At 43.0% G+C, this 115,343-nt stretch carries 114 protein-coding genes, 1 tRNA gene, 3 rRNA genes, 1 pseudogene and 1 riboswitch (2 of these 120 only partly in view); of the genes and pseudogenes, 77 read left to right on the top strand and 42 right to left on the bottom strand.

Annotation, left to right across the window (positions count from 1 at the left end):
• The 4 genes and pseudogenes from C5Z25_RS06235 to C5Z25_RS06220 form a co-directional block, all read left to right on the top strand.
• Window positions 1-174, top strand: the final stretch of a protein-coding gene (locus C5Z25_RS06235; protein ID WP_105451845.1) for a virulence-associated E family protein. Its footprint begins 1,089 nt before the window's first position; only the last 174 of its 1,263 coding nucleotides appear in the window; its start codon lies off the left edge, out of view; it ends in the stop codon at window positions 172-174.
• Window positions 175-445: 271 nt separating this feature from the next.
• Window positions 446-808, top strand: coding sequence for a hypothetical protein (locus tag C5Z25_RS06230; protein ID WP_105451844.1), 363 nt, complete (start codon window positions 446-448; stop codon window positions 806-808).
• A 387-nt stretch (window positions 809-1,195) separates the two neighbouring features.
• Window positions 1,196-1,321, top strand: a complete 126-nt coding sequence (locus C5Z25_RS12720) for a hypothetical protein (RefSeq protein ID WP_255414752.1) — start codon at window positions 1,196-1,198, stop codon at window positions 1,319-1,321.
• Window positions 1,322-1,336: 15 nt separating this feature from the next.
• Window positions 1,337-1,534 (top strand): annotated as a pseudogene (locus tag C5Z25_RS06220) (Rha family transcriptional regulator); the annotation flags it as partial.
• Window positions 1,535-2,250: 716 nt separating this feature from the next.
• On the opposite strand, the gene C5Z25_RS06215 reads toward C5Z25_RS06220, so the two are convergent.
• Together C5Z25_RS06215 and C5Z25_RS06210 are read right to left on the bottom strand one after the other, a co-directional pair.
• Window positions 2,251-2,323: transfer RNA gene (locus C5Z25_RS06215), tRNA-Ala, on the bottom strand.
• 62 nt (window positions 2,324-2,385) lie between these two features.
• On the bottom strand, window positions 2,386-2,757 hold the full coding sequence (locus C5Z25_RS06210) for a hypothetical protein (RefSeq protein ID WP_105451841.1): 372 nt from the start codon (window positions 2,755-2,757) through the stop codon (window positions 2,386-2,388).
• A 118-nt stretch (window positions 2,758-2,875) separates the two neighbouring features.
• Here C5Z25_RS06210 and C5Z25_RS06205 point away from each other — a divergent pair, with 118 nt between their 5' ends.
• Together C5Z25_RS06205 and C5Z25_RS06200 are read left to right on the top strand one after the other, a co-directional pair.
• Window positions 2,876-3,202 carry a hypothetical protein gene (locus C5Z25_RS06205; RefSeq protein ID WP_105451840.1) on the top strand — a complete coding sequence of 109 codons (327 nt, stop codon included), beginning with the start codon at window positions 2,876-2,878 and terminating at the stop codon, window positions 3,200-3,202.
• 290 nt (window positions 3,203-3,492) lie between these two features.
• The gene (locus tag C5Z25_RS06200) at window positions 3,493-4,533 is read left to right on the top strand and encodes a C40 family peptidase (RefSeq protein ID WP_105451839.1); all 1,041 of its coding nucleotides are present in this window, start codon (window positions 3,493-3,495) and stop codon (window positions 4,531-4,533) included.
• 133 nt (window positions 4,534-4,666) lie between these two features.
• Here C5Z25_RS06200 and C5Z25_RS06195 read toward each other — a convergent pair whose 3' ends face one another.
• Together C5Z25_RS06195 and C5Z25_RS06190 are read right to left on the bottom strand one after the other, a co-directional pair.
• Entirely contained in the window at window positions 4,667-4,864 is a 198-nt protein-coding gene (locus C5Z25_RS06195; protein ID WP_105451838.1) for an LBP_cg2779 family protein, read from the bottom strand.
• Between the two features lie 103 nt (window positions 4,865-4,967).
• The gene (locus C5Z25_RS06190; protein ID WP_105451837.1) at window positions 4,968-6,620 is read right to left on the bottom strand and encodes a phosphoenolpyruvate carboxykinase (ATP); all 1,653 of its coding nucleotides are present in this window, start codon (window positions 6,618-6,620) and stop codon (window positions 4,968-4,970) included.
• A 294-nt stretch (window positions 6,621-6,914) separates the two neighbouring features.
• On the opposite strand from C5Z25_RS06190, the gene C5Z25_RS06185 reads away from it, so the two are divergent.
• Window positions 6,915-7,583, top strand: a complete 669-nt coding sequence (locus tag C5Z25_RS06185) for a TetR/AcrR family transcriptional regulator (RefSeq protein WP_105451836.1) — start codon at window positions 6,915-6,917, stop codon at window positions 7,581-7,583.
• Between the two features lie 164 nt (window positions 7,584-7,747).
• Window positions 7,748-8,239, top strand: a complete 492-nt coding sequence (locus C5Z25_RS06180; protein WP_105451835.1) for a MarR family winged helix-turn-helix transcriptional regulator — start codon at window positions 7,748-7,750, stop codon at window positions 8,237-8,239.
• Between the two features lie 100 nt (window positions 8,240-8,339).
• Here the strand turns inward: C5Z25_RS06180 and C5Z25_RS06175 are convergent, their stop codons facing one another.
• Complete coding sequence (locus C5Z25_RS06175; protein ID WP_105451834.1) at window positions 8,340-9,293, bottom strand: DUF1002 domain-containing protein; 954 nt, start codon at window positions 9,291-9,293, stop codon at window positions 8,340-8,342.
• A gap of 180 nt (window positions 9,294-9,473) precedes the next feature.
• Here C5Z25_RS06175 and C5Z25_RS06170 point away from each other — a divergent pair, with 180 nt between their 5' ends.
• The 4 genes from C5Z25_RS06170 to C5Z25_RS06155 all read left to right on the top strand — a co-directional run bounded on the left by C5Z25_RS06170 (window position 9,474) and on the right by C5Z25_RS06155 (window position 11,852).
• Window positions 9,474-9,797, top strand: coding sequence for a magnetosome magnetite crystal formation protein family (locus C5Z25_RS06170; protein WP_105451833.1), 324 nt, complete (start codon window positions 9,474-9,476; stop codon window positions 9,795-9,797).
• A 15-nt stretch (window positions 9,798-9,812) separates the two neighbouring features.
• On the top strand, window positions 9,813-10,394 hold the full coding sequence (locus C5Z25_RS06165) for a TetR/AcrR family transcriptional regulator (RefSeq protein ID WP_234002719.1): 582 nt from the start codon (window positions 9,813-9,815) through the stop codon (window positions 10,392-10,394).
• 3 nt (window positions 10,395-10,397) lie between these two features.
• The gene (locus C5Z25_RS06160) at window positions 10,398-10,916 is read left to right on the top strand and encodes an O-acetyl-ADP-ribose deacetylase (protein ID WP_105451832.1); all 519 of its coding nucleotides are present in this window, start codon (window positions 10,398-10,400) and stop codon (window positions 10,914-10,916) included.
• 108 nt (window positions 10,917-11,024) lie between these two features.
• On the top strand, window positions 11,025-11,852 hold the full coding sequence (locus tag C5Z25_RS06155; protein ID WP_105449352.1) for an undecaprenyl-diphosphate phosphatase: 828 nt from the start codon (window positions 11,025-11,027) through the stop codon (window positions 11,850-11,852).
• A gap of 46 nt (window positions 11,853-11,898) precedes the next feature.
• On the opposite strand, the gene C5Z25_RS06150 is transcribed toward C5Z25_RS06155, so the two are convergent.
• Both C5Z25_RS06150 and C5Z25_RS06145 read right to left on the bottom strand, forming a co-directional pair.
• Complete coding sequence (locus C5Z25_RS06150) at window positions 11,899-12,384, bottom strand: threonine/serine exporter family protein (RefSeq protein WP_105451831.1); 486 nt, start codon at window positions 12,382-12,384, stop codon at window positions 11,899-11,901.
• A 14-nt stretch (window positions 12,385-12,398) separates the two neighbouring features.
• The gene (locus C5Z25_RS06145) at window positions 12,399-13,151 is read right to left on the bottom strand and encodes a threonine/serine exporter family protein (RefSeq protein WP_105451830.1); all 753 of its coding nucleotides are present in this window, start codon (window positions 13,149-13,151) and stop codon (window positions 12,399-12,401) included.
• A 146-nt stretch (window positions 13,152-13,297) separates the two neighbouring features.
• Here C5Z25_RS06145 and C5Z25_RS06140 point away from each other — a divergent pair, with 146 nt between their 5' ends.
• On the top strand, window positions 13,298-14,158 hold the full coding sequence (locus tag C5Z25_RS06140) for an aldo/keto reductase (RefSeq protein ID WP_105451829.1): 861 nt from the start codon (window positions 13,298-13,300) through the stop codon (window positions 14,156-14,158).
• Window positions 14,159-14,220: 62 nt separating this feature from the next.
• Here C5Z25_RS06140 and C5Z25_RS06135 read toward each other — a convergent pair whose 3' ends face one another.
• Window positions 14,221-15,771: a bifunctional metallophosphatase/5'-nucleotidase gene (locus tag C5Z25_RS06135; RefSeq protein WP_105451828.1), complete on the bottom strand. Its 1,551-nt coding sequence runs from the start codon at window positions 15,769-15,771 to the stop codon at window positions 14,221-14,223.
• A 220-nt stretch (window positions 15,772-15,991) separates the two neighbouring features.
• Entirely contained in the window at window positions 15,992-16,465 is a 474-nt protein-coding gene (locus C5Z25_RS06130; RefSeq protein ID WP_105451827.1) for a nucleoside 2-deoxyribosyltransferase, read from the bottom strand.
• A gap of 206 nt (window positions 16,466-16,671) precedes the next feature.
• On the opposite strand from C5Z25_RS06130, the gene C5Z25_RS06125 reads away from it, so the two are divergent.
• The 7 genes from C5Z25_RS06125 to C5Z25_RS06095 all read left to right on the top strand — a co-directional run bounded on the left by C5Z25_RS06125 (window position 16,672) and on the right by C5Z25_RS06095 (window position 22,465).
• Window positions 16,672-17,157, top strand: a complete 486-nt coding sequence (locus C5Z25_RS06125; protein WP_105451826.1) for a DUF1836 domain-containing protein — start codon at window positions 16,672-16,674, stop codon at window positions 17,155-17,157.
• Window positions 17,150-18,088 carry an alpha/beta hydrolase gene (locus tag C5Z25_RS06120; protein WP_105451825.1) on the top strand — a complete coding sequence of 313 codons (939 nt, stop codon included), beginning with the start codon at window positions 17,150-17,152 and terminating at the stop codon, window positions 18,086-18,088. The genes C5Z25_RS06125 and C5Z25_RS06120 overlap by 8 nt, the downstream gene beginning before the upstream one ends.
• A gap of 208 nt (window positions 18,089-18,296) precedes the next feature.
• Entirely contained in the window at window positions 18,297-19,538 is a 1,242-nt protein-coding gene (locus C5Z25_RS06115) for an ATP-binding protein (RefSeq protein ID WP_105451824.1), read from the top strand.
• Between the two features lie 277 nt (window positions 19,539-19,815).
• Complete coding sequence (locus C5Z25_RS06110) at window positions 19,816-20,706, top strand: ABC transporter ATP-binding protein (RefSeq protein ID WP_105451823.1); 891 nt, start codon at window positions 19,816-19,818, stop codon at window positions 20,704-20,706.
• Window positions 20,706-21,572 (top strand): ABC transporter permease, encoded by an 867-nt coding sequence (locus tag C5Z25_RS06105; RefSeq protein WP_105451822.1) that lies wholly within the window; start codon window positions 20,706-20,708, stop codon window positions 21,570-21,572. Before C5Z25_RS06110 ends, C5Z25_RS06105 begins: the two co-directional genes overlap by 1 nt.
• Window positions 21,573-22,052 (top strand): LytTR family DNA-binding domain-containing protein, encoded by a 480-nt coding sequence (locus C5Z25_RS06100; RefSeq protein WP_234002789.1) that lies wholly within the window; start codon window positions 21,573-21,575, stop codon window positions 22,050-22,052.
• An 8-nt stretch (window positions 22,053-22,060) separates the two neighbouring features.
• On the top strand, window positions 22,061-22,465 hold the full coding sequence (locus C5Z25_RS06095; RefSeq protein WP_158682918.1) for a DUF3021 domain-containing protein: 405 nt from the start codon (window positions 22,061-22,063) through the stop codon (window positions 22,463-22,465).
• A gap of 124 nt (window positions 22,466-22,589) precedes the next feature.
• On the opposite strand, the gene C5Z25_RS06090 is transcribed toward C5Z25_RS06095, so the two are convergent.
• Window positions 22,590-23,804, bottom strand: coding sequence for an MFS transporter (locus C5Z25_RS06090; protein WP_105451820.1), 1,215 nt, complete (start codon window positions 23,802-23,804; stop codon window positions 22,590-22,592).
• A gap of 145 nt (window positions 23,805-23,949) precedes the next feature.
• On the opposite strand from C5Z25_RS06090, the gene C5Z25_RS06085 reads away from it, so the two are divergent.
• Both C5Z25_RS06085 and C5Z25_RS06080 read left to right on the top strand, forming a co-directional pair.
• The gene (locus C5Z25_RS06085; protein ID WP_105451819.1) at window positions 23,950-25,323 is read left to right on the top strand and encodes a cytosine permease; all 1,374 of its coding nucleotides are present in this window, start codon (window positions 23,950-23,952) and stop codon (window positions 25,321-25,323) included.
• 48 nt (window positions 25,324-25,371) lie between these two features.
• On the top strand, window positions 25,372-25,755 hold the full coding sequence (locus C5Z25_RS06080) for a DUF1398 family protein (protein ID WP_105449332.1): 384 nt from the start codon (window positions 25,372-25,374) through the stop codon (window positions 25,753-25,755).
• 56 nt (window positions 25,756-25,811) lie between these two features.
• Here C5Z25_RS06080 and C5Z25_RS06075 read toward each other — a convergent pair whose 3' ends face one another.
• The 4 genes from C5Z25_RS06075 to C5Z25_RS06055 form a co-directional block, all read right to left on the bottom strand.
• Entirely contained in the window at window positions 25,812-26,105 is a 294-nt protein-coding gene (locus C5Z25_RS06075) for a hypothetical protein (RefSeq protein ID WP_105449331.1), read from the bottom strand.
• A gap of 11 nt (window positions 26,106-26,116) precedes the next feature.
• Window positions 26,117-26,308: a hypothetical protein gene (locus C5Z25_RS06070; protein ID WP_105451818.1), complete on the bottom strand. Its 192-nt coding sequence runs from the start codon at window positions 26,306-26,308 to the stop codon at window positions 26,117-26,119.
• Between the two features lie 1,097 nt (window positions 26,309-27,405).
• Window positions 27,406-28,836, bottom strand: coding sequence for a DHA2 family efflux MFS transporter permease subunit (locus C5Z25_RS06060; protein ID WP_105451816.1), 1,431 nt, complete (start codon window positions 28,834-28,836; stop codon window positions 27,406-27,408).
• Window positions 28,837-28,941: 105 nt separating this feature from the next.
• Entirely contained in the window at window positions 28,942-29,358 is a 417-nt protein-coding gene (locus C5Z25_RS06055; protein WP_105451815.1) for a Zn-Finger Containing protein, read from the bottom strand.
• A 140-nt stretch (window positions 29,359-29,498) separates the two neighbouring features.
• Between C5Z25_RS06055 and C5Z25_RS06050 the strand changes: the two genes are divergently transcribed.
• Entirely contained in the window at window positions 29,499-29,774 is a 276-nt protein-coding gene (locus tag C5Z25_RS06050) for a hypothetical protein (protein WP_105451814.1), read from the top strand.
• 74 nt (window positions 29,775-29,848) lie between these two features.
• On the opposite strand, the gene C5Z25_RS06045 is transcribed toward C5Z25_RS06050, so the two are convergent.
• Window positions 29,849-30,979, bottom strand: a complete 1,131-nt coding sequence (locus C5Z25_RS06045) for a GGDEF domain-containing protein (RefSeq protein WP_105451813.1) — start codon at window positions 30,977-30,979, stop codon at window positions 29,849-29,851.
• Window positions 30,980-31,002: 23 nt separating this feature from the next.
• Window positions 31,003-31,605: an EAL domain-containing protein gene (locus C5Z25_RS06040; RefSeq protein WP_234002799.1), complete on the bottom strand. Its 603-nt coding sequence runs from the start codon at window positions 31,603-31,605 to the stop codon at window positions 31,003-31,005.
• A gap of 245 nt (window positions 31,606-31,850) precedes the next feature.
• On the opposite strand from C5Z25_RS06040, the gene C5Z25_RS06035 reads away from it, so the two are divergent.
• From C5Z25_RS06035 to C5Z25_RS06010, 6 genes are all read left to right on the top strand, one after another.
• Window positions 31,851-32,285 (top strand): CopY/TcrY family copper transport repressor, encoded by a 435-nt coding sequence (locus C5Z25_RS06035; protein WP_105451811.1) that lies wholly within the window; start codon window positions 31,851-31,853, stop codon window positions 32,283-32,285.
• Window positions 32,286-32,548: 263 nt separating this feature from the next.
• Window positions 32,549-34,576, top strand: coding sequence for a heavy metal translocating P-type ATPase (locus C5Z25_RS06030; RefSeq protein ID WP_105452850.1), 2,028 nt, complete (start codon window positions 32,549-32,551; stop codon window positions 34,574-34,576).
• A gap of 91 nt (window positions 34,577-34,667) precedes the next feature.
• Complete coding sequence (locus tag C5Z25_RS06025; RefSeq protein ID WP_105451810.1) at window positions 34,668-35,654, top strand: choloylglycine hydrolase family protein; 987 nt, start codon at window positions 34,668-34,670, stop codon at window positions 35,652-35,654.
• Between the two features lie 210 nt (window positions 35,655-35,864).
• On the top strand, window positions 35,865-36,542 hold the full coding sequence (locus C5Z25_RS06020; RefSeq protein WP_105451809.1) for a VIT1/CCC1 transporter family protein: 678 nt from the start codon (window positions 35,865-35,867) through the stop codon (window positions 36,540-36,542).
• A 25-nt stretch (window positions 36,543-36,567) separates the two neighbouring features.
• Entirely contained in the window at window positions 36,568-37,266 is a 699-nt protein-coding gene (locus C5Z25_RS06015; protein ID WP_105451808.1) for a VIT1/CCC1 transporter family protein, read from the top strand.
• A 156-nt stretch (window positions 37,267-37,422) separates the two neighbouring features.
• Window positions 37,423-38,313 (top strand): DMT family transporter, encoded by an 891-nt coding sequence (locus tag C5Z25_RS06010; protein WP_105452849.1) that lies wholly within the window; start codon window positions 37,423-37,425, stop codon window positions 38,311-38,313.
• Window positions 38,314-38,382: 69 nt separating this feature from the next.
• On the opposite strand, the gene C5Z25_RS06005 is transcribed toward C5Z25_RS06010, so the two are convergent.
• Both C5Z25_RS06005 and C5Z25_RS06000 read right to left on the bottom strand, forming a co-directional pair.
• On the bottom strand, window positions 38,383-39,504 hold the full coding sequence (locus C5Z25_RS06005) for an NAD(P)-dependent alcohol dehydrogenase (RefSeq protein ID WP_105451807.1): 1,122 nt from the start codon (window positions 39,502-39,504) through the stop codon (window positions 38,383-38,385).
• Between the two features lie 178 nt (window positions 39,505-39,682).
• Window positions 39,683-40,699 (bottom strand): LacI family DNA-binding transcriptional regulator, encoded by a 1,017-nt coding sequence (locus C5Z25_RS06000; protein ID WP_105451806.1) that lies wholly within the window; start codon window positions 40,697-40,699, stop codon window positions 39,683-39,685.
• 239 nt (window positions 40,700-40,938) lie between these two features.
• On the opposite strand from C5Z25_RS06000, the gene C5Z25_RS05995 reads away from it, so the two are divergent.
• Together C5Z25_RS05995 and C5Z25_RS05990 are read left to right on the top strand one after the other, a co-directional pair.
• Window positions 40,939-42,993, top strand: a complete 2,055-nt coding sequence (locus C5Z25_RS05995) for a beta-galactosidase (RefSeq protein ID WP_105451805.1) — start codon at window positions 40,939-40,941, stop codon at window positions 42,991-42,993.
• A gap of 25 nt (window positions 42,994-43,018) precedes the next feature.
• The gene (locus C5Z25_RS05990; protein WP_105451804.1) at window positions 43,019-44,968 is read left to right on the top strand and encodes a sugar MFS transporter; all 1,950 of its coding nucleotides are present in this window, start codon (window positions 43,019-43,021) and stop codon (window positions 44,966-44,968) included.
• 136 nt (window positions 44,969-45,104) lie between these two features.
• Here C5Z25_RS05990 and C5Z25_RS05985 read toward each other — a convergent pair whose 3' ends face one another.
• Together C5Z25_RS05985 and C5Z25_RS05980 are read right to left on the bottom strand one after the other, a co-directional pair.
• A complete protein-coding gene (locus C5Z25_RS05985; RefSeq protein ID WP_105451803.1) occupies window positions 45,105-45,563 on the bottom strand; it encodes a GNAT family N-acetyltransferase in 459 nt (152 codons plus the stop codon).
• Between the two features lie 201 nt (window positions 45,564-45,764).
• Entirely contained in the window at window positions 45,765-46,403 is a 639-nt protein-coding gene (locus tag C5Z25_RS05980) for an SDR family oxidoreductase (protein ID WP_105451802.1), read from the bottom strand.
• A 166-nt stretch (window positions 46,404-46,569) separates the two neighbouring features.
• Between C5Z25_RS05980 and C5Z25_RS12580 the strand changes: the two genes are divergently transcribed.
• The 9 genes from C5Z25_RS12580 to C5Z25_RS05940 all read left to right on the top strand — a co-directional run bounded on the left by C5Z25_RS12580 (window position 46,570) and on the right by C5Z25_RS05940 (window position 51,931).
• On the top strand, window positions 46,570-46,713 hold the full coding sequence (locus C5Z25_RS12580) for a hypothetical protein (protein ID WP_003642964.1): 144 nt from the start codon (window positions 46,570-46,572) through the stop codon (window positions 46,711-46,713).
• Between the two features lie 104 nt (window positions 46,714-46,817).
• On the top strand, window positions 46,818-47,156 hold the full coding sequence (locus C5Z25_RS05975) for a hypothetical protein (protein WP_105451801.1): 339 nt from the start codon (window positions 46,818-46,820) through the stop codon (window positions 47,154-47,156).
• 97 nt (window positions 47,157-47,253) lie between these two features.
• Window positions 47,254-47,697, top strand: a complete 444-nt coding sequence (locus C5Z25_RS05970) for an Hsp20/alpha crystallin family protein (RefSeq protein ID WP_105451800.1) — start codon at window positions 47,254-47,256, stop codon at window positions 47,695-47,697.
• 398 nt (window positions 47,698-48,095) lie between these two features.
• Window positions 48,096-48,602 (top strand): putative immunity protein, encoded by a 507-nt coding sequence (locus C5Z25_RS05965; protein WP_105449313.1) that lies wholly within the window; start codon window positions 48,096-48,098, stop codon window positions 48,600-48,602.
• Between the two features lie 31 nt (window positions 48,603-48,633).
• On the top strand, window positions 48,634-49,002 hold the full coding sequence (locus C5Z25_RS05960; protein WP_105451799.1) for a hypothetical protein: 369 nt from the start codon (window positions 48,634-48,636) through the stop codon (window positions 49,000-49,002).
• A gap of 63 nt (window positions 49,003-49,065) precedes the next feature.
• Window positions 49,066-50,172: an A/G-specific adenine glycosylase gene (gene mutY / locus C5Z25_RS05955; RefSeq protein ID WP_105451798.1), complete on the top strand. Its 1,107-nt coding sequence runs from the start codon at window positions 49,066-49,068 to the stop codon at window positions 50,170-50,172.
• Window positions 50,173-50,289: 117 nt separating this feature from the next.
• On the top strand, window positions 50,290-50,613 hold the full coding sequence (locus C5Z25_RS05950; protein ID WP_105449310.1) for a hypothetical protein: 324 nt from the start codon (window positions 50,290-50,292) through the stop codon (window positions 50,611-50,613).
• 330 nt (window positions 50,614-50,943) lie between these two features.
• Window positions 50,944-51,318, top strand: coding sequence for a DUF488 domain-containing protein (locus C5Z25_RS05945; RefSeq protein ID WP_105451797.1), 375 nt, complete (start codon window positions 50,944-50,946; stop codon window positions 51,316-51,318).
• Window positions 51,319-51,526: 208 nt separating this feature from the next.
• The gene (locus tag C5Z25_RS05940; RefSeq protein WP_105449303.1) at window positions 51,527-51,931 is read left to right on the top strand and encodes a Spx/MgsR family RNA polymerase-binding regulatory protein; all 405 of its coding nucleotides are present in this window, start codon (window positions 51,527-51,529) and stop codon (window positions 51,929-51,931) included.
• A gap of 124 nt (window positions 51,932-52,055) precedes the next feature.
• Here the strand turns inward: C5Z25_RS05940 and C5Z25_RS05935 are convergent, their stop codons facing one another.
• A complete protein-coding gene (locus C5Z25_RS05935) occupies window positions 52,056-52,556 on the bottom strand; it encodes a phosphatidylglycerophosphatase A family protein (RefSeq protein WP_105451796.1) in 501 nt (166 codons plus the stop codon).
• A gap of 223 nt (window positions 52,557-52,779) precedes the next feature.
• Here C5Z25_RS05935 and C5Z25_RS05930 point away from each other — a divergent pair, with 223 nt between their 5' ends.
• From C5Z25_RS05930 to C5Z25_RS05920, 3 genes are all read left to right on the top strand, one after another.
• Entirely contained in the window at window positions 52,780-53,673 is an 894-nt protein-coding gene (locus tag C5Z25_RS05930; protein WP_234002798.1) for an alpha/beta hydrolase, read from the top strand.
• 84 nt (window positions 53,674-53,757) lie between these two features.
• The gene (locus tag C5Z25_RS05925; protein ID WP_105451794.1) at window positions 53,758-54,747 is read left to right on the top strand and encodes a 2-hydroxyacid dehydrogenase family protein; all 990 of its coding nucleotides are present in this window, start codon (window positions 53,758-53,760) and stop codon (window positions 54,745-54,747) included.
• 353 nt (window positions 54,748-55,100) lie between these two features.
• Complete coding sequence (locus C5Z25_RS05920; RefSeq protein ID WP_199774938.1) at window positions 55,101-56,531, top strand: Na+/H+ antiporter NhaC family protein; 1,431 nt, start codon at window positions 55,101-55,103, stop codon at window positions 56,529-56,531.
• A gap of 48 nt (window positions 56,532-56,579) precedes the next feature.
• Here the strand turns inward: C5Z25_RS05920 and C5Z25_RS05915 are convergent, their stop codons facing one another.
• Window positions 56,580-57,662, bottom strand: a complete 1,083-nt coding sequence (locus C5Z25_RS05915; protein WP_105451793.1) for an SIS domain-containing protein — start codon at window positions 57,660-57,662, stop codon at window positions 56,580-56,582.
• A gap of 145 nt (window positions 57,663-57,807) precedes the next feature.
• Window positions 57,808-57,906: riboswitch (purine riboswitch) on the top strand.
• Window positions 57,907-57,971: 65 nt separating this feature from the next.
• Between C5Z25_RS05915 and ade the strand changes: the two genes are divergently transcribed.
• The gene (gene ade / locus C5Z25_RS05910; RefSeq protein ID WP_105451792.1) at window positions 57,972-59,648 is read left to right on the top strand and encodes an adenine deaminase; all 1,677 of its coding nucleotides are present in this window, start codon (window positions 57,972-57,974) and stop codon (window positions 59,646-59,648) included.
• Window positions 59,649-59,711: 63 nt separating this feature from the next.
• Here the strand turns inward: ade and C5Z25_RS12575 are convergent, their stop codons facing one another.
• On the bottom strand, window positions 59,712-59,885 hold the full coding sequence (locus C5Z25_RS12575) for a hypothetical protein (RefSeq protein WP_199774937.1): 174 nt from the start codon (window positions 59,883-59,885) through the stop codon (window positions 59,712-59,714).
• 27 nt (window positions 59,886-59,912) lie between these two features.
• Window positions 59,913-61,706: a heavy metal translocating P-type ATPase gene (locus C5Z25_RS05905; RefSeq protein ID WP_105451791.1), complete on the bottom strand. Its 1,794-nt coding sequence runs from the start codon at window positions 61,704-61,706 to the stop codon at window positions 59,913-59,915.
• 813 nt (window positions 61,707-62,519) lie between these two features.
• On the opposite strand from C5Z25_RS05905, the gene C5Z25_RS05900 reads away from it, so the two are divergent.
• Window positions 62,520-64,184, top strand: coding sequence for a BCCT family transporter (locus C5Z25_RS05900; protein WP_105451790.1), 1,665 nt, complete (start codon window positions 62,520-62,522; stop codon window positions 64,182-64,184).
• Between the two features lie 153 nt (window positions 64,185-64,337).
• On the opposite strand, the gene C5Z25_RS05895 is transcribed toward C5Z25_RS05900, so the two are convergent.
• Both C5Z25_RS05895 and C5Z25_RS05890 read right to left on the bottom strand, forming a co-directional pair.
• Entirely contained in the window at window positions 64,338-64,757 is a 420-nt protein-coding gene (locus C5Z25_RS05895; RefSeq protein ID WP_105451789.1) for a hypothetical protein, read from the bottom strand.
• A 292-nt stretch (window positions 64,758-65,049) separates the two neighbouring features.
• Window positions 65,050-65,970 carry an aldo/keto reductase gene (locus tag C5Z25_RS05890; RefSeq protein WP_105451788.1) on the bottom strand — a complete coding sequence of 307 codons (921 nt, stop codon included), beginning with the start codon at window positions 65,968-65,970 and terminating at the stop codon, window positions 65,050-65,052.
• Between the two features lie 768 nt (window positions 65,971-66,738).
• On the opposite strand from C5Z25_RS05890, the gene C5Z25_RS05885 reads away from it, so the two are divergent.
• Entirely contained in the window at window positions 66,739-67,722 is a 984-nt protein-coding gene (locus tag C5Z25_RS05885) for a serine hydrolase domain-containing protein (protein ID WP_105451787.1), read from the top strand.
• 61 nt (window positions 67,723-67,783) lie between these two features.
• On the opposite strand, the gene C5Z25_RS05880 is transcribed toward C5Z25_RS05885, so the two are convergent.
• The gene (locus C5Z25_RS05880; RefSeq protein WP_105451786.1) at window positions 67,784-68,302 is read right to left on the bottom strand and encodes a VanZ family protein; all 519 of its coding nucleotides are present in this window, start codon (window positions 68,300-68,302) and stop codon (window positions 67,784-67,786) included.
• 481 nt (window positions 68,303-68,783) lie between these two features.
• On the opposite strand from C5Z25_RS05880, the gene C5Z25_RS05875 reads away from it, so the two are divergent.
• From C5Z25_RS05875 to C5Z25_RS05855, 5 genes are all read left to right on the top strand, one after another.
• Window positions 68,784-70,357: ribosomal RNA gene (locus C5Z25_RS05875) — 16S ribosomal RNA — on the top strand.
• 206 nt (window positions 70,358-70,563) lie between these two features.
• Window positions 70,564-73,484 (top strand): 23S ribosomal RNA (locus C5Z25_RS05870).
• A gap of 74 nt (window positions 73,485-73,558) precedes the next feature.
• Window positions 73,559-73,675 (top strand): 5S ribosomal RNA (gene rrf, locus C5Z25_RS05865).
• The 16S, 23S and 5S rRNA genes sit together here, the layout of an rRNA operon.
• 150 nt (window positions 73,676-73,825) lie before the next feature.
• Window positions 73,826-74,086, top strand: coding sequence for a DUF2187 domain-containing protein (locus tag C5Z25_RS05860; protein ID WP_105451785.1), 261 nt, complete (start codon window positions 73,826-73,828; stop codon window positions 74,084-74,086).
• Window positions 74,087-74,318: 232 nt separating this feature from the next.
• Complete coding sequence (locus C5Z25_RS05855) at window positions 74,319-75,731, top strand: MFS transporter (protein ID WP_105451784.1); 1,413 nt, start codon at window positions 74,319-74,321, stop codon at window positions 75,729-75,731.
• An 87-nt stretch (window positions 75,732-75,818) separates the two neighbouring features.
• Here the strand turns inward: C5Z25_RS05855 and C5Z25_RS05850 are convergent, their stop codons facing one another.
• Window positions 75,819-76,727 (bottom strand): metal ABC transporter solute-binding protein, Zn/Mn family, encoded by a 909-nt coding sequence (locus tag C5Z25_RS05850; RefSeq protein ID WP_105451783.1) that lies wholly within the window; start codon window positions 76,725-76,727, stop codon window positions 75,819-75,821.
• 165 nt (window positions 76,728-76,892) lie between these two features.
• On the opposite strand from C5Z25_RS05850, the gene C5Z25_RS05845 reads away from it, so the two are divergent.
• The 8 genes from C5Z25_RS05845 to C5Z25_RS05810 all read left to right on the top strand — a co-directional run bounded on the left by C5Z25_RS05845 (window position 76,893) and on the right by C5Z25_RS05810 (window position 82,628).
• Window positions 76,893-77,414, top strand: coding sequence for a CvpA family protein (locus C5Z25_RS05845; RefSeq protein ID WP_105451782.1), 522 nt, complete (start codon window positions 76,893-76,895; stop codon window positions 77,412-77,414).
• Between the two features lie 160 nt (window positions 77,415-77,574).
• A complete protein-coding gene (gene folB, locus C5Z25_RS05840) occupies window positions 77,575-77,943 on the top strand; it encodes a dihydroneopterin aldolase (RefSeq protein WP_105451781.1) in 369 nt (122 codons plus the stop codon).
• Window positions 77,933-78,442 (top strand): 2-amino-4-hydroxy-6-hydroxymethyldihydropteridine diphosphokinase, encoded by a 510-nt coding sequence (gene folK / locus C5Z25_RS05835; RefSeq protein WP_105451780.1) that lies wholly within the window; start codon window positions 77,933-77,935, stop codon window positions 78,440-78,442. Before folB ends, folK begins: the two co-directional genes overlap by 11 nt.
• Entirely contained in the window at window positions 78,435-79,004 is a 570-nt protein-coding gene (folE, locus tag C5Z25_RS05830; RefSeq protein WP_105451779.1) for a GTP cyclohydrolase I FolE, read from the top strand. Before folK ends, folE begins: the two co-directional genes overlap by 8 nt.
• Window positions 79,005-79,016: 12 nt before the next feature.
• Entirely contained in the window at window positions 79,017-80,351 is a 1,335-nt protein-coding gene (locus tag C5Z25_RS05825; RefSeq protein ID WP_105451778.1) for a bifunctional folylpolyglutamate synthase/dihydrofolate synthase, read from the top strand.
• On the top strand, window positions 80,344-80,955 hold the full coding sequence (locus tag C5Z25_RS05820; RefSeq protein ID WP_105451777.1) for a non-canonical purine NTP pyrophosphatase: 612 nt from the start codon (window positions 80,344-80,346) through the stop codon (window positions 80,953-80,955). The genes C5Z25_RS05825 and C5Z25_RS05820 overlap by 8 nt, the downstream gene beginning before the upstream one ends.
• Window positions 80,956-82,104: a dihydropteroate synthase gene (folP, locus tag C5Z25_RS05815; RefSeq protein ID WP_105451776.1), complete on the top strand. Its 1,149-nt coding sequence runs from the start codon at window positions 80,956-80,958 to the stop codon at window positions 82,102-82,104. It begins immediately after the preceding gene.
• The gene (locus C5Z25_RS05810; protein WP_105451775.1) at window positions 82,101-82,628 is read left to right on the top strand and encodes a DNA-3-methyladenine glycosylase I; all 528 of its coding nucleotides are present in this window, start codon (window positions 82,101-82,103) and stop codon (window positions 82,626-82,628) included. The genes folP and C5Z25_RS05810 overlap by 4 nt, the downstream gene beginning before the upstream one ends.
• Before the next feature lie 101 nt (window positions 82,629-82,729).
• Here C5Z25_RS05810 and C5Z25_RS05805 read toward each other — a convergent pair whose 3' ends face one another.
• Entirely contained in the window at window positions 82,730-83,617 is an 888-nt protein-coding gene (locus tag C5Z25_RS05805) for a cation diffusion facilitator family transporter (RefSeq protein WP_105451774.1), read from the bottom strand.
• A gap of 137 nt (window positions 83,618-83,754) precedes the next feature.
• On the opposite strand from C5Z25_RS05805, the gene C5Z25_RS05800 reads away from it, so the two are divergent.
• The 4 genes from C5Z25_RS05800 (at window position 83,755) to C5Z25_RS05785 (ending at window position 85,745) form a co-directional block, all read left to right on the top strand.
• A complete protein-coding gene (locus C5Z25_RS05800) occupies window positions 83,755-84,099 on the top strand; it encodes an ArsR/SmtB family transcription factor (protein WP_105451773.1) in 345 nt (114 codons plus the stop codon).
• Between the two features lie 91 nt (window positions 84,100-84,190).
• Entirely contained in the window at window positions 84,191-84,829 is a 639-nt protein-coding gene (trhA, locus tag C5Z25_RS05795) for a PAQR family membrane homeostasis protein TrhA (RefSeq protein ID WP_105451772.1), read from the top strand.
• Window positions 84,830-85,033: 204 nt separating this feature from the next.
• Window positions 85,034-85,345 (top strand): DMT family transporter, encoded by a 312-nt coding sequence (locus C5Z25_RS05790; protein WP_234002788.1) that lies wholly within the window; start codon window positions 85,034-85,036, stop codon window positions 85,343-85,345.
• Window positions 85,346-85,361: 16 nt separating this feature from the next.
• Window positions 85,362-85,745 carry a DMT family transporter gene (locus C5Z25_RS05785; protein WP_105451771.1) on the top strand — a complete coding sequence of 128 codons (384 nt, stop codon included), beginning with the start codon at window positions 85,362-85,364 and terminating at the stop codon, window positions 85,743-85,745.
• 81 nt (window positions 85,746-85,826) lie between these two features.
• On the opposite strand, the gene C5Z25_RS05780 is transcribed toward C5Z25_RS05785, so the two are convergent.
• Window positions 85,827-86,954: a vitamin B12 independent methionine synthase gene (locus C5Z25_RS05780; protein WP_105451770.1), complete on the bottom strand. Its 1,128-nt coding sequence runs from the start codon at window positions 86,952-86,954 to the stop codon at window positions 85,827-85,829.
• A 418-nt stretch (window positions 86,955-87,372) separates the two neighbouring features.
• Between C5Z25_RS05780 and C5Z25_RS05775 the strand changes: the two genes are divergently transcribed.
• The gene (locus C5Z25_RS05775) at window positions 87,373-88,404 is read left to right on the top strand and encodes an AI-2E family transporter (RefSeq protein WP_105451769.1); all 1,032 of its coding nucleotides are present in this window, start codon (window positions 87,373-87,375) and stop codon (window positions 88,402-88,404) included.
• Window positions 88,405-88,529: 125 nt separating this feature from the next.
• Here the strand turns inward: C5Z25_RS05775 and C5Z25_RS05770 are convergent, their stop codons facing one another.
• Together C5Z25_RS05770 and C5Z25_RS12570 are read right to left on the bottom strand one after the other, a co-directional pair.
• Window positions 88,530-90,557, bottom strand: coding sequence for a KUP/HAK/KT family potassium transporter (locus C5Z25_RS05770; protein WP_105451768.1), 2,028 nt, complete (start codon window positions 90,555-90,557; stop codon window positions 88,530-88,532).
• Window positions 90,558-90,825: 268 nt separating this feature from the next.
• A complete protein-coding gene (locus C5Z25_RS12570; RefSeq protein ID WP_199774936.1) occupies window positions 90,826-90,975 on the bottom strand; it encodes a hypothetical protein in 150 nt (49 codons plus the stop codon).
• Window positions 90,976-91,096: 121 nt separating this feature from the next.
• On the opposite strand from C5Z25_RS12570, the gene cls reads away from it, so the two are divergent.
• On the top strand, window positions 91,097-92,551 hold the full coding sequence (gene cls, locus C5Z25_RS05765; protein WP_105451767.1) for a cardiolipin synthase: 1,455 nt from the start codon (window positions 91,097-91,099) through the stop codon (window positions 92,549-92,551).
• A gap of 74 nt (window positions 92,552-92,625) precedes the next feature.
• On the opposite strand, the gene C5Z25_RS05760 is transcribed toward cls, so the two are convergent.
• From C5Z25_RS05760 to C5Z25_RS05750, 3 genes are all read right to left on the bottom strand, one after another.
• Window positions 92,626-93,417 carry a tyrosine-protein phosphatase gene (locus tag C5Z25_RS05760; RefSeq protein ID WP_105451766.1) on the bottom strand — a complete coding sequence of 264 codons (792 nt, stop codon included), beginning with the start codon at window positions 93,415-93,417 and terminating at the stop codon, window positions 92,626-92,628.
• Between the two features lie 157 nt (window positions 93,418-93,574).
• On the bottom strand, window positions 93,575-94,546 hold the full coding sequence (locus tag C5Z25_RS05755) for a GMP reductase (protein WP_105451765.1): 972 nt from the start codon (window positions 94,544-94,546) through the stop codon (window positions 93,575-93,577).
• Between the two features lie 18 nt (window positions 94,547-94,564).
• On the bottom strand, window positions 94,565-95,854 hold the full coding sequence (locus C5Z25_RS05750; RefSeq protein WP_105451764.1) for an adenylosuccinate synthase: 1,290 nt from the start codon (window positions 95,852-95,854) through the stop codon (window positions 94,565-94,567).
• Window positions 95,855-96,172: 318 nt separating this feature from the next.
• On the opposite strand from C5Z25_RS05750, the gene purB reads away from it, so the two are divergent.
• From purB to C5Z25_RS05735, 3 genes are all read left to right on the top strand, one after another.
• Window positions 96,173-97,471 (top strand): adenylosuccinate lyase, encoded by a 1,299-nt coding sequence (purB, locus tag C5Z25_RS05745; protein ID WP_105451763.1) that lies wholly within the window; start codon window positions 96,173-96,175, stop codon window positions 97,469-97,471.
• A 190-nt stretch (window positions 97,472-97,661) separates the two neighbouring features.
• Window positions 97,662-98,021, top strand: coding sequence for a hypothetical protein (locus C5Z25_RS05740; RefSeq protein ID WP_105451762.1), 360 nt, complete (start codon window positions 97,662-97,664; stop codon window positions 98,019-98,021).
• Window positions 98,018-99,136 carry a glycerate kinase gene (locus tag C5Z25_RS05735; protein WP_234002787.1) on the top strand — a complete coding sequence of 373 codons (1,119 nt, stop codon included), beginning with the start codon at window positions 98,018-98,020 and terminating at the stop codon, window positions 99,134-99,136. The genes C5Z25_RS05740 and C5Z25_RS05735 overlap by 4 nt, the downstream gene beginning before the upstream one ends.
• A gap of 66 nt (window positions 99,137-99,202) precedes the next feature.
• Here C5Z25_RS05735 and C5Z25_RS05730 read toward each other — a convergent pair whose 3' ends face one another.
• From C5Z25_RS05730 to C5Z25_RS05715, 4 genes are all read right to left on the bottom strand, one after another.
• Window positions 99,203-100,141: an alpha/beta hydrolase gene (locus tag C5Z25_RS05730; RefSeq protein WP_105451760.1), complete on the bottom strand. Its 939-nt coding sequence runs from the start codon at window positions 100,139-100,141 to the stop codon at window positions 99,203-99,205.
• Between the two features lie 528 nt (window positions 100,142-100,669).
• Window positions 100,670-101,308: a zinc metallopeptidase gene (locus tag C5Z25_RS05725; RefSeq protein ID WP_234002786.1), complete on the bottom strand. Its 639-nt coding sequence runs from the start codon at window positions 101,306-101,308 to the stop codon at window positions 100,670-100,672.
• Between the two features lie 193 nt (window positions 101,309-101,501).
• Window positions 101,502-102,389 (bottom strand): LysR family transcriptional regulator, encoded by an 888-nt coding sequence (locus C5Z25_RS05720; RefSeq protein ID WP_105451758.1) that lies wholly within the window; start codon window positions 102,387-102,389, stop codon window positions 101,502-101,504.
• An 86-nt stretch (window positions 102,390-102,475) separates the two neighbouring features.
• Window positions 102,476-103,891 (bottom strand): DASS family sodium-coupled anion symporter, encoded by a 1,416-nt coding sequence (locus C5Z25_RS05715; protein WP_105451757.1) that lies wholly within the window; start codon window positions 103,889-103,891, stop codon window positions 102,476-102,478.
• A gap of 548 nt (window positions 103,892-104,439) precedes the next feature.
• Here C5Z25_RS05715 and C5Z25_RS05710 point away from each other — a divergent pair.
• The 4 genes from C5Z25_RS05710 (at window position 104,440) to C5Z25_RS05695 (ending at window position 109,426) form a co-directional block, all read left to right on the top strand.
• The gene (locus tag C5Z25_RS05710; protein WP_105451756.1) at window positions 104,440-106,794 is read left to right on the top strand and encodes an NAD(P)H-dependent oxidoreductase; all 2,355 of its coding nucleotides are present in this window, start codon (window positions 104,440-104,442) and stop codon (window positions 106,792-106,794) included.
• 452 nt (window positions 106,795-107,246) lie between these two features.
• Window positions 107,247-108,086, top strand: a complete 840-nt coding sequence (locus C5Z25_RS05705) for a DegV family protein (RefSeq protein WP_105451755.1) — start codon at window positions 107,247-107,249, stop codon at window positions 108,084-108,086.
• Window positions 108,087-108,262: 176 nt separating this feature from the next.
• Window positions 108,263-108,991: an LrgB family protein gene (locus C5Z25_RS05700; protein ID WP_105451754.1), complete on the top strand. Its 729-nt coding sequence runs from the start codon at window positions 108,263-108,265 to the stop codon at window positions 108,989-108,991.
• Window positions 108,992-109,003: 12 nt separating this feature from the next.
• Entirely contained in the window at window positions 109,004-109,426 is a 423-nt protein-coding gene (locus C5Z25_RS05695; protein WP_105451753.1) for a CidA/LrgA family protein, read from the top strand.
• 336 nt (window positions 109,427-109,762) lie between these two features.
• On the opposite strand, the gene C5Z25_RS05690 is transcribed toward C5Z25_RS05695, so the two are convergent.
• Complete coding sequence (locus C5Z25_RS05690) at window positions 109,763-110,314, bottom strand: GNAT family N-acetyltransferase (RefSeq protein ID WP_105451752.1); 552 nt, start codon at window positions 110,312-110,314, stop codon at window positions 109,763-109,765.
• Between the two features lie 175 nt (window positions 110,315-110,489).
• Between C5Z25_RS05690 and C5Z25_RS05685 the strand changes: the two genes are divergently transcribed.
• Together C5Z25_RS05685 and C5Z25_RS05680 are read left to right on the top strand one after the other, a co-directional pair.
• On the top strand, window positions 110,490-111,344 hold the full coding sequence (locus tag C5Z25_RS05685; protein WP_105451751.1) for a metallophosphoesterase: 855 nt from the start codon (window positions 110,490-110,492) through the stop codon (window positions 111,342-111,344).
• Between the two features lie 53 nt (window positions 111,345-111,397).
• Complete coding sequence (locus C5Z25_RS05680) at window positions 111,398-111,619, top strand: PLD nuclease N-terminal domain-containing protein (protein WP_105451750.1); 222 nt, start codon at window positions 111,398-111,400, stop codon at window positions 111,617-111,619.
• A 130-nt stretch (window positions 111,620-111,749) separates the two neighbouring features.
• On the opposite strand, the gene C5Z25_RS05675 is transcribed toward C5Z25_RS05680, so the two are convergent.
• Both C5Z25_RS05675 and C5Z25_RS05670 read right to left on the bottom strand, forming a co-directional pair.
• Window positions 111,750-112,235, bottom strand: a complete 486-nt coding sequence (locus tag C5Z25_RS05675; protein ID WP_105451749.1) for a Fur family transcriptional regulator — start codon at window positions 112,233-112,235, stop codon at window positions 111,750-111,752.
• Window positions 112,236-112,379: 144 nt separating this feature from the next.
• Complete coding sequence (locus C5Z25_RS05670; RefSeq protein ID WP_199774934.1) at window positions 112,380-113,642, bottom strand: hypothetical protein; 1,263 nt, start codon at window positions 113,640-113,642, stop codon at window positions 112,380-112,382.
• A gap of 384 nt (window positions 113,643-114,026) precedes the next feature.
• Between C5Z25_RS05670 and C5Z25_RS05665 the strand changes: the two genes are divergently transcribed.
• The 3 genes from C5Z25_RS05665 to C5Z25_RS05655 form a co-directional block, all read left to right on the top strand.
• Entirely contained in the window at window positions 114,027-114,584 is a 558-nt protein-coding gene (locus tag C5Z25_RS05665) for an NADPH-dependent FMN reductase (protein ID WP_105451748.1), read from the top strand.
• Window positions 114,585-114,615: 31 nt separating this feature from the next.
• The gene (locus C5Z25_RS05660; protein WP_105451747.1) at window positions 114,616-114,858 is read left to right on the top strand and encodes a hypothetical protein; all 243 of its coding nucleotides are present in this window, start codon (window positions 114,616-114,618) and stop codon (window positions 114,856-114,858) included.
• Between the two features lie 89 nt (window positions 114,859-114,947).
• Window positions 114,948-115,343, top strand: partial view of an endonuclease III domain-containing protein gene (locus C5Z25_RS05655; protein ID WP_105451746.1) — the 5' portion only. The gene runs 255 nt beyond the window's last position; only the first 396 of its 651 coding nucleotides appear in the window; it begins with the start codon at window positions 114,948-114,950; its stop codon lies beyond the right edge, outside the window.

The raw sequence follows: 115,343 nt of genomic DNA, 5'->3' as shown, positions 1-115,343 counted from the left end.
GGTGATTTTGTTGCCAGTGCTGAAATCGCTTTTAAGATGGGTGTTCCAGAGTTGGTTAAAAATCGAAAGCTTTCCAATAAGATTAAGTATGTGATGGACAACAAAAAAGACTGGAAACCGGCACAATCCCGAATCAACGGAATAAAGAAGCGTGGCTATAAGCGGGTGCACTAAGGAACACTATTTTTATTGATGTGTTCCATCCCTAAATCCTTGGTATAAAAGGCCTTATAAGGAACTGGAACACTGTCCCTCTATTATATTAGATTTATTATTTTTATTATGTATATAGGTATAGGGGTACGGTATAGGACTATAAAAGGTTGAAATGATGTGTTCCAAGTGCTCCGAACACTAAAACCCTTGGGAGAGTAAGTATGAACGGCATAATAGCAGTGAGCCGCTAGTGTTCCATGTGTTCCATCTATTGAAAGGAGCAATAACAATGAACCCTAAACAAATTGAAGAAGAGATGTACAACTATATCCGTGAGCATGACGCCACTAGCTTTGTTGAGTTAGAACAATTATTTGACCGGCTTAATTATGATTACCATGGTGGCCTAGAAATCGGGGTGCACGGGCAAAGAAACTTATCATTTTGGTTTGATTGGTCATCGGATGCGGTACAGATATTTGATAATGTGATCACACGGCCAGATGTGGCGATGCAAATTAGTTCACCAATGATTTATTTAATTGATGGAGCAGTACCTAGCTTGCCAGTGGCAAAAACTGATCGTGAGTACAAGTATCCGCATTGGTTACCAATTGTATTTACTGTTAACCACAAACAAGCGTTGAGCTGATCACTGTGAGGCTGTCCGTAACGGATAGCTTCTTTTAGTTAGCTGTGATCATGGTGAGTAGAGAGGAGAGCGGGTTATTAATGAATCAGGTTAAGCGTGAATTTATGTTGCAGTACTTACCTTATGCAAGGCAGATTAAAAGGCTAACCGAAAAATTAAAGGTGCTTGAGCAACGTATGGAGAGCGTACATAGCCCGCAGTTAAGTGAGATACCACGAGGAACTCGACGGTACTCATTGGATGATGATATGGCTAGGTATGATGAATTAATGAAGCGAGTACGTGCACTGAGGGAAGAGGCCCAACCAATTAGAGACGAGATACTTAATTGTATTGATTGCTTACCAGAACCGCAAGCATCACAAGTGTTAGAGATGAGGTTTATTGATGATGTACCATATAGAAGACATTGCAACCAAATTGTACATGTCAGCACGAACTGTAAAGCGTTGGTACGCTAAAGGGGTTGAGTTGATCACATTACTAGCAGACTATGAATCGGCGAATAATTAAGCGGTAACTAGTAGCTTGCAAGTGGCAGAAGTGTTTGAAAAGAATCATCGAGATGTGTTGAAGAGTATCTATGGTCTTCAGAAAGATGTGCGCACTTTTGCGCAGATGTTTTCCGATAGCAATGTTCCAGATAGTTATGGCAGAAATCGGCGTGCTTTTTACATGAACCGTGACGGATTCATGTTGCTAGCAATGGGTTTCACTGGTTCAAAAGGTACTCAACCCCCAAAATATTTACTTGAGATAGCTACATTGAATGAGTAGTTTGTTGCTTGGTAAAAAGTTCAGTCAATCTGATTGACCCACTTGCGATTCGTATTGATGGTTGTGTGGGCTTGGTTTTATATATGTTGAAAGTGAATATCTTAAATCGAGGCGGATGTTGTTGACTGCATCCGTTTTTATATTGCCCCCGGGTTACCAAAAATGAACGATAATTTTTTAATTGGGAACCGGTGGGTAGTAGTCGACTTCGGAAAGGTAGTTTGGGTAGTTCTATATGTGAGGGGGATATAGATGGTTGTCAGAGCTACTACCCCTACCCACAAAGCTTTTATGAATCCCTTGGGGGAATGAGTAACGGGTAGGGGTCAAGACTTCACAGCGACTTATATCACACGTGAGGGGGTGTACAAATTAGATAGTAATAATTTATCTTGATGTGTTTTGAATTCTACTAATGAAAACATAGAATTATACTAAGTGAATTTTTTCATCGATTGCTTGTTTGCTATGAGACAAAAAAATAGCCGTCACCCATTTAATCGGGTAACGGCAACCGCCTGTCAGTCAACGGAATAATATTCTGATGTTATCCCTGATGTTATCTATGTTATCCAATTAGTCATAATTGGCATAAATAGGGATTATGCTAAATGCTGATATAACAATGATTTGATGGCTATTGTTAATTCTGAATGATGCCAAAATGGACCCTACCGGATTTGAACCGACGACCTCCTACATGCGAAGCAGGCGCTCTCCCAACTGAGCTAAGGGCCCAAGTACTAATTCAGTATACCGCAAAAACGAGTAGGCGCAACCCCTGAATTTGAAATCGAAAGTTAATGACGACTTGCGCGATGATTTTGGTTTCCACGAATTTTATGTACGTGGCGTTTGAATTGTGGTTGGACTTTACTGACGAATTTAAAGTGTTGCATTTTGCCATTGAAAATTTTGCCGTTTAGTCGTAATTTTAACCAATCCTGCATGACCGCAATCATCTGATCGAGTTGATTAAGCCGCAATTGGTTATGCTGTTCTTTGGCGACCACTAGCAAGTTTGTTTGTAATTGAGTAATCAGTTTTTGATGATAGGCGATTAATTCTGGCGTCAATGGTGCTTCAGCGTAAGAATTAAATAATTTTTGGATGGCTAGCATGGCATCTTTTAAATCGGTAGGTTGATAATAACGTTCATTGGTATTTGGCAAGTTAGTTTCCTCCTAAAGCACATTTAGTATAACAAATTTTTATCAAAATAAGTCGTTAGTTGTAGCTAAAATGGCTGATAGCCGTTAAAATGAAGGTAATTTAAAGGAGGCACCGGCGATGGCAGAAACGACGGCATTGATGACCCAAGCAGAACAAGTTCTGAATGCAGCTTATGCGGATTTTAAACGGGCGCAATTACAGTATAGTCCGGTGGCATTATTTGAAAATGCTGCTGAAATCTTTATGGTCACTCAGATTACAACGGCCACGTTACTTTATTTATTTGATGATAGCATCGCCCAACGGGTATTAACCTTGGGTGATAACGTCTTAACAACGATGTATACCCAAGCCAAGCAGACTGAATTTTTAAAAATTAATTTTACGGGTAACGACGTGCGTTGGTTATTGGGTTTACCACGAACACACCGTCGCCAGCGCTAAATTTGGAATAAGTAAATGAGATATTTCAACTCATTTGCTTATTTTTTTAAAATTTTAAAAAACTTTTAAAAAAAGATTTGTTTATAACCCAAAAAATGATGAGTGACAAACCGCGTGGTTGTAGGCATCTGAAACTGTAATATTACGTTTGTCGCATAATGTTAAGATTCTGTAACGTTCGTAACATAATGTTATTTAAATGGCACTGCTGTGTAACACAAATTAGGTAGTATAGAGCTTGGCTTGAAGTACATATGCGTGACATTCTTTTTGGAGTGATCATCATTAAAATGAAAGTAAATATTAAACAAGTAATGTTAGGAACCGCTGCTTTAGCTGGTTTATTAGTAACTAGTCAAGCAGTCGCAAATGCCGACACACTTACAATCCATTCTGGGGATACGGTTTGGAGTTATTCACAAAAATATAACGTTTCAGTTAAGCAAATTGCTGCTGAAAATAACTTAAGCGATGCTAGCTTAATTATTGCTGGTCAAAAGATTAACATCCCTGGTGTTAAAACTACTGACAAGGCCTCAAAGACAACCACCACTGCTAGTGCAAGCAGTGCTAAGTCAACGAGTGCTGCTACTTCAACTAGTAGCCAAGCAACCAGTGCTGCTGTAATCAGCTCGACGACGACTACTAGTGCAAGTAGTACCAGCCAAGCTGCTTCAAGCAGTAGCGTTGCAACGAGTGCTGCGGTTCAATCAAGCAGTAACTCAACAGCTAGTGTAAGTAGCGCAACCAGCGCCGCAACTAGCTCAACGACGTCATCAAGTGTCGCAACTAGCTCAGCTTCAACGCAAAGTTCAGCTGTTACTAGTTCAGCAACGACACAGAGCTCAGCTGCAACTAGCTCAGTATCAACGCAAAGTGCTGCTAGCCAAAGCACTAGCACTGCCAGTGCGCAAAGTGCTTCAGCAACTGAAACAACTTACTCAACTAACAGCAACTCAACGAGCACTAAGTCTGTCTCAACTAGCAGTGCAACTTATGGCTCAGCTATCTCAGCTGCATATAGCTTAGTTGGTACGCCTTACGGTACTGGTAGCGGTCAATTAGACTGTTCAGCATTTACGCAATTAGCTTTTGCTAAGGCCGGGATTACCATTGGCCGGACGACTTCACAACAAGCTGCACTTGGTAGCCATGTTGCCTTTAGCCAAGCTCAAGCTGGCGACTTAGTATTCTGGGGTAACTCTTCAAACCCTTATCACGTTGCAATCTACTTAGGCGGCGGCCAATATATTGGTGCGCACGACTATGGTGATCCAGCATCTGTTAAGAGTACTGCTTACTTCACACCAAGTTTTGCTATCCACATGTAATTAAAAAATAATGGACTTTTAGTCCAGTTAGAAAGCTGATCCAACTGTCGTTTGACAATTGGGTCAGCTTTTTTTGTTGATGAAAAAAGAGCTTGGAGTTTTCCCAAGCTCAGAAGTAAGTCACAACGTTCGGTTAAGCCTTAGCGCGACTATTCATGAATTTTTTCAGCAATTGGATTTCTGCTTGCGTTGGCGTGACTTCGCCAGATTTAATGTTATGAATCCGTTCAACTGATAGCTGGCTGCCAAAGGCGAGGTCGCCATCGGTAAGATGATGTTGACGTTCAAATTCGATTACTTTTTCTGATAATTGACTCAATGGTAGTTCCATGCTCTTCACCCCGATTGTTAAGATTCGTAAAAGTTCAGTGCGGTAACTGATACTTTTATTATAACCTTAATTGAGTCAAAACGGGGCGCGAATGAATGCCAAGTTACTGATTGGTTAATTGTTCTTGCAGTTTAGTTAGCATGGCGGTAATTTCATTAGGTAGCTGATCAGTATGAGTTTGCTGATACTGGGCCACAAAGTTAGCACGAATGGCTAACCGGGCCGCAACTAAGCGACGATAATCGGAATCTTTAGCCGCAACGGGGAAATCAGTTAGTTGTAGGTTTTGCAAGTGGTCCAGCCCCGCAAAGCTTTCCCACTGCGCCGTCTGATTAACGATGGCTTCTAAAGCCCCTAAGGTGACCTCCTTCGGGATTTTTTTAGCGCCAAAGGAACCGGTGTTAAGCAAGTAGCAATCCAGTTGACGGTCTTTAAAGAGCGCTTTAAAGTCATGGTAGTCCTCTGACAAGGGATAGACACGAAATGGGTTAGCGAAGGGTTCAATCACTAAGGCGTTGCGGTCAATGTCACCGACGATATTTTCTGCTGAACTACGCTTAGTTGCCAGTGTGACGCCAAACGTAGCGGCTAGTACGGCATCATCGACTTTAATAACTGGTGGCAGACTATCATCTTTCATAATCCAAAAAATAGCATTAATGGGAGCTGCTTCTTTATCGACGCGATTAGTTGAGGCATAACGTGACTTGATGGTTCGACCATTACCATTGCGCAGATCTTCGGTGACAAGGACTTTGCGGCCCTGATCATCCAATGTGACGCCAACGTTTTGGACGGTCATAAAATACTTAATCTCGTTAGCAGTCATTGGATAGTCGTTGGTTTTATCGAAGTAGGCTGGTTCTAAGGCGACTGAGCTACCATTTTTGCGATTAATAACGAACGCATCATCATGTAAAACAGTGATGTCATAATGATTATCATGTTTAGCATGCGTTAGAGTGGACTTACCTGAACCTGAGAGGCCGAACATAGCGAAAACTTGATCGGCTTGCTGTTCGAAATGAAAGGCCTTTAAACCACCGTGACAAGCGACATAACCGTGGCGATGGGCGATTGACCAAGCCAGCGTTAAGGTGGCTTTTTTGAGTTCGCCAAAATACGGTAAGCCAAGAATGGCAGCTACATTATGTTTAGGGTCGAATAAGGCGAGCCCGTTAGGATAATCGGGATCATGATAAGTTGGGTCTGCATAGATATAAATATCCCCTTCTGGATAGGGTGTGGAAGCTTTAAACATGGCTTGATATTTAGCAGTGAGTGCTTGGAAATTCAACAAGTAAGATAACAAATTAGTTGCAAAACTAGCTGGGAGCGCTAAGTGGGCCCGGACTGTAAAATCTGGATCTAAGCCGACCAAGACGTCAGTTTTAATGAAAGGCTGTGTTTGACTAACGTAGATAGCTTGCCGAATGCGACTGGTCATATCAGTTTCATCGACGCCTGAATCACCGAGGATTCGACGTGCTTGAGCAGTTCTACCGACGACTTTACCAGTATTGTCGACTAACATTTTAGCATCAGCTGGTAATCCAAGGTCGGTTGCCCGATAAATGGGTAGATCGGTTTTGATTGTGCCGGGACTGGTCGCTGCCCGATTATAGGCGGCTTTAACGGTTGTCACGTGAGTCATGTTATTGGCATAAAAAGCCGTTTCAATAGTTGAGCGTAATGGTGAGAAGATTGGATTATGACGTCCAATATCGGCTAGTTGATAAGTGTTTTTTGTACTCATGTTGACCCCTCCTTATCATGATACTTAGTCTAAGTTTAACATAAAACGGCCGTATGTAAGCGTTTTATTAAGTGAAGCAAATGATGCGGTAAGCTAAATCTTCGTAACTCGATTTATGAAAATAGATTGTAATAAGACGGTGGATTTTCAAATAAAGTTGCAAGTAAAGATATATTAGTATAGTTTATTTAATGTAAATATCAAAAATAATGGTAGAATTAAGTCATAATTCGAAATGATTAAAACAGTTAACTTGATTTTAAGCTGGCTAGTAATGAAGAGAAGGTGAAGCTGGTGCCTCGGAAAAAGAATACCCAGCGGCGATCTGAAATAGTAAATACGGCTTTTCGGTTGATCGCTGAAAAGGGCTATGACTTCGTACAGATGAAAGATATTGCAGAAGCGTGTGATATTAGTAAGTCGTTGTTACAACACTATTTTCCTAAGAAAATTGTGCTATTAAGTACGATGTTAAATGAAATAATGTTGAGCGTTTTTGTTTATAGTAATGAACAATTAACTGATTTGTTAGTAGAGCAACGGACGATGATTCAAATATGTTTTATATTACGTGTATTGGATGAAAATCCTAAGCTTGAACACTTTAGTAAAGACATCTTCGCTAGCCCAGAACTAACGACTGAGCTGGTTTTAGTTAGTCTGGATTGGCTAGAGAGTGTCGGTGTCGCAGGTGAAACTTCAGCGATTAGATATGCCATTAATTTTTCAATATCTGGTGGCATGGCAGTTTTTTTCAAACGTAAATTATTACGCGTCAGCGTGGAAACGATTGCCGAAAATATCGAACAAGCTTTTTATTTGTTTCTTGGTGCAGATAAGCAAACAATTAACCGAATTTACTTGAGTACCGCTAAGTATAATACTGACCGTTATTATAACCAATTCGTTAATTACTTACGTGAACGGGGGACCATGGATTTAAGTTCTGAAATAAAAATTTAATATAAAAAATAACCCAAAGACCTTGTATTTCATAAAATATACTAGTACACTTTAAATCGGGGAAATGATAAAAGGCGCTTACTAATTTTATAATAACTTTGGAGCGAATTATGAAGACTAACAGATTATAATTCGGCTTTTGAATCGAAAGGGAGATTTTTAATATGAATGATGATATGGAATTTTTTAACCGGTTTAGCCATATGTATTTACACGGCTTTAAAAACTTAGCTGACATGTTTGCGGAACCAGCCACGGAGCACGGGATTACGCTAGACGAATTTTATATTCTTTATGATATTGCCGAAGCTAAAGGCAAGATTCGTTTAATGGATATCGCGGAAACTCATGGCGTTACGCGGTCAGCGATTTCACGGTTAATCGGTCGCCTATTACGTAAAGACTATTTATATCAAGAAGCTGAGGACCATGATCGCCGTAATAAGGTATTGAAGTTAACTCCTGAAGGCGCACGGGTTGAACACGTTGTCTTTTCTGAGTTATTACAACGCAATCGGGAATGGTCACAAACTTTCAACTTAGCGAAGCAATATCAAACATTAGACTTAGTAGAAGAATTTATGGATAAATTCGTTAATGAAGATGCCAGCAAGGTAGTTGAGAAGCCTAAGTACACGGCTTTAAAGCAAGCTTAGTGCGTCTCATTTAAAAAGGTCATTTAGCTAACTTATACAAGTTAGTTAAATGACCTTTTTGGTAGACTTGAAGGAGCTTGGATCCATGCGTTTTAGTTGATTAGCTAAAAATTGATTTGAAAATCGAACTAAAGAAATTTGTGATTGCCGTCCACACTTGTTGCAATAAGTTTTGATTCTCTTTAGTGTTTAACTTACTAAAAATACCTTTGGCGTTTGACTGGATGTTCTTCATCAGCGAACTGGCCTGTGTCTTAAAGCTAGCTGAATCTAAAGCGCCGGAATCACGAACTTTAATTAAGAGATTAATCAACTGTGTTTTTTGATTGTTAGTAATCACATTAGTTAAGTTATTATTAGTGATTTGTTGGTTCACAATCGTGGTAATTTCATTATTGGTCACAGTGCTACCTTTTTTAGCCATGGCTTGCTTGGCACCAGCTACGGCGTTATTCAGTTGGGCATCTGAGTAACCGGTTTTATTCTTATTAGTGCTGGTAATACCGCTTAACGTGCTTAATTCGCTCTGAGCGGCATTAACTTGTTTGGTGTTTAACTGGTTACCACTCTGGGCGTAAGCGGCGTAAACTCCTGCTAAGGCCCCTGAGCCGTCAATTGGGGTGGCTGAAGTGACATAGATATTAGCATCCGTAATCCCAGCCGTTAATGCGGCATTTTTATATTGATTAGCAGTAATCGTCGTAATATTGTTAGTCCCGTTGTAATCGAGAATTTGAACATTAATGCCCGATCCTGAGCTGGTCTTTTGAATCATCGCACTCGACCAAACACCTGAAGCGCTAGTAAAGCTTTCACCGGCCGGATTCAGGTATTTGACTAAGGTATCCCCGTTAACTGTTAAGGTTTGATAGCTATCACCATTTAGACTAGCGGTTAAAGTACTGATTGTCCCCGTCTTTTGGCTACTCGTGAGGCTAGATCCTAAGGTGACAATCGGCTCGTCAGCCGCATGGGCTAGCATTTGCCAACTGCCAAAACTCAGGAATAGTGCGACTAGTAACAGTCGCCATTTGAATTTGATATGTCGTTTCATAAGCAGTTTCCCTCCGCATCTTAACTAATGCACTTTAAAGTATAGCAGAAGAAGGGGGACGCGCACGGGTTGGGTATCGAACCTTGAGAGACTTCTAAACATTTTAAAAATTCTTTATCATTTGCTGATAAGGACGAGTTTCGCTATACTCGGGGTAACTAATTGAAGGGTGGGATTGAGATGACTCATAATCGGATTATTAATAGTTTAAGTTATCTTAGTATTTTATTTTTACCCGTTTTGTTTCCATTAATCGTGTGGGCTGTATCACGTGACAATCTAGACGTGCATCGGACGGCCGCCCATGCTTTTTGGCTCCACCTATTACCGGCAGTACTGGCGATTGTTTTCATCGTTATTTTGGCGGTGTCGGGCTTTTATATGACTAATTTAAGTCAGAGTAGTTGGTTAGCAATTGGCTTGCTAGGAGTGCTAGGATTGGTGGCCCTGGTGAGTTATTTAGGGGCGATTGTGCGTGGCATTCAGTATCTAGTCACCGAGTAAAGGAAGGTGTCGGCAATGACAACAACGCAAAAAGTAATGCCATCAGCGGTGGTGGAAGCCTTCATGGTGCAGTTTTGGCAACACGGGTATGCCCAGACGACGGTGGATGATCTAGTCCATGTCGGGCAACTGTCACGCTCACAATTCTATCGGCATTATCACAGCAAAGCCGTCGCATTACGGCAAAGTTTACAGGCTTATCAGACCGTTTTGGATCAGCAGTTAACACAACTGATACAACGTGATCAAGCGTTGGGAACCCCGTTAACAGGTCTTTTGACAGATTGTGTGCTACTGCCATTTCAAAGTGACCGGTGGCCAGCGGGCTGTCTCATGGTTAATTTAATGGCCGAAGTTGGGCATCAAGATCAACTTATTGCCGACCAGACGCAGGCGATATATGCTGGTTTACAAACGCGGTTAGTGGGGCTATTAAGTCCTCATGCGGCGACCTTACCAGCTTCTGTGGCAGCCTTAGCGGCTAGTTTAATGCAAGTTCGGACTGGGTTACAGATTTTAGCGAAGCAAGCGCCCAGCGCAGCCCAGTTAAAACAACAGGCAACTGTAAGTGTTCAATTAATTGTGGAAGGAAGCTAGCGGATGGTTAAAATTGAGATTGTTCGTGGCGATATTACTCAAGTTAAAGTGGATGCTATCGTGAACGCAGCGAATACAACTTTGTTAGGCGGGGGCGGCGTGGATGGCGCGATTCATCAGGCCGCTGGTCCCGCTTTATTAGCGGCCTGCCGGCTATTAAACGGTTGTGAAACGGGTGAGGCTAAGCTAACTCGCGGGTATCGTTTGCCGGCTAAATTTATCATTCATACGCCTGGCCCAATATGGCGTGGTGGGCAGCAAAATGAACGGCAATTGCTGGCGAATAGTTATCGCAATAGCTTGAATATTGCTGCAGCCCATGGTTGTCAACAGGTGGCGTTTCCATCAATTAGTACAGGGGTCTATCACTTTCCTTTAGCGCTGGCGGCCCCAATTGCACTACAAACTTTACAAGCAACGGCCCAAACCACGGCCAAAACGGTGCAATTAATTCAGATTGTTTGTTTCGATAACGAAACTAAAGGTGCCTTTGATCAGGCTTTAGCGGCCCTATCAGCCTAAACTTTACAAAATACTTACTGAATTGTGCTATTAACTCGTTAGTGGCCTTGATATAATTAAATAGTTTAAATGCCAGTTGCAAGGGTTGAAAAAGAAAGGAATTAGCCAGTGTTAGATATTATTAAAGCAGTAATCTTGGGGATTGTTGAAGGGATTACTGAATTCTTACCAATTAGTTCAACGGGGCATTTGGTCTTAGTTGATGAGTTTATCAAGATGCAACAATCAACGCAGTTTACGGATATGTTTAATGTGGTGATTCAGCTGGGTGCGATTATGGCGGTGGTTGTCATCTACTTCCATAAATTAAATCCCTTATCGCCACGTAAGAGTCGGCCGGAAAAGCGGGATACTTGGGTGTTATGGAGTAAAGTGATTTTAGCGGTCATTCCATCAGTTATTATTGGCTTGCCATTAAATGACTGGATGGATGCACATCTGATGAATTGGGCGGTTGTTTCAGCAACTTTGATTATTTATGGGGTGCTGTTTATTGTGATTGAAAATCATAATAAACGTTTAACACCGCGGTTCAGTGAATTAAAGACGTTGCCTTATACGACGGCGCTTTTTATCGGTTGTTTCCAATTACTTTCGTTAGTACCAGGGACTTCACGTTCTGGCGCCACGATTTTAGGCGCAATTCTAATTGGGACTTCACGCTATGTGGCGACTGAGTTCTCATTCTTTATGGCGATTCCAACCATGTTTGGGGCGTCATTATTGAAGTTGTATAAGTATTTTGATCACGGCAATTCGTTAGCTGGCGCCCAAGGGGTTGTCCTAGCAGTTGGGGTGATTGTCTCCTTCGTAGTGGCTTACTTATCCATTCGTTTCTTGCTAGATTACATCAAACGTAATGATTTCAAGGTCTTTGGTTGGTATCGGATTGTACTAGGGGCCTTAGTAATCGCCTACTTTACACTGGTCCATTAAGCCTTGAACGACTGATTTTAAAAAGGATCACGCTTGAAAACCAATTTCAAGCGTGATCCTTTTGCAGTTGCTGCGCTAAAGTCCAAGTTAACCGGTTGATAAATTCAGCGATTAAAAAGCCAATCGCAATCACGCCCGCAATAATAACAACTTGGACAAAATAATGGGTGGCCATGGCAGGATGACCGGTAACCAGATTACGAACAACGCGGTAAGCTTGCCCACCTGGTACGAGTGGCACTAAGCTGGGAATGTTGAAAATAATCATCGGCATTTGTTTATAGTGTGCCGCCCAACCACTAGCGACGCCAATCACAATGGCAGCGCCTAAGTTACCTAATGCAAGCTTGATATTGATGGTCAGCGGCAAAGCTTGAGCAATTGCTTCATAGGTGACCCAGCCCGCTGCGCCAACCCAGCCACTCAGGTTAACTGCTCGCCGTGGAATATTTAATAAAACACCGAAACCCGCGGTGGCTAAATAGGCGAGCAGGGTTTGTAATAAGCCAGTGGTTAACAACCAATGTCCCATGTTAAGCATCTCCCTTAATAAAAAATCGATGTTAAGGCAATTCCAACGCCAATGGCACAAGCGGATAGAATCGCTTCCATCGCACGGGCTGGACCGCTTAATAAGTTACCAGTCATTGTATCACGGACGGCATTCGTAATGGCGACCCCTGGGACTAAAGGCATGATGGCACCAATAATGATGGCATCCGGATGATAGTGACCGGTTGTTAGATAAAACCCAACTAAGGTAACGATACCGATAATTAAGGCCCCGGCAAACTCACTCAGAAAACGAATTTGACCCAGGCGATTAATCCAATAATAAACGCTAAAGCCGCCGATGCCAGCCAGACCACACGTGATTAAATCGGCTGGTGTGGCATGGCCGGTAAAGGCAATCATCAGTGTCACACTAACGATTAAAGCTGCTAAGGCTAACCAATAAAAACGGAAGGTTGGGACGGCTTGACTGACATGCTTGAGCTTGGTTGCAAATGTTGGGAGGGTAATTTGGTGTTGGGCGAATTGGCGCGATAACGTGTTCACTTGGTCCACCTTTTCTAAGTCCATGCCCCGTTGATGAATGGCGCGTACCTGACTAGCGGTGATAGTTGGCAATGAGATGGTAATACCAGTTAACAAAACAAAAATCTGGGCGTCGGGATAACCGGCGTTAGTGGCAATTCGTTGCATTGTATCTTCTACCCGCGCAATTTCAGCGCCATTTTCTAACAAGGTCGCACCAGCTAATAGGGCTGTTTGCATTAATAAAGTCGCATCGGCCATTATTATCACCGCCATTTATTTAAGATAATCATATTTTCGCACCGAATCGGGATGGTGTCATCTATTTAGGGACAAGATACTTGACCAAAGCCCCCCTTGACGAGTAAACTTAGTCTTAGTAAATAAAATACTGGAGGCATTTCTTAATGACACAATTAACAAAGCTTACCGATACGTATAGTTTGAATAATGGTACCAAGATTCCGATTGTTGGTTTTGGGACTTGGCAAACACCCGATGGTCAAGTGGCTTATGAGTCTGTACTGGCGGCTTTAAAAGCTGGTTATCGCCATATTGATACCGCAGCTGCTTACGGCAACGAAGATAGTGTTGGTAAAGCGATTGCAGATAGTGGCATTGACCGCAAAGACTTATTTGTGACCACCAAACTTTGGAATGCCGATCATGGTTATGAAGCGACAAAGGCCGCGTTAGCCACCTCATTAGACAAGTTAGGCTTAGACTATGTTGATTTATATTTAATTCATTGGCCTAATCCAGCAGCGATGCGGGATAACTTTGAACAATTGACGGCCGATACTTGGCGCGCCATGGAAGACTTATATGCGGCTCGCAAAGCGCGGGCAATTGGGGTCTCTAATTTCCGCCCAGCGCATTTGGATGTCTTATTAAAGACGGCTAAAGTGGTCCCAGCTGTGAACCAAATTTTCTTGAATCCTAGTGATACTGAACCTGAAGTTGTGGCTTACAATGAAGCGCATGGCATTTTGTCCGAAGCCTACAGTCCATTAGGCACAGGTAAGATTTTTGGTATTCTAGCATTGAAGACGATTGCGGATAAGTATCAAAAGAGTGTGGCCCAAGTGGTGCTCCGTTGGTCATTGCAACGCGGTTTCTTACCACTACCAAAATCAGTGCACGCTGATCGGATTCAACAAAATACAGAATTATTTGATTTTGAATTGAGTGCTGAAGATGTGAAAACCATTGATGGCATGCATGGGGTAGCTGGCTTAGCTAACGACCCTGATGAAGTTGATTTCTAAAGATTAGCAGTTAAAGCGGGTCCCTAGCTAAATGTTGACATTTAGCTAGGGACCCGCTTTCTTTAATAAAGGACTTTAAAATTAGTCGGTTGACGGGCAGTCACCACTGGATTCTCGGCAAAATAATCAGCGATTAGAACCGTCATGTCAATCGATAGTTGACGGTCGATCTTGTCACGTGAATACATTGGATAGTTGCCACCGCCACCGGCACGATAATGATTTAACGTGACGGTTAAGGGTTGATCAGGTTGTACAGGTTGCCCATGATAATCGAGTTGAACCACGCGTTGCCCAATAGGGCGGGTCAAATCGAAGGTGTAGTCGATGCCGCTATAAATATCATAAATATAATGACGTAGTTTAGGCTTTAAAAATTCAGGATTCACGATAACTTGCCCAGCCTGCAACAAAAAGTAACTGGCACAGCGTTCCAACGCTTGTTTTAAATCGGCACCGGTAATTGTTTCGACAGCGAGTTTGTTGGGATAGATATAACTATTCATGACTTCTCGCATCGTGACATGTTGTTTTAGACCAGGGACATCATTATTGAAGAGCGCTGTCGCCGCAATATCGGTTCCGGTGGCGGTCATCTCAACTTGGTTGATAAAGTTAATGTAAGGATGGTTGTGTAGCCGAGCTTCTAGGTGATTATGTACCAGCATATTACCGTTGATTTTACCCAGCGGGGTATCCAACCAGTCTTCCATTTTGCGATTAATCGGCTGAATCAATGCCATGGTTTTAGTATCAGGCTGCGCATTCTTAACGCTTAAAACTGCCGACTGACCTTGGATAATTTGTTTTTGATCATTGAGATCGAGCGTGATTACACCAACGTTAGTGCCCTTCATCCCAGGTTGGGTCACCGGAACACCGTGGACCGTGACGGCTAATTTTCGATGTTGATGGCCGGTAATGAGCGCATCAATTCCCGGGACTTCTGCTAATAGAGCAGAGCCACGATTCTCGCCGTTTAGGCGTTCTGTAGGCGCATCTGTGTGGGGATTGCGTTCCAAGCCACCATGGTAAGCAACGACCACGACATCTGCTAATGCTCGTAACTTAGGGACATAGGTTTTCGCCGTCGCCACGACGTCTTCAAAGTGCAGACCATCTAGGTGTTTGGCGAGTTCCCAATGGGCAACAAATTGGGTGGTGAGGCCTAAGATGGCAACTTTAACTCCGGCGCGTTCCAGAATGGTGTAAGGTTTTGAGAATAACGTTCGGTGCTGGTCGTCATGAATGTTAGCGGCCAACATGGGATAATTACGGGCCGATTCACACAGGTCCAAAAAGTCGAGACCGTAGTTAAATTCGTGATTGCCAAAAACGCCCGCTTGGACGTGATTATGATTGGCTAACCGCGAGTATAACGGAGCGGCTTCTTGGTGCTGGCGGGCAATAAAGTAAGTTAAAGGTGAGCCTTGGACGAAGTCACCATTGTCAATGACAATCGGCCAAACATCGTCATTGTCTACTTGAGTTAATTGTTGAATCACTGTCGCCGCTCGACTAAGGCCAAAGGGCACCACGTGGTCACGCCGGCTATAGTCGGTGGGTGCTAAATAACCATGAACATCACTAGTCGAGATTAATTTGATTTGCATAACGGCGGGCCTCCACATTTTGTTTAAGTTCTATTATAACAATATTAATGCCATTTAAGTTTAGTTTGGTAACGAACAATGCAAAGTTTTAGCCGTTGTCGGTGTTAAATGTTCGTGCTCGATTAGATTTTATTGCGGATTAGTACCTAAAAAACCATCGTTTCATCACGACGTAGTGTCGGATGGAATGATGGTTTTTAGCATGTGACGATTTAAAGGCCTAAAAAACGGGGCGCTTGGCTGGTCTAGATTTAAGATCATCACAATCGTACGTGGCTAAAGCTTGTAACCCGTCTTTGCTAGCATCGAAATAAGCAGTTAAGCCTTGGGCAATCATTAAGTTGAGTTGTTTGTCAGCATCGAATTGAACGACCAGAACCGGTGTCTTTTCAGCCACGGCGGCGCCAATCTCGAACATAGTACCGGAATCAGGTTCGTTAGTGTCACTGGTCATGTCAAAGTCGAGTAGGGCGACCACTAGATCAGCGCGGTGAACTTGCCGCATGTCAGAGGCATAAACGTATTGTTGCCAAGCTCGGCTACCAAAGGGTTCAGCTTCGAATTGGTGTTCTTCTGGCAAGAAAATGCCGGCTGAATTGATTGTTGGGTTAGCGATTAAAGCGGCTTTAACCTGAGCAATGCGTGCTTTTTGGGCCTCGTCAAAAAAGGGAGCTGCTAAATAAACGTTATTCATGAAAGGGTCCTTTCTGTTGTGCATAATTTTATGTCTCATTCATTTTAGCCGAAAGTTGGGTAGCGGTTCAAGTTGTTTTCAATAAGAAGCCGGATTGCTACTGATTATGTAGATTATAAATCTATATAATCTAATTGATAACACTAAATTAGCTTGAATTTTAGTTTAAGTTACGGTAACTTAATAATAGCTTAGGAGGTTTAACGATGACAGCACAACCATTAAATAAATTTCGATTATTATCATGGCAACAGTTACCAACAGTACCGGTGTATATGGAGCAATTATTACAGTTAGTCAATCAAACCTTAGCGCCGTTGGGCATTTCAGCCGTCACTAAAACGATGGTTAATAGTTATGTGAAGCAGCATTTCTTTAGTCGACCCACAGCAGGTCGGCAATATGCACGCCATCAATTAGTGGCCGTGTTAGTTGTGACGATTTTAAAGCAAGATTTTTCCTTAACGACAATCAGTCAGGCGATTTTAACAATTCGAGAATCCCGGCAGATTGAAGCTCGCTATACGCAGTTTAGTCGGGCTTTTGAACAAACGTTGCGTAGAGAAAGGGTCGAGTTAGCACTGGATCCGATGACACGGGCCATTCAATTAGCGGCTCAAACCGTAGGAGCACACCTATTAACCAAACAACAATTAGCGCTTTTAGTTAGTGAGGTATCGAAAAATGACTAGACGTAAAAAGTGGACAATTGCGCTAGTAGCTGTCGTAGTTGTCATTATCATGGGGATAACTGGTGGGAGCTTTTATCTTTATCATTTTGCTTTTGAGCCGACGCCCAAAGTTTTGACGCATAGTTCTAAGAATAGTCAGACGACTTTAAAAAAGAATCAAGCCTGGCTAAAAACGGTCAAAAAACAAACTTGGCATGAATGGTCAGCGACGGATCATTTAAAATTAGTGGCTGATTTTGTACCAGCAACTAAAAAAACGACGCGTACGATTGTCGTTGCCCATGGTTATATGGGGAATAAGGAACAGATGGCAAGCTATATTCGCCTCTGGCATCGTCGAGGCTATAATGTTTTAGCCCCTGATGATCGGGGTAACGGTCAAAGTGCGGGTGATTATTATGGGTTTGGTTGGCCGGATCGCTTAGATTATGTTAAATGGACGCGCCAAGTTGTGAAACGTGTTGGCACCAAGAGCCAAATTGGGTTATTCGGTGTCTCAATGGGGGGTGCCACTGTCATGATGATGAGCGGTGAACCGTTACCGTCACAGGTTAAAGCGATTATTGAAGATTGTGGTTATACGAGTGTGAGTGATGAGTTGAGTTATGAACTCAAAGAACTATATCATTTACCAAAGTTCCCATTAATTTATACTGCGAGTTGGGTTGCCGATGCAAAGGCCCACTTTAACTTTCTCAAAGCGAGTTCGGTTGCGCAGCTAAAGCATAATAAGTTGCCCATCTTTTTCATTCATGGTGGTCAGGATACGTTTGTGCCGACCAAGATGGTCTACCAAAATTATCGTGCCACGACAGTCAAGGCCAAAAAGCTCTGGGTAGTACCAGGTGCGGGCCATGCCGAATCGTATACTAAGCAACCGAAATTGTATACGCAAAAGGTGACGCAATTTATGGGAACGTATGTGAAGTAAATCAGATTTAATGTGATCAGTTTTTAATAGTTAGTCCAGTACCTTGTTAGTTTGTGATTTCAAGGTATTGGACTATTTTTTTGGGATATAGCTCAGACATCCTATTAAGCTGAAATCTGGACACAATGATGACAATCCATACCCACCTACCTGCTCGCAAGAATGTTATAATGTGGTGACTATTAGATGTTTGAGGGAGGAAATTTTAATGGCTTGGGATAGCAAAAAAGCAGAAGTTGAATTAACAAAGTGGTTCACACCCAGTAAACCAGCGACAAGAAATTATGTTGATCGTGGCGCTCTGGATAAAACTATATTTAGAGAGTTCTCGCAGCAAGGCCGACAAGTGCTAGTTTTTGGACCAACAGGTGCTGGGAAAACTAGTATGGTTCTTGATAATTTGAACAAGTTACAGGCCCTTTATCAAACTAATAGCGTTAGAGTGACCATGACCAATACAACGACTGTTGAAAGTTTTCTTTCAGACATTGCGCTGAAAATGAATTTAACACGCAAAGGACAACAAGTTTCTACGACTGAAGCTGGTCATGATACTGTCTTAGGTCTAGCAAAATGGGTTGCTTTGCGTAGCTCGCAGCAGATTAAAAATACCCAGCAAGTGGTTGATGAGCAATATACAGGTACTGATGACTTTGCCATATTAGAAGAAGCCTTGTTTAAACGTAATACGGTACTCGTCGTTGATGATATGGAAAATCTATCGGCAGATGCCAAGAATCTTAGAATTAGGTTAGCTGAAATTGCTAAAAATATGTCAGATGATGCGGTTAACTATGAAGACTCTTACGCTAAGATTATATTTGTTGGGATTGCTCAAACGGCCGAAGAACTTTGGCGGGACGTACAATCTTTACGCAGTCGATTAGCAACAATCTCCGTACCCTATTTAAATCAGCAAGAAAGCAATCAAATTATCAGAACTGGTTGGGATAAAGCCAATCTGAATAGTTCTGAGGAACAGATTAAGCGAACAACGTATATTTCAAGTGGAATTGGCAAAGTAGTGCATGAATTAGGTCAGAAAACGGGCTATGCCGCCGTTGATGAAAACAATCAAAAGATTGAAGACCGCTATATTAATGATGCAATTCATGAAATTTTTGAAGTTAATGAATTAACATTTGAGTTCTTGTTAGATAAGGCCAAAAATAAGACCAGTACGAAAACGACAGTTAGAAATTACATTTTGTACGCAATGGCTAATGATGATCGGACTACGATGACGATGCAAGATATTCTGAAAGCAGTTAACGAATTACGACATGATGATAAAAAGGGTGCCAACTCGATTAGTCCAGCACTTACACAGCTGAAAAGTGATGAGTTCGGTATTTTAACTAGTGAGGATCGTAATTCTTGGCATTTTACTGATCCGATGTTTAAGGCCTATGTTCGTGAACATAAAGATGCCTTGTTATTAAAAAAGTAGCTTTCGAGTATCAACATGAAATCGAGGCTGTGACATAATTAGCTTTTGCAAGCCAAATTTATAATATCTGCACAAGAAAGTAGCCTTGAACGTTCTGCTAAAGGCATCCCAATTTGAGCAATCGCATTACAACGTTCCATTTTACCCTAGTGGGTGTTTCCTTTTGATGCCTTGAAAGCAACAACTTATCGCAACATTCAGACCACTTATCGCAAAGTTGGGGGCAGGCCAGCCACTACTCCTGTATACTTGGGGTATTGATAAGGAGCGTGTAGCGATGACATTACTGACAGCAACCGGTATTACCAAACAATTTGGCGCTAAATTTGCCGTTAAGCAGATTGATTTAACGGTCCAAGCCGGCCAGTTAGTGGCTTTCTTGGGGCCCAATGGCGCTGGTAAATCAACAACGATTAATTTATTAACTGGCACCATAGCACCCACCGCTGGGACTATTGAGATGGCCGGACTCAGTCCAGATAATCGACACTATCAAAAGCAGATTGGTGTTGTTTTTCAAAAAAGTGTCTTGGATGATCAGTTGACGGTTTGGCAAAATCTTAAAAGTCGTGCGGATATGTATCAGGGGGTAACTTTAACTCCTACAAGTGAATTGATTACTGCCATTGGTTTGACGTCGATCCTTAATCAAACTTACGGAACGCTCTCAGGTGGTCAACGCCGGCGAGTTGATATTGCACGTGCATTGATTCATCAGCCTAAATTACTCTTTTTAGATGAACCATCGACTGGCTTGGATATTCAGACGAGAACGGTTATCTGGCGGACTTTAAACCGATTACGCCAGCAACAAGGCTTAACGATTATTCTGACCACGCATTATTTAGAAGAGGCAGCTGAAGCCGATTATGTCTACGTGATTGATCAAGGACAAATTATTGCGGCCGATACGGTTAAACAACTGCAAGCCACCTATGCCCAAAGTCAACTGATGATTGAGACGGACCAACCCGAAGTGGTGTTGGCACAATTAGCGCCAGAATGGCAGGTCCTGCAAACGAAGCAACAATTGCAGATTTCACTACCGAATGATCAACAGGCCATTAGGCTGTTAACGAAAGTCCAGGCGGTCATTACGCATTTTGAATTTCGCCACGGAAATATGGATGATATTTTCATGGCACTCACCGGAAAGGAAATTCGCTAATGACGGCTTTAGTTAAACGGCACTTAACACTTTATTTTAGCAATAAAAGTGGGGTTTTCTTTTCGTTACTAGGCGCGCTCATTGCGTTTATTTTGTATCTCGTGTTTTTGAAACAGAATATGCTAACCAGTTGGTCACAATTGGTGGCCCCTCAGAATCTATTAGATCCTTGGTTAATTGGCGGTACATTAGCGGTAACCGCCGTCACCACGACCGCTAATAGTTTGAATCAGATGATTGTTGACCGCGAATCAGGGACGCTGGCTGATTTAGCATTGACCGATATGTCCTTCATTGGTATTCAGTTCAGTTACTTAGTGAGCGCCATCATTATTGGCACCATGATGCAGTTGGTCATGTTTGTCGTAATGGTTGGCTACTTTAGTCTCACGGATCAAATCGTGTTGTCATTAACGCTGATACTACCAGTTTTAGGAATGATGTTATTGAGTAGCGTTGTTTGGACGACTTTTAACTTACTTCTCTTATCGTTTGTCACTAATCCAGATTCGCTTGGAAAAATCGGGGCCATTTTAGGCACATCCGCTGGCTTTTTCGCCGGGGTCTACATCCCAATTGGGGCAGTTCCAGTCGCCGCACAAAACGTGATGAAAATCACGCCATTCCCCTATAATGCGGCGATCTATCGTCAAGTATTGATGGCTGATCAACTAAAGACGACTTTCAAACAGGCACCGCAATTGCGTGATCACTTCGAACAGACATTAGGAATTGGGATTCAGTTGCAGCATTTAACCAGTTGGCAGGAAAATGGCTTAATCTTAGTGGGCTTTAGTGCCATCTTTGGTGCCCTCACACTGGTGTTTGCCAAGCGCAGTCGTCGCCAAGCCATCAATAAGGTATAATTGGCAGATAAAAAGGTGGTGGGTGACTTGCAGGTTAATTTTGAGCAAAATGACCAATTAGCAGATGGTGAGATTCGTGTGACGGTTCAAGCTACCCATCTTTCGCCGACGGTTATCGCATTAATCCAAGCGCTGGAAGCTCACCAACAACCGGTGGACGTCTATCCGATTACAGTTGATGACCGTGTCGTCTTAGTGCCGATCGCCGATATTATCGCACTAGAGGTCTACGGTCATGAGGTGACGCTCTACACGGTCGCCGCGACCTATCAAGTTCGGGGGGTCTTGAAGAAGATACTGAGCAAATTAAACCAACCAGATTTCATTCAAATTGCCAAAGGTGCCGCCATTAACTTGAACCATCTCCAATCGTTAGAAGCCGCCTTTTCCGGCAGTATGACGGCTTTCTTAGCGAATCAGTTAAAAATGCAGGTCAGTCGTAAATACTTACCACAGTTGCGACAACAACTAGGGATGTGAAAAAGATATTGAAGGAAAGTTTAAAGAGCGCCGGGATTGGGCTCTTGATTGGGTCGTTTACTTTTTTAGTCGTAATCATGAGCTTTAGTCCAACGATTGAAATAACGCGTGCCAACATTCTAAGCAACTGGGTCATGAGCGCCTTGATTGGGCTGTTATCCATGATTTTTGATAGTGAGAAAATCTCATTTGCATTGGCGCTAGTTAGCCATTATGGTGGCGTTTTATTACTTGTTGGCTTAACCGGTATTTATAACGGTCTGTGGCCCATTTTTATAGTCCATCCGGTGCGCTATTTATTAAGCGTGACGCTAATTTATGCTCTTGTTTGGCTGGGCCTACAAATTAGTAACCGGATTGATGTTCGCCGCATGAATGAGAGATTGGCTGAACGCCGACAAATGAAAAAATAAAAAATGCGACTAAAACGAATCCTTCGATTCATTTTTAGTCGCATTTTTAAATACCATGAAATGGAAAAATTTCAATGAATTGTTGGTCAGAATAATCCAGTTAGAAGCACAATTCGTCAGCGTCTCAATGAGCCCGAAACGGATGGCGCATACTTGGAATGAAAATCAGAACGACGATAAAGTTAAGTAAGAGGGACAAACCAGTAAAAATGAAGACACCATTGTAATTGAACCAAGTCGATACCGCGCCACCGAGCAACGACCCCAACATACTACCTAGTGCCTGGAAAGACTGGTTCCAGCTAAAAATAGTCCCAGTTAAGTTATGGGGTGTGTTTTTTGAAAGGAGGGTTTGGACGGTTGGGAAGAGCGCCCCGTCTGAGACCCCAATCATAAAACGTAATAACCCAAGCGTCCAAATACTTGATACGAAGCCTTGTGGAAAGTACATCAAAATTGCGAAGACAAAGCCGAAGACTAAGATTCGGTCGGTCCCTCGGGTATCGCCCAAATGGCCCAACCGCGGTGCTGATAAGAGCGTTGAAATCCCTGGTAGGGCGGCGATAATTCCCGCAACGATGGTAATCGGACCGACGTTATGCATTAATTGTTGAACGTAAAGACTGATAATCGGGGTAATCGAATTATTGCCCATTTGAATAATCATCGTTGAAACGAGTAACGTGATGATTAACGTTGGATTCTTAAATTGGCTCAATAGCCCGCCGGTTGGCTGAGCGACGGCTTGGTCACTAGGCTGAAAGTTCTCATGCACCAAGGTGAGACTCAACACAAAGACGATTAATAATAAAATTCCGGTGATGATAAATGTTAGGCGAATCGAGAAGATCTGTGCTAAAACACCGCCTAAAATTGGGCCAATTAAGTTACCAGAGACGTAGCCAGTCGTTAAGATACCGATGGCGGTCCCACTACTTTCTTTAGGTGTTTCTGTTGCAATGAGGGCACTGGCATTCGGAATGTAGCCTGCACATAAGCCTTGCAAAAACCGTAAAAAAATGAGAATCCAGATATTATGCACGAATCCCATTAAACCAATCACGACGGCCATCCCAAGGGATGATCGCAGTAACATGAGTTTGCGGCCACGACGATCGGCGAGCTTGCCCCACAGTGGTGATACCACGGCAATAACTAAAAAGGTAATGGCATAAGTGACGCCACTGTACATCGTTAGTTGACCCCGGGTGAAATGGCCTAATTCGCTAACGTATAAAGATAAAAATGGCATAATCTCAGAGAATCCCATCCCCGCAATAAAAGTTCCTAACCATAAAACGGCTAGATTACGTCGCCAACCCACTAATGCGCCTTTCAAACGTGTCACTTCCCAATTAATTTATTATTATTTTAATCTTACGGCTATTTAAAAGGCAGTGCAATGCACAAAGTTTGTCGAATTGACTTGACCATCACTAGCGGAAAAAACTACAATGGTTAACATTGTAGAAAGGGTGAACGTTGTGAAGCAAGAAACAAAATATCAGATAGAAGTGATTGCACCAAAACATCGTCATATGTCGAATTGGGACATGTTTGCGACTTGGATTGGGGCCAATGCGAACAACGGGACTTGGTACGTTGGAGGGGTTTTAGCAGCCTGTGGGTTACTTACTGCTTTAAAAGTCATTATTGCTTCGTCCACGCTTTCCTATTTATGCTTATCATTAGTTGGTTTTATGGGTTATAAGACTGGGGCAGCAACGATGAGCTTGATTCGAGGGTCATTCGGTGTGCGTGGGAGTTACGTGCCTTCGTTTGTTAACCTAACACAGTATATTGGCTGGACCGCAGTTAATACGTTTATTGCCGCTACTTCAGTCAGCTATTTATTACATGACCTCGTCGGATGGCCAATTTATGGGCAACCCGGTGGCGCTAAAGGCCTGATTTCAGGCATCATTGTCATGAGCATTTTGCATTTACTTAGTGTTTCCGTCGGTCAAAAGTCCGTTCAGATGATTGAACGGGTGGGAATTGTGCTGGTCATCTTATTTGTGTTGTGGGAAACGGTCGTCGTTTTTAGAACGGTGAGCTTTTCACAATTACTAGCCTGGCAGGCACCAACGAAGCTACATATGACGGCCGGTGCTGGTATGGATACGCTGGCGGCCTTTAACCTGTCGTGGGTGACCGCTGGTGCCGACTTCACCCGCTTCACGCCTAAACGGTCCGGTGCAACGGGCATGCCCTTTTTAGGCGCATTTACGGGGCTATTCTGGTTTGCTTTTATTGGTTTAGCTGCAACAATCAGTATTGCGATTACTTCCGGTACTTATGACCCCAATAACTCAGATCCAAGTACGATTGCGAGTCGGCTGGGGCTAGGGGTATTAGCGTTATTAGTTATTGTGTTAACCAGTATGACCGCTAATGCGGTTAATTTGTTGGCGGCTGGGTCGGCGTTATCAAATATTTTTCCCCGGATTCGCTTGCGACCAGCATTGTGGGCAGTTACTGTGATTGCAACGTTAGTGACGTTGATTCCTTTGATAATGGGCAGTTTCTTAGCGGCGTTTACGGCGTTCTTGGATTATATTGGAATGGTCTTAGGACCGATGATTAGTGTCTTGTTGGTGGATTATTATTGGCGTCATCATCAACATTATGATGTTAATGAATTAGCAAGTTCGCAAGGACAATACTGGTATCATCATGGGATTAATTGGATTGCACTGGGATGCTGGGTGTTAGGCGTGGTCATCTTCTTGTTGTTAAAACAAGTGACGCTAATCGCAACGGTCTTTGGGGCCACCTTTATTGATATGATCCTCATTGCGTTAATTTATATGGGATTAATGCGAATTTTCTATCCCTTAAAAACCACGCAGGCTTAATTTGGATTACAATAGGACTAATGATGAAATTAAAAGGAGTGTAATACCATGTTTAAATTAGCAGCAATTGATAAAGTTTTGGCTGAATTGGGTGAACACGTTGATTTTGCCACCATTGGTCAAAAAGAAGCGGACTTAGGGGTCCAACATTTTCAATATGATGTTGCCACGGGTGCCACGACTTATTTTGGTGAAGATGGCTATCTAGTTGAACGCCGGACTAACGGGCTGGCAACCCGAGTTGCGCGGGAAGAATCAGCTGCAACAGTCACCCAAGTTGGGACTGATTACGTAGCGGGAAAGCTTGATTTAGCCACAGCTGTTAAGCAATTAGCCGCAGCCGGTTGCCAAGCTTGGACGGCTAATTTGAAACGTAACGTCATCAATTTTAGTGGCGATGAAGGTAAGATTTTAGCAACCATTAAATTCTAACTGGTTCACAAAAAAGGTCAGCCGATTGTCATGATAATCGGCTGACCTTTTTGAAATCAGTAACCGGCTTCGCGATATTGCCGGCTGAGCTTGCGTTCAATGGCAAATAACGCCACAGGATTAAGTTGTCGCAGTTGAGCGGAATTATAACGCATGACGAGTTGTTCGGGACTATTGACTGTCACTTGTTGTACGCCAGTTAAATCTTGTAAATTTTCTAAAATAGCAGTTTGAAGTTCCGGATGCTTGAGCCAAACTTCAGAGGTTAGCATAATTAACCCGTGTTCTGGATGTTGCATCGTGATGTGGTACTTTGTGAGATACTTTTTAAAAAGTCCTGATGAATCCATAATTGACCTCCTTAAATACTTGTCCAAAGCGGAATGGCGGCCCAGATGAAGAAGCCGGCTAATCCCGCCGAAGCTAGACCAGCAATCAGCCAGATGAGGGGGACGAGCTTTTGAGTGGCCCGAAAATAATAAGCGGCCAACCCCCAACAAAGTAAGGCTAAGATAACACTGGTCCCAATGATTAAATTAATTGTAATTGCCATTAAGATAAAACTCCTTATCACTCGATTCATAATCATTGTGCGGGAAATTAGTAGAAAGTGCAATCAAAAAAACGCCATGTGAAGTTTTGACCCTATAAACATGGGGCTTTCTCATACGTGCGATTGCGTAAAAGGCTAGGCAAATTATTTTTATAGTGAAGTACTGTTTTAAGTGGTAATCTTAAACGGTCGGTTCAAATAATCGACCGGTTTTATTTAGAAAAGGAAAGGGAAAACTAATGTCACTAAATTTAATTTTTCTGTTATTAATTTGGATCATTTTATTGATAGGTCTGGCTGTTGTTATTTTAATTACAATCTTTATGCCAAATATTTTCCAGTTTGACAAAAAAATAAGCTACTCTCAAAAGAGAACGATAAAGAAAAAAATCAATCTTGGAACTGCTTATGAGTATAAAAAGAACAAACTTTATAGAATAACGATTTATGGTGGCTTACTTGCTCTGATTATTGGCTGGAGCGCAGTTATTTCCGAAGCCCTTAAGCACTATATCTTGTGCCTAATATTATTAGCTGTGGCATCTGGACTATATATGTTTCTAGGTGTCCTTATGCCGAGTTTCAAATATAAGTATTGTACTAATTATCCTATACCATATTTAACGTTAATTTCGAAAGCAAACTTTACGAAGATTCTTGTCTTGCGAACAATAATTACGGTATTAATGGTATGTATCTGGTTATTACCAGCTATTTTTCACACACAATTCTTACAATTATTGACGAAGCTAATTTTGTATTTCTTAAATGCTTAAAATAGATTTATTCTGCGTATCAGTGATGTTAGTGTCTTATAATCTTGTTGCGAGTAATGAAGCCGTTAGCTTGATTACTTGCAACATTTTTTAAATTAGGCGAGGAAACACGTTCTTTTAAAGACGTGATGAATAGCTGTAACCGCTGGGCATAGTGCTCGCACTATTGTGTAAGTTAGCAGTGTTCTCAAAAGCTCGATCATTCAAGGCCGAGTAGTTCACGTTATGTAAAGCATGGCTAATATTTCGGATATAGAAAGTGCCTAACCATATTGGGTGGTTAGGCACTTAAGCAGCGCATCAAAGTAGCGTTAATTGTAGTTATTGTTTGGCCGTAGCAGCCGATTTGTCAGCCAACGGATCAATTGATTTTTCAGGCTGATTGCTGACCATTAGGGAGATGATAAAGCCTAATACTGACAACGCTAGTGTGAACCAAAATCCGTAGTGAACGCCATGGACAAAGGCAGTTGCACCAGTCGCGTGACTCGCACTTTGGCCGATGCCCAATAGACTAGTGGCGATTGCGGTTGCTAGGGCGCCAAGGATTTGTTGCAAGGTGTTAAGAATGGTACTGCCATCAGCGGCAACGGGTCCCCGTAAAGCATTTAACCCATAAGTTTGAGCAGGGGACATGGCTAATGGGGCGCCAATCATGAGAATGACGTGGGCTAAAACAACGTACCAATAACTCGAGTGTGTCGTCGTGAAGATAAGCATTAATGCGCCAATAAAGGTTAACGCAAAGCCACCACGAGTTAAGTAGCGAGCCCCATAACTGTCAAAGAGATGACCAGAAGTTGCCGAAATGACCGCATTGATAATCCCACCAGGTAACATCAAAATCCCTGTCATCGCAACGGGTGCGAGCAAGCCCTTTTGCCAATACATGGGTAAGAGATACATAGATGACATGATGATGCCGAAGTCAATCATGACTAAGACGGTCCCGACGCTGAATTTTTTAAAGCTAAAGGCGCGTAAGTTTAAAATTGGCGTTTCCAAGTGTAGTTGGCGGTGACAGTAGAAGTATAGTGCGACAATCCCGATAGTAAGGGCGATGAGCACTAACGGATTACCCCAACCGCGATCACCGGCTAAGCTGGCACCAACGACTAACCCACCAAATCCAACCGATGATAAGATAATTGATAAGCCATCAATTTTAGGCTTGGTGACTTCGGAAACATTTTGCATAAAAATAATTGAAATAATGAGGGCAACTGCAAGTAAAGGTACGAATAACCAAAAAATCCAATGCCAAGAGAGACTTCCCAGAATAATCCCCGCAATAGTTGGTCCGAGGGCCGGTGCGAACATAATGACTAACCCGACTAATCCCATGGCGGCACCACGTTTTTGTGGTGGATAAACCGCTAACAAAACAATGAAAATTAAGGGTAAGATGAGTCCAGTGGCAATCCCCTGAATCATCCGGCCGATTAATAATAGGACGAAAGTTTGTGCTAACGCCGAAACAATTGCCCCAACCATGAAATCAACTAAGGCAAAGATGATTAGTTGGCGCGTAGTAAAATGTTTCGTTAACATGCTTGATAGCGGTAAGACGATGCCGACCATTAGTAAGTAGCCCGTCACGAGCCATTGAATGGTCCCGGTATTAACATGTAATTGTTGTTCTAATTGAGGGAGGGCAATGTTCAAAGCCGTTTCACTGAACATTCCCACAAAGCCCCCGAGTAATAACCCAATCATGATTAAGGTTGGGTTACTGTGTGACTTGGTTTGCATAAAACGAGATCTCCTTTTTTGAAACAGTAACCACAATAGGTCACTGTAACAGAAAAGCGTTGTTTTCGTAAGCGATTTCTGAAATTTTTTTTAGCTTTTCAGAAATTAAGTTCGAGCCTTAAATTGATGCCCACATTTTGGACAAGTGACCCTTACATGGCCGTGATGACGTGGGACCCGAATCCGTTGCTGACATTGCGCACAATGAAAGAAACGGTAATGCCACCGCTGTTTAATGCGGTAACCCATGCGAGTGAACGGCCGCACCAAGGGTCGCCAGAAACGTTGAAAAGTGCGGTTAATGGCAACTTGCCGATAGATTTTTTTAGAAAAAAGGCGCCAATAGCTAACGACTAATAGGATTAAGGCGATTAAAGTTAACCAAGTTAGACGGGTGAAGATACCCACTAAGATAAGTAATAACGCAGTGTTATTTAAAACGCGATTAAGCGTGTCGTTTTGACCATAACGGCCGCGCATAAAGGCTTGTAGCCGCATAAAAAGTTTTGAGTTTGGTTTCAATCGAAAAACCTCCATAGTTAGGTAATGGAATATCCTAACATATTTCAATCACCCCGGCAATTTCCGGACTTAGTGCTAACTTTTTTCAGCGGGCGGTGTATACTGGAGGTTATTCTAAAAAGGGCGGGGGCCAATTAAAAATGACAACTAGCGCAACAATTACACCCGTGATGGTCGTGGACGCCATTAGTCGGGCGGCATTAACCTTAGATCGCTCGGATTCAGTTCAAGCCGAGTTACAACAATTATTGAATGAATTTCGACGGACGTTATTACAAACCAACGGTCAAATAACAACTATAACGTTGTATCAAAGTAAATTAGAAAGTTATTTATTAGCCCATGCGACTGATTATCCAACTACAGTGCCAACGTTAATGATTTTATTAACTCGTTTTAGTCAGCAAGTGAACTAAATCGTGATTTAATGCCAAAACCGGTGGCCGAGAGATGTTATCTCTGGACCACCGGTTTTAAGTTGAAATCAGATTTATTTGGCAGTAACTTGGTCACGGCCATGATTCTTAGACTGATAAAGGTAGGTGTCAGCCCGCTTGTATAAGGCGGTACTATCATCATCCGTCACCCGTTGTTGTGTTAATCCCACGGAAATACTAACATGAATCGTTTGATGGTCATAATTAAAGTCTGCGGTACGAATCAGTTCGGCAATGGTTTGCGCCTGCGGGAGTGTCGTGGCTAGTGGATAGTTATTGAACAGAATCGTGAACTCCTCACCGCCCGTTCGGTAGAGGACTAAGTCTGAATCGAGTTCATGTAAGTAAGTTTCAATCAGGCCCGCTAATCGGGTTAGCACATAATCACCAGCCAAATGGCCGTAAGTATCGTTGATGGTTTTGAAGTGATCAATATCAAACAGCATAATGGTAAATGGTCGCTGTTGCGTACGGTCATCTTCAAAGTCATGTCCAAAGTTAGTTCGAAAAGCAAAATAATTTTTAGCATGAGTTAATTCATCAAAATTAGTACTGTAAGTGAGTTGGGCCAACGTGGCGGCATCGCGATAAAGTAAGTTGATATAAAAGTAGACGATAGTTAACATAATTAACATATAGCCTAATTCAGCGCCAACTAGCTTAGGCGATAGTTGTAACCGCCAAGCGACAATCCCCCAGAGAATTGCTGCAAATCCCATTGTGATGACTAAGTAGTTGATAAAATCCCAATGATTGTACTGCTTATGTCGTTTTAAAAGTTTCATGATGAAGAAGAAAACAATCAAAATTAATGTATATAGCCAGGATAAAGATTCAAAAATCGTGCCATTAATAATCATGAACAAAACGGCCGTTAGTCCCCATTGCCATAACTTGATATTTAATAATAAGAAGTAACTGACGAAGACGACTGCAAAGAGTTGAAAATTCATGAAAACCCAGCTATTTTGTTGATGACTAACGAGTAATTGCAAACACAAAATAAAAATAGCCATGTAACCTATGCCAACCACAGTGCGGACGTGTTCTTGATTAACGGTATGATTACGTTGTTCGAAGTAATGGATAGCACGATCAGCCAGTAGCCAATATAAGGTAATCATACCGAGCAAGAAAAAAATACTGGTTATTAGTGATGGCACGTACCAATGCGCAAGTGTCATATTAATCGGACCCCCAAATGAAGTTAAGCTGGCAATGTGGGCTTACCATATAAGTACCCTTGATGAATCGTAATGCCAAACTTAGCAGCTAAGGCCTGGTCATGTTGATCCTCGACGCCTTCAAGAATCATGGTTAACCGATAGTCACGAGCAATCTTACTCCAAAAAGCGAGTAGCTCTGGTATCTTATTGGCTTCACCGCTCATACGCAAGTTTTGCATCGAAAATTTAATCTGATCAACGTAAGGTAACATGTCTTTGATATTCTCATAGGTGTTAGTGCCGGTGCCGACATCGTCTAGGACTAATTGCATGCCATTTTGATGGAGAAGAATGCTGTATTGTTGGACTTCTTCTAGAGTTGGCGCATCGGTGAATTCGATGGTTAAGGCTGAAGGATTAATCTGTTTTTTCAATGCAACAATCGTGCCCAAGGTTAGAGGGTTAATCACTTGTTCGTGGTCTAGATTAAATGCAATGACCTTATTAGTGAGTGAAGTTTTAAGTGCGGTTGCAGTTTGTTTTAACAGCTTGGCTTGTTCCTTTAATGGAATTTCAGAAAAGTTGGTGGGTAAAGTCCAAGTATCATTTTGCTGTTCCCGTAATAAAACTTCATAACCATAAATGGAATGATCTTGCTCATTAACTTGTGGCTGAACAAAGAATTTATAGATAACAATCTCCTCCTAAATAAATCTATTTATCAACATTGTAGTATAGAATTATAATTGGTTCAATAAGTCGAACCGGATTCCGATGGTTAGCGGTAAAATAGTCATATACGCTAGTGTAAAGGAAAAGAAAGTTGCTTTTTATTGTTTACGAATGTAAACTATAGTGGATTATTAAATGTAGAAGGGTGGTTAATCAAATGGAAGCACAAACAAAAATTGAAATTAGTGACGCTGAATGGGAAGTAATGCGGGTAACTTGGACGTTGGGTCATGTGACCAGTAGTCAAATGGCCGAAATCATGGCTGAAAAGATGGGCTGGAAGCCGGCTACAGTTAAGACTTTGCTAGGGCGGTTGATTAAAAAGGGTGCCTTACGGGCCGAAAAGAATGGCCGGGCGTTTACGTACTATCCAACGGTTGCAGAACAACCGTCGATGGATGAAGCGGTTGAGACGTTGTTTGGCCACCTTTGTCAGATGCGTGTCGGTCAAACGTTAACTGATCTAGTCGGTAAGTTAACGCTTAGTCAAGCCGATATTACGAAATTACAAGCGGAGTTGGCGCGTAAGGCGGCCACCGCACCAGTCACCGTGGACTGTGATTGTTTGCCTGGTGATGAGGCGACTTGTTAGGAAAAGTAATTTGAAAGTTAAGCGAGTGAAGTAGTGCGTCGTGTTTGCCTGACACACTACTTTTTTATATGCTTTAATTACCGACCGGTATTTAAAATAATCGTTTAAATAATGAGGCTGTTACTTGACAATTATCGTTTACGATTGTAAACTTGATTATGAATTACAGATGTAAACGAAGTGTAAACATTTGGGAGGTAATTAGAATGAAAAAAGCAGATATGGGCAATATGACCGATATGAATGCTGATTCAAAGCAGGATATGCAAGATATGGATATGAGTAAAATGGACATGCATGATATGGACATGGATATGGGCGGTGGCCAGATGATGCATATGGGGAACTTAAAGCGGAAGTTCTGGGTCTCATTAATTTTAACGATACCGCTCATTATTATGAGTCCTATGATGGGCGTCAGCTTACCGTTTCAAGTTGTTTTCCGGCCATGGTCGGATTATCTGGTCGCAATTTTAGGGACGATCATCTTCATCTATGGGGGTCAGCCATTCTTTAGTGGGGCCAAAGCCGAATGGGCCAACCGTAAACCAGCGATGATGATGTTGATTGCGATGGGGATTGGCGTGGCATACGTGTACAGTATTTATGCGGTCGTTGCTAACAACTTATTACAAGTCACCCCAATGGTCACTGACTTTTTCTGGGAGTTAGCTACATTGATCGATATCATGTTACTCGGTCACTGGATTGAAATGAATACTGTAATGAACGCCGGTTCCGCGGTGGATAACTTGGCCAAGTTGTTACCAAGTACAGCGCACAAAGTAGTGGCTGGAGAAACTAAAGACGTTAAGATTTCAGAATTAGTTGCTGATGATCATGTTCAAGTTCGCGCTGGTGAAAAGATTCCAGCTGACGGGGTGATTACTAGTGGTGCCAGCAGTGTTAATGAAGCGATGGTTACTGGTGAAGCGCGCTTAGTTGAAAAGCAAACTGATGCCAAGGTCGTCGGCGGTTCGGTCAATGGTGAAGGAACCTTTGAAATGCGGGTTACTGGGACTGGTGAGACGGGTTACTTGGCGCAAGTCATGAAATTGGTCACTGATGCGCAAGCGGCTAAATCATCGCAAGAAAATATGGCCGATCGTGTGGCCGGATTATTGTTCTACGCGGCGTTAACCGTGGCGATTGTCGCCTTTATCGTTTGGATGATTTTTGGTAACCTTGCGTTAGCTTTATCCATTGCAGTGACTGTCTTAGTCATTGCCTGCCCCCATGCATTAGGTTTAGCGGTACCACTAGTGGTTGCACGGAGTACAGCGATTGCGGCCAGTCATGGATTGTTAATGCGAAATCGGGATGCCATGGAACAAGTGAAAAAATTGAATTATGCGTTAATGGATAAAACGGGGACGTTAACTGCCGGAAACTTCAAGGTGGCTGACTATCAAAGTACCACTGAGTCACTTAAAGCAGATGATGTTTTAGCGATTATGGCGGGGCTGGAAAATGGGTCAAGTCATCCGTTAGCGGTCGGAATTTTGAAAGCAGCTAAAGCGCAGCAATTAACGCCAGCAACAGCGAGTGATGTGCATCAAATTACCGGGGTTGGTCTTAGTGGGACCGTGGCCGAAAAAACGGTTCAAATCGTTTCAGCGGCTTACTTGGATCGCAAAAAATTAGCTTATGATCAAGCGACATTCAATCGGTTAGCCTCGGCCGGAAACTCAGTTAGCTTCTTAATTCAAGCTGACCAAGTCTTAGGTTATGTGGCACAAGGGGATCAGATTAAGCCAGAAGCGAAGAACTTGATTGATAGCTTAATCGCGCAACACATCACACCGGTTATGTTAACTGGGGATAATGAACAAAGTGCGCAAGTGGTCGCTAAACAACTTGGCATTACGACCGTTCATGCGAGTCTATTACCAGAAGATAAGGCGAAATTAGTTAAAAAATATCAAGCCGACGGTAGCCATGTCATGATGATTGGTGATGGGGTTAACGATGCGCCTAGCTTAGCCAGTGCGGATATCGGGGTTGCGATTGGTTCTGGGACGGATGTGGCGATTGATTCGGCAGATATCGTTTTAGTTAAGAGTAATCCCAACGATGTGGTTGAATTCCTCGAACTTGCACGGCAAACAACGCGCAAGATGACGCAGAACCTATGGTGGGGTGCAGGATATAACGTGATTACGATTCCGTTGGCCGCCGGGGTATTAGCACCAATCGGTTTTATCTTAAATCCAATGGTTGGGGCGGTTGTGATGTCACTTAGTACTGTAATCGTGGCGATTAATGCGATGACCTTACGGATTAAAGATTAAACTGATTAGGGTAAATTAATTGTGTAAATACGTGTATCGAATTGATTTAGGTGCTAAGATGGGAGTACTTAAATCAAGGAAGTGAAGTCCCATGTGTACAAGTTTAACGTATCAAACCACGGGTGGTGATCAATTCTTAGCCCGGACAATGGATTTTGGATTTGAACTCGGTGGTCGGCCAGTGGCTATTCCACGGCACCATCACTTTACCAGCGTGACCAACGCGACCGGTTTTGATGCCCCTTATAGTTTTGTGGGTACTGGCCGTGATTTGAACGGTTACGTGCTCGTTGATGGTGTCAATGAATTTGGTGTGAGCGCAGCGGCGTTGTATTTTTCCGGTCAAGCGCATTATGCCGCAGAACCGGTTGACGGTAAGACTAATTTAGCCCCACATGAACTTGTCATGTGGCTCTTAGGTAATTTAAAGAGTGCTGCTGAATTAGGTGACCGCTTAGATGGGTTGCACATTACAGAAGCTGCAGCGCCTTTATTGAACATCGTAGTACCATTGCATTGGATCATCAGTGATCGTAGTGGGGCAACCTATGTTTTAGAGCAAGAAGCTGATGGCATTCATTTCATGAAGAATCCAGTGGGCGTTATGACGAATTCACCAGATTTTGATTGGCACTTGAAGAACCTCAGTAACTACGTTGAATTGCAACCAGAATCACATGTTAATCGACAATATGGCGATTTAGAAGTCAAAGCTTTTGGTCCCGGTACTGGGGCTTTAGGGATGCCTGGCGATTATACGTCACCATCACGCTTTATCCGGACAGTCTTTATGCGGACGCATACGGAAGCTGTCACTACGGATGCTGCGGCCGTAAACGCTTTGTCACACATGTTAAATTCTGTTGAAATTCCTAAGGGTGTTAAGATTAAAGATGATGGCTCTGCTGATTATACGCAGTATCGTGCTTATATGAGTATGAACGAACCAGCTTTTTATATGCAACCGTATAATGATCAAACCATCACGCGGGTTGCTTTAACGGCCGACTTAATGAACGCTGCTGAACCAGCTGAATTCCCATTAGCAACAAGTCAACAATTTAAAGCAGTTAATTAAAATTTACAGATACAAGTAGGCGCTGAGCAAGTTCTCAGCGCCTTTTTGGTCACTGATTCGATTAACAGAAAATTCAATTTGATGGTACACTATAATTATGTTTAGGTGAGCATAACTTAAAATGCTTAGCAGAGCTTGCATTTTAAAAGACAAAGGAATAACATCTATTAAGTAATAGTGATTATAAAGTAGCAACGGGGGTTAGAAATAATGAAACAAAAAATGACCTTAGCACAACGGGTTAATATTTTGCGCGCTAGTGTCATGGGCGCTAATGATGGTATCTTATCAGTTGCGGGGATTGTTGTCGGGGTTGCTGGTGCCACAACGAATAGTTTTTCAATCTTAATTTCTGGGTTAGCTGGCATGTTGGCCGGAACAATTTCGATGGCGATGGGTGAATATGTTTCAGTTAATACCCAAAAAGATGCGCAAAAAATGGCGATTCAACGTCAAAAAACAGCGTTATCGCAGCATTACGACGATGAAGTTGCGATGGTAACTAAAAAGTATGTTGATCAAGGGATTAGTGCGCCATTAGCGGCCCAGGCAACTAAAGAAATGATGCAAGAAGATGCCTTGATTACGACAGTACGGGAACGTTACGGTTTTAATCCAAGCGAGTTTATCAGTCCCTATGCGGCCGGAATTGCATCCATGATTGCATTTCCAACGGGATCAATCTTACCGTTAGTCTCAATAACCTTTTTCCCAGCACGGATTAAGATTTTAGCGACGGTGGTAGCGGTCGCTGTGGCATTAGCCATTACCGGTTACATTGCTGCGGTCTTGGGTAATTCTGATCGTAAGCATGGGGTTTTACGGAATGTCGTCTCGGGATTATTAACGATGATTGTAACGTATTTTATTGGTCATTTATTTGCGTAGTTTTAGTTGAGGGGGAAACAACAAGATGTTGAGAACAAAGACAAAATCAAAAAAAACGCAACAGACCATGGACGAAAAGTTGAATACGTTGCGAGCTGGTGTATTAGGGTCAAATGATGGGATTTTAACCGTTGTCGGGGTGCTTTTTAGTGTCGCCGCAGCGACTAGTAATCAGTTTACAATTTTTATTGCGGGACTATCGGATCTATTGGCTTGTGCTTTTTCGATGGCTTCTGGCGAGTATGCGTCGGTCAGTACTCAAAAAGATACGGAAAAGTCAGTCGTTGAACGGGAACGGCAGTTGTTAGAGACCAACTTTGATGATGAACTAGCCGCAGTTAAACGCCATTATCGGGCTTTAGGGGTGACGGAACAGACATCACAGGCGATTGCGGAAGATTTGTTAGCAAAGCAGCCCTTGAAGACCATGGCGAGTATCAAGTATGACATTCAATTAGGCCATTATATGAATCCTTGGGATGCGGCCTTTTCGTCATTATTTTCAGCTTCAGCAGGTGGCGTCTTCCCATTGGTAGCCATGACTTTTTTACCGACAGCTTTAAAATGGCCTGGAACAATTCTGGCCGTATCTTTGTCAGTGGCGTTAACCGGTTATTTATCAGCGGTACTTGGTAAAGGGAACGTTAAAACGGCCGTTACACGTAATGTGATTGTGGGTATTATTACAATGTTTATTCATTATTATATTGGGACGTTATTTTAAGCGTGGGTGTCGTAAAAAAGGTTGAAATCTGTTATTTTTTTATTGGAAATATGCGGTCAATTTTCAGTGAGTTTTAATCATGCCCCGGTATAATATTGCCATTAATCTAAAAACTGGGGTAATTAAAAATTGAAAACAACCACAACTAACCGTTATATGAAAGGTATTATGTGGGCCATGTTGGCCTCAACCCTTTGGGGGATTTCTGGCACGGTCATGCAGTTCATTTCGCAAAACCAAGCGATTCCAGCAGACTGGTTCTTATCAGTACGGACACTATCTGCCGGGATTATTCTACTGGCAATTGGGTTTATGCAACGTGGCATGGGTATTTTTAAGATTTTTAAGAGTTGGCGTTCAGCTGGGCAACTGTTGGCGTATGCCACAGTTGGGCTGATGGCGAATATGTATACCTTTTACGTTAGTATTGAAGAAGGAAGTGCAGCGTCAGCGACAATTCTACAGTATCTAAGTCCGCTATTTATTGTGCTGGGAACGTTAGTGTTCAAGCGTGAATGGCCTTTGCGTACCGATATGATTGCTTTTGGGGTTTCGCTGTTAGGTGTCTTTTTGGCGATTACGCGGGGGAATATTCATGAATTAGCGATTCCGATGAATGCGCTCATTTGGGGAATTTTGTCGGGGGTTACGGCGGCCTTGTACGTGGTCTTGCCCCGGCGAATTGTTGCTGAAAACTCCCCAATTATCGTTTTGGGTTGGGGGACTTTAATTGCCGGGATTCTATTCAATCTCTATCATCCACTTTGGCGTGGTGCCCCAACTATTACGCCAAGATTAGTGGTTTCAATTGGCGCCGTTGTCTTAATTGGGACGATCTTTGCGTTTTCAGCATTATTGCATAGCTTACAATACGCGCCTTCTGCGGTTGTTAGTATTGTTGATGCTGTGCAACCGGTGGTGACATTCATATTGAGTATTATTTTCTTGAATCTAAAAGTTAGCATCGTTGAAATTATTGGCTCAATCTTAGTCGTTTTTGCTATTTATATTTTGCAGCATTATCGTAGTAAATCAACGTTAGATTAACGTTATCGCAGTAACACAAAAAGCGGTCGCAATTTTAAAATTGTGACCGCTTTTTGTGTTTGAGCTAAATTAAGCTTCAGGTTGATAGTCTTCGTCAATAATTAGGACGGGCTTGATGGTTTTACCACTCACTGAGTCTGCATTGGCTTGATTAATATCCGCAAACTTGTAGAACTTTTCGGTCTTTTCAAATGGGAACATACCATGTTGATAGAAGTCAATGAGGCGTGGCACGTCGACTTGAGGAATGGCATCCCCCATGTTAACCCCGATAACTTTTTTATCATCAACACAGAGGTCATTCCATGAACTGATAGTAATATTCTTAGACGTAACAGCAATTAAAGCGGCAGTCCCACCTTGAGCCAAGGCATGAATAGCAGCGACCATTACGGGTTCTACCCCAGTCGTATCAACAGTGAAATCAACACCGTAGCCATTGGTTAACTTTTTGATGGCTGCCACTGGATCTTCCGTTTTACTGTTAATCGTGTGAGTTGCACCTAGTTCTTTCGCTAAGGCTAAGCGAGAATCCACGATGTCGACCGCAATAACTTCGGTACAACCAGAAATTTTACCAGCCATCATTGCTGCTAAACCAACCGCACCAGTCCCAAAGACGGCGATCGTTTGGCCGGGACGTGGTTGTAGACTGTTCAAAACGGTGCCACTGCCAGTGACATAGCCACAGCCTAAAGGTCCTAAGCGCCGTAAATCTAAGGTTTTGTCGACTTTAACGGCATTGCGCTGGTCAATAACCGTATGAGTTGTGAATGAGGATTGGTCAAACATATCACTGACATGGGTGCCGTTTTCTTGGAAATGATCGGATCCATCTGGCCGTGTGCCGCTCAAATTATAGTCGGCATAGTGGCGGCATTTAGTTGGCATCCCTTTTAAACAATTGTCACAAGTGCCATCGGCGTAAAAAGACATGACAATATGATCGCCTACGCTAAAATCTTTCACTTGAGGACCAACTTTTTCAATAATCCCAGAACCTTCATGACCGAGAATAACCGGATAACCTAGGGAAGCGTCCCCTTTACGAATCGCTTCATCCGAGTGGCAAATTCCACTCGCAACTAGTTTAACTTGTAAATCAGTTGGTCCCATTTCAGCCAATTCAATATCGTCTTTAATGACGAATGGATCATTAAATTGATCAACAACTGCTGCTTTAATTTTCATAATAATTAGTACCTCACTTCATTAGTATGTAAAACGCTTACAATTGCTATTGTTACACAACTCACAAATTCAATCAAGCCGATTTGAAGAATTAAATGCTGGGTATGAATGCTGATTAATCAGGCTTTAATGCCTTAAATGTATAAATGTGATACCAAAGTTCTGTAGATGTAATGGTCTAATTTGTGGCTTGAGTTCCAAGTTTGGGAAAACTTTTGCGATAAATTAAATTGGCATCTAACAGAATGGTACGGTTATCGGTTGTCTTAAAAATTAAGGCGGCTTTTAAAGTGTCAATAGCAACACGTCCTAGTTCGTTGGTATCAATTCGGAAAGTTGTTAATGGTGGTGAAACGTAACGTGCAATGTCAATGTCATTAATGCTGATAATAGTTGTGTCTGTTGGCACGGTAATCTTATTTTCATTGAAGGCTTGTAGGACCCCAACAGATAAAGAATCCGAAGCAATTAAAAAGCCCTTGGGAAGGGACTGATCTGATTGAGAAGCGACTATCTTTTGGCCTAGGGCATAACCGCTTTCGACTGAGAAGTCTTTACCAATGAAGACAAAACGATCATCATATAGGTTCAATTCACGCATATAGCTTTCAAAAAATTTACGTCGATCATCTAGATGGCCCGTATCAGATTGTTGTGTATTCCAGTAACCGCCACCGATAAAGCCGATGGGAGTTCGATGTTGTTGACGAAATAAATTAATAGCTCGTTCAGTCATAGCCATTAGATTGGGTTGTACGGAACTAAAGTGGTGAGGGTCAGGGTTAGCATCCACGAAGATTCGATGTGGTGATAAGGATTGTAATTGTTGTAGTTGATTTGGTCGGAATTGACCAACCGCAATCAGGCCATCAATCGGGGTAGGAACTGCTTCGATATTGTGATAAAAGGTTAACACCAAGTTAGCTTTGTCACCATGATCAATGATGCTTTTACGTAAATTACTATAGTAAACATCTGCCAGTTCTTTTTGAGGTTGAACAGAAAAAATTACGGCAATTTTATAAGCTAAGCCGTGGGTCGTATTTGGACGTTGATAATTCAAACTTTGAACTGTTTTTAGAATTCGCTTACGAGCAGTATCCGAAATTGAAAATGTCGGATCATTGTTTAATAAACGTGAAACAGTTGCTGGCGAGTAACCTGCTTGCGCAGCAATTTCTCTAATAGTAGTCAATGGACTGCCTCCTAATAACCATGTTTACTAAAAAAATAACGATTGTTACTATCAGAAACTAATAATACGCTTACATTTGCGAATGTAAAGCTAAGATCGGTAGTAAACGAGCCTAAACAAGCGTTACTAATCTTTAGTAATTAATTTATTAAACCGCTTACATATCTATACTTAATATCATATGATGAGACCAGCGATTAGTAATAATTAGACACAAATGAAAGCGAGTAAATATAAGTATGACAAATCCACTAAGTACAACTCAATTTCTTCACGGTGGGGATTACAACCCCGATCAATGGTTGGATCAACCAGCTGTAATTGATAATGATTTTGAATTATTCAAAAGTGCTAAATTAAACACCATTACGGTTGGGATTTTTTCATGGGCAAAATTAGAACCAAGTGAGGGTCATTATAATTTTGGTTGGTTAGACGATATTTTTGATCGTGCTGCTGCTCAAAATATGCAAGTGATCTTATCAACACCTAGTGGTGCTCGACCACGTTGGTTGGCAGCTAAATATTCAGAGGTTTTACGTGTGGATGAGAATGGACACCGAAATGAGTTTGGTGAACGGCATAATCATTGCTATACGTCTCCAATTTATCGCAAAAAAGTGCAATTGATTAATCGCAAGTTAGCTGAACGATATGGTCAACGTGATAATTTAATTTTATGGCATGTTTCTAATGAGTATGGTGGTCAGTGCTATTGTGACTTATGTCAAGCAGCTTTTCGTGATTGGTTGAAGGCTAAATATCAAACATTAACGCAACTAAATCACGCCTATTGGAATGGCTTTTGGGCGCATGCCTATACTGATTGGCAACAAATTCAAGCGCCTAATCCACATGGTGATCAAAATGTGATGGGTCTTAATTTGGATTGGAAACGTTTTGTAACTGATCGGACGATTGACTTTTTTGAGACTGAAATTAAACCGTTCCGAGAATTAACACCTAACATTCCGGTAACGACTAACTTTATGGGCGGAAATCCACCAGAATCTCATGTCTTTTATGATTTAGACTATCAAAAGTTTGCAACTCACGTTGATATTGTGAGTTGGGATTCCTATCCTAACTGGGCTAATGGTTATGAGTCTACCGCTAAGCTAGCGATGAAAACAGCTTTAATGAATGATATGATGCGGAGCTTAAAACAAGATAATTACTTAATTATGGAGAACACCCCATCGCAGGTTAATTGGCACCCGTATAATCGCGCTAAGCGACCTGGTATGCATGAAATGGCAAGCTTACAAGAAATTGCTCATGGTGCTGATTCTATTATGTATTTCCAATTGCATCAGTCCCGAGGCGCTTCTGAGATGTTTCATGGTGCTGTTATTACGAATAATCTTAGTGATCAGACCCGTGTTTTTAAAGATGTTACGACCGTTGGCGCTGATTTAGAGGCTATGCAAGCGATTCATGCAACGACGCATCGTATTGCAGAAGTAGCAATTGTGTTTGACTACGATAATATGTGGGCGCTGGATGATGCACGTAACTATGCAAATGCAACTAAGCAATATTGGGTCACGATTCAAAATCAATATCAATACTTTTGGGAGCATGATATTCCAGTCGATGTTGTCGGAACTGATGTGGATTTGGCGGCCTATAAACTAGTCATTGATCCAATGCATTTTATGATGAGTAAGGGTTTTGCAGCTAAGCTTAAAACGTATGTAGCGCAAGGTGGTACCTTAGTTGGAACCTATATTACTGGACTTGTTGATTCCAATTTTCTTGCCTATCAAGGTAGCTGGTTACCTGATTTACAAGCAACTTATGGGCTAGCTGTCACCGAAACAGATACGTATTATCCTGGACAGCATAATCAAATTAAGGCGTTTGGTAATACCTATGAAAGTCGGGATTATAGTGATATTTTGACCATTTCGGATGCAGAAGTCTTAGGGACTTATGGTCAAGATTTCTATGCCGGTTCAGCAGCTTTAACGAAACATGTACTTGGTCAGGGGACGGCTTATTATCTGGCTGGTCGTGGCGAATCGGCGTTACACCATGATTTTTACCAACGAGTGGCAACGAAATTACAGCTAAAATCAATGCTACCAATAAAAAAAGAAACCTCTAATGTTTCGATTCAAATCCGTGAAAATGCCACAATGCGATATTATTTTGTCATTAATTTTAGTCATCAAGCGACGCAAATTCAGTTTGCGACCAAGCTGATGAATGTCTTGCATGGCAACCAAAATGTTCAAGGTAAACAATCATTAGCGGCTTATGGGGTCCAGATTTTTTCTGAAAAGAAATAAAAAATCATAGTGGGGTGAATTTAAGATGGAAGAACATGTAAAACAACCAGTAGCACCTAAAAAAGCATTATCTTGGCGCCAAATTAACGAGGGGATTGCCTTTGCTTTAGGTAATCTTGGTCATTCAGCCTTTTATGGGGCTTTAAGTACGTATTTTATTGTCTATGTCACTAGTGGCATGTTTACAGGAGTTCCGACCGCTATTGCTAATCGACTGATTGGGCTAATTACGGGATTAGTTGTTGTGATTCGGTTAGCTGAAGTGGTGGTTGATCCAATTCTGGGGAATATCGTAGATAACACTGAGACTCGATGGGGAAAATTTAAACCTTGGCAAGTAATTGGGAGCGTTGTGAGTTCGATTTTACTTGTGATTATTTTTACTGGAATCTTTGGATTAGCTAAAGTTAATTGGGTATTATTTGCAATTATATTCGTAATTCTATTCATTCTATTGGACGTGTTTTATTCATTTGCAGATGTCTCATACTGGGGGATGGTACCAGCGATTAGTGAAGATAGTCATGCACGGGGGATCTTTACAGCGCTAGGAAGTTTTACCGGTTCAATCGGTTGGAACGGATTAACAATGGTTGTTGTGCCGATTACAACTTATTTTACCTTTGTAGCGACTGGAAAACATACGCAAGGCCCGCAAGGTTGGTTGGCATTTGCAATCATTGTTGCTATCGTGGCAGTGTTGTCATCTTTGGCAGTGGCTTTTGGCACCACCGAAAAAAATAATGTGATTCGACAAGCAGCAAAGCAAAAAACTTCAATTAAAGACGTTTTTGTTGGTATTGCTAAAAATGATCAAATCTTATGGATTAGCTTATCATATCTACTTTATTCGTTAGCCTATGTGGTTACGAATGGGGTACTCTTCTATTTGTTCAAATTTGTAATCGGTCAACCTGGTGAATTTTGGATTGCCGGTGCAGTAGCAACAGTAGTTGGGTTTGGCACGGCACCATTGTATCCAATTTTAAATCGATTTATTCCACGAAAAATTTTATTTGCTGTCGGACAAGTTGCGATGATTTTATCATATGTGATTTTTATTACAGCTAAGACTAATCTACCATTGTTAATTGTAGGTCTGATTTTATTCAACTTTACTTTTGCACAATTGGTCGTAGTATTATCACTTACTGATTCAATTGAATATGGGCAATTAAAAAATGGTAATCGAAATGAGGCCGTAGTTTTGGCGGTGCGCCCCATGTTAGATAAAATTACTGGTGCATTTTCAAATGGAATTGTCGGATCAATTGCCATTCTTGCAGGAATGACTGGCAGTGCTACGGCTGCCGATATTTCGGCGCATAATATTCACATGTTTGAACTGTTAGCTTTTTATACCCCATTAGTTTGTTCGATTTTAGCCCTAGTTGTCTTTATGTTTAAAGTGAAGATTACAGAAAAGACGCATGCTGAAATTGTGGATGAACTACAGGCAAAATTAGCACAGGGTGAAATGACGATTAGTGCGGATGATAAGCCGATTGAAGCAACTTCTACCACGGTATTGGCCCCAGTAAGCGGTAAAATGTTAGCACTTGCTGACGTTGATAATGGCGTTAACCAAGCTGGCTTGCCAGGAACTGGTTTCGCTATTCAACCGAGCGACGGTCGAATTTATGCACCGTTTGACGGGACGATTAAGTTTACGTTCTCAACGAAACATACTTTTGGTATTGTATCAGCGTCGGGGTTAGAAACCATTATTCATGCGGGCATTGATACGGTCAATCTTCGTGGTGCCGGTTTTACGACCTATTACCAAGATGGTCAGCAAGTTCAAGCGGGTGACTTATTATTAACCTTTGATCGGGATTTGATTCGACAAAGTGGGTATAATGATGCGGTGATTACATTCTTTACACAACCAGGGTGTTTAAATCCGGTTCAGCCCATTATTTCAACGACAGTCAAACACGGCGATACGGTCATGGCCGTTACATTCAAAAAATAATTAACTCAAAAATGAGAGCGAACGAAACTGCTTTTGGATACCTGTTTTGGTACCGTAATGACAGATACTAAATAGCCGCTTCAAGAATTTATTCTTGGGGCGACTATTTTCTTTTATCCAGGTTTCATTGCGTTCGTCAAGCCATTACCAAAGCTTGAACGGGTGCTTGCATTTTGATAACTTCGGCGCCTAAATCGGTAAAGGGGTCCCCTTGGGTTGTTAGGCCGAATTTTTCGTAAAACTTTTGAACTTGGGTTTGAGCGTCAATTTCAATCTGAGCATCGGCATAATGAACTTTCAAAATTGCCATGACATGGTTCATGAGCTGTTTACCGAGACCAGTGCCGCGATACGTACTATCAGTTGTGATACGGCCAAAAGTCACGACCCCAGCATGTTCATAAATCCGTGCATAGGCGACTAAGTGACCATTATCGTAAGCAAAAATATGACGAGCGTCAAAATCGGTATCATCAGGGTCTTGATAACTCCGGGCTTGTTCTTGGACGAAACTTTTTGCGCGGAGTTGATAAATATCGTGTAATTGAATCGTCGTTAGACCGGAAAATTGTTTAACATACCATTTCAAATTCAATGTGCAGCCTCCTGGAAAACTAGGTCAGAAAACCTGGTTATTTTCAAATTAAGTTTACAATTTAACACCACATTTAAATGGCGTCAACTTGGAAGGTCCATGAATTATGAAGCTTGATTTAAGCGGGTTTAAAATGAAAAAAGCATTAAAAAACGTGGATCAAATGACTGGAACTGTTTTGTCATTTGATCCACGTTGCTATTAATACCAAGCTGGCTTATCGCCATCGGTATTGGGCTTATTAACCCCTAAGGATGTTCGTAAGTGTGTGGTTGGATTTTGAACTAATTGGACGACTAACGCGGCGATACTTTGGCGTGAAACTTCAGTACCTTTAAAGGCATCATGGCGTTGAGTCAATTCATAATCGGTTTCGGCTTTGTTCGTTAACCAAGCTGGCCGAATAATGGTGTAATCTAAGTCAGATTGTTCTAGGACTTGGGCGGCATCAAAGTAATGAGTCAGGTAGCTACCTAAAGTGGCATTGTTCCATTCGCCAAATTTACCAGGAACTTCATCATAAATACCTAACGTTGAAATCCAAATGAGGCGTTTGAGTCCGGCGGTATGCATCGCAGTCACAACGGTCTCGGCTTGCGCCTTAATATTTTGGCCAGCTAAGTTAGCGTAGACCACATCTTGACCTTGCATCGCTTGGGTCAGCTTGGTTACGTCAGTTGTATCACCGTCAATGATGGTGACACGATCTGATTTTAAGTCGTTAACCCGTTGTGCATTTCGTAAGTAAAGTGTGAGTTCTACTTGTGTGTCGTTTAAAAATTGTTGTTCAGCTAACCGGGCGATTTGACCGGCAGCCCCTAAGATAAGTACTTTTGTCATGGTATCCCCTCCTGAATAATTTAACTGTAAATCTTATTATTACAGAATACAAGCGAACGGTTTTGAAAATTTTTGATCTAAAAGTGCGCTATTCGGACAAAATAGCACTATAATGAATAAGTAACGAGGCGAGGCTTCGTTTACCAATATAAAAGAGGCGATTATCATGGCACAAAAGCTTAGCAAGGAACAGAAAAAAGCTATGATTCAAAAGGCTGAAGAAGAACGTGCAAAGCATCCAAAGAAGAAGAGCGGCGTTTCCGGTTTTGAAACGATCGACGAAGATGCAAAAAAATTATCTAATAACTAATATTTTGACAGTTAAAGGGTTATGGCTACGGTCATAACTCTTTTTTTGATGCCGTTAGTAAGCGGTTGCAGTATAATGTACTCTAACTAGAGGGGGTGACATCAATGGATGAATTTACAACTTTTATTACGACATTGGACCAAACCCTGGCACAAGCATCACCGCAATCGACTGAGATGGTTGAGGTTCCGGTCACGTTTATTTTTCGGGAGCACCATCTGCAAGTCGAAATGACGACCTTACAAACGTCGTTTAATCAGGGCGATAACGCATTTGCAGTGCCAGATATTTTGGATCGGATTCGGATGTTGGTGGGCTTGGAATTGGCGGACCGACCTAAGGCGGAGTGGCCGCAATCAGCGACCACTAAGAACTTAACAATTTCTCCCCATAAAGTGGTACGGCTGATTCCAGTTGATATGCAGGCTTATCGCGTGGATTAATATTTTAGCACTCGCTGATTAAGAGTGCTAAATTCTTGCAATTAGGTCACAAACGATTAAGATTAAAGATGTAAACAAGTTGAAAGGGTGATTGCATATGGCTAATGATATGACAAATTGGCACAATGATTTATTTGATCGGTTCAATGATTTAACGAAGGTCGATGACTTGGTGAACGGATTAGGTCGTTCTTTCTTGAATGGCACGACCAGCAATGCAATTTTGAAGACCGATATTAAAGAAACCGATGAACAATATGAGATGCAAGTTGATGTTCCAGGGATTGAGAAAAAAGATTTGGCGCTAAAATATCGTGATGGTAAGTTGTCCATTACAGCTAAACGTGAAAGTATTAGTGACGAAAGCGATAAAGATGGTAATGTCATTACTAGTGAACGGCAAACCGGACACTTTGGTCGTGAATACACGTTGCCTGATGTGGATGCGACGAAGATTGAAGCCCATTATGAGAATGGGGTCTTGAAGTTAACGTTGCCAAAGAAAGCCGCAGCGGATACGCAACACATTGAGATTCAATAATTTGCTAACACCTTAACGGTGGTCCGAGTTGTTAGACTTGGACTACCGTTTTTTCGGCTTGGGGGCGTACTATAGTGCTAAATCGCAGGTTCAACTACTAGAGTTAAAGATTTTCAATAATTTGATAGTTGATTGGTACTTATTGGCCTATTTTCTGTTACAATTTATCAATATCGGTAGTTCGCTTGTGTTTCCAAATGTGGTTACGCTGGGTCAATATAGGACTAGCGGGAGTCGCTTTTACATTTGGCAACACATTGTGACTGGCGAGCAAGTAAATTGTTGTAACCACAGGATAAGGCGCCAACATCGATTATTGGCGATTAGCCATTTTCGTTGAGGTGGCGTTAATAAGTATTTGGAACAGTCGTAGGATTAGTAGAAAGTAGGAATGCGTGATGACGGAAGGTTTTAGACCGAGTCACCCTAAAATATCGATTGATGATGACCCTGGAATACGGTCCCAAATCGAAGGATTAACCGGTGAACTCTCACAACAACAACTCGCCAAATGGGCGTTAGTAATTGCCAAAAAAGCGATGCAATATGTCGATGATAATCAGAAGCACGATCGCCAATTACGATTGGCTATTGATGCGAATGAATTATGGCAAGTTAATTTGGCAAGTGTTTATCAAGTGCGGCAAGCCAGTGCCAAGGTTGAGGCGATGATTGCCAACAGTACCAGTTCAATTGGCGCGGCGGCTTTGGAATGTATCAGTTGGGCAATTGCATCGGCGTATGTCGATGAAAATGCCTTACGGGCTGCAGATCAAGGGATTAAGTTAGTTAATTTGACGGCACCTAATGATCAAGCTGCGGTAACCGCTGAGCGTCATTGGCAATATCAGCAATTGGCTGAATTAGTTGAAAACATTAATTTAGGATTGCGTCATATGCTATAATTCTCACAGGAGTAAGTTAGGTGGGAATGAAATGGCGACAGAAGTGCATGCACAAGCTAAACAAGAGTTGTTGCGTCAATATCAGGAAATTGTTTCTAAGTATTTAACGAATATTCATGAAACGGTGGATGCTGATGCGCATTTTAAACTAAAAAATCAATTAGGCTTTAACTATTTTGTTGATTATTTGTTTCTAGCTAATGTTTGTTATCAGGCTAGTCTCGATATTTTGAACAATGAAGATCATAAATATCCAGAAATGAATACGCGCTTGGCGGCAGTTATTAATAAGTATCCAGAATATTTAACCTTAGCTGTCTTTAACGCTGATTTTCAAGACTCAAGTGTTACGGATCATTATGAAAAAACATTAGTTGATTTGGCTGGAACTTTAGATTAAATAAAAAATGGACGCCACGGACCCCTTAACGGAGTTACGTGGCGTTTTTAGGAGGTCGTCTACATGATTGAGTGGTCAGCGGCAACGATTAGTGATTTTCAAACGACGTTGTTAGCCTGGTTTGATGAAGCCGGTCGAGATTTGCCTTGGCGCCATGATCACGACCCATATCATATCTGGGTTTCAGAGATTATGTTACAGCAAACGCAGGTTCAAACGGTAATCCCATATTATGAGCGGTTCATGACTTGGTTTCCGACGATTGATGCGTTAGCAACCGCACCGGAAGACCGGCTATTAAAGGCCTGGGAGGGCTTAGGCTATTATTCGCGGGTACGCAATATGCAACGTTGTGCGCGCCAATTATTGGCTGATTACGAGGGGCAATGGCCGCGAACAGCTGCGGAATTAGTCGAGCTGGTTGGCATTGGGCCTTACACGGCAGGTGCTATTGCAAGTATTGCCTTTAATGAACCCGTACCAGCGGTGGATGGTAATGCTTATCGGGTTTTTAGTCGCTTATTAGAAATTGATGCTGATATTGCTAAGCCGCAAACCCGCTTGATTTTTGAACGGGCGATTACAAAGATAATTTCACCGACACGCCCAGGCGATTTTAATCAAGCGATTATGGATTTAGGCGCGAGTTATATGACGGCTCGTCAACCGGATACGGCCCATTCACCGGTCAAACGATTTAATCAGGCTTATTTAGATGGCAAAGAATTGGATTATCCCGTTAAGACAAAAAAGCCACGGCCACAACCGGTAGCGTATGTGGCTGTCGTGGTGAAACAAGCGGATCAGTGGCTAATGACCCAGCGTCCCAGTCAAGGCATGTTGGCTAATTTATGGACGGTCCCACTGATTAAAGTAGCGGATTTGGCATTAGCGGATGCGTATACGCCTACTGAATTAATAACGGCCGTTCAGCTGTATTTTCAACAAGAGTATCAGCTTAAAGTGACCGTGGCGCCATTGTCTGTGCGACCGGTGACCCATACCTTTACCCATCAAAAATGGACGATTCAGTTATTGGCTGGGACTACCGAGTCGACTGATTTAGCGTATTTTGCTGGGAAGCTGGTAACGACGAATGCCTTAACCCAATTGCCCACACCGAAAGTGCAGGCCAAAATTTGGGACCGCTATGCGCAGCGGGAAAAATAAGTGATTCAACGGCTCCTCCGTTTTAGTTAAGGTTATTTGTGGTAAACTATTAGCAAACTAAGGGTTGTTTGGCGTTAATCGTGACGACAAACGCACGACTTAATGGAGGGTGACAGGATGCTAAATGTATTTGATATCGTTAAACTAACGAGAATTAATCACAATGAAATTGACAGTAACCAAGTGGTCGTCACGGATGGCAATGGTAAACCAAACGCAATTTTAACAGAATTGTTAAATGATGTGATTGGCAATATGCGGATTTTTATTAATATGGCGGAGGTTTATTCTGTCGATGATCTCATGCAGGCGTTGTCGGCGCACACCCCGTTACCAGCGGATGTATTAGATGAATATGAAAAAGTATTACGCGAACCAATCTATAACATTAACTTTGTGCCGAAACGTGGTCAGGTTGAAGTAGTGGTTGGGGAAGGGTAATCTGATGATAAAAAAGAGTGAGCCAAAAGTCGAATAGTTTGCAAGCATTAACATGAAAGCAAAACAAATTGATTTTTGGTGCACATTTCGGCGTCCCCTGATGACCGATGCCAAGCAGGCGCTGCAAGAATTCACAACTTGCAGCGCCTGCTTTTTTCGTTTATCTCGTTCACTTTTTTAGACCTACCAAGAGGGATAAAAGGGCCCTTATCCAACAGTTGCCAGCTTTATTCAAAGTATTGGTTTCGGTTACATTATTTCATCAAAATGATGCGTTATAATAGGGTTAGTCGCAGCCGCTAAACCGACTAATCAAGGGAGTTGTGCAGGGTGAAATTAAAAGTAGAACGTATTTATACTAAACCAGTAGACTTGGATGGGTATCGAATTTTGGTGGATCGATTATGGCCACGCGGTATTTCTAAAATTAATGCCCAGTTAGATGATTGGGTGAAAACGATTGCGCCGTCAACGGAATTACGGCAATGGTTCAATCATGAGCCCGAAAAATATCCAGCGTTTAAAAAACGTTACTTAAGTGAACTTGAAAATAACCCACTAAGCTCGGACTTTTGTCACCTTGTCAATAATGAACTTAAAAAAAACAACGTCATTTTGCTCTATGGCGCCAAGGACGAGCGTTATAATCAAGCAATTGTGTTGAAGGACTATTTGATGCAACCAGGTGGTCGTCCCACTGATTAATATAAAAAAATTGATAGGTGCGCTGATAAATTTGGAATATAACGGCAGCTAAACTGCGGTAATTAAATTATTTAATTTATTTTCCCGTAAAAGCTAGTAATTGGATATAAATTTTGCTATGATTAAGACGTTAATTAATGACGTCAACTATTACAGTGCACAATAATGGGGGTTGCACTGTGAGGCAAGCAAGATTGGGGAAAATAATATGATAAACTTATGTGTGTTACCAAGTACCGCAAGTTGTCGCAAAGCCCATCGCTGGTTATTAGAGCATCGGATTCCGTTCCATGAACGCAATATGAATGCCCAGCCTTTGACCGAAGTCGAAATTAAACATTTGTTGCAGTACACTTACAATGGCATTGATGATTTAATCAGTACTAAGTCCAATGCTTATCGGCAATTAAGTAAGACGACACCAATTGAAGATATGCCGTTAAGTGAAGCAGTCCATGTGTTGAGCCAGACACCACAATTATTACGGCGGCCAATTATTTTTGATGACCATCGCTTACTTTGTGGGTTCAACCAAGATGAAATTCGGATGTTTATTCCACGTGAACAACGGTATCTAAAGATGAAATCATTATCAGAACACCAAATGGCTTAAAGCGAACCAGTTCCAACCAATTGGATTGATTTGGGGCATCCTGAAAAAAATTAAATAAAGAGCCGCTAACTGTCATCATAAACTGATGATGACAGTTAGCGGCTCTTACTCTTTTTTTATGAAATTAAGCGTATTTATGGGCAATTTTGGCGGCTACAGCGGCGGCGATGGCCCCAACAAGGTCGTCAATAAAGGTATTAACAACGCCGGATTTATCAGTATCTAGCTGTTTAATAACGCCTTCTTTAACTTTATCCACATAGCCATAATTAGTGACACCGATGGTTCCGTAAATATTGGCCATGTTGAGGGCTAAGCCTTCATCGACGCCAAAAACACCAGCATCATTAGCGACGATGGATTGAAGGGGTTCTTTGAGCTGACCTTCAGTAGCTAACCGATCTAATTCCAAGGCGACCATTGCGTTGTTGAGGAGCTCGCGCTTATGCAAGACTTCTTGGGCTTCTGTTTCACATTCGGCGATGGTTAGTTCTGGGACATACTTAATTTGTAAATTAAAAGTAATTTGCGCAATTTCTTTATAAGTAATGCCCTTAGCGGCCAGCGCTTTAATGACAAATTCGTAGGCGGCTTTATCAGGATATTTAAATGCTTTATTATACATAATGCCCTCCAATGATAATTAAAATGTTGGTTAAGCGAACGTGCTTAGCCGTCAAAATTAATTATACGGTTATTACTAATAAAACGGTATTAAAGGGTTTCAGCACTCAACTGCAAGTGACACAGTGGTGTCGTTTTGTGGCATAATGGAAACATTACAATATTAATTAAGCAATCATAAGAATAGGACTGATAAATGATGATGGGGGAAGCGGTGACTTTTGGTGAAGCGATTTAGAACGGCCGTTCAATTTTTACTGTTGGCGTTTGTAATCGGTGCAACGGTTGTGCTCATTGGGGCTGGTGGTAATCAGACTAAAATCACAAAGGTGACCAGTCAAGTACAACCAACAGCTGCGGTCGGTTTAAATCAACGCTACCAAAAGTCGCGCACGGCAACTGTCTTTTTACATGGTTATAATGGTGGTGCAGGATCGACTAATTATTTGATTAAGCAGGCTGAACAAGCGGGAGCGGCTCAAAAAGCGTTGGTCGTCCACGTTTATAAAGATGGGGTGATGGCGTTTAAGGGTTACTGGCACAAGTCCATTAAGAATCCGATGGTTCAGGTGGTCTTTCAAGATAATCATGCGCCGCAAAAAACACAGATTTATTGGCTACACCAAGTGTTAGTTCAATTGAAAACAAAATATGGCGTGACTAGCTATAATGCTGTGGGTCATTCGTTAGGTGCCAATGATATTGTGAATCAGGCCCTGAAGTATGGTACTGATCAGGCGTTGCCTACCTTACAGAAAGTTGTCACGATTGCGGGGCCTTTTGATGGTTTGACAGGTTATCTGAATGCTGAGACTGAGGCACAAACTCAGACCGTTGCCGCAAAGCCGGTCCGGTTTTCACAACATTTTGCAGCGATGTTGAAGCAGCGACAAAATTTTCCGCAACACGTCAAGCTATTGAATGTTATTGGAGATACGGATAATGGCTTCAACAATGACGGCTTTGTTTCGGTGGCTTCGGCCCGCTCGGTTAGTTATTTATTACGGAATAAATTAGCACAATATCAAGAAGACTTCTATAGTGGAGCCACGGCGGCTCATTGTGCGCTAAACCAGAATCCCCAAGTGGCAAAATCCATGATTTCATTTTTGTGGTGATAAAGGATAGTCAGTAGTCGATTTTTAAAGGGTCAGCGCTAAACTAAGCGAGGCCCTTTCGTTGTAGAAAGGAAGTTGCCAACCATGGCAAAAATTTTTATTTCAGCAGTTATTCCAGCGAGTGGGATTGAAGCTTTAAAAGCAGCTGGGTATCAACCCGAGATGTATCAAGGGCCAGGGCTAATTAGCCAAGCCGACTTAATTGCCGGTGTGGCGGATGCTGAGGTGCTGATTACGCCGTTATCAACCAAGGTTGATCAAACGGTTATTGATCAAGCGCCTCAGTTAAAATTAATTGCTAATTTTGGTGCTGGCTTTAATAACATTGATGTGAATTATGCCGCCGTCAAGGCGATTGCGGTGACTAATACGCCCGGAGTTTCGACGGCTAGCACTGCCGAAGTGACGGTTGGATTGATTTTAGCCGTGACGCACCGGATTGTCGAAGGTGATCAGGTGATGCGAACGACGGGCTTTGATGGTTGGGCCCCTTGTTTCTTCTTGGGCCACGAACTTGCCGGCAAGACGCTGGGAATTATTGGGATGGGAGCCATTGGTCAGGCCGTTGCGAAACGATTGCATGCATTTGGCATGCGGATCGTGTATTATCAACGCCAACCCTTAGATGTTTTTACGGCTAGTAAGACAGATGCGACGTATTTAACGCTACCAGAGTTACTAAAGACAGCCGATGTTGTGAGTCTACATGCGCCTTTGACTGCTGAGACGACACATTTATTAGGTGCTGAACAACTTAATTTAATGCGTCCAAGTGCTTACTTGATCAATGCAGCTCGTGGGCCATTATTGGATGAAAAGGCGTTGCTAGCGCAGTTACAAACCAAGCAATTAGCTGGGGCTGCGTTAGATGTGTATGAATTAGAACCACAGTTAACCCCAGGATTCGCAGCGCTAAAGAACGTGGTTTTAACCCCACATATTGGTAATGCCACGGTGGAAGCACGTGATGCGATGGCTAAAATTGTGACTATGAATGCGATTGCGGTTTTAAACGGACAGGCGCCTCAAGCCGTCGTTAATGGGGTCAAAGCGCCAGTTGAGCCGAAAGATTAAAACCACATTAAAATAATTGCTTGACGATTAGAATTGTAAGTGGTAATGTTAACCACAACTTAATAAATGAACGTTAAACGTTACATCAAGTAGAAGCAAGTCTGAGTGTCAGGAAGTCGGTGGGTGCTGCGAACCGATCAGGGGTTGTGTTCGAAATACGGTAACCGAGTTTCAGACTGAACGGATAATAACTAGAGCCGTTATCTTCTAGTGAGTGGAGGCTTTTCGAATAGTCTCAATCTGGGTGGTACCGCGACTAGTCTAATCGTCCCTGTTGTTCTAACGAACAATAGGGACGATTTTTTTGACTTTAACGATGGTCGTTACAGCAGATGAGATTAGGAGTGGGAAAAATGAAAAAAACGAATACAATGCCTAAAATTAGTACGCTTGAAGCAGTGATTGTCTTGTTAGTTGTCTTAGGAATTATGAGCCTTGGGGTAATTGGGCTGGGTTTGTCACCACAAGTGCCAGTTTTACTAGCCATGAGTGCCGTGACTGCTTGGGCGATGCTCCGAGGTTTTCCGTGGGTCGCCGTGAATGCTGGGATTAAAGAAGGCATTGATCAAGGTATCATCCCAATTTTTATTTTTATTCTGATTGGCGCGATGATTTCGACTTGGATTGCAGCAGGGACGATTCCAACGTTGATGGTTATCGGTTTTCGGTTAATCAACATCCATTGGTTTTTGCCCTCTGTTTTCATTGTTTGTACGTTAGTCGGCGCCGCAGTGGGGAGCGCTTTTACGGTGACTTCCACGGTTGGGATTGCCTTCTTCGGCATGGGCGTGACGATGAATTTGAATCCAGCCTTAGTGGCCGGTGCCATTATTAGTGGTGGGATTTTCGGCGACAAATTATCGCCATTGTCAGAAACGAATAATTTGGCTTCAGCCGTGGTAGCCACGGATTTATTTGCTCACATTAAGCACTTACTGTGGAGTACTTTACCAGCTGGTGGAATCAGTCTGATTTTATTTGCCATTTTAGGGCATGCGACGGGCAGCACTAGTTTGACGAAAATTAATGAAACGGTGACGGTTTTGACGCATCACTTTAGTATTTCAGCGTTGGCTTTGTTGCCAATTGTGTTGGTTTTTATCTGTGCAGGGTTCAAAATGCCGGCAATTCCAACGATGTTACTGAATATTTTTGTATCAGCAGGGTTGATTTTGGTTGAACAACCGACGCTCTCCATGACCAAATTAACGGCGATTATTAATACAGGCTTTGTCTCCAAAACGGGTAATCAAAGTGTCGATACCTTGTTGTCACGTGGTGGAATTGTCAGCATGATGAGTATGGTAGCCCTAATTGTGGTGACGTTGTCACTAGGTGGTCTCTTAATGAAGTTTGGGTTGATTGGCCAGGTGATGACGCCTTTAGCCAAGCGGTTAACTAGTGATGGTAAGCTGGTCACGGCGGGCATCGTCACTTGTATCGGCGTTAATGTGTTAGTTGGGGAACAGTTCTTGTCCATTATTTTACCAGGCCGCGCTTTTCGCCAAGCGTTTAATGCTGGCGGTCTAGCAGATCAGGCACTGGGCCGGGTACTTGAAGATGGCGGGACCGTTATTAATTACTTAGTCCCATGGGGCGTCGGCGGGGTCTTTTTAACGACTACCCTGGGCGTACCCACAATCCAATACTTGCCATTTGCGTTTTTCAGTTTACTTTGTCCAGTGATGTCATTAATCAGTGGGTTTACCGGACTGGGATTAGCCCATGTCGGTCAAACGACCAAGATTAAAGCGTCGTTAAAGCCAGCGGATAACATGGATTAGCGGGTAAAAAAGCGGTTGGGGTTTGGCCCAACCGCTAGTAGCAACTAATTATTTTGGTAAACTAGCTTGAAAGTCAGTGAAAATTGGATGAGCAAGGTTAATACCCTTAGCTTTAGCAATATACCAAGCTAGAATTTGGAACGGGATAATTGCTAATAAAGGTGCTTTTAGCGCATCATCAACTTGATGCAGTTGCAAGGTTTGTTCGTCATTTAAAGTTGGTTGTTCACCAGTTAAGCTAATCGTATAGATATGTGGCGTTAGACGGGATTCATACGTCTTGACCGCTTGCAAGGTTGCCATGACATTTGGGGTCGTATTGAGTTCAATATAGAACTGTCGATGATTGTCATGGGTCCCTAGATAACCGCCAGTAGTGAAAGCGTTTAAGGTATAGCCATGGGTGGGAACACGCACAATTTCAGTGAATTTTGTTTGAACTTCAGCTAGCGTGCCAGCTAACACACTGGATCCAATACTGGTAAATTGTGGGGCTAAGCCGAAGTCAATTGTGAATTTACGGTAGAAATCACTGGCTCGTTGGCTGGTTTCATTAATGTGTTCAATTAGTAAGCCAAATTCATCTAGTTCTTGGTTGGCGAAGAAGGGCGTGATGAGTTGGCGATTAGTTGCACTTCGAAGGCCTAAGAACATCAGACTTAGCAAAATGGCTTGATAACTTAATGTGATATAGGGACTCGTTTCGTGACCGGTTAAAAGATCGAAGTTCGCATCGGCTAATGTAACGAGTGAGGTGTCCAATTGACTCGTCAAAGCTAAAACAAAGACGTTGGTTTGGGCTTTGACTTTTTGAATCGCAGCGAGGACGGCGGCATCTTCACCGTTGAGCGAAATCCCAATGACGGTGTCAATCAATGGATTGACGGGCACATAATTCAGATAGTGTTCAGCATCGACCACTTCTACTTGTACGGCAGCTATTTTTTGGATGTAGCCTTGCGCACTGCGAGCGGCATTTAAACTAGAGGCCGTTGCTAAAATAAGCCAGTGGGTGGTTTCGGTGGGGGCTGGTGCCAAGGCGGCGTCGGTCTGATCGGTATAGCCGGTCAATAATTGGCCGAGCACCGTTTGTTCACGGCGAATATAAGATAGCATCGTTGGATTATTCATGACAGGGAACTCCTTACATTTTTTGATGAGCCAGGTTGGCTGTTGCTAATAGCATAAACGCTTCCAGTTAGTAAAGCAATGCTTAGTCAGACTTGCGGCGGTTGCATTTGAAATCGAAGTCTGCTAAGGTTACTGACAAACAAATTTATAAAATAAACGAATTGCCTATATAATGCCATGATAAGGATGGCGAGTTTCTACCCAGCACCGTAAATGCTGGACTATAAGCGAATTGAGTCGATGGGTCATCACAGCTCTTTTTGCCGTGGTGACCCGTTTGCTTTCTCCAATAGGCAGAAGGAGAACGTTGTGACAAAAACAGTGGATATGGTAATTACGGGCGCCAAAGTGTTGAATGTCTTTACCCGGGAGTTTGAACTGACCAGTTTGTGGATTGATCAGGGGCACATTATCAGTAACCTAAAGAATGAACCTTATCAAGCACGTCAACACGTTGATGCGACCGGTCAGTGGGTGGTTCCTGGGCTAATTGATGCGCATGTGCATATGGAAAGTGCGATGGTTGCCCCGAGTGAATTTGGTAAAGTGCTTCTTAAACATGGTGTGACCACGGTGGCGACTGACCCGCATGAGTTGGCAAATGTGGCCGGAGTTGCCGGCATAAAGTATCTCATTGACGATGCGCGCCAAACGTTATTGGATGTTTGTTTTATGCTCCCATCTTCGGTACCCTGTGTGCCCTTTGATGATAATGGCGCGACTTTACATGCGGCTGATTTACGGCCGTTGTATGCGGAACCCGAAGTTCACGGCTTGGCTGAAGTGATGGATTACGGGGCAGTTGCGCGCGGTGATGCCGACACGATGGCTAAGATTCATGATGCATTAGCCCATGGTTACCATGCAGATGGGCATGCGGCCGGATTAAATGCTCATCAATTGGGCGTCATGCGCAATGCTGGTTTGGACACGGATCACGAATGTACCACGGTGACCGAAGCCTTAGAACGGGTAAAAGCTGGTATGTGGGTCTTTTTACGGGAGGGAACGGTCGAACGTGATGTGCAAGCGACGATTGGTGCGGTGACCGAAGCTAATGCTGGTCGATTTGCTTTTTGTACGGATGACAAAACGATTGCTGACTTAATTACTGAGGGCTCGATTGATTACAACGTTAAGCTGGCGATTGCGAGTGGTATTCGGCCAGCGTTAGCCTATACCATGGCGAGTTATCATGCTGCTAAAGCCCATCGGTTAAATGACCGTGGTAGCTTAACACCAGGTCAATTGGCTGATTTAGTGGTATTGACGGATGTAAAAAAGGTGCAGATTGCCCGTACCATGAAAAAGGGGACCTGGGTTACGACGGCCGCTGCCACGCAGCCATTGCCATTTACTGCTACCCGGCTACAACATCAAACGACCTTAGCCGATTTGCAGTTGCCGTTAACGACGGGCAATGTGAACGTGATTGGGGTACAACCAAATCACATTGAAACAGATCATTTAGTGAAGCAAGTGCCAGTCGTGGCTGGCGGATTTCAAGCTGATTTGACTCAAGATGTTTTGAAAATGGTGGTGGTGGAACGCCATCATCAGACGGGCCGGGTCGGCGTGGGCTTGGTCCATGGCTTTCAGTTACAACAAGGCGCTGTGGCGGGATCGGTGGCGCATGATGCTCATAATATTGTGGCAGTTGGTACGTCGGATGCCGCTATTTTACAAGCGATTAATCAATTAACAAAAACAAATGGTGGCATTGCGGTGGCAACCGCTGAACAGTCCTTAGCGATGATGCCATTGGCGATTGGCGGGTTACTGTCAACGGCCTCATATACGGTTGCTGCCCAACAATTAGCGGCGATTAAGGTTGCTTATAATCAGCTATGCGCAACGCCAATTGCGTTTGATCCTTTTATAACATTGTCATTTTTAACGTTACCAGTTATTCCAACTTTAAAATTAACTGATCGTGGGTTGTTTGATTACGATCAATTTAAATTTATTCCAGTCGAACGGCACTAAATGGGTGCCAAACCAAAAAGAACGCGCGCAACTTGAAATTGCGCGCGTTCTTTTTGGTTTGGTTTATTGATGCCGATGTCGCTTTTTCCGAGTAAATGGGAATACCATAATCATATAGCCAAAGTCGACTAAGATGGCAGTTCGTAAGGGTAATTTTAAAAGAACGACAGCGACAAAGGTAAGGACAACAATGAAAATTAAAGATTCTTGAGACCAGTTCAAAAGCCATTGGGGCATGTTAACATCTCCATTAGTTAAGTTAGGTTAAGGGCGGTCACGGAGCGCCCGTAAGGCCCATAAGATTGAGACCGTGTCGACAACTTCTTGCAGCATCGCCCCAAATAGTGCTGGGATAATCCCGGTACTGGCGATTAGCATTAGGATGGTACAAATGGCAATCCCAATCCAAACAGCTTGTTTGGCAACTTGCATCGTGTCCTTTGAAATCTGAACGGCGGTGACGACACGGCTGAGGTCATCTTTCAAAATAACCACATCAGCCGATTCACTGGCTGCGGTTGAGCCATGGGCGCCCATCGCAATACCGACATCGGCTACCGCCAGTGAGGGCGCATCGTTCACGCCATCACCGACCATAATGACTGGACGTTCGGTTTTAGGCAGTGCTTGTAAATTTTTGATTTTATCGGCCGGTAATAAATCGGCTTTAACGGTATCAATCCCGACTTCAGCGGCAATCCGGTCTGCAATCGCACGTTGATCACCGGAGAGCATCATAATATTTTTAATACCGCCCGCATGTAAGGCCTGGAGGGTCGCCGCTGCTTCTGGTCGCACGTTGTCAATAAAAGTAATATAGCCGGCGTAGTGCTCGTCGATTGCCACATAAATTGCAGTTGTCGTCAATGGCGTTTGGGTCGTTGTCGGGGCCACGAATTTTAGCTTACCGACCTTAACGGTATGACCATCGACGGTCGCTGTGACACCATTACCAGTGACTTCTTCTAAATCAGTGACTGGACTTAGCGGTGTTTTATTAGCGTATTTGACAATCGAACGAGCCAAAATATGACTAGAATTTTGTTCCGCGCTGGCGGCCAAATGTAAAACGGTCGCCGCGGTAAAGGTTTCTTGTGGCACAATCGAATTTACGGTTAGCTGGCCGCTGGTGATGGTGCCTGTCTTATCAAAGGCGGCCGACTTTGCGGTTGCTAATTTTTCCAACATGTCACCGGTTTTTACGACAATCCCGTTCCGACTAGTGCGACTCATGCCGGAGACTAATGCGACTGGTGCGGCTAGAATTAATGGACAAGGCGAGGCGACCACTAGGACTTCTGCAAAGCGATGCGGATCGCCGCTCAATAACCACGCAACTCCGGCAATGACGTAGGCCACGAGTGTAAAGGGGACCGCATACCGATCGGCTAGCCGGACAAATTTGGCTGGTCGCGCTTCGGATTCTTTGACTAGCTTGACTAACTGTTGATACTGACTATCAGCGGCGCGTTTATCAACTAACATAGTCACCGCACTATCCCCATTTACGGCGCCGGACATTAAGTCATCGCCAACTTGTTTTTCAATGGGCTTGGATTCCCCCGTTAATGAAGATTCATCGAATAACGCTGTTCCTTGAATTAAATGCCCATCGACGGGCACTAATTCGCCAGGTTTAACGACTAATTGATCCCCCACCGCAACTGCATTGACGGTAACATCAGTTAATTGTCCGGCACTTAAACGGTGGGCAACTTGGGGTGAGTTATCAAGTAGGGCTTTTAGTTCTGTGTTGGCACGCTTAGCAGCGAAATCCTCTAGGGAGTCTCCACCGGTCAACATGATTAAGACGACTAAGCTGGCCCAATATTCCCCGACAGCCAGCGTTGCGACAATTGCAGTGATGGCCAGCAAATCAACACCATATTTACCAGTACGCAATGTTTTGATCATTTCCACGAGCATTGATAGGGCCATGATGGTTCCCATTAATGTAATGATAACTTGGGCGGCCAACGGCAGTTGTAACCCAAATTGTAGAACTAAAGCAACGACACCAATACTAATGGTTAAAATTAATTTGTAATAATGACGCATGTTAAACTCCTCCTCCACCGGTATGCAACCGTTCTCTTTATTGATAGTAACAGCTTATCATTAAAATGAACATATTTAAATAGATAAGAATGATTCTAAATAAAAACTAATAATTTGCAGAAAAAAGAATTAATTTTCTGCAAATTGAGGCTTTTTAGCGCATTAAAAACCGAGTTAACCCTAACATGATAGGCTTAAACGTCCGCAAACGTGCTTATTTTACATATCGTATTATACTAGTATACTAATACATGAACATCAGATATCAGAATAAATACTGAAATCAGCATTTGTATAAGACGCTCGCGCTGTACAGGTGGTAACTTGTTACCCTGTCGTGCGATTTTTTTGTGTATGATGAGGCCAGTTTTTGTGAAGATCGGCCGCTAACCAAAAAACAACTTATCTGAGTTCAAGGGGGTTATCCATTAGCAAGATAATGTAACAATTAATCGTTACGTGGTGTACCGATGATGACGAGATCAGTCGGCATCGGTACTAGCTATCAGCGCTAAAGATATGGTGAACGCCAACGTAGATGAGGCAATTAATTTAAGACGGATTCACGTCCAGTTTTATGTCAACATGGCGCATGATGAACTCACCAACGGAAAGAAGGAAATTCTGCTACTGATTTTGAGTTAGCAAAAACAGAGTTCGTCATGCAAGGCCGTTTAAACCTTATGATGAGGGTGTTGAGTGCTTCGAGCAGGAATTTTACTCGGAGGGGTGTACCGATTGCTAGTCGGAAATTAACGCGTGGGGACTACCAGTCATGGTAGGATGAAGCACGAATAGTTATATAGAAAGTATATGTTCAGTAGCAGGTTTATTATTTTAAAAAGTAAGAATATTGATTGGTGGGTGTATTTGCCGACGATTGGCTTATTCGCCGCGGCTTCGGTGTTTCTGTTAGTCGGGGGTAAGTCGTTAGAGACCGGCTTGGGGTCAATCCTCAACTGGTTGACCGGTAACATGAGCTGGCTATACATGCTCGTTTATGTCATCAACTTTATCTTTTTCATTTACTTAGGCTTAAGTAAATTAGGTAAAACCAAATTAGGCGGTCCCAAAGACAAGCCGGAATTTTCAACGTTCCATTGGGGCAGCATGGTTTATGCCACGGGGATCGATGCCAGTATTTTAATGTTGAGTATCGTGGATCCCTTACGTTATTTACAGAGTCCTTCATTTGGAGTAAAGCCGTTTTCAGCTTCGGCTTACAATTATGCACACATGCTCGGGCAATTCAATTGGGGACCAATGGCGTGGATGATGTTTGCGCCAGCCACCATTGGAATTTCGTATGCCATGTATGTGAAACACGTCAAAGTGCAACGGCTTAGTGCCGCCATTTCTGTTTTAGCGGGTCCTGGGATGGGGAAACGACTTGCACGTAATGTCATTGATTTCTTAGTAATCATTGGGATTATGGGAGGAGTTGGGACCTCAGTCGGGATGGAAATCCCAGTTATTTCAAAAGTGTTGAGTGAAGTTACTGGGATTGCTGATACTATGACTTTAAAGTTGGGACTGTTTGCCATTCTCTTCGTGATTTTTGCGATGGCGGTCTTCAATGGGTTAAAGCGTGGGATTGGTCGCTTGAGTTCTGCCCATATTTGGCTTGCAATCGGCTTTTTAGTCGTCGTGCTAGTCGTGGGACCAACCTTTTATATTTTGAATTCAGAAACAAGTAGTATCGGTTTATTTATTAATAAGTTTGTCAGTTTGAGCTTTAACTCAGCTCCCAATGGTGCGATGACTGCAATGCAGAGTCAGACGATTTTTTATTGGGGTTGGTGGTTATCCTTTATGCCAGTGATGGGGTTATTTATTGCCCGGATTTCACGTGGTCGGACTATTCGCCAAGTTTTAGGTGGCATGTTATTGTGGGGCTCACTTGGCTGTGTTAGTTTTTACGCCGTTTTGGGTGGTTACGCCTTGTATTTACAAAAGATGGGGATTGTCAATCTGGTGCACATTTTGAATACCCAAGGTCAAGCTGCGGTGATTGCGGCCGTTTTAACAACGTTACCATTTAAGATGATTATGTTGGCGTTATATTGTCTATCATGTTTTATCTTTTTAGCAACGACCGTTTCTTCATTCGCCTTTATCACGGCTTCATTTACCAGTAAAGAATTGTCAGTTGGACAACAACCGAGTCGATTCAATCGTATGAGCTGGGTCGTTATTTTCTTACTATTCTCGCTAGGATTAGTGACAGTCGGGGGCTTTAAAGCGATTCAGTCGATTTGTGCAATGTCTGGTTTTCCACTGATTGCGGTTTGTTTGATCCTGTTGTACTCGCTGTATCACGATTTAACAGCCGATCCGGTCAAAGCAGCGGCGAAGGCTAATGCTAAAGCGGCAGTGATCGCGCGGCGAACTGCGATTGCCCGCGATGTTGAGATTTCGACTAAGACGGACTACGCTAGTGACAAGCGCACTCGAAAATCAGCCCAAGAAACAGATTGATAAAATGTCTTCTATAAGATAGTACATGAAAATATGAAATAACAATCAGGGTTTGAGACCACCGTCTCAAACCCTGATTTAATAAAAAACAACCTAAGCCTCGGCCCACCAGACTAAAACAGTTTGAGGGACCGAGGCTTAGGTTGTTTAAGCTTATTTGGTTTTCTTTTTGGGATGAGCCTTTTTATGTTGACGCAAATCTTCTTTAAAGGTATCGATTTCGTCAGTATGTTTAGTGGTCCATTCTTTATAGTTAGAGTGTGAATCAGTATCACCAGTTTTAAGGCCCGTTTCTAACCAAAACAAGGCTTCGGTTAATGAACCGAAATTGTGAAACCATAACGTATGACCGTTATCAGAGTCCATTGCAACGTAAGATTTATAGTGCGGGGTTAAAAAGGTATGCTTAACGATTTTGAAAGCCGCCCGCCGCCGCGTTAATTTGTAATCTGATAAAATGTAACGACCCGGATGGGCTAACCGCGGAATTGACTGGTTACGTTGTTCTTTATATTCCGTCAGCATTGCCTTAGCGCGGTCCGCGTTGATGAGTGTAATGTTGAATTTTGACATAGCAGGGCTCCCTTAATAAGTACAATTGGTATCATTAGTTGATTTATTTCATAAAATAGAACTCATTGTATTAATGATAGCGCATTTTTACTAAAATTCGAAATATAAAAGCTTGAATTTATTGGGTTTTCACTGTTCTTACGGTAAATTTAAAGAAAATGAGGGTTGAAGCTTGAAACACCTGATCGTGATGGGACCAAAAGAAAATAATTGCGACAAGAATCGATAAGATTCTTACAGCAATTATTTGTTTAGGTCACTTTATTGAGGCTGAAAAGATAACGAACGTGGTTTATGGTAGGTCATTGCCGGCTGCAAAGTAGATATCGTACCATTCTTGACGGGTCAGGTCGATTGCTGTTCCGGCAGCATTTTCTGCCAGATGTTTTGGATTCATTGTCCCTAAAATCACTTGGATTTGTGCTGGATGGCGCAAAATCCAAGCAGTTGCAATGGCACTCTTAGTGACTTGCTTAGTATCGGCGAGGGTCTGCATTACTGCGTTTAGCTTTGGAAATTTAGGATTGTCCAAGAAAATCCCGGCAAAGTTACCATATTGATAAGGTGACCAGGCTTGAATTGTCATATGGTGTAAACGGGAATATTCAATGATTTCACCATCATGGTTAATGCTACGGTCGTCTTGCATATTAGTGTGCAGGCCAAAGTCGATTGGACCAGTGTGCATGACGCCGAATTGAAGCTGATTGATCATTAAGCGTTGATTTAAAGCGGCTTGCAATAATTCGACTTGCATCGGATTGAAGTTAGATACCCCAAAATGGCGTACTTTACCATTGCGTTGTAAGTCGTTGAAAGCCGCCGCCACTTCAGTAGGTTCCATCAGTGGATCCGGTCGATGGAGGAGAAAGCTATCTAGATAGTCAATACCCAAGCGCTTGAGCTCGCCGTCAACGGCATCAATGAGATGTTGTTTGGAGAAGTCATACCGTTGACCGGGAACGATACCGCCTTTAGTTTGAATGTAGAGTTGGTCACGGGTGATGGTCGTCTGTTTTAAAGCCTGACCGAAAATGGTTGATGACTGACCGCCACCGTAAATGTCAGCTGCATCGATATAGTTGATGCCTAAGTCGACTGCCGATTCCAAGACTTGGGTTGCTTGGGCAACGTTGAGGGCGTTCATGCGCATAATGCCAAGAGCAACTGCGGATGCTTGCATGCCACTTTGGCCTAAATTAATTTTTTTCAAAGGAAGACCTCCTATTTTGACTCAAGTATACGAGTTCATATTAGTAGTGTAAACGATTTCAATTGCATACGACAAAAAATAGGGCTCAAGGCTTCTCAACTTGAGTCCTACTTATGAGGAATAATCCTGATTAGCAATTACTAATTGTACTGTGTTCTTAATACGTTACACCTTCATGCTATTCAATTTTACGTGTGTCCAACTTCTAACGGACTAACCCGTATTTCCTGTAGCGATCTGCTTTAGTCGATCAAAAGTAATTTTTACTTGATTCATGACTCGTCAAACGGATTCTAACGAAAGTCGAACTTACGCTTAAAACTTGGTAATGTCTTCGTGACAGACAGCACCTCCGCTTAAATTTTTACAACCTGAGTCGAAATTTGGAACTAACTGTACTGATATTACTTACTGCTGGTTCAAATAACGGTTACCGTTTATCGAAGGGTCAACGTTCAGGCATCCAATACAATTAACTGGACCGATAACGCTTAACGACGTCTGACTGGTTTCGGTAACGACCAAACGTTAAGACTAGTTGTCTAATGTGATGGCGACAACCAAAACTCATTGAGAAGCTTGCTAATGAGGGTTATAACCTTTCCTCACTTAATATACTACCAGACTAAGTAAGCGCTTGCAATAGAAAAGTCTCTAATTTTTAAAAAATGTTTGCCGTTGCTTTTATTCGGAATTTCGTTATGATAAAAGGGTATGAAAAGCCTAAAAGCTAAGGGCGTACAATGACGAAAGGTAGGCTCGTGACAAGTGATTGAAAAAATAGAACAATATATTGATAAGTGTATTGCTGCTGGTGATATTTATGGGGCGTCATTTAGTGTGATTACACCACAAGGGATTAACCAGTATTACCACGGTGTTCAAGGCAATGGTGAGTTTGCAGTCGGACTAGACGCTTCTATGATTTATGATTTGGCATCAGTAACGAAAGTAGTTGGCACGACGACACGAATCTTTCAACTATTGTCAGACCATACGATTCGATTGGATGACTCGGTGGCCCGTTTCTTACCTGGTTTTGCACATTCTCAATTAACGATTAAGCAATTGTTGTTACATACGAGTGGCTTGCCAAGTGATATCGAGAATCTATCTGGAATGAATCGAGAAGATTTGATTACGGCAGTTTATGACGCTAAGTTACAACAGGCTCCTGGTGAAAAGGTCGTTTATTCAGACTTGGGTTACATTATCTTAGGATGGATTATTCGGACAGTGGATGGGTCATTAGCGCGCAGTGTGCAAGATCATATCTTATACCCGTTGGCAATGACGAATACAGGCTATAATTTGAATCGGCCCAAAATTCGGTTTGTCCCAACGGAATTTGATCCACGTCGCGGTCAAATTCAAGGCCAGGTCCATGATTATAAGGCTTTCTTGCTAAATGGTGAGAGCGGTCATGCCGGTTTATTCTCAACTTTAACTGATTTAACGGTTTTTGTTGAAATGATGTTGAATTTTGGTGAGTACCAAGGTAAGCGTGTCTTGGATGAGAATGTTTTTGATTGGTTAGGTGAGCATGATGTTGAAGGCCGGACGCTAGGTTGGGAGCGACGCCAAGGCAAACATCAGTATCTGCATACCGGCTACACCGGACCGGCGATTGCGTTTGATTTGGATCGCCAACTCGGATTGGTCGTTTTGACCAATCGCGTTTATCCGACGAGTGATAATCAGGTTTGGAATCAAGATCGTCAACATATTTTTGACTTATTTTTTGAAGAATAGATTGTCTTAGAGCAAAAACCACGCTGGCGAATTTAGCCAACGTGGTTTTTAGGTACGACAGTCAATTTTTTAGCCAACGTCCGCCTGGCAGTCGGCTTAGTAGTTGAAAACTACCAAATCCGATGATGACACCCGCCCAATTAGTTAAGACGTCATCAACTTCAACCCAACGATTGAGGTGAACTAACCAATCTAAAATGAATTGTCCAGTTTCAAGGGATAGGCCAGTGATCAAACCAAGGACAATGATGCGACGCCAAGAATAGTGTGGGAAGTTCCAGCCAAGCAAGAAGCCGAGTGGCATGGTTAAGACGACGTTGAGCCAAAACTCAATGTCGAGGTGTCGAAAAGGATTCAAAATTAATTTAACGGGTCCCCATTGGATATAGTGCAAGACCACGTTGCTCCCAAAGTCATAAGCAGTTGGTGTGTAACAAAAAGCCGTGAGTATCCAGAGAAAGGCGAGCAAGCTGAGACGCTTTAATCGTATCAGCCAATTCGGGGCTTGACGGCCGACGTGGATGGTAATTATTAAGATGAGACCTGTTAATAGTAGAAATGGGTACCAAGTAGGTTGCATTGATTGGTTGCTCCTTAGTTTAAGTTTGCTAAGTTCTATTATAAGAAAGAACTGGTTGATAAGCCATCGCGATAAAAAAAGATGAAAAAAGTTGTTGACAGTTTCAGCTGTGGTTGGTATATTAGTACACGTTGCTGCTACGGCGGCAAGGAATACGAAAACAATATTGAAATTAGTTGTTGACAACTGCTTCAGTAATTGATATGATTATTCCTGTTGTCGCAACGGCAACTGACAGCTTGAGATTGTTAATTCTTTTAAAAAAAGAAGTTGACAAAAAGAAATCAAGATGTTAAGATAATTAAGTTGCGTTGAGGTAATCAACCAACAAATTAGACCTTTGAAAACTGAACAAAGTTTCGACAAATCAAATGTGTAGGGTCTATCAATTCTTGAATTGGTAGCAAACATTTGCGAAGTCAATTCGTAAACAAACAATTTTTAAATCAAGTACTAAATGAGCTTTTTTAGAACTCATCATTAATTTGAGAGTTTGATCCTGGCTCAGGATGAACGCTGGCGGCGTGCCTAATACATGCAAGTCGAACGAACTCTGGTTGTTGAATGACGGTGCTTGCACCTGAGTGATATAACATTTGAGTGAGTGGCGAACTGGTGAGTAACACGTGGGAAACCTGCCCAGAAGTGGGGGATAACACCTGGAAACAGATGCTAATACCGCATAACAACTCGGACCGCATGGTCTGAGTTTGAAAGATGGCTTCGGCTATCACTTTTGGATGGTCCCGCGGCGTATTAGCTAGATGGTGGGGTAACGGCTCACCATGGCAATGATACGTAGCCGACCTGAGAGGGTAATCGGCCACATTGGGACTGAGACACGGCCCAAACTCCTACGGGAGGCAGCAGTAGGGAATCTTCCACAATGGACGAAAGTCTGATGGAGCAACGCCGCGTGAGTGAAGAAGGGTTTCGGCTCGTAAAACTCTGTTGTTAAAGAAGAACATATCTGAGAGTAACTGTTCAGGTATTGACGGTATTTAACCAGAAAGCCACGGCTAACTACGTGCCAGCAGCCGCGGTAATACGTAGGTGGCAAGCGTTATCCGGATTTATTGGGCGTAAAGCGAGCGCAGGCGGTTTTTTAAGTCTGATGTGAAAGCCTTCGGCTCAACCGAAGAAGTGCATCGGAAACTGGGAAACTTGAGTGCAGAAGAGGACAGTGGAACTCCATGTGTAGCGGTGAAATGCGTAGATATATGGAAGAACACCAGTGGCGAAGGCGGCTGTCTGGTCTGTAACTGACGCTGAGGCTCGAAAGTATGGGTAGCAAACAGGATTAGATACCCTGGTAGTCCATACCGTAAACGATGAATGCTAAGTGTTGGAGGGTTTCCGCCCTTCAGTGCTGCAGCTAACGCATTAAGCATTCCGCCTGGGGAGTACGGTCGCAAGACTGAAACTCAAAGGAATTGACGGGGGCCCGCACAAGCGGTGGAGCATGTGGTTTAATTCGAAGCTACGCGAAGAACCTTACCAGGTCTTGACATACTATGCAAATCTAAGAGATTAGACGTTCCCTTCGGGGACATGGATACAGGTGGTGCATGGTTGTCGTCAGCTCGTGTCGTGAGATGTTGGGTTAAGTCCCGCAACGAGCGCAACCCTTATTATCAGTTGCCAGCATTAAGTTGGGCACTCTGGTGAGACTGCCGGTGACAAACCGGAGGAAGGTGGGGATGACGTCAAATCATCATGCCCCTTATGACCTGGGCTACACACGTGCTACAATGGATGGTACAACGAGTTGCGAACTCGCGAGAGCAAGCTAATCTCTTAAAGCCATTCTCAGTTCGGATTGTAGGCTGCAACTCGCCTACATGAAGTCGGAATCGCTAGTAATCGCGGATCAGCATGCCGCGGTGAATACGTTCCCGGGCCTTGTACACACCGCCCGTCACACCATGAGAGTTTGTAACACCCAAAGTCGGTGGGGTAACCTTCGGGAGCCAACCGCCTAAGGTGGGACAGATGATTAGGGTGAAGTCGTAACAAGGTAGCCGTAGGAGAACCTGCGGCTGGATCACCTCCTTTCTAAGGAATATTACGGAAACCTTACACATGATTGTTGAAACTTTGTTTAGTTTTGAGAGGTCTAACTCTCAAACTTGTTCTTTGAAAACTAGATAATATCAAATATAATTTTTCATAATTAAACCGAGAACACCGCGTTTTTTGAGTTTTTTAAAGAAGTTTTAAATCGCTAAACTCATTAATCGCATTTTCCGTTAGGAAAATGAGGTTAAGTTAACAAGGGCGCATGGTGAATGCCTTGGCACTAGGAGCCGATGAAGGACGGGACTAACACCGATATGCTTCGGGGAGCTGTACGTAAGCTATGATCCGGAGATTTCCGAATGGGGCAACCCAGCAGTTTTAATCAACTGTTACCGCTAGATGAATACATAGTCTAGTCGGAGGTAAACGCTGTGAACTGAAACATCTCATTAGCAGCAGGAATATAAAGAAATTTCGATTCCCTAAGTAGCGGCGAGCGAACGGGGAACAGCCCAAACCAGAGAGCTTGCTCTTTGGGGTTGTAGGACTGAACATTTGAGTTACCAAAACGTTTGATAGTCGAAGGATTTGGGAAAATCCGCCATAGATGGTGATAGCCCAGTAGATTAAATTAAACGTTCTCAGTTCAGGATCCTGAGTACGGCGGAACACGTGAAATTCCGTCGGAATCCGGGAGGACCATCTCCCAAGGCTAAATACTCCCTAGTGACCGATAGTGAACCAGTACCGTGAGGGAAAGGTGAAAAGCACCCCGGAAGGGGAGTGAAATAGTTCCTGAAACCATGTGCCTACAATAAGTCAGAGCGCGTTAATGCGTGATGGCGTGCCTTTTGTAGAATGAACCGGCGAGTTACGATCCCGTGCAAGGTTAAGACTTAAAAGTCGGAGCCGTAGCGAAAGCGAGTCTGAAATGGGCGTTTTTAGTACGAGGTTGTAGACCCGAAACCAGGTGACCTATCCATGTCCAGGTTGAAGGTGCGGTAAAACGCACTGGAGGACCGAACCCGTGTAAGTTGAAAATTGCTGGGATGAGGTGTGGATAGCGGTGAAATTCCAATCGAACTTGGAGATAGCTGGTTCTCTCCGAAATAGCTTTAGGGCTAGCCTCGGATGAAGGATCATGGAGGTAGAGCACTATTTGGACTAGGGGCCCGTCTTGGGTTACTGAATTCAGATAAACTCCGAATGCCATTGATTCATATCCGGGAGTCAGACGATGAGTGATAAGATCCACCGTCGAAAGGGGAACAGCCCAGATCACCAGTTAAGGTCCCTAAATGTATACTAAGTGGAAAAGGATGTGGAGTTGCACAGACAACTAGGATGTTGGCTCAGAAGCAGCCACCATTTAAAGAGTGCGTAATAGCTCACTAGTCGAGTGATTCTGCGCCGAAAATGTACCGGGGCTAAGTATACTACCGAAACTGTGGATGTGACCATTAGGTCACGTGATAGGAGAGCGTTCTAAGGGCGGTGAAGCAAGATCGTGAGGACTTGTGGAGCGCTTAGAAGTGAGAATGCCGGTATGAGTAGCGAAAGATGGGTGAGAATCCCATCCACCGAATGACTAAGGTTTCCTGGGGAAGGCTCGTCCTCCCAGGGTTAGTCGGGACCTAAGTCGAGGCCGAGAGGCGTAGACGATGGATAACAGATTGATATTTCTGTACTAGTTAAATGCGTTTGAACGATGGAGGGACGCAGTAGGCTAAGATGTGCATCCTGTTGGATTAGGATGTCCAAGCAACAAGTCTTTTGATGAGTCAAATGCTTATCAATTTAAGGACAAGTTGTTATGGGGAGCGAAATTTAGTAGCGAAGCGTCTGATGTCACACTGCCGAGAAAAGCTTCTAGTGAGTATTTAACTACCCGTACCGCAAACCAACACAGGTAGTCGAGGAGAGAATCCTAAGGTGAGCGAGTGAACTCTCGTTAAGGAACTCGGCAAAATGACCCCGTAACTTCGGGAGAAGGGGTGCTGATCGCAAGATCAGCCGCAGTGAATAGGCCCAGGCGACTGTTTATCAAAAACACAGGTCTCTGCAAAATCGTAAGATGACGTATAGGGGCTGACGCCTGCCCGGTGCTGGAAGGTTAAAAGGATGGGTTAGCTTCGGCGAAGCTCAGAATTGAAGCCCCAGTAAACGGCGGCCGTAACTATAACGGTCCTAAGGTAGCGAAATTCCTTGTCGGGTAAGTTCCGACCCGCACGAAAGGCGTAACGATCTGGGCACTGTCTCAACGAGAGACTCGGTGAAATTATATTGTCCGTGAAGATGCGGACTACCCGCGACAGGACGGAAAGACCCCATGGAGCTTTACTGTAGCTTGATATTGAGTGTTTGTACAGCTTGTACAGGATAGGTAGGAGCCATAGAAACCGGAACGCTAGTTTCGGTGGAGGCGTTGGTGGGATACTACCCTCGCTGTATGACCACTCTAACCCACACCACTTAGCGTGGTGGGAGACAGTGTCAGGTGGGCAGTTTGACTGGGGCGGTCGCCTCCTAAAGAGTAACGGAGGCGCCCAAAGGTTCCCTCAGAATGGTTGGAAATCATTCGCAGAGTGTAAAGGCACAAGGGAGCTTGACTGCGAGACAGACAGGTCGAGCAGGGACGAAAGTCGGGCTTAGTGATCCGGTGGTACCGTATGGAAGGGCCATCGCTCAACGGATAAAAGCTACCCTGGGGATAACAGGCTTATCTCCCCCAAGAGTCCACATCGACGGGGAGGTTTGGCACCTCGATGTCGGCTCATCGCATCCTGGGGCTGTAGTCGGTCCCAAGGGTTGGGCTGTTCGCCCATTAAAGCGGTACGCGAGCTGGGTTCAGAACGTCGTGAGACAGTTCGGTCCCTATCCGTCGCGGGCGTAGGAAATTTGAGAGGATCTGTCCTTAGTACGAGAGGACCGGGATGGACATACCTCTGGTGTACCAGTTGTGCCGCCAGGCGCATCGCTGGGTAGCTACGTATGGATGTGATAAACGCTGAAAGCATCTAAGTGTGAAACACACCTCGAGATGAGATTTCCCATTCCTTTATGGAAGTAAGACCCCTGAAAGATGATCAGGTAGATAGGTTAGAAGTGGCAGCACGGTGACGTGTGAAGCGGACTAATACTAATCGGTCGAGGACTTAACCAAGTAATTGGTGTTCCGGTAAGATGAAAAATACAATTTGATATTAGCTAGTTTTGAGAGCACAAGTTTCTCAATAGTGTGGCGACGATGGCAAGAAGGATACACCTGTTCCCATGTCGAACACAGAAGTTAAGCTTCTTAGCGCCGAGAGTAGTTGGGGGATCGCTCCCTGCGAGGGTAGGACGTTGCCATGCAAACGAAGGAATCGATTAATTCGATTCCTTTTTTTTGCGTTTAAACTTAGTTTTGATTGTTGAGTGAGAGAACTAATTAGGGTCAATAATTGTTATTCCCGTAATTCAGTGCTATGTTATTAGCATATTTTATGAAGTGGAGTGATAGGCATGGCTGAAATTACAGTTGGTGATAGGGTTAAGTGTCAAAAAAACGGTAATACTGATTATGATTTTTTTGCTAAAGTTGAAAAAATATATGAGCATGCGGCCTATGTAACCATTACGCATTATGATCAGCGAGATGATGTTAACGTGGTCGAATTACAATATCGGGCAGTGATTGCGCTGAAAAAGATGCAACTAGCGGAACCTAGTGCGCAAGAAAAAGCACAAATGCGAGCAGTTAGCCCAGCAATGTTAGCGGAATAAGGGTAAATTATGTTATGTAACAAAATCTGTGGGTATTAGAAGTATAAAGCCCGAGTTTGGGATAATCCCAAACTCCTTTTTTTGAGTAGCAATGGTTACTGGTCAGTGCGGCTATTGTTAGTCGTCCAACTAATTTGAAGAATATGTGGTCAAACCTGTACATCATGGTATTAAATAGGTACAATAGAATCGTTAGTTGATAACAGTTCTAAAGTGGGAGAGGGGATTTATAATGTCACAAACCAAAGCGACGCTCCAGTTAAGTGGACGCCGACGGTTCTGGTTTATTTTTACGTTACTCATGGGGACTTGGACGATGTCAATTAGTCAATCATCTTTGTCAACGGTGTATCCAACGTTCATGCGTGATTTCGGTATTTCAGCGTCAACTGTTCAATGGTTAACCACAGGCTTTATGTTGACCATGGTTGTCATGATGCCAATTAGTCCATGGCTATTAAACAATATCGGTTTCAAGAAATTATTCTTAACAGTCTTGGTCTTGTTCGATGTCGGTTCAATTATTATTTACTTTGCACCTAGTTTTCCGGTAATGATGGTGGGGCGGTTAGTGAAAGCTGCTGCTGTAGGGGTACTGTTTCCATCATACCAATCAATCCTATTGACAATTACGCCTGAAACAAAGCGTGGGTCCACTATGGGCATCGCTGGCTTGGTCATGGGCTCTGCGTTGGCATCAGGGCCAATTATTTCCGGTGTAGTTTTAAAATTTACTGATTGGCATGGCCTGTTCTTGGTCTTTATTACAGTTGCCACAATCTTGATTTTATTGAGCTTTATCACGATTCAAGATGTATTGGTTAGCAAACCATCGAAGCTGGATTTAATTTCTATTATTATGTTACTTGGGTTTGCTGGGATTTTATATGTGGTCAACGAAATTGGTAAGCCGAATGTTAATTGGGCATGGGGCTGGCTATTATTGATTGTGTCGATTTTAGCAGTTGTTTATTTTGCTTACCGTCAATTTCAATTAACGACACCGCTCCTAGAATTACGAGTGCTCAAAACATTTAATTATGATTTAGCTATCTTTTTAACGGCGATTTCATATGTGGCTTTAATTGTAGTCACGATTATCTTTCCATTGTATTATCAGGGAATTTTGAAAGTCTCACCATTTATTTCAGGCCTCTCATTAGTGCCTGGTGCGGTCTTCTTAAGTATTTTAAATCCCTTAACGGGTAAGTTGGCTGAAAAAATTGGCTATAAGCGGATTATGCTGATTGGGATGACGATGATTGTCGTCGGTTGGTTAGGCTTAGCGGTGCTTACCACTAAACTCAATCTGGTGACGATGATTCTGATTGCGGCGATTATTGAAGGTGGGAATGCCTTTGTTATGATGCCAGCCGTTACTTTAGGGGCGAACTCCTTACCAGATCAGCTGATTTCGCATGGTACAGCGGTCATTACCACAGTCCGTCAGATTTTGGGATCGGCTGGGGTAGCTGTTGCAACCTTGCTACTGTCAAATGTCACAGCCAGCCAACTTAAAGCTGGGGTGCCCACACTAGCTGCTAATTTGCATGGCTACCATGTGGTCTTTTTAACGATGCTTGGCATTGAAATTGTCGGTTTAGTTTTAGCATTACTCTTACGTGATGAACGGCAGTCTAAATAAGCGTTAAAAATAGACCCTTCAAGAATTTTGTGAATTCTTGAAGGGTCTATTTAGCATCAAAAAGCAGTTTGTGCGTTTGCCGGCGTTTTAATTGGTAGTGGCAGCTTGGATCTTTGCCAGTTGTTGATACTGTGATAACATCCATTGTTGATAAGTTTGATTGGCAGGTAAAGTTTCAGTAACTTTTAAGACGGGCACACCGGATTTTTTAGCCAGTTTAACCATATTATCCACGATATTGCTATCTGTTTGCGTATTTTCAACAAAGAAAGCAATTTTATGTTGTTTGATTGCCGCTTGCATCTGCTTAATATCTTTTGGTGATGGATCGGAACCTTCTTCAATCGCCAGTGCAAAATGACGGTTGCTGATATGGTAGCCCATGGCCTTTAATGAGTAATCAAAAACTGGTTCACTGACCGCAACATTTTGACCTTTGGCACCTTGTTTGAGCTTGTTAACTTCAGTCGTTAATGGCTTTAAACTGGCTTGATATTGTTTAGCCTGTTTTAAAAAATAGGCTTTGTGCGCTGGCTGTAATCGACCCAATTGCTGGGCAATTTCAGTAGCCAGCTTGGGCATGGTCGTTGGATCATACCAAACATGTTCATTAGCGCCGTTTTTTTGGCCAGCAACGGTTGTGCCAACTTGAATGACTTTCGCGTTAGCCGCTTTATTGGTGATGAGCTTAGTCATCCAATCGTCATAACCAAGGCCGTTATAGATGAGTAAGTCTGCACTGCTAGCGACTTTCGCAGTTTGGACAGTGGGCTCGAAGTCATGGGGGTCAACGCTAGGCCGATTAATTACGGCCGTAACGTCCCCATATTTACCCGCCACTTTTTTAGCAGTTTGACCATAAAAGTCTAAACTAGCTATAATTTTAATCTTGCCGTTAGTCGTTGTTTGTGAGCTGGTCTTATTTTGACAACCGGCAAGCAGACTACTAAGTCCAATTAGTAATGCTAAGCCGACCCATATTTTTTTGAAAGGCATGCCACTACTCCGTTCTTTTTTAAATGGTAATTATTACTGTTTAACTTTAACCAAAAAATACATGTAAGTCAAGTCCCTAAAGAAAGCTTAACTTTTTAGCGGACAACTATCATCAAGCGGATAGACCTGCTAAACTACTAGTATGACACTAAAGGGGGAAACTCGATGATTTTTACGATTATTATTATATTGTGGTTAGTAACTGCAGTTATGCGTGGCTTTCACCGCGGTTTTGTAATTGAAATGCTTCACTTAGTTGGGACGATTGTGGTGTTGATTTTTGCACGCTTGCTTTATCAACCACTCGGCACCGTCATCAGTAACTTAATGACTAATTTACATCTATTGGATCCTAGTACTGTGAGTCTGCTAGTGATTAATTTGATTGCTTTCTTCATCTTAACGTCCATTGGTTGGGCAGTGATTCGAATGCTAGCACGGCTTTCACGGAGTATCACGTGGTTACCGGTGATTAAGCAAGTCAATAGCCTGGCTGGTGGGGTCGTGGCGTTTGTGATTTCATACCTGGTTATTTTTATCGGCTTATCCTTGGCGAACCTATTTAATACGACTTTTATTCAAACACAGATGACACAATCACCAGTTGCCACGTTTATTGTCAAACAAACGCCTGGTTTAACGAGTCAATATTTAAGTCAACTTTTTAAATTTGAAACAGATTCCTAAATTATTGAACGGTCTAGAGCTTGGGAGAACCCTAAGCTCTTTTTTAATATGTTAATTCCAAACATTTAGGTCCGTTCAAAGGGATATTTGTCGGATTACTATCACTTGGGGGGGCTTCATGCTATGATTATAGTTAAAAAATAGCATAAGAGGGATTTTGATGGGAATAATTCGAATTAATAATTTACGGGTCCATACGTTTAATGGTGTTTTACCAGAAGAACGTCGTAATGGGCAACAATTGGCGTTAGATATTGCCATTAAGTATCCAATTGAAACTAAAGTTCAACATGATGATGTGCATGAAACCATCAACTATGCAGAAGTTCGGGCTGCCGCTGATGAGTTCGTGACGACACATTCTTATAAATTGATTGAGTCACTTGCTAATCAGTTATTACAAACGCTATTAACGCAGTTCCCGACGGTCACGCTGATTAATTTAAAGATTCGTAAATACAGTGTCCCGATGCCTGGAATCTTTGATGACGTTGAGATTGAAGTGGAAGGTGCACCGCATGTCGGCTGAGGAACGGGTGTATCTGAGTATTGGTGCGAATATTCACCCGCGCGTCGCTAACATTCAACAAGCTATCGCTCAATTACGGGCGCTGCCAACGGTGACGGTGCGAGCAGTCTCTAATTGGTATGAAACGGAACCATGGGGGAATCGCGACCAAGCGAATTTTTATAATGTGGCGGTTGCTTTGACGACGACCGCCACCCCTGAACAATTACTAGCACAGTTACATGTGATTGAACAAAGCCTGCATCGAGAACGGCTGATTCATTGGGGCCCCCGGACAATTGATTTAGATATTATTTTTTGGGGGAACCGGCAATTACAAACGGCTACCTTAACAATTCCCCATGTGCATGCGGCTGAACGTAATTTTGTATTATTGCCAATTGCCGAGATTGCTGTGACGGATCCTTGGGTGGGGCCACAAGTACAACGGTTGATTGCGGCTAATACAGATACAAGTTGGATAAAAAAAGTAGGAAATGTGAGTGAACAAGATGATTGATGAAACGAAGCAAGCTAAAATTCGCCAAGCGGTCCGTGAAATTTTAACAGCGGTCGGCGAAGATCCTGATCGGCCTGGATTGGTTGAAACGCCTGATCGTGTCGCGCGGATGTATGCCGAAGTCTTTGCAACTAAAACGGCACCTGAATTTGATAATTACAAGTTGTTTCACGTGACGGACCCAACCGAAATGGTCCTTTTAAAAGATATTCCATTCTATTCAATGTGTGAACATCATTTATTGCCATTTTTTGGCACGGTGCAAGTGGCCTATGTGCCTCAAAATCAGCAAGTTATTGGGCTGAGCAAAATCCCACGATTGATTGATTATTGTAGTCAACAACCGAATGTGCAAGAACGATTAACGGTCACGATTGCCAAAGAATTACAGCGTATTTTAAATCCAGCGGGAATTGCCATTTCGATTTCGGCCCGCCATATGTGCATGGAAATGCGTGGTGTCAGCAAACCGGGTGTTCAGACTGAGAGTAGTTACTATAGTGGGCAGTTTCGTGAAAATTTAGATTTAAAACATGAATTTTTACAACGAATTGCCAATTAAGTAGGTGATAAGATGACAGCAATGACAATGGAACAGCGCTATGCGACCCTAGTGGCCCATTTAAATCAAGCCATGCTAGTGACCGAAACTGATCGAGTCCCGTTACTACGACGGATCATGCAGGCGCTCGGACATCCTGATCGTGAGTTACACGTGATCCATTTAGCCGGTACCAATGGTAAGGGGTCGACGGGGGCGATGTTAGCTCAAATTCTACAAGCACAAGGTTATCGTGTGGGCCGCTTCAGTAGTCCAGCGATTAATGATGAGCGGGAGCAGTTACAGGTCAATAGCCAGTGGATTAGTCGGGCCGCTTTTGTAACAACCTATCAAGCCATTGTGCCGACGCTAACTGAGTTAGGCTTAGTCCCGGCTGATATCTCAATTTTTGAATGGTATTTTTTGATCGGGATGGTCTGGTTTCGTCAGCAAAAGGTCCAATGGGCTGTTGTGGAAGCTGGCTTAGGTGGCCAGTATGATGCTACCAATGCGTTGTCGGCACCGCAATTAACGGTCTTTACCAAGATTGCGCTCGATCACATGCAGATTTTAGGGCCTACAATTACGGCGATTGCCCAAAACAAGGCTCAAATTATTAAACCGCGGACCACTGTAGTGACATTGGCAGATCAAAATCCAGCTTCCAAGGCAGTCTTACAAGCGCAGGCGACGGCCCAAGCGGTGCCTTTAATTACCGCTAAACACCTAGTGATGGCGAGCCAACAAGCCACCATTCAGGGCACAATTGTGGATGCGACGAGTGATTTATTCCAATGGTCACAACTAAAATTAGGATTGATTGGGGCTTATCAGGTTCAGAATCTAGGCCTGGTGTTAACGGCTGTTGCAACCTTACGTCAACAGGCGGTACCGATTAGTGATGCAGCCGTTCGTCAAGGGTTACAGCAAGTCCGGTTACCCGGGCGTTTAACCGTATTGCAAGCTGAACCGTTAATGCTGGCGGATGGTGCACATAATCCTGATGGCATGCGCGCCTTGGTAACGAGCGTCCAGCAATTACTCCCAGCGAAACGATTAATTTGGGTACTAGGTGTCTTACGAGATAAGGCCTATGCTGAGATGTTAACAGCTATTTTACCAGCGGCAGCGTTAGTTATTACTAATACGCCTGCTAACCCGAAACGCGCGCTACCAGCCACTGAGTTGGCCAAAGCGGCTAAAGCGATTAGCCCCCAAGCAGAAGTTTTAGTTGCCACCGATATTCAAGCAGCCATATCGTTAGCACAACAACGAGAGACTAGTGACAATGCCATCATTATTGCGGGGTCGTTTTATGTGATGCGTGAGCTCCAACAAGCTGGTTGGCTGGGGTTAACTAATGACTAAACATTGGTTGATTGGATCCAATAATCGCGCTAAAAGTCATGATTTACAATTATGTTTAGCCTATTACGGTATTGCTGCGGTACCGTACTTTACGCAGACGGCTAAATTAAGCTTCCCAAGTGAAACAACTACGAGTTATGTGCAAAATGCGGTGACTAAGGCGCAATTTGCAGCGCAACAGCTGCAACGGCCAGTAATTGCGGATGATAGTGGGATTGAAATTCCGGCCTTGCCGACAACCTTAGGGGTCACAACGGCTCGTGATTTAGGGGTTGAGGCGAGTGGGAGGGTTCGTAATCAAGCTATTTTAGCGGCCTTAAAGCCGGTTGCGGGTGCCGCTCGGCAAGCTACTCTCCGGGCCATACTAGCCGCAGCCTGGCCGGATGGACGCTTGTTAACGGCGCAAGCGACGATTAACGGGTATATTGCGACAACCCCGGCTGGTCATTATTCAGGCGGTTTTGATCGCATCTTTTGGGTACCGACGACTGGGCGCACACTCGCTGAATTACCAGATGTTTGGCGATTACCGCGTACGCACCGTGGTCAGGCCGCCCAACAATTAAGTCAGCAACTATCGAAAATGAAAGGGTCGGTGTTATAAATGTTTGTTCAAGACATAACCAGTTCTTTTGCGCCCAAGCCTGATTTTGCTAGCCAGGCTCTCAATGCGCAAGTGCAACGTCAACAGCAACTCGTGCTACAGTTTGGGGGCTATGACCAGGAACAACAGGTCAAGTTGACGACACTTTGTCAGCAGTTAGACGGCGTGGTGCAAGTCAGACCAGAACACTTGACGGTCTTACTTAGTCAAACCGCTGGTCGACAACTCACTCAACAATGGCCCTTAGTGTTCCAACAACAGGCTTTGGTTCAAGTTCAATTGACACAAATTATGAAACAATATGATATTTATTGGCAGGTTGGTGACCGTCGTTTTAATTTGACCAAGCGGCCGATGCTTTACGGCATTATGAATATTACACCAGACTCTTTTTATGATGGTGGCCGGTATGAAACGATGTCAGCAGTATTAAAGCATGTGGAAGCGATGCTCCAAGCTGGTGCGGATGTGATTGAAGTGAACGGTCAGACGACGCGACCGGGATTTAAAGCTGTTACACCGGCAGTTGAATTGGACCGGACCTTACCGTATATTCGTGCAATCAAACAACAATTTCCAACGGCCGTGTTAGCAATTGATACGTATAAGTACCCAGTCATGCAAGCCGTTTTAACTGAAGGCATTAGTATTATTAATGATGTTGATGCTTTCACGGATGATCCGCGTAAGGTTGCTTTAATGGCCGATAGTCGGGTGGGACTCTTAACCATGCATAGTAATCGGACCCAATCCTATACGGATTTAACTGGGAAAATGCGGCAATTCTTTGAACAAAATTTGGCTGATTTAACGCAGGCGGGGATTGATTTAGAACGGATTGCCTTAGATCAAGGGATTGGTTACGCTAAGGTCGCTCATGGTGAACAAGACTATGTGATGATGCGGAACCTTGATGAATTTAACTATCTGCGGCGGCCAATGATGGTAGCCGTGTCACGGAAGGGTTATTTAGGCGCTTTGTTGGGCTTAAAAAAAGAAGATCGGTTACCAATGACTTTGGTTACCGAAGCGTTGATGGCCTTAAAAGGTGGGCGAATTTTACGTGTTCACGATGTGGCTGAAACCCGACAAATGGTGACGTTGCTTGATCGGATTGAAAATGGCTACTGGTTAAATGCTGATGAATGATTGCGAGTGATGATTTTAATGATTTCGCAGCGACTGGTGTTAATGATTATCATCAATATTTTGGGACCCCAACGCATGACGACCATGTGTTATTTGAATTACTAATTGTTGGCATTTTTCAAGTGGGGTTAAGTTGGCAAGCAGCTGCAAGTCAGTTACCGGTTTTACGGCAGCAGATGGCTGGGCTGCGGGTCGAAGTGGTGGCAGGCTATGATGACCTCGACTTAGAGCGGTTATTACAAGCGCCTAACGTGATGCATAATGGCCGTAAGCTACGTGCGATTATTCAAGATGCGCAAGCCATTGTTAAAGTCCAACGACAATATGGGAGTTTTGAGGCGTATTTATGGGCTTTTGTAGCGCAGGTGCCGTTCCATATGCTCGCACCGGATAATGAGTTACCAACTCAGTCGCCATTAGGGACACGCATTGCAGCTGACTTACATCGGCATGATTTTACCTTTGTCGGTCCGGTGGTGACACAAATGTTTCTATTGGCGGCGGGGATTATTCAAGTTGACTGAAGTATGTGTGATTCAATGATGACAAAAAAATCACTGCAAGAATATATAACTTAATTCTTGCAGTGATTTTTTCGTTGTGTTCGATGCCCTCGATTGTGAGTCTAAATCGAACTATCAGTGGTTTCGTAATCGACTTTACCTAATTCAATTTGAATGGTTATGTGCGTTAGTGGGAACTGGTCGCTGAGTTCTTTATTCAGTTGTTCAAGAAAAGCATTATTGTCCGCTAAGGTGGCCCGGCAAAGGTGGACGGTCATGGCAGTTTCCGTCGTGCTCATCCCCCAGATGTGGAGATCGTGCACTTGACGAACACTCGGCTGGGCCATCAAATACGTATAAATAGCGGCTTGGTCGATATTATTAGGGACAGCTTCTAAGGAGTAAGCCATCGCATCACGCAATAAGCCCCAAGTACCCACTAAAATGACGAGGGCGATTAAAAGTGAAATCACGGGGTCAAGCCAATACCAACCAGTCATTAAGATGACAAAACCAGCGAGTACCACGCCAAGCGATACACCGGCATCCGCTGCCATGTGCAAAAAGGCGCCTTTGATATTTAAGTCGTGTTGCTGGCCCTTCATAAATAGTAAGGCCGTGAAACCATTGACGACAATCCCAATCGCCGCCACGATAATCACATCCCATTCGGCCACGGGCCCAGGATTGCTGAGGCGTTGAATGGCTTCTACTGAAATACCGCCAATTGCAACTAATAGAAAGACGGCGTTAAATAGTGCGGCTAGAATTGAAGAGCTCTTGTAACCATACGTATACTTAGCGTTCGCACTTTTTTGACCGAGCCAAAGGGCTAACCAGGAGATGAGCAAACCTAAAACATCGCTTAGGTTATGCCCAGCATCCGCCACGAGGGCCAATGAGCCGCTTGAAAAGCCATAACTGGCTTCTAGAACAATAAAAATGGCGTTTAAGCTGATGCCGATTTTGAAGGCATTAGTTTGTTGTTGGACTTGATGAGTATGGGTCATGATAAAAACCACCTACTTAGTTGAATTTGAAAGTTGAATTGCTATAATTAAATATGAATGAAGATACATATGAATGACTGTTCATGTGTATTGTAACACCATTACATGTCGAGAACAATCAGAAAATGGGAGTGCCTATGGATTCAGAATTAAAACATGATGTACTGGTGACAAAATTAAATCAATTGATTCCTCAAACCGATGAATTGGCCCGTATTACGGCTATCTTTAAGGCTTTAGGCGATCCGACCCGCGCCCGTATGCTGTATGCGCTGGGCGTCTCTAGCCTAAGCGTAGGTGAATTAGCGACTGGGTTACAATTAACCCAATCTAATATTTCACACCAACTGTCCGTTTTACGCCAATTAAAGTTGGTGGTCGGGACTCGCAATGGTCGGAATGTGCACTATCAGCTAGCGGATAAACATATTATTAGTATTTTTCAGCAGGTCGCAGCGCATGCCGAGGAAGCTGAACTTTAAATTTTTATCATCTAGTTTAACTGACTAGGTAAGTTGATATTAACACTATATGATGGTATGCTATAAACAATGAAAATCTGAGGTGATTAGCATGCAACAACCATCACGACGTTATCAAATAACCAATGAAGTTTTGAATTCAGTGACCCACGGAATTGGCTTGATTTTAAGTATTGTTGGGTTTGTTTTTCTCATGTTAAAAGCATATAACGATGGACAAGCGTTGGAATGGACGGCCTTTGTGATTTATGGGTGTTCGTTAGTCGTATTATATACGTGTTCGATGTTGTTTCACGGGTTGTATTTTACCCGGGCGCGGGAAGTCTTTCGAATTTTAGATCACAGTGGTGTCTATGTCCTAATTGCGGGCACCTATACCCCGTTTAGTTTGTTAGCAATTAAAGGCTGGCTAGGCTGGACGATTCTGTTGACCATCTGGGGCCTCGCCATAGCTGGCATCACGGTTAATGCCGTTTGGCCGGGCCGGCTACACAAGGTTGAAACCGTGATTTATGTCTTGATGGGCTGGATGTGTTTAGCTGGTGGTCGGCAGTTATGGTTGAATTTAGGGCTAACGGGTTTTTGGCTGTTAGTTGCGGGGGGCGTGGCTTTCACGCTAGGGGCCTTACTTTACAGCATTCCCCACATTAAATACTTACATGTGATCTGGCATGTTGCGGTGATGATTGGGACCGCCTTAATGTATTTTTCAATTTATTTTTATATTTAAACGTCTAAAAATACAGCGACGAGTTAACCAAGCTAATTTGGTGACTTGGCGCTTTTTTGTCGTCCAATTTCAAAGTCAAACTTGAGTTTTACATTTTGATATCAAGTTTGTCATCAAAATGTAATCATCCAGGTGTGTCTTTTTGATTGCCTTGCGAATTATTTTCGATTAGAATGGTAGGACAGCTTAAATTTGGAGGTGCTAATGATGGCATACGGTTTGTTATTTATTGGGATTGTGATGGAAGTTGTTGGGAGCTTTTTCTTGAAAAAGGCGAACGGGTTTCGAAACTTGGGACCGACCGTGATGGTTTTAATTGGGTATTTTAGTTCGTTAGTCCTAGTAACGTTAGCAATGCAGACGTTACCATTAGGCATAACCTATGCACTTTGGGCTGGTTTCGGCACATTTGCAACTGTGATTTTAGCGGTAGTGGTGTATCGGGAACGGTTGAATTTGGCCCGGATTAGCGGCTTAGTAGCAATTATTATCGGGGCAATTTTATTGAATCATTAAAAGGGGGTCGACGCAGATGCGGGCATGGTTACAGTTATTAGTAGCGATTGGAATTGAAATTTTAGGGACAAGCTTATTGAAGCTTTCTAATGGGTTTGAGTATACTTGGATTGGTATTGCGGGCATGTTGTTGTACGGTTTGGCCGTCTTTAGCTTTTCATTGGCGTTGCGACAGCTCCCGCTGAGTGTGGGTTACGCCATTTGGGCGGGCGTTGGGACTGCTATTACCGGGCTAATTGGGATTATCGCATTTGGCGAAGTCTTGAGTGGCACGAAGTTGTTAGGTTTCATGGCAGTGATTATTGGTGTGGTGCTCTTAAATGCCCCCGTCAAAGCAAGCAATTCACGGTCAGTCAATCCACTGCGGAAACGTTGGCGTTCACGGACGACCCGCAATTAAGGAAAATTATGATTAGCAAAATAAAAAAGGCATGTTGATGCGAGTTAAAATTAACTCAAAATCAACATGCCTTTAACATTGTTATGCTTTTGTCCAAACAGTTTGAGCCGTTTTAATGACTAGGGCTAACTTCGCCCATTGTTCAGCTTCAGTTAGTTCATTACCTTCTTCAGTGGAGGCAAAGCCACATTGAGTTGATAATGCTAAGTTAGTTAGAGGCACTTTAGTAGCCGCTGACTTAATCCGGGCGATTAAGTCGGCTGGTTGTTCGAGTTCTGGAAACTTTGAGGTGACTAAGCCTAAAACCAGTTGTTTGTGCAAACCGCCGTTCCAGATTTGGTCTAAGACATCGAAGTTACCGGCGCGAGCATTGTCGTATTCCAAGAATAGCCCATCATAATGCAATTGCCCTAAATACTTAGCAACGACTTGATAACTCCCCGAGAAGAGGTAAGTCGACTTGAAGTTGCCACGACAGATATGGGTCGTGACCGTTAAGTCAGCCGGTAAGTCAGCCAAACTGGCGTTAATGACTTGCACGGCATCGGTTGCCATTTTATGGAAGTGCGCCTGTTCGCTTGCTGTCAGAGTGTCATCATTGAGTTTACTAATTAAGAAAGCCCAAGTGGTGTCATCAAGTTGGATATAGCGACAGCCCAGGTCATAAAAGTGTTGTAGCGTGGCGTGATAAGCTTGGGCTAAATCGGTCAGGTAGGCTTCCCAGCTATCATAGAATTGCGCCCAATTGTCACTACGATTATCACGGAACAGCATGGTTGGTGATGGAATCGTTTGTTTTGCCAAGACGCCGGTTGGCACGATTGATTGGAGGTAGCTGAAGGCCGCAAAAAAAGGATGGTCGGGATTAAAAGCAATTTTACCAGTTAATTCAGCGTTATCGGTACGGGTATGGTCACCTTTGAACTTGTAACTCTGATGATAGTCATATTTAGCAACACCGTTGAGGCCCCAGAGAAAGTCTAAATGCCACCAGCTACGCGAAAATTCACCGTCAGTAACGGCCTTCAAGCCTAGTTTGACCTGTTCAGCGACAATTCGTTTAATTTCAGCTTGTTGTAGGCTTAGTTCGGCTGCGGGAGTTATTTCACCAGCTGCGAGTTGCGTATGGGCTTTTTTGAGATTGGCTGGGCGTAATAGGCTCCCCACCACATCGTAATGAAAGGGAATTGATTGGGTTAAAGTTGTCATGATTAAATAACACTCCTTATAAATTAATTATTTTTGAACAAAAAAAGCCGTCCTAATTGATCGTTAAATCAATCAGGACGACGTTGGTCGGGTTACCACCTGAGTTCGAAGCTAGCTTGCACTAACTTCCTCAATCGGATTACAATTAATCCGCAACTGCGTTAACGGGCAGTGATGTCGGTAGCCAAGGCTACGAACTTTTAAACCAGACCATCTTCAAACAGATTCCTGATATCGTTTCATCAACCCGATACTCGCTGGACAGTCACCTGATTTACTCATCTTTTAATCGTTCTCTAATATTATGGTTTATCTTACTGGCTTTCGGGCTAAATGTCAACTGATGAAGTGACCGGGTCCCCGTTAAGTTTCGGGCAATGCTATAATGACAACTAGCAAAAGATTTGGGGGTTCGTTCATGGATCGAATAAGTCGTTTTTTAAAACGTGATGATATTACGCTTTATTTAACATTAATATTTTTAATGATCATCGTTTACTTAATGCGGGGCTTTGCGACGGTTATTTTATTAACGACGATTTTTGCCTTTTTAGGGGTGAAAGTGAGTCATTGGTTGAATTTAAAAACCCATCTCCCGTATTGGTTGGCGGTCATTGTCGTCTACATCTTGGTGCTGGGGATTTTTATTGGGGCGTTGTCCTACGCCGCGCCGACTTTAATTGCACAGCTAAAAGTTATTCCAGATATGTTGGCAAAGGCGATTACCCACCATCCAGTTTTGAATAAAAATATTGATACTTGGATTAATAAAGCGATTCATAGTAGTGAGTTAATTCAAAATAGCAAGTCATTATTAGTGACTGGGGTTAAAGAAATCAGTCATGTCGGGACCGGCTTCACACACGTGATTCTCGCAATCTTTTTAAGCTTTATTTTCACGTTAACCCGGGGCCGGATGATGAGCTTTGGCCGACAGTTCTTAAATTCAAAATTCAGTCGGTTCTTTAAAAATGTCTACTATTTAGCCCATAAATTCATTTTAATTCTCGGCAAAATTATTGAGACCCAATTGATTATTTGTACCATTAACACCGTTTTAATGACTGTTGGGTTCTTTATTATCGGCATGCCTAGTATTTTAGTGCTGTCGATCATTGTCTTTATTCTAGGACTAGTCCCGGTTGCTGGGGTGCTCTTATCAATGATTCCGTTGACGTTACTAGCATTTGCCGCGGGAGGCGTTGTCTACGTTGCCGAAATTATCGTGCTTGTCATTCTCGTGCATGCTTTTGAGTCTTATTTCTTACATCCACGGTTGATGGCCGATCGGACTGATTTACCCGTCTTTGCTACCTTTATTACGCTGATTATTATGGAAAGCTTGTTAGGTGCTTGGGGGTTGATTGTCGGGATTCCGATTGTGGCGTTCTTCTTAGATATTATTGGCGTCCAGGATTCAGAACAAAAACGCGTGGCACCTAAAAAGTAATTAGTTGTCCTTAACCATCAGAGCACGTTTAAAAAGTATGAATAAAAGAAAATGGTCACTTCAAGAACTTACGAAATTCTTGAAGTGACTATTTTTGCATCGGTTATTAAAGGTGTTGAAATGGACTATTTGGGTGGTTTTAACTGGTGGCGAATGGTGTGATTAGTGAGGGTGGTATCCGTTGCAGGTGTGGTGAAAAGTGGAATGGTTTCTTCAAGAACATCACTAAACTCCAAGCCATACCAAACGGCTGGTGAGGGTGTAATGTTTTGTAAGAAGACCCGACCACCGATTAATAAGCGATCCAGCTGGTGCATCTTCGGATAGCTAGTTAAATCCATCAGTTGTTGATTTTGGACGACGAATTTGAAATCACCGACTTGACGGTGTTTGATGGTCCCGTAATGTGGGTGTTGTGGTTCAATAATCCGGTTGGCAATCAGGTGGGTGACAATGCGTCGCAAATAGATATTAACATGTTGCGATTTCTTGAAGCCAAGATTGAGTTGCACTTCGACGATATTCCGGGTTTCTAACATATCAACCGTATAGTTACAATCATAGGGTTGATTAGTTTCGTTAATCGTAATAAACCAGTAAACTTTCGCCCGTTTGGGTTGCTTATCTAGGATGGAATACAAAATCGCTCGTTTGAGCCGATATTGCGCATCAACTTTGGCTAAATAGACCAGATTGGTTGCGAATAAGGGATAGCGGTCATCGTGACTTAACTGAGTGAGTTGATGACGATAATCTAGTAGGCTGACCTGTTCCTCATCTCGGTTGTACTGTAACCGGCGCCGATTGCCAAAATACCAGGTGACCATCACGAGAAAGATTAGCAAAGTCAGCCCTAAGGTAAGGTAGCCACCATGAATGAACTTTGTCAGACTAGCGATTAAAAAAGTGGTTTCCAGTGTGCCAAAGCCAATCAGCAAAACCAATGACCAGCCGAGATGACCTTTCATTTGGACGAATTGGGTCAATAAAATGGTTGTCATTAGCATGGTGATTGTAATCGCCAAGCCATAGGCCGCTTCCATGCGGGCTGAAGTTTGGAATAACCAGACAATTATTAAGGTACCGCCACATAGCAACCAATTGACGGTGCTAATGTAGATTTGACTACGGACTTTACTGGGGTGCTTGATGACCATTCGGGGGAGAAATTTTAAACCGATTGCCTCATCGACCAAGGTATAAGAGCCAGTGATTAAGGCTTGAGAGGCAATGATGGCAGCAAGCGTGGCTAAAATAATAATGGCAACTTTAAGATTAGCTGGAATCATTTCATAAAAGGGATTTAAATTCAAGGCTTCACGATAGGCTGGCTGTTGCGCATGCTGAATAATCCAAGCTCCTTGGCCCAAATAATTTAACGTTAACATGAGGTAGATGAACGGCCAGGTTGCTTTAATGTTGGCCTTGCCGACGTGGCCCATATCCGAATAGAGCGCTTCAGCACCGGTCGTGGCTAAAAAGACACTACCTAAAATAAAAATCCCGGTTTTATTAGTGGGACTGAATAAGATTTGGACGGCATACCAAGGTGAAAAAGCCTTTAAAATCTGCGGGGCTTGCCCGATATTTGCTAAGCCGGCAATTCCTAAAAAGGTGAACCAGACTAACATAATCGGCCCAAATGCCCGGCCAATCCCAGTGGTGCCAAAGTTTTGAATCATGAACAAGCCTACTAAAATAAAGGTGACGGTCAGGGGGACGAGGAACGGATGCTGACTAAAACTAGCGGTGCCAGGTAGTCCCCGTAAGCCTTCAACTGCTGAAGTTACCGTCACTGCAGGCGTCAAAGTTCCGTCGGCTAAGAGTGCAGCGCCACCTACCAAGGCGACGACAATAAGCCACTTAGATCGACGCCGCACTAAAGCATAGAGCGCAAAAATGCCACCTTCATGGTGGTTATCAGCTTGTAAGGCGATAATGACATATTTAATAGTGGTTATCAGCATCAAGGTCCAAAAGATTAAGGATACTGAGCCGATGACATAGGTGGGTGTGGCTTTTTTTAAAGGGCCAGCATCATTAATAATAGCGTTCATGACATATAATGGTGACGTGCCGATATCGCCATAGACCACCCCTAAGGTAATTAACATCCCCATTAATGACCGCGTCGGCATTTTTTGCTTTTCCATCGTGCTAAGTTGCCTCCCCTATAGTGATGGCCTTAACTATACTAGCTCGGTCGCGTTAGCGTTAGGATTGGTTATCAAAATCAACCGATTGTTAAGTTAGTATGCAATCGGTTAGGTCTGATTCATAACCTAATCAGCGCTGGGGGGTAGCGGGGATCAATTTTTGTAATCGACAGCCTTGGTGATAAAAAAATAATTGTTACAAGCAGTCACAAAACGCTTGCAGCAATTATTTTCTTTTGTCCAAATCACTTAGACGATAATTATTTTAATGATGACGCCGATAATAACGATAGGCAACGACTAACAAAACGACGATTAGTAAGAGGCCAATCGCACCTTTGGGTCCAGCTGCTCGCTCGGTTAAATGGAATAGCCGTAGCGGTCCTAGACCGTGAATTCCTAACATAGCTAACATTGTGGTCCCTCCCTGACGAAATTATTGCTGTTTTCTGCGAAAAAAGCAACGATTATAGTCGCAAAAAGTTATTATCTCATGGCTATCTGCGGTAAAATGAATTTATCATTAAAATAGGTGGGTGCCACAAGTGCAATACATTTTGCCAGTTCTGAACGTCATAGTTATTATCAATGCGATTGCTGCCGTTGTGACGGTATTTAGGGATCGCCGCGATATTGCCGCTACTTGGGCATGGTTATTAGTTTTAATCATGATTCCAGTCGTGGGATTTATCGCATACGCCTTTTTGGGTCGGAAGTTACCGAAAAATCGGATGTTTCGGTTGAAGAAAGAAACCCAGATCCGATTAGAAGAGATGATTCAACGCCAACGTAATGAGTTGGGGTCGGAATTAATGCCCGCGGATGCGGTTACCAGTTCCGTACGAGGGATGGTTAGTCTCTTCTTGAATTCTGATGGCGCTTTACTCAGTCGTAAGAATCGAGTCAAGATTTTTACGGATGGGCATGAAAAGTTTCAAGCATTGTTCAAAGATATTGAAGCTGCTCAGCAACATGTCCATGTGGAATATTATACTTTTTACAACGATAAGATTGGTAATGAGTTATTGCATTTACTGGAACGGAAAGCGGCTGCGGGCGTTGATGTTCGGGTTATCTATGATCCTTGGGGATCGATGGGGACGTTCAAGAGTTTCTTCAAACACTTGGAAGAATTAGGCGGGCATGCGCGGCCATTCTTAGGAGGGCATTCAGCCATCTTGGACTTCCGACTTAACTTTCGGGATCACCGTAAGATTGTGGTTGTTGATGGTCAGGTTGGGTATGTCGGTGGGTTTAACGTTGGTGACCAGTATCTTGGCCGCGATAAGAAGTTTGGTTATTGGCGGGATACACATTTACGAATCGTGGGTTCCGGGGTATTTGAATTACAAGAACGGTTTATTCGTGATTGGAATGCGACCGATGCCGAACACCGGATTGAACCTAACGCTAAGATGTTTCCAGTAATCAAAGTTAAAGGGAACACCTCGTTACAAATTGTCTCAAGTGGTCCGGACAATGATGGTGAACAAATTAAGATGGGCTATATTAAAATGATTATGACGGCCCAGCATCGTTTATGGATTCAATCGCCATACTTGATCCCGGATGATTCGGTCTTAGATGCTATCCGGATTGCGGCCATGTCGGGAGTGGATGTCCGGATTATCGTGCCAGATAAGCCCGACCATGCTTTTGTCTACCGGGCGACGCAATATTATGCGCGCGAATTAGCTGAAGCTGGCGTGAAAATTTATTATTATAATAATGGCTTTATTCATGCGAAGACGATTGTGATTGATGGTCAGGTCGGTTCGGTTGGGTCAGCTAATCTTGATTTCCGAAGCTTTAAGTTGAACTTCGAGGTGAATGCCTTTTTGTATGATACCGAATTGGCACAAGAACTTGAAGAGATTTTCTTAAAAGATCAGGCATTGAGTAGTTTGGTCACCGTTCAAGACTTTAAAGATCAGCCATTCTGGTTGAAGTTTAAACAAACATTTTCACGATTGTTATCGCCAATTTTATAAAAATTAAGCAAGTGAGACAAATAGTCGCTACAAGAAGTCATAACATTCTTGTAACGACTATTTTTGTGCACGGCTTATGCGGGGTCATCTAAATAGAGTTGTTTTAACTCATTAAAGTCAGCCAAGCTTAAACCGAGCGCCTCACGGAGGTAGCCACGACCACCACCATATAACTCATCAAAAACATGAAAGACCATTTTTAAATTATCCGCTTCGACCGCTAATGCCGTATTAAAATGACTGGCTAAGTCACCATTGTTGGCTTCAGTAATGATGGTATCGTTATCGAGTTCATCGGCCGCCATGAAGACGGCATTAGTTAACAAGTAATCTTGCATAATGGTATCACGTGGGACGTCTAAAGCGGTCATGATTAAGGCACCCGCTACGCCAGTTCGATCTTTACCCGCGGCACAGTGAAATAAAAGGGATTGATCAGGCTGATTGTTGGCTAAAAGGGTCGCAAATAACTGCTGCCAAACTTTAATCGGATGACTGTCGGTCACCATTTGAGCGTAGGTTTGGGCATTGAAACTATCGTCAATAATCATCCGTTTGATTAACCGCTTTAAGCGACGGTCAAAACGGCGATTATCGGTGAATGGATAAACGGAAGTATTGCGATAGTGGGTGTTTTGAGGGTAACGGTCAGGTGATAGCTGAACTTCACTCGCTTGCCGCAAGTCAATATCATAACGTAATCCGTATTGGTCTAAATAGGTGAGGTCGTGGGGACTGAGCAGTGACATTCCGCCACAACGTAATAGTTTTTGCCATTTAATCGTCTGACCGCCAGTCGTCTGGTAACCGCCTAGTTCACGGAAATTAATGCCGTGGTCTAGGCGTAAAACGCGATTATGTTCCATTAAAATTACCTCGATTAGTCGTTTCTTTAATTATAACCGCTTTCATAGCGGTTGGTTAGGGGAAAACACCTGATTTATCAAGCCTTGATGGATCGTTTCTTATAAATGACCAGCAAAAAAGCGCTTGAGACCAATATCTCAACCGCTTTTGCGCTAATTAATCACCGTTATAAATAGAATTTTTAACGATAACGTAATCACATTTGGTGATGGCTTTTAAATCACGACCACCAGCATAGGAAATGGATGATTGTAAATCTTCTTGCATTTCATTCAAGGTATCAGCTAAGTGGCCCCGATATGGAACGAGCATTTGCTTACCTTCAACGTTTTTATGTTCGCCTTTTTGTGTCTCACTGGCAGAACCGTAATATTGTTTGTAAGTTTTACCGTCAATTTTTAAGGTGTTCCCTGGTGATTCTTGGTGCCCGGCGAGCATTGAGCCAATCATGACCATCGTGGCACCGAACCGAATGGACTTAGCGATGTCGCCATTGGTCCGGACTCCGCCATCAGCGATAATTGGTTTACGGGCAGCTTTAGCACACCAACGAACGGCGGCTAACTGCCAGCCACCGGTTCCAAAACCGGTTTTGACTTTAGTGATGCAGGCCTTACCTGGGCCCACACCGACTTTGGTTGCATCAGCGCCGGCATTTTCTAAGTCGCGGACGGCGGCTGGCGTTGCTACATTACCGGCAATGACGAAACTAGCGGGAAGAGCCTGCTTGATATGTTTGATCATGGCAATCACACTGTCCGCATGGCCGTGCGCAATATCAATCGTGATATATTCTGGTACGATGGCTGCGGCGGCTAATGCGTCAATGAAATCATGTTCAGTGGCTTTTACGCCGACTGAGATGGAAGCATAGAGTTGCTTGGCATGCATTGTTTCAATAAATTGTTGCCGAGTTTCAGGTTCAAAGCGGTGCATGATATAAAAATAATCATTAGTTGCGAACCATTCAGCTAGGTCTTCGTTAATGACCGTCGCCATATTTGCTGGGACTACCGGGAGCTTAAAATGATGTTCACCAAGTGTAACCGTCGTATCAGCTTCGGACCGACTATTAATAACACATTTATTAGGGACAAGTTGAATATCTTCATAATCAAAAATTTCCATCATAACCGACTCCTTTATTTAGTTCCAGATGTCGTGGTCAATCACATTAGTTTGTTCACGGTCGGGACCGACTGAGAAAGTTGCCAACTTAACGCCGACGAGTTCTTCGATACGGCGGAGATAGTTACGGGCATTTTCAGGTAATTCAGCCAAGGTCTTCACACCCGTGATATCTTCATCCCAACCAGGTAATTCATCATAGATTGGTTTGCAAGCTTCGAGTTCTTTTAGGCTAGCAGGATAATGATAAATGGTTTTGCCATTTAAGTCATAAGCGGTACAGATTTTAATGGTTTTTAAGCCGGTTAAAACATCTAAACAGTTCAAGCTTAAATGAGTTAAGCCAGAAACGCGCTTAGCATGCCGTAAAACAACACTATCAAACCAACCAATTCGGCGTGGTCGTTTGGTGACTGTGCCATATTCATGGGCCGTTTCACGGATGAAATCACCGACTTCGTCAAAGAGTTCAGTTGGGAAGGGGCCATCACCAACTCGTGATGTATAGGCCTTTAAAACGCCAACACAGTTGTCAATTTTAGAAGGGCCCACACCACTCCCAATGGTGACACCACCAGCAACAGGGTTAGAAGAGGTCACGTAAGGATAAGTCCCTTGGTCGATATCTAGCATGACGCCTTGAGCGCCTTCGAATAGCACGCGCTTGCCAGCATCTAAGGCGTCATTAATGACAACCGAGGTATCCGTCACAAATGGCTTCAATTCTTGGCCATAGTTATAGTAGTCTTCGAAAATATCATCGAATTTAATGGGTTCCAAATCATATAGCTTGGTGATGATTTGGTTCTTTTCTTGTAAGTTGCGTTTTAAAAGGGTGGCAAAAGTTTCTTTGTCTAATAGGTCGGCCATCCGAATCCCAATGCGTTCGGCTTTATCCATGTAAGCTGGTCCGATACCCTTGTTGGTTGTCCCAATCTTACCGCCGGCTTTAGCTTTTTCCTGCGCGCCGTCTAAAAGAATATGGTAAGGCAAAATCACATGCGCACGGTTGGAAACGCGGAGGTTATCCGGTTGAACACCGTTATCGCGTAGATATTGGAGTTCTTCAACCAATGATTTAGGATTTAAAACGACGCCATTACCAATGATACTAAGCTTATCATGGAAGAAAATCCCTGATGGAATCAGTCGTAATTTAAAAGTCTTACCATTAAATACGATGGTGTGGCCGGCGTTATCGCCGCCTTGGTAACGTGATACCACATCTGCTTCCTGACTTAAAAAGTCCGTGATCTTTCCTTTACCTTCATCGCCCCATTGGCTCCCTACTACTACGACTGATGCCATGTTTTCCACCTCATTAAAGTATTTTTAATATATGAATGATTAATAGCAATGAGTGACGAAACGTTCATCACTCCAACAGGAATGAGTATAGCAATTTTCCTTAGCGAACGCAAGCCTAAATCCGAATGTTCTTATTTTGCCGCGTTAATAATGTTCATGGTTAACTAACTGATTAGATGGAAACAAGCCGATAAAAACGAATTTGGTGAAAATAAACCACATTTTTTCATTGTTCGTTACTATTAATTCTTAGACGGATATGATATAATAATGTTCGTGTTTTGTTGGTAAATCAGTAAATAGAAATGAGGATTAGCAATGATTGATCGTTATACGCGTCCCGAGATGGGCCAAGTGTGGTCCCTAGAAAACCAATACCAAGCTTGGTTAGAAGTTGAAATTGCAGCTGACGAAGCCTGGGCTGAATTAGGCAAGATTCCAGCGGCAGATGTCGCTAAGATTAGTGCCAATGCGAAGTTTGATAGTGATCGCATCGCTGAAATTGAAGCTGTGACCCACCATGATGTGGTGGCGTTTACGCGTGATGTTTCAGAATCATTAGGGGCTGAACGTAAGTGGGTCCATTATGGGTTAACGAGTACTGATGTGGTTGACACGGCGCAAGGGTACCGATTAAAGCAAGCCAATGCGATTATTCGTCAAGATTTACAGGATTTACGAGCAACATTAGCGCAACAAGCCAAAAAATATAAATATACAGTTGAAATGGGTCGCACACATGGCGTGCATGCGGAACCAACGACCTTCGGATTGAAGCTAGCACGGTGGTATTCTGAAGTTAATCGGGATATTGAACGATTTGAACATGCTGCTGCTGGCGTTGAAGCCGGTAAAATTAGTGGTGCGGTGGGAACCTTTGCTAATATTCCACCATTTGTGGAACAGTTTGTGTGTGATAAGCTCGGTATTCGGGCACAAGAAATTTCAACCCAAATTTTACCGCGTGATTTACATGCCGAATACATCGCTACGTTGGCGTTAATTGCCACGAGTGTTGAAGTGTTTGCAACTGAAATTCGCGGCTTACAAAAATCAGAAACGCATGAAGTCGAAGAATTCTTCAATAAAGGTCAAAAAGGGTCATCAGCGATGCCACATAAGCGGAACCCGATTGGCTCTGAAAATGTGACCGGATTAGCACGGGTGATTCGGGGACACATGATGACGGCTTATGAAGATGTACCATTATGGCATGAACGAGATATTTCACATTCTTCAGCCGAACGAATCATTTTGCCGGATACGACGATTTTAACAGACTATATCTTGACCCGGATTACGAAGATTATTGGGACGTTGACCGTCTTTCCAGAACGCATGAAGCAGAATATGGATGCGACGTATGGGTTAATTTATAGCCAGCGAGTCTTATTGAAGTTGATTGATACTGGCATGTCACGTGAAGCGGCCTATGACTTGGTTCAACCACTCACGGCGCAATCTTGGGACCACCAATTACAGTTCAAGCCGTTGGTTGAAAGTAATGCCGAAATTCGGCAACATTTAGATCAACCAGCCATTGATGATGCTTTTGACTATCATTATCATTTACGGCATGTTGATGATATCTTTAAGCGTTTAGGCTTAGACGATTAAATAAAATTGAGTTGTTAGTCCTCACCAATTTGGTGGGGACTATTTTGATGATTAAGTTCACGATAAAGGGACTTTAAATCACAATCGTGGGGTCCATTAATGACGTTCAGGTCGTTAAAAGCCTCCTTTATGTTGGATATAATAATTCGAATATAAATTATTATATACTGATAGCATAGGGGAGTTAACAATGAAATATCAACTAAAATGGGTGGCTTTAATCTTAGGAATTGCCGTGATTATTGGGAGTTTGAGTGCTTGTGACCAGCGCAATCCGACGGTTCTGCGGCAGCATACTTGGCAGTTGACCACGGTCACAGGTCGGGGGCACATAATTGGACGAACAATTTTTACAGCATCTAAGTTAACGATTGCTACGACTAACCAGACGCGTCAATCGTGGCACTATTATTTTAATGGTGATGATGATTTGGTCATTACGACCGGGGCGTATAATGGGACTTATGTATTAAAAAATGAAGCAGCTGATTATCTTTTGGTCCCAATTAAAGGGGCATATCAGCAACTTAGATTAAGAAGGCTAAAATGATGGAAGCACTAATTGCGATTGATTCATTTAAAAAATCGATGACGAGTATTCAAGCTAATCAAATTGTGGCGGATCAATTTGCTAAACAGGGTATAAAATCTCGCCAAATCGCCATTGCGGATGGTGGTGAAGGGACGGTAGCGGCATTTTTAGCCAATCAACCTGGTGGTGTTGCAGTTGAAGTTGCGACAGTAGATATTAATCAACGACCAATTAAGGCAACTTATGGTTATTTTGCAGACCAAAAATTAGCAGTCATTGAGGTTGCAGCCGCTTCCGGGATTCAATTCATCACGGCAGACTTAACGCCAGCTGAAACGAATACTTATGGCACCGGTTGCCTAATTAAAGATGCCGTCAACCGTGGTGCCCAAAAAATTATAATTGGGCTAGGTGGTAGTGGTACGGTGGACGGCGGCGCTGGTATGTTACGGGCGCTTGGTTACCGATTCTTTGATGTGAAAAATCAAGAATTAATGATGATTGGGACTGATCTGGGGCGGGTAGCTCGTTTTGATGCCACGCAGGTGGCTAAAGCGGTTCAAGCAGTTACCTTTATAGCGGCCTCGGATGTCACCAATCCACTGACTGGTCGTACGGGAGCTGCAACTATCTTTGGTCCTCAAAAGGGCCTGGCTAGCAATGAAGTGGCGAGTTATGATCAAGCTATGCAGCATTTTATGCAAGTTACCACTGGTCAAGTTAGTGCGCATTTAGGTGATGGTGCTGCGGGGGGCATTGGTTTTGCACTGCGCAACTTTTTAGGCGCCCAAGTACAGTCTGGTTTCAAATTGATTGCGAACCTGAGTCAGCTAGCGGCGCAAATAACGGCGGTTGATTTTGTGGTTTCTGGTGAAGGCCAAGTTGATGATCAAAGCTTTATGGGCAAGGTTCCGATTCAGATTAGTGAACTCGCCCAAGCGGCTCAAAAAGCATGTTATTTGATGGTTGGTAATCAAAAGGGTGATAACCAGGTCTTTGCCGACCATGGCGTCACCGCAGTGTTGCCGATTGTGGATCACGTGTCAACTTTGGAAGCTGCGATGCAGGAGGGGCCGGTTAACTTAGCACGAATGACCGACCGATTGGCGCGGATTATAAGTGAGTGTAACTAAACATAAAAACAACCTTAAGTTTAGCGGCCATGCGTTGGCGTTCAGTAAACTTAAGGTTGTTTTTTATTAGCTGGTTAGATAGCGGTTAAGAAAGGTCTTAATGTGTTTTTCATAAGTAGCGGGGTCGACCCAAAAGCTTTCAGCATGACTAGCATTCGGTACTTGCCACATCTGCTTAGGCCCGCCCGCGGCTTGATAGTTTTGTTTCAACATCCAACTAGGCACATAAACGTCCTTTTCACCATGAATAAAGAAAATGGGACGGGTGTTATGGCGGAGTTGTTCCACTGAACTAACATCACTAATAAAATAGCCCATCCGGTGGCGGTTAATGAAGCTGACCAGCGGTACAATCGGGTATTTTGGTAAATGAAATTGGCGTTTGAGCAAATAAGTGAGTTCATCTGCCAGACTGGTGTAGCCACAGTCCGCAATAATTGCTTTAACTTGTGGTGGGAGGACTTCACCGCTCATCATTTCCACGGTTGCGCCTCCCATACTAACGCCGAAAAGCACAATTTCAGCTTGTTGGCCCATCTTGTGTAGCACTTCTTGGACCCAATCCGCATAATCGTGTCGATCTTGCCACCCAAAACTAATATAGCGGCCGGCACTTTGACCATGACCACGATCATCAGGTAACAAGACATTGTAACCGAGGTTATGAAACATATAGGCATAATTGGCCATGGTTTCACCATCACCCTTATAGCCATGAGAGACAATAACGGTTCGCCGACTTGGATTTTTGGCGGGCACGAACTTGGCGACCAGCTGATTAGCAGTGTCGTCACGATTTAAATGCCAAGTTTGCAAGGGCTGGCGTTTTAGCCAATCGACATAGGCCCAATAATCAGTCGCATATTTTTGTTTGTCGGCGGACGTTTCAGGGACGTAATCAACTCGTTTAAAAGCAAAATTATATAATTTTTCACTAGCGAGCAGGGTCGCTGAAATTAACATGAATGGTGCGGCTAAAGCGGCCATCCAACGGCGCTTTTTCATGTGATCAACTCCTTAATATCAACCTTATTATGATACGCCCCTAGCTTAAAAAAATGCAAATTTTCTGAAAATAAAAACCATCGCTTTACGCGACGGCAAAAGGAGTGTTCATTTTGTTAGGTTGGAGGACCTAACAAGACTGTTTTCATTAACTTTGGAGGAGTAAATGAAAAGGTATAGCAGTTGAGTGACAAATTCAACTACTATGCTACTAGTATAACGATTTATGGCATAAAAAGTAAATAGCTTGCTCAAAGGGGGATGATGTAGCGTCAAAAAAAACCACCGTATCGGGGAATACGGTGGAAAAAGGAGTAGGGTAAACATGCGATGGGGAGTCGCATGTTACTATGAATTTCATTACTTTGGAGGAGTAAATGAAAAATTTTAGGTTGTGTTATAGCCAATTGAAGTTGTCCCTCAATTGCTATGATGCTATCATACCGAGCCGGTGTGAAGAATATGTGAATGAATCCGGCCGATGTGGTGAAGAATTCACTAAGCCTTTATTAAGCCCTTATTAAGCCCTTAATCATTGTCGCGGTTACCGCCGAATAGGATGATTAGTCGGAGTAATTGTAGGAAAGTGGAGAGCGCCGCTGCCACATAAGTTAATGCGGCGGCAATGAGCACTTTACGGACCATCGGAACTTCTGCCGGTGTGAGTACTCCGCCACTTGCTAGAATCGTTAATGCCCGTCTGGAAGCATTGAATTCAACCGGTAAAGTCACCAGTTGAAATAGTAGTGCTAGTGAGAACAATAAAATGCCAACATGAATTAAGGTCTGATTGTAACTGAGTAAGACCCCCACAATAATAATGGGTAAAGATAACGTTGACCCGAGATTAGCTGCTGGAACGAGGGCCGTTCGGAGCCGCATGGGCCAATAGTTCACGTGATCTTGTACAGCGTGCCCGCATTCGTGTGCGGCGACACCGATGGCTGCGACTGACGTAGATTGTGCCGTTGAGGCTGATAGACTAAGTACCTTAGTCTGTCCATTATAGTTATCGGTTAAGTCACCACTGATGGCCTGGACGCCCACGTCGTTAATTCCTGTTTGGGTCAAAATAAACTGCGCCGCGGCGGTTCCTGTCGTATTAGATTGACTCCGATAGGTATCGTAGTGTTTGAAGGTCCGGTTGACATAGCTTGATGCGGCCATCGAGATGATTAAACCGATGATGACCAAAAAATAGGTTGGATCAAATAGTGAATAAAACACGTGTGAGTTAAATATTAAGAGTTAGTTTAGCAGATGTGACTAACTTTGCCTAGGGGACTGATCTCTAAACGAATCACCATAACCAGTGCACAAAAACCACCGTAGCGGGGAATGCGGTGGCAAAGGGCGTCAATTACTCTTGAACCTTAATTTCTTTTAACAAGTCGATACAACGTGTTTGATAATCGTTTGGTAAGAAGGATTTTCGAACCGCCAGTTGCATGTAACAATCAATTGATTGACTAGGCTTAAGCGGAATCTTAACAACATTAGGGCTTAAAGCAACGGAACCGTTAATGACGAACCCGATGCCTAAATTGCGAGCGACTAATCTTTCAACGAGCTGATTAGAATGAGCCTCATAGATGATTTTAGGTTGAACATTACTACGACTACAATAGCGAGTTAACGCTGTTCTTGGTAGTGAATGTGGTAAACGGGCAATGATGGGTAACTGTTGTAAATCAGTTGCTTCAATCATCCGTAAGCGACTGATTGGTTGCTGAATGTTAGCCAGTACACATAGAGGGTGTGTTTCTAATTGAAATACTTGCAAATCATCTGATTGCATTGGCTGTAGTGTTGAAAAAATAGCGGCATCTAACTTATGATTACGCAACTGTTCGAGTAGCTGTTCAGAAATAGCAACTTCAGTCGTGACGGAGGCCAATAAGTGATGATGGGCAAAGGCTTCAATGACGCGCGGTAGCCAAATTCCACCAGCAATGTGTGAAAATCCAAGTCTGACTTTTTGATCACTAGCATGTTGCACTTCTAATTCAATTTGAGTAAATTCTTTAATTAGGTGACGAGCTTTAATATATAAAACCTGTCCAGCTGAGGTGGTAACTAAGCGTGCTCGGTGATTAGACTGAGTTAATAGTTTAGTGGCATATTTGGTCTCAAGTCGTTTGAGTGCAACTGAAATTGCTGGTTGTGTTACCTGAAATTGCTTAGCAGTCGCAGTGTAATTACCAGTTTCGACTAAGCTACAAAAGTATTTTAAATCACGCTCGTTCATAAAAATCCTCCCTTTAAACTAATTTAAGTATAACGTAAATTAATTTAATTAGAGCTGGCAACGTGATTTTTAAATAACGGTAGGGCTCACCAAAGGCCAAGCACCTTAGTCCACAGTAGGCCGCCGCCCAGCCAAATGATATTGAAGACAAGTCCGATGAGTGCACTTAATTGCCACCATTCTTTATTGGTCACATAGCCGGTACCGGAAAGTAAGGCTGCCGGGCCAGCGGAGTATGGTGTTGTTGACAAATAGATAGAACCACAAAAGGCTAACATTAGGGCCGCTAAAGTAGTGGGGACGCCAGCACCAATGGCTACTGAAAGGAAACCAGCATAGAGGGCTGAAATCTGGGTTGAAACACTTGGAAACATGTAATGTAAATAGAAGTAAGCCAAGAATAAAATAATTAGAACTAGAATCCAATTCATGCCATGGAGTGAATGACCTAATGTACTTGAGAACCAAGGGAAGAAGCCGAGCGTCATTAGTTTTTTCGACATCAACATAATAATGGATAGCCAAACTAGAATATTCCAGGCAAAACTTTCATTTAACAGGTCTTTAGTTGTGATGACCCCAGTAAGTAACAAGATGACTACGGCAATAAAGCTAACTGTCGTCGCATCGATACCGATACTTATGCCGACCAACCATAAAATAATCGCAAGTAAGAAAGTCAGTAACATGATTTTTTCACTGAGGGCCATTTTGCCAAGTTCGTTAAGTCGTTTATCTGCCCAAGCACGTGCATTCGGTGTTGCTTTAATCTCAGGTGGATAAACTTTATATAAGATGAAAGGAATGACCAATAGTGAAATAAGCCCTGGTACGCTGGCTGCAGTAAACCATTGCAACCACGAAATTGTGATACCTTGGGTTTTCGCCAGTCCTAAGGCAACCATGTTGCCTGCTAACCCAGTTAAAAATAACCCAGAAGTAACGTTGTTAATTTCATATTCATTAAAAATTAGAAATGAGCCTAATTTACGTTGCGTTCCTTGCTTGGGATCAGAACCCATTTCATGAGAAAGGTTATCAATAATTGGATACATAATGCCGTTAACCCGAGCATTATTGCTTGGAATACCAATTGCTAAAACGGTATCGACCGCAGACAAAGCATAGGCTAATCCTAAAGTGTGTTTACCAAATAATTTGACAAATAGGTAAGCAATCCTTTTGCCTAAGCCGGATTTAATAAAGCCAGCTGCCATAAACATACACATGGCAACCATCCAAGCGGTAGAATTGCCAAATCCAGCTGTGACTTCGTCCATAGTGAAAATTCCAGTTAGAGTGGCGGCCGTGATACCGATTAAGGTGGTCGCCATCATTGGCAAGGGTTTAGTCACGCAAGCGATGATAGTAGCAACGAAAATAGCGAATAGATGCCAGGCGGTTGGACTAATCGCTGCAGGCTTAACTGGTGTGAGTAACCAGAGCCCAATCCCCAGTACTAAGGGTAAAATAAAAGCTTTCCAATTAATTTTATTATTCATAATGTGTACCCCTCTATATGATTCACGGATTGCAAAAAAGATGACGATAGGAGTTACTATCAACGGTGCAACCATCACCATTGAAAAAAACATCACATGATTAGTCAAACTAGTGACTTCCTAAATCTTCATCCGTAGCATAACTTTTATTTTTGAATTGTCAATGTGCTATTTTTTTAATAAATGGTCCAAATATGTTGAACATCGTCTTAAAAGGGACCACTATAGGGAACTTAATCAGAACGCACATGACTAACAAGTCAATCAGTGGATGAAATAACCCCGCTATCAGCAGATTTTAAAGTGATAATCATTAATTTTATTTATGGAAGTCAAACTATTTTTTCGGCAAAAATGAGTGCGACCTAACCTAATTATTGGTTAAATATAAAAAATAACACGCCGTTTAGCCGATGATAACAGGATTATAGGCGACTTTTCTGAATTATAACGTTGTCTTTTTTTTAAAAGTGCGTATATTGGCCTTGTGAACAACCACACGATACTTTTTAAATTTTCACAATTAAAAATAAAAGGGACTGTTAGTTATGAAATTAGTTGCAATCGTTGGGACCAATGCTGAAAAATCTTATAATCGAGATTTATTACAGTATATGAAGCAGCACTTTAGTGAAAATGTCACGATGCAGATTGCGGAAATTGATCAAATACCACTGTTTAAAGAATGCAATGCAACTGTTGAATTACCGGAGTCAGTAAAAACATTAGCTAATCAAATTCAAGCAGCCGACGGTGTCATCATTGGTGTTCCAGAATATGACCATGCCGTACCGGCAGCACTGAAAAGTGTGATTGAATGGTTATCATACCGTGTTCACCCATTTGCGGGGAAGCCACTCATGATTGTGGGAACTTCATTGGGGATTCAAGGAACCTCGCGCGCACAAGATGAATTACGGTTAATTTTGAATGCACCGGGAGTTGGGGCAACGGTGCTGCCCGGTAATGAATTCATGTTAAGCTTTGCGCCAAAGGCTTTTAATGAACAAGGCAGTTTGGTTGATCCACATACGGTTAATTTTTTGGAAAGTTGTTTTGCCAATTTTACGAAACTTGTAAAATCCCAAAATAACGGCCCAGCTTTAACCGTTAAGTGGCAAGGAAATTATGATGTGATTGTATTAGGATTTGGCGGTGCCGGTGCCTCTGCAGCCCGTTTTGCAGCCGATAATGGCGCGCATGTGTTGATGGTTGAGGCGGCGCCATATGGTCGTGAAGGTGGTAATACCCGTTATTCAGCGCAACACGTCGTAATGGGGGATAGCTTGACTGATTTAACTGATTATTATCATGCGTTAAATGCACCGTTTGCCATGCCGGAAAAGACATTACAGGCTTATTTATCAGGGATGCATCAAATACCCGAGTATTTTAAGCAGTACTTGGGTATTCCGGCAGTTAGCTGGAAACATGATATTAAACCTGGGGATGCTGTCGCAATTAAAAAAACGATGGCCGAATATCCAGAACTAAAGGGGAGTCAAACAGTTGATTTTGCACTAGTCCATAAACGTGATAAAGATGCTGGTTTATGGAAAGTACTGCGACAAAAAGTATTAGACCGAGCTGATCAGATTGATGTTTGGCTAGACTCACGAGCGCAAACTTTGATTCAAGAACCTGGTACTGGAATTGTTCGTGGTGTCCGGATTAAGCGGCAAGGTCAATTATTCAATGTGCATGCCAAAAATGGGGTTGTTTTAGCCATGGGTGGGTTTGAAAATAATCCAGAACTGGTTCAAACTTATTTGCACAGTCAACGATTAACACCACTGGGGACCTTATTCAATCGTGGTGATGGTATCAAAATGGCGCAATCAGTTGGCGCTAAGATGTGGCATATGACGAATTATGAATCACATGGTATTCTGCCTGGATTAACTTTTAAGGAAGCTGATAATGAACGTGGTCGTCAGCTAGAATGGCCTAAGTTGAAGCAAGGCAGTATTCTAGTAATTGCTGATGACGGGACGCGTTATTTTCCAGAGGATGCGCCGCATCGTCATGGACATATTAAGACGCATGGTTCTTGGTTAATTCCGATGAACAATCAGCATCCGTACTTAGTATTTGACCAAACGCAATATGATGAATTTAAGCAAGAACTAGCACAAAAAGGTCAGTTACCCTATCCAGAATTTATGCAGAAACTAGTCTCAGCAACTTCGCTAGCGCAATTAGCTGAAAAATTAACTGTGCCAACTGCCAAGCTTGAAAGTACAGTGGCAAGCTTTAATCAGTTTAAGCGATTAGGTCAAGATTATGAATTTGGACGGGATTCGGCAAGTATGCGTTGTTTTGATGACGGGCCATATTATGCAATTGCGGTTGTTAATGACGTTTTAAACACGCAAGGCGGACCAGAACGTAATGAAAAGGCTCAAATTCTAGATATTAATAATAAACCAATTCCACATTTGTTTGGTGCCGGTGAACTTGGTGGGATTGTGGCTAATTGCTATCAAGGTGGTGGTAATCTAGCTGAATGTCTTATTTTTGGAAAACTAGCGGGTGAAAATGCAGCAGCTGCTAAAGATGATACTGATGCCGTTAATGCCAATGATGTTAATGGGATTAATGATATTGTGGCTATTGAGCAGACGACTAAGATTGATTTGGGGACTGATCAATATCTAGGTAGTTCCAATAGTGGGCTTGGTGGTAAGGTCGTAGTGCGCGTAACTTATCGTAATAATCGGCTGGAAAAGGTAGAGGTTATGCAACACCATGAAAGCGAAGATGTTGGGTTAGTAGCGCTTGATCAATTACCAAAAGCAATGGTTGCGGCGAATTCCACCGATGTTGATGCGATTTCTGGAGCCTCTGCTTCAAGTCGCGCGATTAAAGAGGCCGTGAAGGATGCTTTAAAGCAAGTTAATTAAAATAAGGCTAAAAGACATCTGCTGGATTATGGCGGATGTCTTTTTGGAATAACCCAGCAGTGACACAAAAAACCACCGTATCGGGGAATACGGTGGAAAAGGGAAGTAAATTAAGTTAGGTTGTTACACACACAGATTCATTACTTGGGGAGGTAAATGAATTTAATTTAGGGCTGTCATTAAGGAATGGGGACTTCCTCAATGACCATAAACATAGTATAACCACGTTCCTTGAAGAAAGTGTGACGGTCAAAGGCTAAAAACGTGATCTCATTTTGAAAAAACAATATTGTCGTGGCGATTTAGTTTAATTTTACAAACTTTATAACTGAATCGTGACCGATTTAATGTTGCTAATACTGTTAAAAGCAGTCGTAGTAAGCTTTCATAAAGTTGACGAAAGTGTGAATGCTATAATTGCAACCAACTTAGTTGAAAGCGTGGTTCTTGTTATGACAATTAAAATCGTCACTGATTCATCGGTCCAATTAACTGCGGCCGAAATTGACCAATATGATATTAACATTGTTTCGTTGCTGGTGGGCTTTAATGGTGATTTGGTGGCTGATACCACGGTTTCACGAGCTGACTTTGACCGTGAAATGACAACTAATCCGAAATTACCGACGACTAGTCAACCGCCAATTGGGGACTTTGTAACGTGCTACAATGCGTTAACTGCGGATGGAAGTCAAGTGCTGTCACTCCATCTCACTGAAACCTTAAGTGGGACTGTGAATGCTGCGCGCCAAGCTGCTAAGCTGGCGACTGGTCAGGTGACTGTTATTGATACGCAATCTGCTGATCGCGGGATGGCTTTTCAAGTGCTAACGGCTGCGCGGATGGCGCATGCGGGTGCCGATTTAAACGCAATTTTGGCTAAGATTGCAGTCATTCGACAACAGACGCATGTTTATCTGTTTGTGGATACCTTAGATAACTTAGTTAAGGGTGGGCGAGTCCCTAAAATTGCCGGTGTCGTGACTAATCTAATCAAATTAAAGTTTGTGTTTGAATTAGTTGAAGGTAAGTTAAAGTTGTATACGCGGGGACGTGGAAAAAAAGCGTTAATTAAAGCGCAAACTCAGATTTTAGCGGAATTAGCGGATGTTAGTCGAGTTGAATCCGCGGGTATCTCGTATGTAGGCGCTGAAACGGTGGCGCAAGCCCCACAAGCTTTGATGCAAAAAGTAGCGCCGCAAGCAGATTTATTAGTTGCTCGAACGAGTCCCATTATTGCGACACATACGGGTACTGGTGCCTATGCATTAATGTTTCAAGTGGTTGATTAAGACGTTTGGAGTCCGAATGCTATTAATTAAATCTATAGTTTGCTATAATAAGTATATAATATTTGGAGTTGTGTTAGCGCACTGCTCTGAGCCTAACCACCATGTAAATGATGACTAGACCCGGAGTGGGGCGCTTTTTTGTCACTTTCACCCCCTAAAAGAAAGTTGGAACTTATTTGAATTATCTTCTCAATAATCCATTCTTTGGCATCGGTTTGACCGTGTTAGTTTATGGGATTGGCGAGTATTTGTATCATAAAACGAATCGTTTTGTCTTATTCCAGCCATTGTTTTTTGGAATGTTACTCGGGATTGGTTTACTGGTATTGATTGCGTCAGCCCTGCAAGCACCGCTGCACAAAGTTTATCAGGCTTATCAAATTGGCGGCGACTGGTTATTTTGGCTAGTAGCGCCTGCCACCGTTTCATTTGCGGTCCCACTATATAAACGTAATGATATTTTTAAGAAGCATTGGGACGTGATTTTGCTAGCGTTATTTTTAGGACTATTATTCTCACTATTCGGAATTTATGGCGTGTCTCGGGCGTTAAACCTGACAGATGAAGCTTTGGGTGCCATGTTAGTTCAAGCGGCGACGACGGCAATTGCTTTACCAGTTGCTGAATCGGTCGGTGGTGACCAAGCCATTGCGGCATTTGCGGTTATTCTGAACTCAGTCTTGATCTATGCTTTAGGTGACCACTTTATCCGTTGGTTCAAGTTACATAAGAACCCGTTAGGTGCCGGCTTAGGGTTTGGAATTGCTGGCAATGCGGTTGGTGCAACTAAAGCGATTGAAGTTAGTGAGGCTGCTGGCGCAACTGGCGCGATTGCCTTTGTGATTGCTGGGATACTAGTTAACTTTATGGTGCCAGTCTTTGCCCGGTTAGTCGGTCTCGGTTAAGGAGGAATTTTAATGAAACCTAAACACAAATGGTCGTTTATTAGACAAATCATGATTTATGGGGCAATTTTATTAGCAAGTAGTTTGATTTCAGAACTAATGGCCCAACTCTGGCCGGACTTTCCCATGCCACCAGCCTTGATTGGGATGATTATGCTATACGGTCTGTTAACATTTAAGATTGTTAAATTAGAACAGGTTGAAGGCGTTAGTAACTTTTTTGTGCAAATCATCAGTTTGATTTTTATTCCTTCCGGGGTCGCATTGGCAACGAAGCTAGATGTTTTGAAAGCTGAAGGACTACAAATTATCGTGGTCATCATTTTATCGACGCTGATGTTACTACTTTTTACCGCTGGCATTGCCTGGGTCTTGGTCCAAGCTAAGACGTGGCTACAAGATCGACGGTCGAATTCTCCAGTAGAAGAGGATTAACCTGAGTGTTAGGTTGAATTGGTGAACGATTTATAATTGCATAGATCATGCACCAACTCAAGTTAACAATCACTGGATACAAAAAAGCCACCACATCAGGGATGTAGTGGTCAAGGAGTAGGCAACATCAAAGTGGGGGCTTTGATGCACCCCATTCATAAGACTTGGGGGAGTCTATGAATGAAAATGATTAATAATCGACATTATGGCAGCAATGCCAATTATAATCTAAAAGACTAAAGAATATTAATGATTGATAGTGATAAAGTCTTTTCTATCAATCTGCGACTATTATAATTGCAAACCAAATTGACTGCAACTAATTGCGCTGATTGTTTAGTCTAGTTTGATTCGGGGTTGAAAATCAGCGGCAAATAGTCCCATGCTATACAAGTCATGGCGTTGCCCGTCACGCTTGACAGCGAGCTTATTCGTGCCTTCAAATTCAAAGCCACTATTCTGATAAACTGCAATGGCTGCTTGGTTAGTTGCAATAACGTCCAAACAAACTTTATATAAGTTTAATTCATTAAAACCATAATTAAGCATGAGATTTAAGGCTTCGGTACCATAGCCTTGACCACGGTCAGTTGCGTCACCGATGGCAATAGCTAATTGACTGATTTGATTATTCCATTCAATGTTGAACAACGTGACAAAGCCTAGTAACCGATCATCGTCGGCTGTACGAATGTGAAAGTAAAATTCAGTATCACGACTAAGATTGCGGTAAGTCTGTTCAAGTTCTTCACCGGATAGTGGCCGGGCTGGTAAGGTGTCCAGATTACGGACAAAACTACCAGCGGTGTACCAATCACTAATTTCGTCAAAATCTTCAGGTCGTGGGACCGCTAGAACAACGCGTGGACCAGCTAAAATATTCTTCAATGTAAAAATCCCTCACTTATTAACTTAAGTAGTCTTATCATAGCTCAATTGGCCGCCGAGCACTACTAACAGAATATTTACAGTTACTTTACAAGATAACTCGGTGAAAATTTACGTCCACTTAGTATGTTAAGGGTAACCATTTGGCGAATACTAGCGTAAAGAAGTGATTAGGGTGCAACGGTTGCATATTATTCAGATTTCCGATTTGGATTTGACACCGCGTGGTCAATTGTCGGTTCATCATCAACAGCTCGATCCTTGGCATAAGTTGGCGACGATTATTCAAGATATTCGGACGTTACCCGTTCAACCGGATTTAATCGTTTTAACGGGTGATTTGATTCATGGCGGTAGTGCCACTGATTATCAGCGGTTACATGTCGTTGTTCATCAGATGAAAGCAGAATTTCAATGCCATGTCCGAGTGATTCTTGGGAATCATGATAATCGTGAGGCCTTTTATGCGGGGTACTTACCGGCTAATCCTGGGCCGTATTATACGAGTCGGATGCGTATTGGGCGCAATGATTTTTATTTTTTAGATTCTAAGGTGACTGGTTTTGAAGCGGGAGAATTAGCTTTAAAACAGTTACAATGGCTAGGCAAACATTTACGTCAAGCGCCAACCAAGCGGGCTTTTCTTTTTTTACATCATCCGTTAGACGGACCGACAATGCAGAACATGCACTATGCCATTCTTCAAAATACGTCAGCACTGTTATCCGTCTTACGAGGTCATAATATTGGCGGTGTTTTTACCGGCCACGTGCATTTCGCCACGACCTATTTAGTCGGTGATCGTATCTTAAATGCAGTTGCGGAGCCAGCGGCGTATCGCATTGATTGCACTGACCCACAGATGCATCTGGTGCACGAAAGTAGTGGTTATCAAGTGATTACGGTGGAACGGGGGCAGGTGGGCGTTGCCACCCGGCAATTATTATATCGGCCAGCGGTGATTGATACGATTCGGATTGCCAATGCGCGTTTCTTAGTACCATCACCACTAACATCACGAATTTGTTAGCGTTTCCATTTTCGGCAGCGTATAATGCTAAGTAAGTGAAGGAGGGGTTTAAAATGATTAAACATTGTCAAAAAAAGCAACAGTTATCACGGCGAGGACGTCAACAAGTGGCGCCTTTTGTGGCATTCGAGTTAGTTGCAACCAGTATCGCAATGATTGATATCGTACGAGCTAAATCGGTGCGTCGTGGTCATAAGTTCGGTTGGTTATTGTTAGCCCTGGTCCAACCGATTGGCCCTTGGTTGTATTTCAAGTTCGGCCAAACTAAGGATTAAGTTAATCAAAAGGAACGGCACAAATTAACCTTTGTCCCGTGTTTCGGTATCCTAGAAGATGCCAAATAGTCACTGCAAGAATTCAAAAAATTCTTGCAGTGACTATTTTCTTTGTTGGTCCCACGTGTTTTTATTCAGCATCATTTTTTAAGTGGAGGCGTTTTAAATCAGCAAGTTTCGTAACATTAAGTTTCTTTTGACAATCGGGACAGAGACCGTAGACTTCCATATTGTGACCAGTGACTAAATAGCCAGAAATCTCGGCGGCTTTGGTTTCAACCAGACCTAAATCGGGTTCAAAGACGTCGGTAATTTTACCACAGTTTTCGCAAACAACATGATAATGGGGCCGGCCAAAAAAGTCATAATGGGTACCGGCATCACCATTTTGTAATTCAATCACGAGGCCTAAATCGACAAAAAGTTTGAGCGTGTTATAGACCGTTGCTAGGCTTAAATTAGGTAGTTGCGCGGCTAATGCCTGATAAATAGTTTCCACGGAAGGATGATTGTGATGGGTTACCAAGTAGGTCAAAATTATCTGACGCTGTGGGGTGACCCGAATTTTGTGATCTTTTAATTGTTGTAGGGCTTGTGTTAGCATATCCGCTGCCATGACGTGGGACCTCCTTTACTAAGATTCAACCCTATTAAACCACATTTGTGAACGGGATTCCAGCTTAGAACCATTATTAAAAGAAATTGACTAAAATAAACGGTCGCACGTAAAAACGACTCAGCGTAAAATTGAGTCGTTAGTTTAGGATTCCTTGATGGAGAGGGTCGATTTTGTTAACGCGACTTGTGGGATGGGCGTTGTTTGGGCCCAAACCAATAATTGTGCTTGAATATTCTCTAAAATTTTCATGCCAAGCTGGTAATCACGTTCGGAGCCGATACTATTAAAACTTAACGTACAAGTTCCGGCAAAGGTGCTCGCTGCAATTTCCATGGTTGGTGTGGTTCGAAAAGCGCCTGAAAAAACGCAATTAACGAGAGTTAAGCCGTGAAACTTAAGGCGTGCTTGATCAATCGTGCCAAAATTCGTATAGGTGAGCGGTTGTTGTGCTAACCACCGCTTCGCAATTTTACGCATTAACTTAATTGGCATCGTATGATTCATCTTCTGCAAATTAGTTAACCGATATAAGAAAGCTGCACGAGTATGTTCCGCTGCCAATAAATCATGGACTTGTTGAACTAAGACTGAAAAAGGTGCCTCGACATCGACTTTAATATTTAGGTAGACTGTCCCGGTTAGATTAGCAATTTGCGTGATGTTAGGCTGATCGGTTGTCAGGCGCCGAAAATTAACGGGACAGGGTAACGTAATTGTGGTGTGCCCGGTTAGTACTTGCAACGCTTTGGCATAGGCGGCTAGGATGGCTTCACTGATGCCGATATCTTGCGCTTTAGCGACCCGGCGAACGCGTCTAAACTGCTCGCTGGTTAGCATAATATGTCCGATATGGCGTAAGTTGATGCCTTGGTAATGGGGTAAGCGAACCGTACTGAAGTGGCCGTCACTATGGGCATGTGTTTTCTTAAATTGCCGTTGTAATTGTGACATAACGGGCCGTAACCGCCGTTCGTTACTAAAATGAGATAAGTCGTCATAATTGTAAGCTTGGACGAGTAGGTAGAGGTATTCTTTAAAACCGACACTATCGGTTAAAAGGTGGCTCATAAAGGCCTGCAACACATCATATTGGTCGTGATGAATCACGAAAAGCTGTAATTGCGGGCCGTTGTTAAAATTAAATTCAACGTTTTCAGGACTATAAGGGCTTTGAGCTTCAATTACAATGTCATCAACTTGTTGATGAACGACCTCAAAACGATTACGATCGGCCTGATAGCTGGCAAAGATTTCAGGGACAATTTGCGCCGAAGCTAGCACAGCAGCTTTGAGGCGTTCGATATTGATTTTACTAGAAAAAACTAAGCGTGAACGCATTAAGGGCACGGTTTCATCCGTGAGTAACATATTCACAAAATCTAGGACTTCACCACGATAATACACAAGCCAAAACCTCCGATCAAATTCTCTAACAATTAGTATAACAGACTAGCTATGGTTGGGATGTGTGAGATGCTGGGTTTTGAAAAAAGTTAATAAACAGGATTGAATGAGTGGCACAAGCCGGTGCATACACTGCTTGGCGCCGACATCAGTCACCGGGTTAATTAAACTTAATTATAGCTAAGTGACTTGCGATTTGTCTGTTTTTTTAACGGTATTCAGGTGATTGGTCGCTGATATTAACGCAACGGTAAGTTAGGCGAAAGTTTGAATTTAGCGGTTGATTTTGGCCGAATTAGACTGGAATAGTTGTAACCGGTTTCGCTGGGACCGAAAAAAAGGCGTATACTAAAGATAAACACAACTTAAAGGAGTTCTACACTAATGAAAATTGTTGCCCTGGTGGGGAGTGTTCGGCAGGCCTCATATAATCAAAAACTAGCTGAATACGTGCAAAAGCGTTATGCGAATCAACTAACTGTGACGATTCCAGCCCTCAAAACCTTACCGTTTTATGATCAAGATATTGAGCTAACGGCACCAGCAAGCGTGCAAGCTTTAAAAAAATCGGTATTAGCGGCAGATGGGGTTATTTTTGTCACCCCGGAATATAATCATAGTATTTCTGGTGTTCTAGAAAATGCCATTGATTGGTTGTCGCGAGTCGAGCATCCTTTGAAGAATAAGCCGGTGATGATTCTTGGTGCGACAATGGGTCCATTGGGAACCGTGCGAGCTCAAGGGCATCTGCGGCAAATTCTGGATTCACCAGGCGTGGCAGCGCGAGTTTTACCAGGCGACGAATTTTTATTAGGACTTGTCCAAACTAAATTCGATGCTGCCGGTCAGCTGACTGATCAACCGACCATTGATTGGCTGGATCATTGTGTGCAGGACTATCTTGATTTTGTGCAACAGTCACGGCCAATCACTGCGCAATAGCGATTAAAAAATAGTTGAGGGGTAATTTTGGATGAATAAAGAACGGAAATTAATTTACGTCATTTTAAATGATGAAGATGTCGAATATGATTTGGAAGAACTACCAACCGAATATGTGGTTTATATTCGCCAGCAAGCCGGCGATCCACGCGACTTACCGTTAGTAAATACTGAAATCCAAGACCTATTTAAGGATGCTGGCTTAGACTTTCAAGAAAAGGTCAAGCCAGAAAACCGCAAAGCCGATATTGTGTTAACGGTTAAACGGAGTTAATCAGCACTAACCTAATTAAGAAGCGAGCTTGGAAGAAACCAAGCTCCTTTTTTGATGACAGCAGTCAGTTTTGAGGAGGTGGATGACGCATGCAAGTTGTTGATTTATATCAAATTTTGACCACTAATTTAGGCCCTCGTCATTGGTTGGAACCCGGGGTGCCACCGGCTGAAACGCCTTGGGAGATTTTGTGGGGTGGCGTCCTGGTCCAAAATACGAATTGGCGTAACGTCGACTATGCCTTAGCTAATCTAAAGCAGGCTACCCAATTTCGACCACAAGCTATTTTAGCGTTGTCGGCCCCTGAATTAACAACGTTGGTTAAACCCGCTGGCTTCTATACCCGAAAAGTACCGACCTTACAAGCTTTAGCCACCTGGAGTAGTCAATATTCGTTTGATTTAGCGGCCATGCGTGCGTTACCGGCGGCCCGATTACGTTCGGAATTGTTAGCGTTAAAAGGGATTGGAAATGAGACAGCTGAC

Origin of the sequence: Lactobacillus sp. CBA3605, assembly GCF_002970915.1 — a bacterium.
Taxonomy (GTDB): domain Bacteria; phylum Bacillota; class Bacilli; order Lactobacillales; family Lactobacillaceae; genus Lactiplantibacillus.
Note: the sequence above shows the minus strand (reverse complement) of the source record. Positions and strands in the feature narration are given on the sequence as shown.

Bases quoted from the DNA above. Each gene is read 5' to 3' on its own strand.
- C5Z25_RS06230 (WP_105451844.1), top strand. From the start codon at position 446: ATGAACCCTAAACAAATTGAAGAAGAGATGTACAACTATATCCGTGAG.
- C5Z25_RS12720 (WP_255414752.1), top strand. From the start codon at position 1,196: ATGATGTACCATATAGAAGACATTGCAACCAAATTGTACATGTCAGCA.
- C5Z25_RS06205 (WP_105451840.1), top strand. From the start codon at position 2,876: ATGGCAGAAACGACGGCATTGATGACCCAAGCAGAACAAGTTCTGAAT.
- C5Z25_RS06200 (WP_105451839.1), top strand. From the start codon at position 3,493: ATGAAAGTAAATATTAAACAAGTAATGTTAGGAACCGCTGCTTTAGCT.
- C5Z25_RS06195 (WP_105451838.1), bottom strand. From the start codon at position 4,864: ATGGAACTACCATTGAGTCAATTATCAGAAAAAGTAATCGAATTTGAA.
- C5Z25_RS06190 (WP_105451837.1), bottom strand. From the start codon at position 6,620: ATGAGTACAAAAAACACTTATCAACTAGCCGATATTGGACGTCATAAT.
- C5Z25_RS06180 (WP_105451835.1), top strand. From the start codon at position 7,748: ATGAATGATGATATGGAATTTTTTAACCGGTTTAGCCATATGTATTTA.
- C5Z25_RS06175 (WP_105451834.1), bottom strand. From the start codon at position 9,293: ATGAAACGACATATCAAATTCAAATGGCGACTGTTACTAGTCGCACTA.
- C5Z25_RS06170 (WP_105451833.1), top strand. From the start codon at position 9,474: ATGACTCATAATCGGATTATTAATAGTTTAAGTTATCTTAGTATTTTA.
- C5Z25_RS06165 (WP_234002719.1), top strand. From the start codon at position 9,813: ATGACAACAACGCAAAAAGTAATGCCATCAGCGGTGGTGGAAGCCTTC.
- C5Z25_RS06160 (WP_105451832.1), top strand. From the start codon at position 10,398: ATGGTTAAAATTGAGATTGTTCGTGGCGATATTACTCAAGTTAAAGTG.
- C5Z25_RS06150 (WP_105451831.1), bottom strand. From the start codon at position 12,384: ATGGGACATTGGTTGTTAACCACTGGCTTATTACAAACCCTGCTCGCC.
- C5Z25_RS06145 (WP_105451830.1), bottom strand. From the start codon at position 13,151: ATGGCCGATGCGACTTTATTAATGCAAACAGCCCTATTAGCTGGTGCG.
- C5Z25_RS06140 (WP_105451829.1), top strand. From the start codon at position 13,298: ATGACACAATTAACAAAGCTTACCGATACGTATAGTTTGAATAATGGT.
- C5Z25_RS06135 (WP_105451828.1), bottom strand. From the start codon at position 15,771: ATGCAAATCAAATTAATCTCGACTAGTGATGTTCATGGTTATTTAGCA.
- C5Z25_RS06130 (WP_105451827.1), bottom strand. From the start codon at position 16,465: ATGAATAACGTTTATTTAGCAGCTCCCTTTTTTGACGAGGCCCAAAAA.
- C5Z25_RS06125 (WP_105451826.1), top strand. From the start codon at position 16,672: ATGACAGCACAACCATTAAATAAATTTCGATTATTATCATGGCAACAG.
- C5Z25_RS06120 (WP_105451825.1), top strand. From the start codon at position 17,150: ATGACTAGACGTAAAAAGTGGACAATTGCGCTAGTAGCTGTCGTAGTT.
- C5Z25_RS06115 (WP_105451824.1), top strand. From the start codon at position 18,297: ATGGCTTGGGATAGCAAAAAAGCAGAAGTTGAATTAACAAAGTGGTTC.
- C5Z25_RS06110 (WP_105451823.1), top strand. From the start codon at position 19,816: ATGACATTACTGACAGCAACCGGTATTACCAAACAATTTGGCGCTAAA.
- C5Z25_RS06105 (WP_105451822.1), top strand. From the start codon at position 20,706: ATGACGGCTTTAGTTAAACGGCACTTAACACTTTATTTTAGCAATAAA.
- C5Z25_RS06080 (WP_105449332.1), top strand. From the start codon at position 25,372: ATGTTTAAATTAGCAGCAATTGATAAAGTTTTGGCTGAATTGGGTGAA.
- C5Z25_RS06075 (WP_105449331.1), bottom strand. From the start codon at position 26,105: ATGGATTCATCAGGACTTTTTAAAAAGTATCTCACAAAGTACCACATC.
- C5Z25_RS06070 (WP_105451818.1), bottom strand. From the start codon at position 26,308: ATGGCAATTACAATTAATTTAATCATTGGGACCAGTGTTATCTTAGCC.
- C5Z25_RS06060 (WP_105451816.1), bottom strand. From the start codon at position 28,836: ATGCAAACCAAGTCACACAGTAACCCAACCTTAATCATGATTGGGTTA.
- C5Z25_RS06050 (WP_105451814.1), top strand. From the start codon at position 29,499: ATGACAACTAGCGCAACAATTACACCCGTGATGGTCGTGGACGCCATT.
- C5Z25_RS06045 (WP_105451813.1), bottom strand. From the start codon at position 30,979: ATGACACTTGCGCATTGGTACGTGCCATCACTAATAACCAGTATTTTT.
- C5Z25_RS06035 (WP_105451811.1), top strand. From the start codon at position 31,851: ATGGAAGCACAAACAAAAATTGAAATTAGTGACGCTGAATGGGAAGTA.
- C5Z25_RS06030 (WP_105452850.1), top strand. From the start codon at position 32,549: ATGCAAGATATGGATATGAGTAAAATGGACATGCATGATATGGACATG.
- C5Z25_RS06025 (WP_105451810.1), top strand. From the start codon at position 34,668: ATGTGTACAAGTTTAACGTATCAAACCACGGGTGGTGATCAATTCTTA.
- C5Z25_RS06020 (WP_105451809.1), top strand. From the start codon at position 35,865: ATGAAACAAAAAATGACCTTAGCACAACGGGTTAATATTTTGCGCGCT.
- C5Z25_RS06015 (WP_105451808.1), top strand. From the start codon at position 36,568: ATGTTGAGAACAAAGACAAAATCAAAAAAAACGCAACAGACCATGGAC.
- C5Z25_RS06010 (WP_105452849.1), top strand. From the start codon at position 37,423: ATGAAAGGTATTATGTGGGCCATGTTGGCCTCAACCCTTTGGGGGATT.
- C5Z25_RS06005 (WP_105451807.1), bottom strand. From the start codon at position 39,504: ATGAAAATTAAAGCAGCAGTTGTTGATCAATTTAATGATCCATTCGTC.
- C5Z25_RS05995 (WP_105451805.1), top strand. From the start codon at position 40,939: ATGACAAATCCACTAAGTACAACTCAATTTCTTCACGGTGGGGATTAC.
- C5Z25_RS05990 (WP_105451804.1), top strand. From the start codon at position 43,019: ATGGAAGAACATGTAAAACAACCAGTAGCACCTAAAAAAGCATTATCT.
- C5Z25_RS05980 (WP_105451802.1), bottom strand. From the start codon at position 46,403: ATGACAAAAGTACTTATCTTAGGGGCTGCCGGTCAAATCGCCCGGTTA.
- C5Z25_RS12580 (WP_003642964.1), top strand. From the start codon at position 46,570: ATGGCACAAAAGCTTAGCAAGGAACAGAAAAAAGCTATGATTCAAAAG.
- C5Z25_RS05975 (WP_105451801.1), top strand. From the start codon at position 46,818: ATGGATGAATTTACAACTTTTATTACGACATTGGACCAAACCCTGGCA.
- C5Z25_RS05970 (WP_105451800.1), top strand. From the start codon at position 47,254: ATGGCTAATGATATGACAAATTGGCACAATGATTTATTTGATCGGTTC.
- C5Z25_RS05965 (WP_105449313.1), top strand. From the start codon at position 48,096: ATGACGGAAGGTTTTAGACCGAGTCACCCTAAAATATCGATTGATGAT.
- C5Z25_RS05960 (WP_105451799.1), top strand. From the start codon at position 48,634: ATGGCGACAGAAGTGCATGCACAAGCTAAACAAGAGTTGTTGCGTCAA.
- mutY (WP_105451798.1), top strand. From the start codon at position 49,066: ATGATTGAGTGGTCAGCGGCAACGATTAGTGATTTTCAAACGACGTTG.
- C5Z25_RS05950 (WP_105449310.1), top strand. From the start codon at position 50,290: ATGCTAAATGTATTTGATATCGTTAAACTAACGAGAATTAATCACAAT.
- C5Z25_RS05940 (WP_105449303.1), top strand. From the start codon at position 51,527: ATGATAAACTTATGTGTGTTACCAAGTACCGCAAGTTGTCGCAAAGCC.
- C5Z25_RS05935 (WP_105451796.1), bottom strand. From the start codon at position 52,556: ATGTATAATAAAGCATTTAAATATCCTGATAAAGCCGCCTACGAATTT.
- C5Z25_RS05925 (WP_105451794.1), top strand. From the start codon at position 53,758: ATGGCAAAAATTTTTATTTCAGCAGTTATTCCAGCGAGTGGGATTGAA.
- C5Z25_RS05920 (WP_199774938.1), top strand. From the start codon at position 55,101: ATGAAAAAAACGAATACAATGCCTAAAATTAGTACGCTTGAAGCAGTG.
- C5Z25_RS05915 (WP_105451793.1), bottom strand. From the start codon at position 57,662: ATGAATAATCCAACGATGCTATCTTATATTCGCCGTGAACAAACGGTG.
- C5Z25_RS12575 (WP_199774937.1), bottom strand. From the start codon at position 59,885: ATGCCCCAATGGCTTTTGAACTGGTCTCAAGAATCTTTAATTTTCATT.
- C5Z25_RS05905 (WP_105451791.1), bottom strand. From the start codon at position 61,706: ATGCGTCATTATTACAAATTAATTTTAACCATTAGTATTGGTGTCGTT.
- C5Z25_RS05900 (WP_105451790.1), top strand. From the start codon at position 62,520: ATGTTCAGTAGCAGGTTTATTATTTTAAAAAGTAAGAATATTGATTGG.
- C5Z25_RS05895 (WP_105451789.1), bottom strand. From the start codon at position 64,757: ATGTCAAAATTCAACATTACACTCATCAACGCGGACCGCGCTAAGGCA.
- C5Z25_RS05880 (WP_105451786.1), bottom strand. From the start codon at position 68,302: ATGCAACCTACTTGGTACCCATTTCTACTATTAACAGGTCTCATCTTA.
- C5Z25_RS05860 (WP_105451785.1), top strand. From the start codon at position 73,826: ATGGCTGAAATTACAGTTGGTGATAGGGTTAAGTGTCAAAAAAACGGT.
- C5Z25_RS05855 (WP_105451784.1), top strand. From the start codon at position 74,319: ATGTCACAAACCAAAGCGACGCTCCAGTTAAGTGGACGCCGACGGTTC.
- C5Z25_RS05850 (WP_105451783.1), bottom strand. From the start codon at position 76,727: ATGCCTTTCAAAAAAATATGGGTCGGCTTAGCATTACTAATTGGACTT.
- C5Z25_RS05845 (WP_105451782.1), top strand. From the start codon at position 76,893: ATGATTTTTACGATTATTATTATATTGTGGTTAGTAACTGCAGTTATG.
- folB (WP_105451781.1), top strand. From the start codon at position 77,575: ATGGGAATAATTCGAATTAATAATTTACGGGTCCATACGTTTAATGGT.
- folK (WP_105451780.1), top strand. From the start codon at position 77,933: ATGTCGGCTGAGGAACGGGTGTATCTGAGTATTGGTGCGAATATTCAC.
- folE (WP_105451779.1), top strand. From the start codon at position 78,435: ATGATTGATGAAACGAAGCAAGCTAAAATTCGCCAAGCGGTCCGTGAA.
- C5Z25_RS05825 (WP_105451778.1), top strand. From the start codon at position 79,017: ATGACAGCAATGACAATGGAACAGCGCTATGCGACCCTAGTGGCCCAT.
- C5Z25_RS05820 (WP_105451777.1), top strand. From the start codon at position 80,344: ATGACTAAACATTGGTTGATTGGATCCAATAATCGCGCTAAAAGTCAT.
- folP (WP_105451776.1), top strand. From the start codon at position 80,956: ATGTTTGTTCAAGACATAACCAGTTCTTTTGCGCCCAAGCCTGATTTT.
- C5Z25_RS05810 (WP_105451775.1), top strand. From the start codon at position 82,101: ATGATTGCGAGTGATGATTTTAATGATTTCGCAGCGACTGGTGTTAAT.
- C5Z25_RS05805 (WP_105451774.1), bottom strand. From the start codon at position 83,617: ATGACCCATACTCATCAAGTCCAACAACAAACTAATGCCTTCAAAATC.
- C5Z25_RS05800 (WP_105451773.1), top strand. From the start codon at position 83,755: ATGGATTCAGAATTAAAACATGATGTACTGGTGACAAAATTAAATCAA.
- trhA (WP_105451772.1), top strand. From the start codon at position 84,191: ATGCAACAACCATCACGACGTTATCAAATAACCAATGAAGTTTTGAAT.
- C5Z25_RS05790 (WP_234002788.1), top strand. From the start codon at position 85,034: ATGATGGCATACGGTTTGTTATTTATTGGGATTGTGATGGAAGTTGTT.
- C5Z25_RS05785 (WP_105451771.1), top strand. From the start codon at position 85,362: ATGCGGGCATGGTTACAGTTATTAGTAGCGATTGGAATTGAAATTTTA.
- C5Z25_RS05780 (WP_105451770.1), bottom strand. From the start codon at position 86,954: ATGACAACTTTAACCCAATCAATTCCCTTTCATTACGATGTGGTGGGG.
- C5Z25_RS05775 (WP_105451769.1), top strand. From the start codon at position 87,373: ATGGATCGAATAAGTCGTTTTTTAAAACGTGATGATATTACGCTTTAT.
- C5Z25_RS05770 (WP_105451768.1), bottom strand. From the start codon at position 90,557: ATGGAAAAGCAAAAAATGCCGACGCGGTCATTAATGGGGATGTTAATT.
- C5Z25_RS12570 (WP_199774936.1), bottom strand. From the start codon at position 90,975: ATGTTAGCTATGTTAGGAATTCACGGTCTAGGACCGCTACGGCTATTC.
- C5Z25_RS05760 (WP_105451766.1), bottom strand. From the start codon at position 93,417: ATGGAACATAATCGCGTTTTACGCCTAGACCACGGCATTAATTTCCGT.
- C5Z25_RS05755 (WP_105451765.1), bottom strand. From the start codon at position 94,546: ATGGAAATTTTTGATTATGAAGATATTCAACTTGTCCCTAATAAATGT.
- C5Z25_RS05750 (WP_105451764.1), bottom strand. From the start codon at position 95,854: ATGGCATCAGTCGTAGTAGTAGGGAGCCAATGGGGCGATGAAGGTAAA.
- purB (WP_105451763.1), top strand. From the start codon at position 96,173: ATGATTGATCGTTATACGCGTCCCGAGATGGGCCAAGTGTGGTCCCTA.
- C5Z25_RS05740 (WP_105451762.1), top strand. From the start codon at position 97,662: ATGAAATATCAACTAAAATGGGTGGCTTTAATCTTAGGAATTGCCGTG.
- C5Z25_RS05735 (WP_234002787.1), top strand. From the start codon at position 98,018: ATGATGGAAGCACTAATTGCGATTGATTCATTTAAAAAATCGATGACG.
- C5Z25_RS05730 (WP_105451760.1), bottom strand. From the start codon at position 100,141: ATGAAAAAGCGCCGTTGGATGGCCGCTTTAGCCGCACCATTCATGTTA.
- C5Z25_RS05725 (WP_234002786.1), bottom strand. From the start codon at position 101,308: ATGGCCGCATCAAGCTATGTCAACCGGACCTTCAAACACTACGATACC.
- C5Z25_RS05720 (WP_105451758.1), bottom strand. From the start codon at position 102,389: ATGAACGAGCGTGATTTAAAATACTTTTGTAGCTTAGTCGAAACTGGT.
- C5Z25_RS05715 (WP_105451757.1), bottom strand. From the start codon at position 103,891: ATGAATAATAAAATTAATTGGAAAGCTTTTATTTTACCCTTAGTACTG.
- C5Z25_RS05710 (WP_105451756.1), top strand. From the start codon at position 104,440: ATGAAATTAGTTGCAATCGTTGGGACCAATGCTGAAAAATCTTATAAT.
- C5Z25_RS05705 (WP_105451755.1), top strand. From the start codon at position 107,247: ATGACAATTAAAATCGTCACTGATTCATCGGTCCAATTAACTGCGGCC.
- C5Z25_RS05695 (WP_105451753.1), top strand. From the start codon at position 109,004: ATGAAACCTAAACACAAATGGTCGTTTATTAGACAAATCATGATTTAT.
- C5Z25_RS05680 (WP_105451750.1), top strand. From the start codon at position 111,398: ATGATTAAACATTGTCAAAAAAAGCAACAGTTATCACGGCGAGGACGT.
- C5Z25_RS05675 (WP_105451749.1), bottom strand. From the start codon at position 112,235: ATGGCAGCGGATATGCTAACACAAGCCCTACAACAATTAAAAGATCAC.
- C5Z25_RS05665 (WP_105451748.1), top strand. From the start codon at position 114,027: ATGAAAATTGTTGCCCTGGTGGGGAGTGTTCGGCAGGCCTCATATAAT.
- C5Z25_RS05660 (WP_105451747.1), top strand. From the start codon at position 114,616: ATGAATAAAGAACGGAAATTAATTTACGTCATTTTAAATGATGAAGAT.